This is a genomic window from Pseudomonas sp. ENNP23, from assembly GCF_001728945.1.
GTDB lineage: Bacteria > Pseudomonadota > Gammaproteobacteria > Pseudomonadales > Pseudomonadaceae > Metapseudomonas > Metapseudomonas otitidis.
In genome coordinates, this window is record NZ_LYSP01000020.1 from 1 (window position 1) to 101,504 (window position 101,504).

Sequence of the window (101,504 nt, forward strand, 5' to 3'; positions counted from 1 at the left end):
CCACACCACCAACACCCCGCCCCCCACAGCACCCAAGCCCCCTGGCCCCGTAGCCTGGGCTTCAGCCCAGGAAAGCCCACTCCCGGACTGAAGTCCGGGCTACGCCGCGAACACCATCGCCCGAACCCCTTGCCCTCGCACCTGCCCATCCCTATCCTGCGCCGGTCACGGTCAATCCCGTGGCCGGGGTTGACAGCCCGAATTAGTAGGCGAGTTGCCTTCAGCTACACCCGCAAAGCCGTAAACGGCTCGGCAGGCGTAACTGACGGTAAGCAAATGGACCTTAATTGGAACTTCGCCATGCATGACGCATATACCCCCATCACCTTCCAACGCCACTGCCACCAACTGCGCGCCGTCATGATCGACAACCGCCCCTGGTTCGTCGCCCTCGACTTCGCCCTGATGATCGCCGCGACCCGGCCCTACCGCCTGACCAAACGCCTCTATCCCCACCAATTCCGCTTCGCCTTTCTGCGCTACAGCACAGGGCGCTGCGAAGAGGTGGAACTGATCAGCGAAGCCGGCCTCTATCGCGCCCTCTACCGCTTCGGCCACCCCGAGCATTGCGCCCTCAGCCAATGGCTCAGCGACGAAGTGATCCCCACCCTCCACGACTACCACCGCGACCCGCAGGCCAGCCCGAGGCGCATCCTCATGACCTGGGCCAACCAGCGCATCGCCGCCCTGCATTGGCAAAGCGAAACCTGGATCGCCCGGCAGGACCTGCCGCGTTTCATGGCGGTGCATGACGACCCGCTGTTGGGGGATGGGCCGAGTTGGAGGCGGTTTTTCTAAGGTGCAGAAATGAAAAAAACGCCGCGTGGGAGTGCGGCGTTTTTAGTTGCGAAGATATCGCCATCACCCTGCCTCGCTGCCTATCAGGGCAGTTGGCGCCCCAAGGGCAACCCGACCATCTCCACCAGTTGCAGCCACAGCGCGCCCTTTCGGTAACCATCGGGAAACGGCTTGAGCACGCCATCGTGCAGGGACACGTTTTCCAGAATTACCTCGGCAATCACCAGAATGGTGTGCAAGCGTGCCTCCAGGCCCTGGACCAGTTGCTGGAGACGGTGTTTTACATTTGCTGTCAGTTACGGGTGGCAGGCCACGCGGGATTGACAAACCGGAAAAATTGGAACTGGCAGACCGCGAGGGTCTCCCCCCGCGATCTGCCGTAAAGCAGAGCAGTTGTAAAACTGCATGCGTACTGGCTGATGCATTCGCGCCGATGTTCGGGCTATCAAGCCTAACCACGGGACTTACCGTGGCCGGTGCAGGATGGTGATGAGAGGTCGGGAGGGCAAGGGAAGAAATTGGCAGTTAAAAGCCAAGTGCCTCACTACAAGGCCGGTCAAATCAGGGAACCACACGTCATTGGCAAAGTGCCGCTAGACATATTCGCTCAGACTTCGTAGCGTTCTGCTGACACACGGTAGTTCCATTTTTAAGCATAAGGAATCTGTTATGGGCGAGTGGTCAAAAAAACTTGGAGAGCGCGGAGAACATGTTGTTGAAGCTCTGCTCAACCTTATTGGGTGGAAAGCGGCACTCAAGGGGACAAGCATTGATTGCATCAAGTCAAAACTACACAGCACGACTGGTAGCCCGAGACAGACACATGGGGCGGATTTTGTCTTCAGTTGTCTATCTCCGCTTGAGGATGGCGTGCTCAAGCACATGATCATATCGTCTAAATTTTCAAGCGCTCCCTACCCCACATCGCCGGGCAGCAAATTCAAAGAGCACTTCGTTGACTTAGCAACAACGATTGAGTGTTTTAACCGCTCTACTTTGAAGAAGTCGATTAACGCCGGCTACCCCAATGCCAACTCCCAAGCGACATCTGGTGTCTTGTTCTGGCTGAGTGCGAAATCTGATGCTGAGGCAGATTTGATCAGCCAGGTTGCTGGTTCTCGCAAGCTTGATGACTTCAATTACGGGACTATTTATGTTGTCGACAATAGCCGCGCAAGCTTTTTATTCGAAACCATCACGCATGTAAGAAAAGCGTTCGGAGCTGAGAACGTGAGTTTCCTCTACCCATCCACAGGAAAGAACGTCAGCCCAATTCAAAGGTTGACTAACGGCCAGATTTTACCTCCTGAATATCTCAACAGCGGCCTCATTCCTTTCTTCGTTCAAGAGCATGGCAAGAAGCACTTGGTAATATGCTGCCAGGATAACTTTAGTGAAGAGGCCGTGAAACGTATGATCGGTTTCTCCATGTCGATCGCCCTTGAATTCCCACACAAAATCACTCTTGCATTCCCTGACTACAACTACGTCGATCATGAAGAAATCGTGAGCATTGCAAAGGTAGCAATCGCAAATAAAGAGTTCGCAGCCATAGTGAACGTAGAGTCCTACAAAGCAGACTTTAGAGGTTGAGACCGTGAGCAATCAGAATATTGATTCGATTTTGCCGCAGGGCGAAGCACTACGCACCTATCTGGTACAACCTTACATCGGCGCAAGTGATATCAAGACCGTCCTGAGAAATAGAGGCGTTTTCATCAACAGCCAGGAAAAAGAGCAGACCATTCCTGCACTTACACTCTCTCTAGTTAGGCCGAGTGAGTTCTCTCAACTCCAGCTAGCCTATACGACAAAGGAAGACAACCCGAAGATCACAACCCAAACCATAAAATGGCAAGGGGGTGATACATTGCTTGATTCTATCCCTGACTCTATTGACGCAAACAAACTCCTTGACCTGGACTTTGTTAACTTCAAAGTATTAGGCACACCAAATTTCTACCCCATTAACAAAGACCTCGACACCATTCGAATGGACTACGAACTGGAAAGAATTGATCGATCTAAAAGCTGGGCGGATTCACACAAAACATTCAAAGGCTCAGTAGAAATCAAGAAAAACAAGGCCAAAGACGAACTAATCCTAATCAGCACCCACACTGCCCCAGAAACAAAAATAACAAACAAGGCCATATCCAAGCATTTGGTCTCGCACTTTAAGCTTGCCAAGCAAATTAACGAAAACGAAACAGTTACAGCCATTCGCTTCTGTGACTTCACCAACGAAAATAGATTCCTTTATCTATTAGGCCTAACCCAGCACAGCAAATTAGTAGCCATCACATTCTTAGAGGTTGTGGATATTGGCATAGCTCCTGACCCCGACAACATGCTCCCCGCCGACCTGGGATGGATGAAAGAGAAGATCCGAAACTTAGACTTGAAAGGATTCAGCTTGGAACACTCGGATTTTCTGTCTAATGAATCTTATAGACCAAGCTTATTTTTGCATCGCCTAGACGCCAAATTCCGCTTCAGCACGTCCGGGTTAGATGGCACCTGTGTGATTTCTCTTGGCTTTCCTGAGTTTTCAGGAGGCCAAAACAAGGACAGCGAAATTGAACTGCGAATCAAGCAGATCGTCTTCGACAATACAGTCAAGTCATTTGACAAAAATGAGGCGAAGGAGACGATCTTAAAAGAACTGGAATCGGAGAAAATCGAGACATTCAAGACCCTCTCGATCCATAGCAAACCTAAGATACAGGAACCGCTTTCACCTCCTTAGTAAGTTCCCAAAACTGATGACCCTAGATTTTGAATACTAAAGCGCATCATAGCTTCACAGCTATTTCATTAGGAGGCTGAAGTCCGTGAGAGAATTTACCAGCACCACCTCACACATCACCACGCTCCTAGATCCAGAAAGGCACTTCTCAGAAGCCCTGACCCGGTGGAACTATTTCCCAAACCAAAAAGACTCTTCCACTGAACTCCCTCCCTGCTTTTCAACTAGCCGCTTTACTCCTGAGATTGCTGAGGAGCTATCTAACATAAGATTGAGTGAAGAGCGAAAAGCGCTCCAGTTTGATCTGGTTGAATACAAAGCGACTAGATTTAATAACGTTCCCAGAACGCTAAGCCTAATTCACCCGCTTGCTTACTCAAAAATACTAGCCACTCTGAGATCAAACAGAGAGGAAATATTTAAACTCATGAAGGATGACAATAGCGCCATCACTGCCGAGCGGCATAACGATGGCCGAATTTTCATCATGAACTATGAAGACCATGAGACCAAAACAAAGAGAGTTTTAGACGTCAGCTTTGGAGCAGCCTTCAAAGCCCATACCGATATCGCAAACTGCTTTGGCTCCATTTATACGCACTCACTAGAATGGGCAATCCAGGGATATGACGAGGCCAAGAAAAAGCTGCAAGAAAGGACTGCACAGAGGCACTGGAGCTCTACATTAGACACTGCACTTAGAAATGCAAAACGCAAAGAGACCACAGGTCTTCCCATTGGTCCCGGCACCTCTAGCATTGCCGTGGAAATTATCCTTGCCGCAGTTGACAAGAAATTAGCCGCTAATTTTCGCTTTACCCGATACATAGACGACTACACAGCATATTGCGAGACGCACATCGAGGCCCAGGAATTCATCCGAGCCCTTAATATTGAATTATCTCAGTATCGATTAACGCTCAACCTGAGCAAAACCAAGATCACAGAACTACCAGAGCCATTGGTAGATTCCTGGGTTACAAAATTAAACAACGCCATACCTTGGAAGATGGCGACTGACGGAACTCTATCCCTACGAACACACGATGCGATAAATTTCTTGGACTTTGCCGTTCATTTAAACAAAGCAGAACCTGATGGCAGTGTTTTAAAATTTGCCGCCGGCCTTCTTTGCAATATAGCCACAGGTGACACAGCCGCCACGATATTCCAATACATCTTAAATTTAAGCTGGCACTACCCAATTCTCTTACCGCTACTCGAGCGAGTCGATGCCACCTCCGACTACTACGAAAAAGAGGCTGTAATCAAAAAACTAAATAGCATTCTAGAAATAAACGCAAAACATCGACGCTCTGACGGCATGTGCTGGGCACTGTATTACCTTAAGCAACTAAACGCACAACCCACCCGAAAAAATATTGAACTAGTAATAAACACAGCGGACACTTCCGCCATTGCACTAATTAGTTTCTTCGAAGCTGGAAATGAAGCAGCCATTACCTTTGCCCGGAAAGTAACTGAGCACGGAAGCCTTTATGAATTCGACCAATGCTGGCTTCTTCTATATCAACTTTTCCTCAACGGAAAAATCGGAAACCCTTATCCTGACGACCCCACATTCGACATTCTTAAGAAGCACGATGTTCAGTTCCTCTGGCGCCCCCAAGAAAGCTCCGAAGCAGAAAATTACTGCTCGTACTACTCCAATCCCTTTAGGGATTCCAAAGAGAGCCCAGTAAGCTTCCAAGACTATTTACAAGGAAAACTTTAATGACCTGCTCCACCCAAAATCCTTTAACCTCGCAGACCAAAATCACAATTCACATCGAAGTTATAGCTCTTTAGAGCAAAAGAATAAGACTCCTTAATAGAAGCGTCTTCTGTTGGCCAATTTTGTTGAAAAAGTAGCACCCACCTGAAGCCGCCGGCAAAAAATCACGCGCTCATAGCCGTGCCGGCAGACCACTTGGCTGATCTGGCCTGCGGGCTGTCAAGCAGTCAGTGGGCTGGTTTGAGGCGGCGCTCGGCGATAAGACGCTTGGTGGCGAGCAGTCAGTGGACGCTCAGAGCACAGTTCTCAGGTATGTGCACGACGATGATAGAAGTAGAGAGGGCGGCAAACGCTATAGGGGCATAACATCACACGGCACCTGCCCCCGCTGAATCGGTGCACTCACCTCGCCCCACTACTCCCTGACATAAACCCCATCAAAACTCACATTCATGCCGCCGCAATTGTTGTTGTCATCCACGATCAGGAAGCGGCCGACCCGGCTGAACTCCACAGCGCAGTCGTACTTGTCGTCACCTTCCTTGGTCATCGCGTAACGGCCTTCTGGCTTGAGGGTGCCGTCGATCTGTCCGATGTGGGTGCGGGCGCCGGTGCCCCAGGTGGCATCGCCGGTCACGTGCAGGCCATTGCCCTGCTCTTGCTGCTCGATGGTGATGGAGCTTGACGGGGTCTTCCAGGTGCCCAGCCAGTCGGTGGGCTGGGGCACGGGGTCGGTGGCCGGTGCGAGGTTCTCCAGCACGATCCAGCCCACGGTTTCGCGTTTCTTGCCCTGGTACCAGGCACAGGCCCAGTCGCCTGCGATCTTGTTGACCAGCACCTCATCGCCCTCGATGACGTAGGCCTTCTGCATGCACCCCTCCGATTCGGGGCAACCCTCGGTGTCCTTGAAGAAGTGCGTCTGGTGCTTGCCCACGACGGTGTAGAGCTGGGTGAACCTGCCCTCGGAGGGGAAGTAGCCGTTCCTGCAACTGAAAGGCTCGATGTACTCGGCGTGGCTGGGCAGGCAGATGAATGCCAGGGCGCTGGTGAGCAGTAAGGGCGTGATCTTGTGCATGACGGGCCGTTCCTTGCCACGGTGAGCGCTGCGGGGCGACGGGCCCTGCGGCGAAGAAGGGCCGGAATCTAGCGACGGGTGCGAGTGAGCGTCAACTGGCACAGCGGCACTAGGGCGAGCCGAGGGACAACGGGCGCTGTTCGGCTTCAACCCCCCAACGCCCCTGGCACACCCCTTGCTATTCCCCCTCCAGGCCCCACCGTCGGGGCCCGACGGCAACGGCGCCGCCAACGACCATCGCACTGTGCGAGGGGTCGGGGCGGCGCCTTTTCATTTCGAGGACAGGGACACCATGGATCACGCCCGCCCGACCACCCGCCGCGATGCCCTGGCCTGGGTCGCTGGCAGTGACGCACCCGAGAAGAGCGCGCTGGACATCGGCTTCATGCCGCTCACCGATTCGGCCTCGCTGATCGTCGCGGCCACCCAGGGCTTCGCCCAGCCCTACGGTCTCACCCTCAACCTGCACCGGCAGGCATCCTGGGCGGGGCTGCGCGATGGGCTCACCAGCGGCCGGCTGGATGCCGCCCAGGCGCTCTACGGGCAGGTCTACGGCAGCCATCTGGGCATCGGCAGCCCAGCCACGCCCATGGCGGTGCTCATGGCCCTGAGCCAGAACGGCCAGGGCATCAACCTGTCCGAGCCGTTGCGCCAGGCGGGTGTGACCCACGCCGAGGCACTGGTGCGCCATGTGCACCAGCACGGCGCACGGCTCACCTTCGCCCACACCTTCCCCACCGGCACCCACGCCATGTGGCTGGCCTACTGGCTCGCGGCTCATGGCATCCACCCGCTGCGCGATGTCGACACCCAGGTGGTGCCACCGTCGCAGATGGTTGCGCACCTGCAGGCCGGGCGCATCGACGGCTTCTGCGCCGGCGGGCCCTGGGGCGCGCTGGCGGTGGAGCGCGGCCAGGGTTTCACCCTGGCCACCAGCCAGTCCATCTGGCCGGACCACCCCGAGAAGGTGCTGGGCGCCACCCGGGCCTTCGTCGAGCAGTACCCCAACTGCGCCCGCGCCCTGGTGATGGCGGTGCTGGACGCCAGCCGCTTCATCGAGCAGACCCCCGAGAACCGCCGCAGCACCGCCCAGTTGATCAGCGCCGAGGCTTACGTCGGCGCGCCGCTGGAGGTGATCGAGCCGCGCTTTCTCGGCCACTACCACGACGGCCTCGGCCACCACTGGGAAGACGCCCATCCCCTGCGCTTCTTCGATGAGGGCCGCGCCACCTGCCCCTACCTCTCCGACGGCCTGTGGTTCCTCACCCAGTTCCGCCGCTGGGGGCTGCTGCGGGACGACCCGGACTACCTGGCCATCGCCCGCCAGGTGCAATGCCTGGCGCTGTACCGCGACGCCGCCGAGGCCCTCGGCATCGCCGTACCGGCGCCGATGCGCAGTGCGGTGCTGATGGATGGCGTGGCCTGGACCGGCGACGACCCGGCCAGCTACGCCCGCCGTTTCCCCGTGCACGCGCTCGCCGATGCGACCGCCCCGCTGCTCTGACCCAGGGACGACCGCCATGCTGCGCATCCTGCTGATCAACGACACCCCGAAGAAGATGGGCCGGCTCAAGGCCGCTCTGAGCGAGGCCGGTTTCGAGGTGGTGGACGAGTCCGGGCTGGACATCGACCTGCCGCGCCGGGTCGAGGCGGTGCGCCCCGACGTGGTGCTGATCGACACCGAATCCCCCGGCCGCGACGTGATGGAGCAGGTGGTGCTGGTCAGCCGCGACCGCCCGCGCCCCATCGTCATGTTCACCGACGAACACGATCCGGCGATCATGCGCCAGGCCATCCAGGCCGGTGTCAGCGCCTACGTGGTGGAGGGCATCCAGGCCCAGCGCCTGGCGCCGATCCTCGACGTCGCCATCGCCCGCTTCGAGAGCGACCAGGCCCTGCGCGCCCAGCTCAACGCCCGTGAGCAGCAACTGGCCGAGCGCAAGCGGGTGGAGCTGGCCAAGGGCCTGCTGATGAAGATGAAGCAATGCGGCGAAGAGGAGGCCTACACCCTCATGCGCCGCCAGGCCATGAGCCGGCAGCAGAAGCTCATCCAGGTGGCCGAGCAGATCATCGCCATGCACGAGATGCTCGGGCACTGAAGCCGGGCAGGCCGGGGCCGCGTGCCCCTGCTCGGGGCATCGTCCCAGCGGCATGAATCCCCCCGGCAGCCTGCCAACCGGCGTATCGCCTGCCCTGCCAACCCTTCCCCGCACTTGGCCCGGCTCTTGCTGAGCCTCCCCCAGGTAGCCAACGGCGGTTGCCCACCGAACGACAAAGGCGTCGCGTTTCCCCAGCCCACCGGCTGCGGAATCGCGGCGCCTTTTGCGTTCCAGCCCCGGCGCAGGGGCAGCGCGGCGCAGTCCGACCGCGCGTGTGACATCACCCGATCCAGCCCCGGCCATGACCGGCCGGGCGCGCCCGACCCGGTCCGGCGCGCATGTGCCGGAGGGACGCAACCGCCGTGCACTGCCGGGGGTGGTCCGTCCGGTTCCCCACTGATGCAGATGAGGAGTTCGTTCGATGACGAGTTTCTGGAAAGCGGGCCACACCCCGACCCTGTTCGCCGCCTTTCTCTATTTCGACCTGAGTTTCATGGTCTGGTACGTGCTCGGCCCCCTGGGGGTGCAGATCGCCACCGACCTGGGGCTGACCACCCAGCAGCGCGCCCTGATGGTCGCCACGCCGATCCTGGCCGGCGCCGTGCTGCGTTTCCTGATGGGCCTGCTGGCCGACCGCACCTCGCCGCGCAGTGCCGGCCTGCTGGGCCAGGTCATCGTCATCGGCGCGCTGTTCGGCGCCTGGCAGTTGGGCATCCACAGCTACGAGCAGGCGCTGCTGCTGGGGCTGTTCCTCGGCTTCGCCGGGGCCTCGTTCGCTGTTGCCTTGCCGTTGGCCTCCCAGTGGTACCCGCCACAGCACCAGGGCAAGGCCCTGGGCATCGCCGGGGCGGGCAACTCCGGCACCGTGCTGGCGGCGCTGTTCGCCCCGGGGCTGGCCGCCCTGTACGGCTGGAACAACGTGTTCGGCCTGGCGCTGGTGCCGCTGGTGCTGACCCTGGCGATCTTCGCCATCGCCGCGCGCAACGCCCCCAACCGCCCGGCCCCCAAGGCCCTCGGCGACTACCTCAAGGCCCTGGGTGACCGTGACAGCTGGTGGTTCATGTTCTTCTACAGCGTCACCTTCGGCGGCTTCCTCGGCCTGGCCAGCACCCTGCCCGGCTACTTCCACGACCAGTACGGCCTGGAGCCGGTCACCGCCGGCTACTACACCGCCGCCTGCGTGTTCGCCGGCAGCCTGATGCGCCCCATCGGCGGTGCCTTCGCCGACCGCATCGGCGGCATCCGCACCCTGCTGGTGGTCTACACCCTCGCCTCGCTGTGCATCGCCGCCGTGGGCTTCCACCTCGGCAGCGTCTTCGCCGCCCTGGCGCTGTTCGTCATCGCCATGCTCAGCCTCGGCGCCGGCAACGGCGCGGTGTTCCAGTTGGTGCCGCAACGCTTCCACAAGGAGATCGGCGTCATGACCGGGCTGATCGGCATGGCCGGCGGCATCGGCGGCTTCTGCCTCACCGCCGGGCTCGGCGCCATCAAGCAGCACACCGGTGACTACCAGTTGGGCCTGTGGCTGTTCGCCAGCCTCGGCCTGCTGGCCTGGGTCGGGCTGTACGGCGTCAAGCTGCGCTGGCGCACCACCTGGGGCAGCGCCGCCCTCACCGCAGCGCGGGTATGAGCCTGCGCCTGCGGGTCGGCCAGGCCAGCGCCACCGGCCCCCGGCGGGACAACCAGGACGCGCTGCGGGTGGTCACCCCCGGCGCGCCCCTGGCCGCCAGCAAGGGCAGCCTGTTCGCCCTCGCCGACGGCGTCAGCCAGTGCGCCGACGGTGGTCTGGCGGCCCGCGCCACCCTGCAGGCGCTGGCCCTGGACTACTACGCCACGCCGGAAACCTGGGCCGTGGCCCAGGCCCTGGACCGCCTGCTGCTGGCCCACAACCGCTGGCTGCGCGCCAACGGCGGTGGCCAGCCGCTGCTCACCACCCTCACCGCCCTGGTGCTGCGTGGGCGCCGCTTCACCCTCGCCCACGTCGGCGACTGCCGCGCCTACCGCTGGCACGAAGGCCGCCTGCAGCGCCTCACCGAAGACCACGTCTGGGATCAGCCCGGCATGCAGCATGTGCTCAAGCGCGCCCTCGGGCTGGATCAGCACCTGGTGGTGGACTACCGCGACGGCGACCTGCACGAGGGCGACGCCTTCCTGCTGGTCAGCGACGGCATCTGGGCCACCCTCGGCGACGACGGCATCCGCCACCTGCTGCAGGACGAAGCCGACCCCGAGGCCGCCGCCCGCGCGCTGGTCAGCGCCGCCCACCTGGCCGGCGGCCAGGACAACGCCAGCGCCCTGTTGGTGCAGGTCCAGCAACTGCCGGAACGGGCCCTGGCCGATGCCATGGCCGAAGTGGACGACCGCCCCCTGCCCCCCGAGCTGCGCCCCGGCCAACGGTTCGAAGGCTGGTGGGTGCAGGGCCAGGTGGCCGCCTCGCGCCAGTCATTGCTGTACCGCGTGCGCGATGCCGGTGGCCAGGACTGGCTGCTGAAGACCCTGCCCCACGAGCGCCACGACGAACCGGAAGCGGCCATCGCCCTGCTGCAGGAGGAATGGTTCCTGCGCCGGGTGGCCGGCCGTCATTTCGCCGAGGTGCACCCCCTGCCCCAGCGCCAGCACCTCTATTACGTGCAGCGCGAATACCCCGGGCGCGACCTCGGCCGGCGCCTGGCCGAGGACGGCCCGCTGCCCCTGGACGCCTGGCTGCAGGTGGCCAGCCAGTTGCTGCGGGCCCTGGGTACGCTGCACCGACGCAACGTGCTGCACCGGGACGTGAAGCCGGAGAACCTGCTGCAAGGCGAGGATGGCCAACTGCGCCTGCTGGACTTCGGCCTCGCCTACTGCCCGGGGCTGTCTGCCGAGCCGGGCGCGGGCCTGCCCGGCACCCCCGGCTACCTGCCGCCGGAAGCCTACGCCGGTGCAGCCCCTGCGCCGGGGCTGGACCTCTACGCCGCTGCCGTCACCCTGTACCGGCTGCTCACCCAGCACTTCCCCCAGGGCGAGGTGGAGGCCTTCCAGCGTCCGCGCCTGGGGCCGCCGACGCCGGCCAGCCGCTACCGGCCGGACGTCCCGCCGTGGATCGATGCCCTGCTGGACAAGGCCCTGGCCCTGGACCCGGCCCAGCGCCACGAAACCGCCGAGCACTGGCTGCTGGAACTGGAGCGCGGCGAGCGCCGCGACGACAGCCGCCCGCGCCCCCTGCTGCAACGGGCGCCGGCCGCCACCTGGCGCGCCATCGCCCTGCTGGCCCTGGCCGGCAACCTGCTGCTGGGGCTGGCCCTGCTGGCGCACCACGGCGGCGCATGACGCCCCCGGACGGCGCACGCGCCACCCCGCTTTTACCGTGCCGGGTGCCGCAACGCCGCGCCGGGCGGGCTCCGACGGGTTGGCACGCTGCCTGCTAGAGAGGTTTCGACACATTCACAGGCCCCTGCTCAACGGCGAGCGGGTGCCCTTCCCGATCGAACGGGACTTGGACAAAGGCGTCCTGCTGGCAACAGCGGGACGCCTTTTTTGTTTGCCCGGATTTTTATGCAGGAGCCTTCCGCATGAAGAAACTCAAGCTGGTGATGATCGGCAACGGCATGGCCGGAGTGCGCACCCTCGAAGAGCTGCTCAAGCTCGCCCCCGACCTCTACGACATCACCCTGTTCGGCGCCGAACCGCACCCCAACTACAACCGCATCCTGCTGTCGCCGGTGCTGGCGGGCGAACAGGCCTTCGAGGACATCGTCCTCAACGACCTCAACTGGTACGCCGAGCAGCGCATCCAGCTGCTGCTCAACCGCAAGGTGGTGGCCATCGACCGGCGCCGCCGGGTGGTCACCGCCGACGACGGCACCCAGGCCGAATACGACCGCCTGCTGATCGCCACCGGCTCCAACCCCTTCATCCTGCCGGTGCCGGGCAACCGCCTGGCGGGTGTGATCGGCTACCGCGACATCGCCGACACCCAGGCCATGATCGACGCCGCCCAGCGTCACAGCCACGCCGTGGTGATCGGCGGCGGCCTGCTCGGCCTGGAGGCGGCCAACGGCCTCAAGCAGCGCGGCATGGACGTCACCGTGGTGCACCTGGCCGACTGGCTGCTGGAACGCCAGCTCGACCGCACCGCCGGCAAGCTGCTGCAGAGCGCGCTGGCGGCGCGAGGCATCCACTTCCGCCTCGGCACCGTCACCGACGAGCTGATGGACAACGGCGAGGGCCGCGTCTGCGCCGTGCAGTTCAAGGGTGGCGAGGTGGTCCCGGCCGACCTGGTGGTGATGGCCGCCGGCATCCGCCCCAACACCGAACTGGCCGAGCGCGCGGGCCTGCCGTGCAACCGCGGCATCCTGGTCAACGACACCCTGCAGACTTACGACCCGCGCGTGTACGCCGTGGGTGAATGCGCCAACCACCGGGGCATCGCCTACGGCCTGGTGGCGCCGCTGTTCGAGCAGGCGCGGGTCTGCGCCAACCACCTGGCCATGCTCGGCTTCGCCCGCTACCAGGGCTCGGTCACCTCCACCAAGCTGAAGGTCACCGGCATCGACCTGTTCTCCGCCGGGGACTTCATGGGTGGCGACGGCACCGAGACCATCACCCTCTCCGACCCCATCGGCGGGGTCTACAAGAAGCTCGTCATCAAGGACGACGTGCTGGTGGGCGCCTGCCTCTATGGCGACACCGCCGACGGCGGCTGGTACTTCCGCCAGGTGCGCGAGGGCGCCGACATCAGCGGCATCCGCGACCACCTGATGTTCGGCGAGAGCGCCCTGGGCGACGTCGGCCACCAGGGCCAGAGCAGCGCTGCGAGCATGCCCGACAGCGCCGAGGTATGCGGCTGCAACGGCGTGTGCAAGGGCACCATAGTCAAAGCCATCCAGGCCAACGGCCTGTTCAGCGTCGACGAGGTGAAGAAGCACACCAAGGCCGCCAGCTCCTGCGGCTCCTGCGCACCGCTGGTGGAACAGATCCTCATCAGCACCGTCGGCGGCGCAGCGGATGTGAAGCCCAGGAGCGAAAAGGCCGTGTGCGGCTGCACCGAGCTGAACCACGGCCAGGTGCGCGCGGCCATCCGCGAGCAGCACCTGACCCGCCTCGCCCAGACCATGGCCGCGCTGGGCTGGAAAACCCCGGACGGCTGCGCCACCTGCCGCCCGGCGCTGAACTACTACCTGATCTCCACCTGGCCGGGCGAGGCCCGCGACGACCCGCAGTCGCGCCTGATCAACGAGCGCGCCCACGCCAACATCCAGAAGGACGGCACCTACTCGGTGGTGCCGCGCATGTGGGGCGGCGTCACCAGCGCCGCCGAGCTGCGCCGCATCGCCGACGTGGCGGACAAGTACCAGGTGCCCATGGTCAAGGTCACCGGCGGCCAGCGCATCGACCTGCTGGGCATCCGCAAGGAAGACCTGCCCGGCGTCTGGAAGGACCTGGACATGCCCTCCGGCCACGCCTACGGCAAATCCATCCGCACGGTGAAGACCTGCGTCGGCAGCGAGTTCTGCCGCTTCGGCACGCAGAACTCCACCCAGTTGGGCATCGACCTGGAGCACGACCTGTTCAACATGTGGTCGCCGCACAAGGTCAAGCTGGCCGTCTCCGGCTGCCCGCGCAATTGCGCCGAGGCCGGCATCAAGGACATCGGCATCATCGGCGTGGACTCCGGCTGGGAGCTGTACATCGGCGGCAACGGCGGAATCCGCACCGAAGTGGCGGAGTTCTTCGTCAAGCTCAAGACCGCCGACGAGGTGCGCGAATACAGCGGCGCCTTCCTCCAGCTCTACCGCGAGGAAGCCTTCTACCTCGAACGCACCGTGCACTACCTGCAACGGGTGGGCATGGCGCACATCCGCCAGGCAGTGCTGGAGGACGCCGACAACCGCCGCGCGCTCAACCAGCGCCTGCAATACGCCCTCTCCTTCGAACAGGACCCGTGGCAGGCGCGCATCGCCGAGCCGGCCCTGAAGAAGGAATTCCAACGCATCCCCGTGCAGGTGCTGGCCGACGCCTGAGGCGTCGTGCCGCCCGCCCGACCCGACCTGGAGAACGCCCCATGAACTGGCTCGACATCTGTGCCCTGGACGAGATCAACCCGCTGGGCTCGCGCATCGTCGCCGGTCCCGACGGTGACATCGCCGTGTTCCGCACCGCCAAAGACGAAGTCTTCGCCCTCGACGACCGCTGCCCGCACAAGGGCGGCCCGCTGTCCCAGGGGCTGGTCTACGGCAAGCGCGTGGCCTGCCCGCTGCACGCCTGGCACATCGAACTCGCCTCCGGCGAGGCGGTGGCCCCGGACCAGGGCTGCGCCCACCGGCACCCGGTGCGGGTGGAAGGCGGCCGTGTGCTGCTGGCCCTGCGCAGCACGGCCTGCGCCTGACCCGACGAGGACCGCCCCATGACCCGGACCACCGCCACCACCTGCTGCTACTGCGGCGTCGGCTGCGGGGTGCTGATCGAACACGACGGCGCGCGCATCCTCGGGGTCGCCGGCGACCCGGCCCACCCGGCCAATTTCGGCCGCCTGTGCAGCAAGGGCTCCAGCCTGCACCTCAGCGGTGACCCGGCGGCCCGCGCCCTGTGGCCGGAGCTGCGCCTGGCCAAGGGCCTGGCACGCAGCGCCACCGATTGGGACACCGCCCTGGAGCACGCCGCCGAGCGCTTCGCCACCACCCTCGCCGAGCACGGGCCGGACAGCGTGGCGTTCTACGTCTCCGGCCAGTTGCTGACCGAGGACTACTACGCCTTCAACAAGCTGGCCCGGGCCCTGGTGGGCACCCACAACATCGACAGCAACTCGCGGCTGTGCATGTCCTCGGCGGTAGTCGGCTACAAGCGCAGCCTGGGCGCCGACGCCCCGCCCTGCTCCTACGAGGACATCGAACAGGCCGACTGCGTGCTGATCGTCGGCAGCAACATGGCCTTCGCCCACCCGGTGCTGTTCCGGCGCCTGGAGGCAGCCAAGGCGCAGCGCCCGGAGATGAAGGTGATCGTCATCGACCCCCGGCGTACCGACACCTGCGAGCTGGCCGACCTGCACCTGGCGATCCTCCCCGGCACCGACGTGGCGCTGTTCCACGGGCTGCTGCACCTCCTGCTGTGGGAAGGCTGGGTGGACCACGGCTTCATCGCCGCGCACACCGAAGGCTTCGACGCCCTCAAGGCGCTGGTGCGCGACTACGGGCCGGCGCAGGTGGCGCAGACCTGCGGCATCGACGCGGCCGACCTGCAGCGCTGCGCCGAATGGATCGGACGCACGCCGCGCCTGCTCTCGCTGTGGTGCATGGGGCTCAACCAGTCCAGCGCCGGCAGCGCCAAGAACAGCGCGCTGATCAACCTGCACCTGGCCACCGGCCAGATCGGCCGGCCGGGCACCGGGCCCTTCTCCCTCACCGGCCAGCCCAACGCCATGGGCGGGCGCGAAACCGGCAGCCTGAGCAACCTGCTGCCCGGCCATCGGGAAGCGGGCGATGCCGGGCACCGGCAGGAGGTGGCCGCCTACTGGGGCGTGCCGGCGCTGCCGGAGGCGCCGGGGCTGGCCGCCCTGGAGCTGTTCGAAGCCGTGCGCGAGGGGCGCATCCGCGCGCTGTGGATCGTCTGCACCAACCCGGCCCAGTCCCTGCCGGACCAGGCCCAGGTGCACGAGGCCCTGGCCGCCTGCCCCTTCGTGGTGGTGCAGGAAGCCTTCGCCACCACCGAGACTTGCCGCCATGCCGACCTGCTGCTGCCCGCCGCCAGTTGGGGCGAGAAGGACGGCACTGTGACCAACTCCGAGCGGCGCATCAGCCGCGTGCGCCAGGCTGTCCCGGCGCCCGGCGAGGCGCGCCCCGACTGGGCCATCGCCTGCGACTTCGCCCGCCGCCTGGAGCGCCGCCTGCGCCCCGGCCAGCCGAGCCTGTTCGACTTCGACGGCCCGGCAGCGCTGTTCGACGAGTACAAGGGGCTGACCGCCGGCCGCGACCTCGACCTCAGCGGCCTCTCCCACGCCCTGCTGGAGCACCTCGGCCCGCAGCAATGGCCCTTTCCCGCTGGAGCCCAGGCCGGCACGCCGCGCCTGTACGGCGACCGGCGCTTCGCCACCGCCACCGGCCGCGCCCGCTTCATCGCCGAGGCCTACCGGCCGCCGGTGGAGCGCCGTGATGCGCGCTACCCGCTGGTGCTCAACACCGGGCGCCTGCGCGACCAGTGGCACGGCATGAGCCGCACCGGCACCCTGCCCCGGCTGTTCGGCCATGTGGACGGGCCGCAACTCGGCCTGCACCCGGAGGACATGCGCCGGCGCCGGCTCGTCGACGGCCAATTGGTGCGGGTGCGCAGCCGCCGGGGCGAACTGCTGCTGCCTGCCGTCACCGACGACGCGCTGCGCCCCGGCCAGGCCTTCCTGCCGATGCACTGGGGCGACCGCTTCCTTTCCGGGCTGGGCAGCAACCGCCTGACCAGCCCGGCGCGGGACCCGCTGTCGCGCCAGCCGGAACTCAAGCACGCCTGTGTGGAGGTGGAGCCGGTGGCGCTGCCCTGGCAGCTTTTCGCCCTGGTGGAGGGCGATCTGCAGGCCGCCTTCACCACCCTGCGCCCGCTCTGCGACACCTTTGCCTACGCCAGCCTGGTGCCCAGCGGCCACGAGCGCGGCGCCCTGGTGATCCGCGCCGCCCACGGCGAGGCCCCCGATCCGGCGTTGCTGCAGCGCATCGACCAGGCCCTGGGGCTGCTGGACGGCCCGGTGCTGGCCTACGACGACCCGCGCCGCGCGGTGGGCAAGCGGGTGCGCATCGAGGGCGGCCGCATCACCGCCCTGCGCCTCGCGGGCGAAACGGCCGCGCGGGACTGGCTTAAGAGCCTCTGGCAGGAAGGCCGCGCCGACCAAAGCCTGCGCCGCTGGCTGCTGGCGCCCCTGAGCACACCGCCCAGCGGCACCCCCGCCGCCGCGCGCACCCTGTGCACCTGCATGAACGTCAGCCAGCCGGCGGTGCTGGCCGGCATCGCCCGGGGGCTGGACCTGGCGGGCCTGAAGGACGAACTCGGCTGCGGCACCCGCTGCGGCTCCTGCGTACCGGAAATCAGCCGCCTGCTGGCGGCGCCACAACGGGCAAGCGCCTGAGGAGGTTGCACATGAACGGCAAGGTCTGGCTGGTGGGCGCGGGCCCCGGTGACCCCGAACTGCTGACCCTGAAGGCCGCCCGCGTACTGGGCGCGGCCGACGTGGTGATGATCGACGACCTGGTGAACCCGGCCCTGCTCGTGCACTGCCCCGGCGCACGGATGGTGCGGGTGGGCAAGCGCGGCGGCTGCCGCTCCACGCCCCAGGCCTTCATCCACCGCCTGATGCTGCGCTACGCCCGCCAGGGACGCTGCGTGGTGCGGCTCAAGGGCGGCGACCCGTGCATCTTCGGGCGCGGCGGCGAGGAAGCCGCCTGGCTGGCGGAACGCGGCGTGGACTGCGAACTGGTCAACGGCATCACCGCCGGGCTGGCCGGCGCCACCGCCTGCGGCATTCCGCTCACGCTGCGGGGCGTCAGCCGTGGCGTGACCCTGGTCACCGCCCACACCCAGGACGACAGCGAGCCGGAGTGGGCTGCCCTGGCCGCCAGCGGCACCACCCTGGTGGTGTACATGGGCGTCGCCCGGCTGGCGGCCTTGCAGGCCGGGCTGCTCGCCGGCGGCATGGCGCCAGGCATGCCGCTGGCGATGATCGAGAACGCCTCGCTCCCCGAACAGCGCGAGCGCCGCAGCACCCTGGCCACCCTGTTGCAGGACGCCAGCGCCTTCCGCCTGAGCAGCCCGGCGATCCTGGTGATCGGCGAGGTGGCGGCCGAGTCGGCGGTCAGCGCCCTGCCCCTGAGTGCCTGACAGGGCCGGTTGCGGAAGCGCCCAGCGCATCACGGTACGCGGCCATGGGCGCGCTAGAATGCCCGCCCGCTGACCGTCAAGGAGACCGTCCCGTGAAGCCCAGGAACCCCATTGCCCTCCTCGCCCTGCTCTGGGCCAGCTCACCCGCCTTCGCGCTGGACGCCCAGGTGGTCGGCGCACTGGAGAAGGCGCTGACCTGCCAGCAGGCCCCGCTGGATGCCCGCGACGACGCGGTGAAGGCGCTGTTCAAGGCCAACGGCATCGTCGCCGTGGACCACGACGAAGACGGCCTGATCGACCTGGAGTACCGCCTGCCGCAACCGGTCGAGGTGCTTGGCGTGCCGATCTCCACCCTCTGGTACCGGGGCGACAGCGGCGCGGTGTTCTACGCGCAGGCCACCGGCGACCTGACGACCTTCGTCGGCAGGACCGGCGTGCAGCCCGTGCCCAAGGACGACCTGGCCACCAGCGGCTGGGGACGCGGGCAGTACCGCAAGGAAGTCGGCCAGGCCTCCGACGACATCCCCTTCCCGGACGCCTTCTTCGTCGGCACCGACAGCGCGTCGCCGCCCGGGACGTTCTACTTCGGCTGCCAGGTGTTCGACGGCTGACCGGCGCACGCCGCCAAGCCCTGCTGGCGCTAGAATGCCCGCCCCTTTACCTGCTCAGGACACCCGCACATGGACCGTCGCCTCCATCGCCCCCTGTTCCGCGCCCTGCCCTGGCTGCTGGCGGCCGCCGCCAGCCTGGCCAACCCCGCCTGGGCCCGCGATGCACAGCCCTGTGAACCCGCATTGCTGAACGGCATCGCCCAGCAACTGGGCCAGAAAGGCTGGCATCAGCCGAGCTACGACAGCGAAGGCCCCCTGGTGGCCGCCGCCTGCAAGCGCTGGCCGGACGACGCCCGGCAGAGCGTGGTGGCCCTGGCCTACGACAGCGATGCCAGCGGTAACACACCCGGTGAACGCCTGCTGCACCTGTTGGTGGCGCGGGTGGACAGCGCCAGCGGGCGCATCCTGGAGCGCCACGAAGGCAACCTGGAGGAAGACGCCCTGCTGGAGATCAGCGCCGACAGCCTCTGGCTGGACACCGCGCGCTACCGCCTGGCCAAGGACGTGCGCGCCTTCGGCGTGGTGATCAGCAGCCAGGCCCGTGGGCCCAGTTGTCCGGACGCGGGGATGTTCGACGAGCTGACGCTGTTCGTCCCCGGCGAGGCCGCCACCCTGCGCCCGGTGTTCACCGGCTACCTGCGGGAGTGGATCACCGTGCAGGGCACCCGTTGCGTGAACAACGACCGCTTCCGCTCCGAGCACGCGCGGATGACCCTGGCCATCGGCCCGAAGAGCAGCCACGGCTTCGCCGACCTGATCCTCTCCGCCCAGGTGAGCGACGATGACGACAAGCCGCTGCGCACGGTGAAGAAGACCCTGCAGTACGACGGCAAGACCTACCCCTACTCATCCTCCGACACCTTCTGGGGCACCCTGAGCGTCGACTGAGCCTCGGCGACGCCCCTAGAAATACTTCAGCCAGGCGAGGTCGCGCCGCCACGCCTTCAACCGGGCGAAGGCGCACACCGGCGGGAACAGCGCCACCGCCAGCACTGCGCTGGCCAGCCACAGCGCCCAGACGCCGTCGAAGCCGAACAGCGTGCCCTGGTTGGCGCCGAAGATGGCCAGGCACGCCAGGTAGAACAGCTTCAGCACGTAGAGGTGCAGCAGGTAGAAGAACATCGGCGCGGCGCCGAAGGTGGCCAGCAGCGGCACCAGGCGCGCCTGGCCGATGCGCTCGAAGGCCCGCAGCAGCCACAGGCCGAGCCCCAGGGTGAGGGCCAGGAACAGCAGCGACGGCGGGTACTTGGTGATGTTGAAGAAGGCCATCAGCGTGTGGGTCAGGTCGGCGCCCGGCGCCCAGGGCCGTTCGCCGTAGCCGTTCACCAGGCGCAGCAGCACGAAGAGCAGCAGGCACGCCGCGCCGGTCACCCACAGCCGGTGCTGGCGCGCCTCCGCCTGGCTGCCCCGGCCGAACCAGGGCCCGAGGGCATAGCCCAGGGCGATCACCCCGACCCACGGCAGCACCGGGTAGGAGGTGCGCAGGCGCAGGCCCTCGCCCAGCTCGATCCAGCCCCGGTCATGCAGCACCGCCCAGGGGATGTGCGCCCAGGTGCCGGGCTCGGCATGCACGCCATCCAGCAGGTTGTGCCCGGCCACCAGCAGCAGCCCGAGGGCCACCAGCGCCGGGCGCGGCAGCCAGACCAGCGCGGAGAGCGCCAGCATGCTGAGGCCGATGGCCCAGATCACCTGCAGGTACATCACGCCGGGCGGCCACTGGAAGGTCCAGGCAAAGTTGACCAGGGTGAGCTCCAGCACCACCAGGAACAGCCCGCGCTTGAACAGGAAGGCCGACACCGCCGCGCGCCCGTCGTGCTTTTCGCCGTAGAGGTAGGCGGACAACCCGGTCAGCAGGATGAACACCGGGGCGCAGAGGTGCGCCAGGGTACGGCAGAGGAACAGCGCCGGGTCGGTGCCGGCCACGTCCATCGGGTCCCCCACCTGGTGGTGCAGGTAGAAGGTCTCGCGGACGTGGTCCAGCAACATGAAGAGGATGACGAGGCCCCGCAGGGCGTCGATGGATTGCAGGCGGGTCTGGGGCGTGTGGGGCATGGGCGGGCTCTGTTTTGAAACGTAATAAGATTACGTTTCGGCGCAATCCGTGCCAAGCGAGAAGTCGCCGCATCCACATTCCATCGCCCTTCAGCCGCCCGGCCGCTCGACGAAATAGCGCGCCGGGGTTTGCCCGAACGCCTTGCGGAACATGGCGATGAAGTTGCTCGGCGAGGCGTAGCCCAGGGCATCGGCCGCCACCGCCACCGGGTCGCCCTGGGCCAGGCGCTCCAGGGCGTGCACCAGCCGCGCCTGCTGCCGCCACTCGGCGAAGGCCATGCCGGTCTCGGCGATGAACAGGCGCCGGGCGGTGCGCGGCGACAGCCCGGCGCTTTCGGCCCAGGCCTCCAGGCTGCGGGTGTCCGCCAGGTTGGCCAGCAGCCCACGGGCGATGGGCAGCACCCGGCGGTCGGTGGGCATCGGCAGGTGCAGCGGCTCGGTGGGCGCGGCGATGATCTCGTCCAGCAGCACCTGCACCAGCCGCTCGCGCTCGGGGGTCAGCGCCTCGCGGGGGGGCCAACTGGCCGCGCGGCTGACCAGCGCGCGCATCACCTCGCCCACGCCCATCACCTGGGGATGGGCCGGCAACCGGGCGCAGGCCGAGGGCTCGATCAGCACGCTCCAGCCGGACAGCACGCCGCTCAGGCTGGCCCAGTGTGGCACCCCCGGCGGCATCCAGGCGGCGCGGTACGGCGGCAGCACCCAGGAGCCCTGGGCGGTGCGCACGTGCACCAGGCCCGTCTCGACGCAGGTGAGCTGCCCGCGCCGGTGGCGGTGCCAGTCGGTTTCCTTGTTGCCCAGGCGGAAGACGTGGTCGGGCTCGTGGCCGCCGCGCAGGGCGATGAGCAGCGGACCGCCGAGCAGGTCCGTCAGGTCGACTTCAGCGATGATGGCGGTCTCCGGAATGGCAGGTTTGCAACATAGCTTGTCCGGATACGGTTATCGGAACAAGCGCCTTCGCCCCGATCCTGATGGCGCCCCCCGGATTCCCGGCCCAACAGGAGACACCGATGAACACCCTCGCCAGCGGCCAGCGGACAGCCGCGCCCACGGCCCTGCTCAACCCCGGCGCGCCCCTCTGGCTCGCTACCCTGATCGCCTGCCTGGCCTCCTTCATGGTGGTGATGGACGGCGCCATCGTGAACGTCGCCCTCCCCGCCATGGCCCGGGACCTGGGGCTGGACGCGGGCAGTCGGCAATGGGTGGTGGACGCCTACCTGGTGGCCCTGGGCGGGTTGATGCTGCTGGCCGCGCGGCTGGCCGACCGCCTCGGCCGGCGCCGGGTGCTGCGCGCCGGCCTGGCGCTGTTCAGCCTGGCCAGCCTGGTGGGCGGCCTGGCCCAGGGCCCGGCCCTGCTGGTGGCGGCACGGGCCTTCCAGGGGGCGGGAGCGGCGGTGCTGGCCACTTCGACCCTGGCGGTGATCGTCGGCGCCCATGCGCCGGGCGCCGGCCGGGACCGCGCCATCGCCCTGTGGACCGCCTCCGGCTCGCTGGCGGCGGCCTTCGGCGTACTGCTGGGCGGCCTGCTCACGGCCTACGCCAACTGGCGCTGGGTGATGTTCGTCAACGTGCCCCTGGGCATCGGCCTGTTCGTGCTCGCCTCAGCCACCCTGGCGCCCGGCTTGCCGACGAACCCCAAGCCGCTGGACGTGGGCGGTGCGCTGACCGTCACCGGCGCCGCCAGCGCCCTGGTCTACGCCCTGGTGAGCAGCGTCGGTCTGGGCTGGGGCGCGCCAAGGGTGCTGCTGGCACTGGGTCTGGCGGCGCTGCTGGGCGTGGCCTTCCTGATCATCGAGGCGCGGGTGCGCGAGCCGCTGGTGCGCCTGGGTCTGTTCCGCCAGCGCAACGTGGCGCTGGGCAATCTGTTGCTGCTGAGCCTGGGTGCCACCCTCACCGCATCGCTGTATTTCCTGGCCCTGGCGCTGCACGAGGTGGCCGGCCTGGGCGCCCGCGACACCGGCCTCGCCATGCTGCCGACCTGCCTGGCCATCGCCAGCGCCGCCCTGGGTGCCCGCTGGCTCGCCGCACGGGGGATGCGCCACCTGCCCAGCCTCGGCGGGGTGCTGGCGGCGCTGGGCTTTCTCGGGCTGGCCTGGCTGCCGAAGGAGGTGGACCTGCTGCGCCATGTGGCGGGCCCGACCCTGCTGCTGGGCACCGGTGTCGGGCTGATGCTGGCCACGGCGGTGCACGCGGCCATCGCCGGGATCGCCCCGGCGGACACGGCGCTGGCCTCCGGCCTGCTCAACACCTCGCGGCAATTGGGCGGTGCACTGGGGATTGCGGTGTTCGTCAGCCTGGCCCACCACACCAGCGCTCAGGCGCTGGCCACCGGGCTGGATGCCGGGACGGCGACCCTGGCGGGCTACCACGCGGCCTTCGTCGCCATCGCCGGAGTCAGCCTGCTGACCGCCCTGCTCGCCCTGGGCCTGCGCCGCGCGGGCTGAGCCGGCTCAGCGTTCGCGGGACATGAACGGGTGGAAAGGAACAGCTTCTCGCCGACCCGGGTGAGGTTGGGTTCGAGCATCAGGGCTTCGAAGATCACCAGCAGGTTCAATGTCGACGCGGCGGAGGTCGTTGCGGTTCATGGGCGCATCCGGGCAGTGGCTGAGCGGGCCATTCAAGCATGGGCCCGCCCGCCTGACTTGCATGGATGTGCCTTGGGGCTGCCCCGGCCACCGCGACCGGGGCGTGCCCGTGGGCTCAGGCGCCCGGCACCTGCAGGGCGCGGGGGCGCTGGCTGCGCTGCTCGTCCTGGTTGTGGCTGGCCGGCTGCAGCACGAAATCGAACTGCAACTCGGCGCAGGGGCCTTCCACGCCATGGGCGCTGCCGTTGGCCAGGTGGGTCACCTCACCCACCAGCCCTTCGCGGGTGGCGTAGGCGAAGTCGTCCCACAGGTAGCGGTCCCCGGCGAGGTTGATCTGGGTGGTCAGGTGGCGGTGGCCGCCGGCAGAGATGAAGAAGTGGATGTGCGCGGGGCGCTGACCGTGCCGGCCGAGGCCGTCGAGGCATTCCTGGGTCGGGCCCTGGGGGTCGCAACCGTAGCCGGAGGGGATGATGCTGCGGGCGCGGTAGCGACCCTCGGCGTCGGTGACGATGCGGCGACGCAGGTTGTACTCGGACTGGCTGGAGTCGAAGTAGGAATACAGGCCCTTGGTGTTGGCGTGCCACAGGTCCACCACCGCACCGACCAGCGGGCGGCCGTCGGTATCGCGCACCGTGCCTTCGAGGAACAGCGGGATGCCCACGCCGTCTTCGCTGCCGTCATCCAGCCGCGCGAAGCCTTCGCTCAGCGGCGCACCGGCCACGTAGAGCGGGCCTTCGATGGTGCGCGGGGTACCGCCGGTACGCCCGGCCTCGGCGTCGCGGGCGTCCTGCAGCATGTCGAGGAAGCGCTCCAGGCCCAGCCCCGCTACCAGCAGGCCGGCCTCGCCTCGGGCGCCCAGGCGGTTGAGGTAGTCGACGGCCTTCCAGAACTCGTCGTCGGTGATGGCCAGCTCCTCGATCAGCCGGGCGCTGTCCTGCAGCACCCGCTGAACGATGCGTTTGAGGCGCGGGTTGCCGGCATCGTTGCCGAAACCGGCCGCCTGCTCGAAGAAACGCTGAAGTTCGGCAGTGTGGGAGATCTTCACGGTCATGGGGGTCACCTCATTGTTCTTGTTCAGGGTGTTCGGGGCTCAGCGGTCGTCATCATGGATCGACGAGGGGTGGCGGCAGAGTCCGTCGATCTCGATGTCCATGTAGGGAAACAGCGGCAGTTGCATCAGGGTTTCGTGCAGCGCTTCGACGCTGGGTACGTCGAACACGCTGTAGTTGGCGTAGTGCCCGGCGATGCGCCAGAGGTGGCGCCAGGTGCCGTCGCGCTGCAGGCGCTGGGCCAGGGCCTTCTCGTCGGCCTTGAGCCGGGCGGCCCGCTCCGGGTCCATGTCGGCGGGCAGGCGAACGGTCATCTTCACGTGGAACAGCATGGTCAGGGTCCTCCGGGGTCAGGAACGGCGGAAGCGCGCGAGGCGCTCCTCGTCCAGGGTCAGGCCGATGCCGGGGGTACGCGGCACCTGCAATTGGAAGTCGCGGTAGACGGGGGGCTCGGTGACGATCTCTTCGGTCAGCAGCAGCGGCCCGAACAGCTCGGTGCCCCAGGTCAGTTGGCGCAGGGTGAGGAAGACGTGGGCGGAGGCCAGGGTGCCGATGGTGCCTTCGAGCATGGTGCCGCCGTAGAGCGCCACGCCGGCCGCCTCGGCGATCTGGGCGGTGCGCAGCACGGCACGGGGGCCGCCGTTCTTGGCGATCTTCAGGGCGAACACGCTGGCAGCGCCCTCGGCGGCAAGGCTGAAGGCATCCTCGACGCTCTCGATGGATTCGTCCGCCATGATCGGCGCCGGGCTGGAGCGGTTCAGGCGTACCTGGCCGCTGCGGTTGTGCCGCGGGATCGGCTGCTCGATGAGGTCGATGCCGTGCTCACCGAGCACCCGGCAACCGCGGATCGCCTGGGACTCGTCCCAGTGCTGGTTGACGTCCACGCGCACGCTGGCGCGGTCGCCCAGGGCACGCTTGATGGCCACCGCGTGGGCCAGGTCCTGCTCCAGGGGGTTGGCGCCGATCTTCAGCTTGAACAGGCGGTGGCGGCGCAGGTCGAGCATGCGCTCGGCCTCTTCGATGTCACGGCCGGTGTCGCCGCTGGCCAGCGTCCAGACCACTTCCAGACCCTCGCGCACGCGGCCGCCGAGCAGTTCGCTGACCGGCAGCCCGAGGCGTTTGCCCTGGGCGTCCAGCAGGGCCGTCTCGATGCCGGACTTGGCGAAGGTGTTGCCCTTGGCCACCCGGTCCAGGCGCTGCATGGCGGCGTTGATGTTGTCCGCCGGCTGGCCGATCAGCGCTGGAGCCAGGTGCGCGTCGATGTTGGCTTTCATCCCTTCCGGGCTCTCGTAGCCGTAGGACAGCCCGCCGATGGTGGTGGACTCGCCGATGCCCTCGACGCCGTCGCTGCAGCGCAGGCGCAGGATCACCAGGGTCTGCCGTTGCAGGGTGTGCATGGCCAGCTTGTGGGGGCGGATGGTCGGCAGGTCGACGATGCAGGTGTCCAGCCGTTCGATCAGGGGAGTGCTCATGGGTGTGCTTCCGTGGCGCAGGGTTCGGCTCGCTCGATACCCTGCAAGTCTGGGTTTGGGTGGACGAACATTGCGCCAGCAGGAACGACAGGTCCAATATCATCTCCCTCTTCTTTCATACCCGGGAGGTATCGTGGAACTCAGGCACCTGCGCTATTTCCAGGCCGTGGCGGACACCCTCAACTTCACCCGCGCGGCCGAGCGCCTGCACATCGCCCAGCCCCCGCTGAGCCGGCAGATCCAGCAACTGGAGGAGGAGCTGGGCACGCCGCTGCTGGAGCGCGGCCGACCGCTGCGGCTGACCGAGGCCGGCCGCTACTTCCATGAACAGAGCGCAGCCCTGCTGCAGCAGGTGCAGACCCTCTGCGACACCACCCGGCGCATCGGCCAGGGGCAGCGCCAGTGGCTGGGCATCGGCTTCGCCCCCTCCACGCTCTATGCGGTGCTGCCGGAGCTGATCCGCGAACTGCGCCAGGACCCGGACCTGGAGCTGGGCCTGCAGGAAATGACCACCCTGCAGCAGGTGGAGGCGCTGAAGAGCGGACGCATCGACATCGGCTTCGGGCGCATCCGCTTCGACGATCCGGCCATCCACCAGCAGGTGCTGCGGGAAGACCCGCTGGTGGCGGTACTGCCTGCCGGCCACCAGCTGCTGGGGCGCCCGGTGTCGCTGCAGCAGCTCGCCGAAGAACCCTTCGTGCTCTACCCCGCCAACCCGCGCCCAAGCTACGCCGACCACGTGCTGGCGCTGTTCGCCAACCGTGGCCTGGCGGTGCGCGTCGGGCAGTGGGCCAACGAGCTGCAGACCGCCATCGGCCTGGTGGCGGCCGGCCTGGGCGTCGCCCTGGTGCCAGCCTCGGTGCGCCAGCAGCACCGGGCCGACATCGACTACGCCGAGGTGCTGGAGCCGGAGGCGGTCTCGCCCATCATCCTCAGCCGCCGCGCCCAGGACGGCAGTGCCCATGTCCAGCGCTGCCTGGAGCTGATCCAGCGGGTCAACCGCTGAGGCGGGCCGTGCTGGCGGGGCCGGGCGCATTTCCGTACCATGCGCGCCCCCCCAAAACCCGACAGGGTCGGCAACACACCCGGCCCGGTAAGCCCATGAAGAAACCCCGCCTGCGTCATGAAGTCCTGGCCGGTCTCACCACCGCCTTCGCCCTGGTGCCCGAGTGCATCGCCTTCGCCCTGGTCGCCCACCTCAATCCGCTCATGGGGCTGTACGGCGCCTTCATCATCTGCACCCTCACCGCCCTGTTCGGCGGCCGGCCGGGGATGATCTCCGGCGCTGCCGGTTCCATGGCGGTGGTCATCGTCGCCCTGGTGGTGGAGCACGGGGTGCAGTACCTGCTGGCCACCACGGTACTGGCGGGGCTGGTGATGCTGCTGTTCGGCGCGTTGCGCCTGGGCAAGCTGGTGCGCATGGTGCCGCACCCGGTGATGCTGGGCTTCGTCAACGGCCTGGCGATCGTCATCGCCCTGGCCCAACTGGAGCACTTCAAGCAGGGCGACGCCTGGCTGAGCGGCATGCCGCTGTACACCATGCTCGGCCTGGTGGGGCTGACCATGGCGGTGGTCTGGCTGCTGCCGCGACTGACCCGCGCCGTGCCACCGGCGCTGGTGGCGATCCTCGGGGTCGGGCTGCTGGTGCACCTGCTGGGCCTGCCCACCCGCACCCTGGCGGACATGGCGCAGATCGCCGGCGGCCTGCCCAGCTTCGCCCTGCCATCGGTGCCCTGGAACCTGGAGACGCTGCAGATCATCGCGCCCTATGCGCTGCTGATGGCCATGGTCGGGTTGCTGGAGACCCTGCTCACCCTCAACCTCACCGACGAGATCACCGAGAGCCGGGGCTTCCCCGACCGCGAGTGCATGGCCCTGGGCGCTGCCAACATCGTCTCCGGTGCGTTCGGCGGTATGGGTGGCTGCGCGATGATCGGCCAGACCGCCATCAACCTCAGCTCGGGCGGCCGGGGGCGGCTGTCCGGCGTGGTGGCCGGGGTGATGATCCTGCTGTTCGTGCTGTTCCTGTCCCCGCTGATCGAGCGTATCCCGCTGGCGGCGCTGGCCGGGGTGATGTTCGTGGTGGCCCAGCAGACCTTCGCCTGGGGCTCCCTGCGGGTCGCCGGCAAGGTGCCGCTGCACGACGTGCTGGTGATCGTCGCCGTCACCGTGATCACCGTCTTCACCGACCTGGCCGCCGCCGTGCTCTGCGGCATCGTCATCGCCGCGCTGAACTTCGCCTGGCACCACGCCCGCGAGCTGTACGCCGACAGCCACATCGAAGCCGACGGCAGCAAGCTCTACCGGGTGCACGGCACGCTGTTCTTCGCCTCCGCCACGCCCTTCCTCAACCAGTTCGACCCGACCGGCGACCCGGAACGGGTCACCCTCGACTGCCGGCACCTCAGCTTCGTCGACTACTCCGCCATCGCTGCCCTGAAGACCCTGCGCGAGCGCTACACCAAGGCCGGCAAACACCTGCGCGTGGAGCACCTCTCCGAGCGCTGCCGCACCCTGCTCAGGCGCGCAGGGGAACAGCCGGCCTGAGTGCGTCGGGCTGTAGATCTAGATCGATAGCCACCCCAGCCGCAGGCAACGCCTGGGCCAGGGTGGGGAAGCCCTCAGACGAATGCCTGAGCGCGGCGGCGGGAGCGCGGCAGGCGCTGCTTGCCGGGGGTCTGGCTCAGACGGGCCTGCCAACTCTGCCAGGCGCTGCCCTGGGTGGCGGCCTGCTGGGGGCTCTTGCGGGCAGCGGGCTCGCTGCGGGACTGCGTGACGCGCGCCTGGGCGGCTGTGGCCTGGGGCGCAGCGCCCTGTTCGGCCTGGGTGAAGGCGTTGGTCCGGCGGCAGGTCTTGCAGGTGACCTCGGCCGGCTGGTTGGAGGCGTTCAGGTTGGCATCGCTGCGGCCGCAGGCACCCTGACCCTCTCCGCTCAGGAAATGGATAACCATTTGATTCTCCTAATAAAAAGGGGGCGGCATTATTCCCGCATCGCAGGGCTATTTCCAGCCGGATGGACCAGCGGCAGGCGTGAGGCCACCTGCCAGGGCGGCGACGGATTCCACAGGCTGGACACGCGCTCGACGACAGCGCGCTATTCCGGCGCTATCCGCTCGAATGAACAGTGCTCGCATAAATTCCAATTCGGACTCAATTACTAAGCGTTTATTCTTTTTGGCTATTAGATAGACCGATTCATTCTTTTTCAGTCCCCACCCTCCCCTGACACACTCCGCGTCGCCTGGAGCCACCCTCCGGCAGCGGCGGGCGCCCTCACCCAGGGCGCCCGCCATCCCCGCATACGGTGCCCTGCGAATCGACAGGGCCCATCCAGGAGCTGTCATTTCATGAAGAAACTCACTGCCATCACCGCCCTCGCCCTGGCCGTACTGTCCGGCCTGGCCCATGCCGACCGCCTCGAAGACATCCGCAAGGCCGGGGTCCTCCGGGTTGCCGCCTTCGACAGCAACCCGCCCTTCGGCTTCGTCGACCCGCAGACCAAGCAACTGGCCGGCCTCGACGTCGACTACGCCAAAGCCCTGGCCGGCAAGCTGGGCGTGAAGCTGGAACTGCTGCCCACCAACCCGGCCAACCGCATTCCGCTGCTGACCGCCAACAAGGTGGACCTGGTGCTGGCCAACTTCACCATCACCCCCGAGCGGGCCCAGCAGGTGAACTTCAGCATTCCGTACTTCGCCTCCGGCCAGCAGTTCATCGTGCGCAAGGGCACCCTGACCGAGCCGGAGCAACTGAACACATGGCGCGTGGGCGTGGACAAGGGCACGGTCAACGAAGGCGTCCTGCGGGAGAAATTCCCCGGCGCCAAGGTCATCGCCTACGACGACACCCCCTTCGCCTTCACCGCCCTGCGCAACGGCCAGGTACAGGCCATCACCCAGGACGGCCCCAAGCTGATCGGCCTGCTGGCCAACGTCCCGGACAAGGAAAAGTACGAGGTGCCGCCCCTCACCCTCTCCAACGACCTGATTGGCGTCGGCATTCCCAAGGGCGAGGCCGCCCTGACCGAGTTCGTCGACCAGTCACTGCGCGAGCTGGAGGGCAGCGGCGACGCCCAGAAGATCTATGACGCCTGGTTCGGCCCGAGCACGCCGACGCCCCTGGCCCGCCTCTACCGGATCGGCGACAAGAGCTGATCGCCCTCTCTCCCTGCGCCCCGCTTCGGTGGGGCGCAGTCGTTGATGCCCCCTGCCTGGAACCTTCTTCATGTTTGGCGACCTTCTCGCCCCGCTCTACCTGGGCTGGCTGCTGGACGGCTTCCTGCTGACCCTCGGCCTTTCCGCCCTGTGCTGCCTGCTGGCCACGCTGCTCGGCGCGCCCCTGGCCATCGCCCGCCTGGCGCCCTCGCGCCTGTTGTCCTGGCCGGCGCAGGCCTTCCTGACCACCTTTCGCAATACGCCCCTGCTGGTGCAGTTGTTCTTCTGGTATTTCGGCGTGCCGGCACTGTTGCCGGAAGCGCTGGTGTTCTGGCTCAACAGCCCGCACGAACTGGCCATCGGGCCGCTGGTGCTGACCTGGCCGTCGTTCGAGTTCCTCGCCGGGGCCTGGGGCCTGACGCTCTACACCACGGCCTTCGTCGCCGAGGAGTTCCGCGCCGGCATCGCCTCGGTACGCCCGCAGCAGCGCGAGGCCGGCCTGGCGCTGGGCATGACGCCTGGCCAGGTGTGGCGCGTGGTGCTGCTGCCCCAGGCGCTGCGCACGGCCTTCGCCCCGCTGCTGGGGCAGTACATGAGCGCGCTGAAGAACTCCTCGCTGACCATGGCCATCGGCCTGGCCGAGCTGTCCTACGCCTCGCGCCAGGTCGAGACGGAAACCTTCAAGACCTTCCAGGCCTTCGGCCTCGCCACCCTGCTGTACATCGGCACCATCGCGCTGATGGAAGCCCTCGGCCAGGTGGTGCAGCACAGCCGGCGCTACCGCCAGGGAGCCGCCTGATGGACATTTCGGTCATCCTCGACAACCTCGACTACCTGCTGCTGGGCCCCTGGCCCGAGGGCCCGCTGGGCGGCGCCGCACTGACGCTGGTGCTGGCCCTGTGCTCGGCCCTGGCGTCGGCGCTGATCGGCCTGGTGCTGGGCATCGCACTGGCCCTGTCGAAGGGCCGCTGGCGCCTGCTGCTGGTGGGCGTGCTGGGCTTCTTCCGGGCGATCCCGGTGCTGATGCTGGTGTTCTGGACCTACTTCCTGCTGCCCATCGTCTTCCATGTGGACGTGCCCGCCCTGGCCACGGTGGTCTGCGCCCTCTCGCTGATCGGCGGGGCCTACCTGGCCCACTCGGTCAGCGCCGGCATCCTCAGCCTGCCGGAGGGCCAATGGCACGCGGCGCGCGCCCTGGGCATGCGCCCCTGGCAGGTGCTGCGCTGGGTGATCCTGCCCCAGGCCCTGCCGATCATGCTGCCGTCGTTCCTCAACCAGTGGGTCTCGCTGATCAAGGACACCTCCCTGGCCTATGTCATCGGCGTCGGCGAGCTGTCGTTCGTGGCCACCCAGGTGAGCAACCGGGTGATGGTGCACCCCACGGAGATCTTCCTCTTCGTCGCCCTGCTCTACTTCGTTCTGTGCACCAGCCTGGACCTGGCGGCCGGGGCGCTGGCGCGCTACGGCGGCGGCCCCCGGCAGGCGCGTTGACGCGGGTCATGGCACTGCCCTGGCGAGCCGTCATGATCCGCCCACCCTGCCGCCCGAGGACCCGCCATGACCTACCTGCTGCTCAAGTTCGTGCACATCACCGCTGCGGCGTTCTTCATCGGCGGGGTGTTCTTCGAGGTGATGATCCTCAGCCGCGCCACACCGGTGCTGGACGAAGACGCCCGCAGCCGCCTGTCCCAGGCCCTCGGCAAGCGCGCCCGACAGGTGATGCACTGGGTGGTGCTGGCACTCTACGGCGCCGGGCTGGGCCTCGCCTGGCACTACCGCGCGGTGCTGGCGGCGCCCTTCGCCAGCCACTTCGGCACGCTGCTGGTGCTGAAGATCAGCCTGGCGCTGAGCATCCTCGGGCACTTCCTGCTGGTGGTCCTGCTGATGCGCAGCGGCCGCATGACGCCCGCCCGCTCGCGCCTGATCCACCACAGCGTGCTGCTGCAGATGCTCGCCATCCTCTTCCTCGCCAAGGGCATGTTCCTGCTCTGACGGCCGGCGCGCCCTACTCGAACCACACCGAGCGGGCCCCGTAGCGCCAGATGGCCTCACCCAGCAGCTGCGCGCCGCAGGAGCCGTCCCCCAAAGCCTGGTGGGCGGCCTGCGGCGAGCGCCAGCGGCTGCGCTGGACCAGCCAGTCGCCGTCGGCGCCGATCTCCAGGGAGCTTTCCAGCAACCCCTGGTGCGACGCCAGGCAGGCGACCAGGCGCGGTGCCAGTCCCTCCAGCAGGGCCTGGCGGCGCTCGGGGTCGAAGGCGAACCGGATGGCGGTGTGGATTTCCTCTGCGTGCTGCATGTCCCGACTCCTCTGCGGACCGATCTTGTGCATGAACGGCGCCGAGGGTAAAACCTCAACTTAACTTGAGGTCAAGAGCCCAGCGCGATGCCCGCCGTCACTCCCGCCAACGTCCACAGGCCCCTCACCGTCGGCCAGGTCGCCGAACGCAGCGGCGTACCGGTTTCCACCCTGCATTTCTACGAAGCCAAGGGGCTGATCCGCAGCACCCGCAACGCTGGCAACCAGCGCCGCTACACCCGCGACGTGCTGCGCCGGGTGGCGATCATCAAGGTGGCGCAACGCCTGGGCGTGCCCCTGGCGGAAGTGGCCGAAGCCCTGGCCGCCCTGCCCGAAGGCCGCACCCCCACCGCCGCCGAGTGGCATGCCCTCTCCGAACGCTGGCGCCACGAGCTGGACCAGCGCATCCAGCGCCTCACCGCCCTGCGCGACCAGCTCAACGGCTGCATCGGCTGTGGCTGCCTGAGCATGGAGACCTGCCCCCTGCGCAACCCCGGCGACGCCCTGGCCGAGTTCGGCAGCGGGCCGGTGCTGCTGGAGGAGACATCAAACGACCCCACGTGAACACTGTTGGAGGGGCACCAAGACAGTTCCGCCCCTGAGACAAACACCCGGTACAACAACGCCGATTGCATTACATTGCCGACCTTTCCATCGGCAAGGGACTGCAACGTTGAACCTATCCTCTGGCGCCACTGCCCGGCGCATCGGCATTCGTGGGCTTGGCCTTGCGCTGGCCCTGCTGGCAGGCGCCCCCGTGGCCCTGGCCTTCGACATCGACATGGACGGGATCAAATGGTCGGGCATGGCCCGCAAGTTCGTGCTCGACCGTCCGGAGACGGCCACCCTGGAGATCAAGCCATTCCGCCTGCCGGGCCTGGCGCAGGTGCCGGCGCGTGTCGTCCTGAGCCAGCACCGCGGACTGTTCTACCTCAATGCCTATCAGGACCTGACGTACCAGCAGCGGGTCTACAAGTCGCCGCCCATTGCCCTGTTCAGCCCCGAGGAACTGCGCGCCTGCGAGCCCTCGGATTTTCCCATCCGGGTCAGCGAACGCTGGCCAGCGAGCAACACCCTGGACACCGGCCTCAGCCTCACGTCGCTGAGCTTCGACTGTTCGGCCCCCTCGGACTGGCAGCTCAGCCAGCGCTACCTGCTGGTCGACCAGCGTGATCCGCAGAACCCGTTGCTGGCCATCAGCCACCGCCGCGACATGAACCGGATGGACTTCACCCCGCTGCAGCCCATCAGCGAGGCAACCGCGCAGCAGTGGTTGCAGGCCTTGCAGAAGTTTCCGCCCTGGTTCTGCCCCTTCACCAGCGCCAAAGGAACGATCACCCTCAACGCCTATGTGCCGGCCCAGTCCCCGGATGACACCTGGAAGCAGTTCCGTGCCCTGCACCAGCAACTGCTGAAGAGCAAGGACAAGCGGCCGGGCATCCGCGAGGTGGAGGACTTCTTCGCCCTTCACGACTTCCGCAGCATCGCCACCGAGCGCCGCGAATACCCTGGCCTGCTCAACGACATCGCCTTCTGGGCCAGCGAGGCCGGCCAGTTGCAAACCGCCCGCCCCTGGCTCGAAGAAGTGCTGCGCCGCGACCCGGGGCGCATGCCCGCCTACCTCAACCTGGCGGACCTGGACTGGGCGATCTACGAGCAGCGCCCTGAGTACGCCGTCCACCAGGGCCGAGCCATCGAAGCCTACCGGGTGTACTGCGGCCTGCGCCTGAAACGCCAGATGAGCATCCCGCCCCGGGTGCTCGAACGCCTGGGCATCACCACCGCCAACCCGCAGGCCTGCCAGGGTTTCTGGCCGCTGGTGGCCGCCGTGGATGCCGGCGACCTGGCCGAGGTGCAGCGCCTGCTGGCCAGCGGCATCAGCGGCGAGGTCATGGCCGCCGATGGCCGCAGCGCCCTGCTGCACGCCCTGGACGCGCCACATCTGGACATCGCCCGGCTGCTGCTGGAGCACGGCGCGCGCACCAGTGGTCTCTACAACGGCAGCACCTTGGCGATCCTGGCCATGCAACGCGACCTGAGAGACAACCTCGACCTGAGCCAGGACGGACGCTTGAAGTTCCTCATCGAGGCCGGTGTCCGCATCGACGAGCCGGACAGCCGAGGCGAGACGCCCCTGATGCAGATGGCCGGAAACACGCGCGGCCTGCAGGCCTTCGGTTGGCTGCTGCATTACCCGCAGGACCTCGATATGCGCAGCAAGGACGATGGTGAAACCGCGTTGTACCGCGCCTTTTCCGCCCACAATTTCGGGGCCGTGAGGCAACTGATAGCTGCCGGTGCCGACCTCAACCTGAGCTACGGCCGTGGCACCTGCCATGGCCAGCCGATCGGCAAGAGCCTGCTGACCCTGGTGGCCGAGCAGACCGCTGCCGATGCTCGGTCACCCACCGTCAGCCAGCAGGACACCCTGGCGTTGTTCACCCTGCTGCTGGAAAAAGGCGCCGATCCCACTGTCGGCCAGCAGTGCGAGAAGAAGGGCTATGCCCTGCTGCTGGAGGCCATCTCCCGGAACAAACGCGAGGACCTGCTCGACGTGCTGCAGCGCTTCGCCGCCGCCCCACCTGTTCTGCAGCCACCTGCTAGAGACTGACCCCATCGCGGTAGATCACCCGCCCCGGCCTGCGCCAGAGCGTCCCTGAGCGTCTCCACGTCACGCGCGCAGGCGCCGTCGACCAGCAGGATGGCCACCTTGCAGGATCTGATGTTGCTCGGCAGCAGTCGGTCATCGGGGTGTCCTCGGCTGGGCAATGGGGCCGCTGGGCGGCGGGTGGATGACCGGGCCGGCGACACTCACCGCCGGCCCGGTGGCGCTCAGTCCTCGCTGGTGCGCCGGGCGTGGCTGCGTTGCCCGCCCTTGCGGCCGGCGGCCGATGCCCGTTCCGGGTCGTTGCGGAAGTTGCCCCCGCTCACCTGCCCGCCTTTCTTGCCGGCCTCGGATGCACGCTGGGGATCTTCCGCGAAGTTGCCTTTGCCACCTCGATGTTGAGCCATTGCACTGTCCTCTCTTGTCTGTGGGTCCATTCGGGTCCGGCGTCGATGACGCCTAGAAGGTCTGAGGACCGGGACGGCGAGAGGTTCTAACTTTTTGCTAGGCGGAGCGGGCTCAGGGTGCGGGCAGCACCTGGGGCCCCTCCGGAACGCCCCACTGGTTTCCGTGACGCGGTTCAGCCCCTCCCCGGTCCGCCGAAGCGCCCCAGCCGGTACGCCTCCAGCCCCGCCACGGCCTGCCCCTGGGCCAGTTGGCCGATGTACTCGGCGGTGACGGCAGCCTGGGTCAGCCCGAGGTGCTGGTGGCCGAAGGCGAGCAGGACGCGGCCCTCGCCCACCCGGTCGATGATCGGCAGCGAGTCCGGCAACGAGGGGCGCAAGCCCATCCAGGGGCTGGCGCCTTCGACGTCAAGCTCGTCGCGGAACAGCCCCTGGCTGAGGCGGTGCAACTGCCAGGCGCGGGGCATGTTCGCCGGCTTCTCCAGCCCGGCGAACTCCACGGTGCCGGCCAGGCGCAGGCCGCCGGCCATGGGCGTCATGATGAAGCGCCGTTCGAGGCTGGTGACGGCGAACGGCAGCCGCCCCTGCTCCCGGGGCAGCATCAGGTGGTAGCCGCGTTCGGTGTCCAGCGGCACCCGCGTGCCAGTAAAGCGCTCGGTAAGGGGCGCGGAGTGGGCGCCGCAGGCCAGCAGCACCTGGCGGGCGCGCAGGCTGCCGCCGTCCAGGCGCAGGGCGACGCCCTCCGGCACGCGGTGGCCGTCGAGCACGCGCTGGCGATGGAAGGTGACGCCCAGCGCCTCGGCCGCCCGCGCCAGTTCGACGACCACGCGGTGCGGGTCGATGAAGTGCCCGGTGGCCGGGAAGAACAGCCCGCCGCGAATCCCGTCACTGAGCTGGGGCGCCGCCGCGTGCAACGCCTCCGCTCCCCAGAACGCCACCGGCACGCCCTGCCCCGCCATGCGCGCCTGGAGGGCCTGCAGGGCCGCGCGGGAGGCGTCCTGCTCGTACACCAGCAGCGAACCGTCCTCGCGCAGCAGGTCGGGCCGCTCGATGGCCTGCAGCAGGCGGCGCCAGGCGCCCAGGCTGGCTTCGTTGAGGGCCCGCAGGCCGGCCACGGTGCGGGCGAAGGGCGCCGCCCGCAGGTTGAGCAGCAGGCGCAGGAACCAGGGGGTGGCGCGTGGCAGGTAGGTCCAGTCCAGGCGCAGCGGGCCCATGGGGTCGAGGAGCATGCCCGGCAGGCGCTTGAGGATCGACAGGTCGGCAATCGGGAACACCTGCTCGGTGGCCAGGTGCCCGGCATTGCCGAAGGAGGCGCCCTGCCCCACGCCGTCCGGGTCGAACACCTGCACCTGCAGCCCCTGGCGCGCGAGCTGCAGGGCGCAGGCGACACCGATGACGCCGGCGCCGATCACCGCGACATCCACGTCCGCTGGCTGGAGATCGCCCATGTTCAGGCCTCCCGCTCGCCGTCGAGCAGCCGCCGCAGGCCCAGGGGGTTGGCCTCGCGCAGCGCCGCCGGCAGCAAGGCATCGGGGAAGCCCTGGTAGCACACCGGACGCAGGAAGCGCTGGATGGCGGCGGTGCCCACCGAGGTGGAACGCGCATCCGAGGTGGCCGGGAACGGCCCGCCGTGGACCATGGCGTCGCACACCTCCACCCCGGTCGGCCAGCCGTTGACCAGCACGCGGCCGGCCTTGCGTTCCAAGGTCGGCAACAGCGCGTGGGCGGCATCCAGATCGGCGTCGTCCAGGTGCAGGGTGGCGGTGAGCTGGCCCTCCAGGGCATCGAGGATGCGGGATACCTGCTCCGCTGCCTCGCACTGCACCACCAGCGCTGCCGCGCCGAAGACTTCGCCGTGCAACTGCGGGTCGGCGAGGAGGGCCTCGGCGTCGGTGACGAATAGCTGCGCCTGGCAGCGGTTCGGCCCCTCCCCTGGCAGCCCGCTTGCGACCCGACGCACCTGCGGGTGGCGGGCCAGGGCCGCGACCCCGGCCGCGTAGGCCTGGTGGATGCCGGGTGTGAGCATCACCTGGGCCTTGCACGGGCGCAGCTGCTCGGCGGCCTGGGCGAGGAAGGCATCCAGCGCTGCTCCGCGCGGGGCTATGAGCAGGCTGGGGTTGGTGCAGAACTGCCCGGCGCCCAGGGTCAGCGAGGCGATGAAGCTTTGCGCCAGGGTCTTGCCACGGGCCTGCAAGGCGGCGGGAAACAGCAGCACCGGGTTGATCGAACTCATCTCCGCATAGACCGGGATCGGTTCCGGCCGCGCCTGGGCCGCCTGGCACAGGGCGAGGCCACCGCTGCGCGAACCGGTGAAGCCGACCGCCTGGATGCGCGGGTCCGTCACCAGGCCAAGGCCCACTTCGCGGCCGGCGCCGAACAGCAGCGAGAACACGCCTTCGGGCAAACCGCAGCGCTCGACCGCGCGGGCCACCGCCTGCCCCACCAGCTCGCTGGTGCCGGGGTGGGCGCCATGGGCCTTGACCACCACCGGGCAGCCGGCGGCCAGGGCCGAGGCGGTGTCGCCGCCGGCCACGGAAAAGGCCAGGGGGAAGTTGCTGGCACCGAACACCGCCACCGGCCCCAGAGGCACCTGGCGCTGGCGCAGATCGGGCCTGGGCAGGGGTTGGCGCTGGGGCTGCGCGCGGTCGATGCGCACGTCCAGCCACTCACCCGCACGCAGGGTGCGAGCGAAGGTGCGCAGTTGCTGGCAGGTGCGGCCGCGCTCGCCCTGCAGGCGCGCCTGGGGCAGGCCCGTCTCGGCCATGGCGCGCTCGATCAGCGCATCACCAAGAGCCTCGATGGCATCCGCGATGGCGTCGAGGAAGGCCGCACGGGCGGCCGGCGTGGTGTCCCGGTACGGGTCGAAGGCGGCCCAGGCCAGGGCGCAGGCCTGTTCCACCTGCTGGCGGCTGGCGCCCGGGTAGGCGGGTTGCAGGTGTTGGCCGGTGGCCGGGTCAATGGCGTGGAGGGCGTCGCGGGTGCCGGGCACCGCTGCGCCGCCGATCAGCATCTTGCCTGTGAGGGTCATGGGGCATCCTGGGTGGCAGGTGGGCCCCACCGCCCATGGGCGGTGGGGCGGGCGGGTTCAGGCAAGGTTCTGCTCGGCGGTCCAGTTGGCGTACCACTGACGGAACAGGCCGTACTGCTGCTCGGCGTAGCGGCGCTGGGAGTCGCTGAGGGCGTCGCTCTCGTTGAAGTGCAGGCGGTACTCGCGGTCGCCGTTGAGCACCATCAGGTATTTGTAGAACAGCACCAGGTCGCAGCCCTCGTCGAAGGACGAGAGCACGTCCAGGGCGGCGCTCAGCTCCAGGGCCTGGCGGCGTGCGCGGGCATCGCCCTGGGCGGCCTGGCGGCTCAGCGAGACCAGTTGCAGCACCTCCCGGGGCAGCACGTTGCCGATGCCGGTGATGGTGCCGGTGGCGTTGCAGTTGACGTAGCCGTGGAACACCTGGGTGTCGACGCCGGCCATGAGGATCACCTCGTCATCCCGCGAGGTGATGTGCTCGGCGGCGTAGCGCATGGCGTCGGCGCCGCCGAATTCCTTGAAGCCGATCAGGTTGCGGTGCTGCCCGCGCAGTTCGAAGAACAGGTCGGCGCGGGTGGAGAAGCTGTAGTACGGGCTGTTGTAGATCACCGAAGGCGTCTCCGGCGCGGCTTTCAGCACGGCGCTGAAGTGCGCCTTCTGCGCCGCCGGCGAGGCCGCACGGGAGAGCAGCCGCGGGATCACCATCAGCCCCTGGGCGCCGACCTTGGCGGCATGGGCGGCGTGGGCCACCGCCTCGCGGGTGCTCACCGCACCGGTGCCGACGATGGTGGGCACGCCGGCCTTCACCAGGCGCGCCACACCTTCCTGGCGCTGGGCCTCGCTGAGCAGGGGCCAGTCGCCCATGGAGCCGCAGTAGACCACGCCGCTCATGCCGGCCTGGACCAGTTCGCGGCCCTTGGCCACCAGGGCGTCGTAGTCCGGCTGGCGCGCGTCGGTGCAGGGGGTCATGAGGGCGGGGATGCAGCCACGGTAGATGTCGATGTTCATGCTGTCGCTCCTTGAGCAGGGATTCAGGGTTCGGAAAACGGGGCTCAGATGCCCCAGGCGAAGGGGTCCTGCTCGTCGATGAGCAGGGTGCTGTCGGCGGTGAGGTGGGCACGCCCGGTGATGAAGGGACGGATGCGCTCGCCCTCCCACTCGTAGTGCCCCTCGAAGCGGCTGCCGGTGATGCTGGCCTGCACCCAGCGCTGGCCGGGGGCGAGCTTGCCGTCCGCCGCCAGGCAGGCCAGCTTGGCGCTGGTGCCGGTGCCGCAGGGGGAGCGGTCGTAGGCCTTGCCGGGGCACATGACGAAGTTGCGGCTGTCGGCCTCGGCGTCGGCGGCGAACAGCTCGACGTGGTCGATCAGCGCCCCGCCCTCGCCGTGGATGCCCTGGGCCTCCAGGGCCCGCAGCATCGCCCAGGTGTAGGCGGTCAGGGCCTCGACGTTGTCCAGCTCCAGGCGCTGGCCGTGGTCGTTGACCAGGAAGAACCAGTTGCCGCCCCAGGCGATGTCGCCATGGACCACGCCATGGCCGGGCACCTCCACCGGCACCTGCCGGCGATGGCGGTAGGCCGGCACGTTGCCGAGGGTGACGCGGCCGTCCTCGTGGAGGGTGGCGCTGACGGTGCCCACCGGGGTGTCGATACGGTGCTCGCCGGGGGCCATCAGCCCCAGGTGCCGGAGGGACGCCACCAGGCCGAGGGTGCCGTGGCCGCACATGCCGAGGTAGCCGGCGTTGTTGAAGAAGATCACCCCGCAGGTGGCGCCCGGCGTCACCGGCGGGCGGTACAGCGCGCCCACCAGCACGTCGTTGCCGCGCGGCTCCAGCAGGCAGGCGCGGCGCCAGTGGTCGTGCTGCTCGCGCAGGCTGTCGCGCTGCTCGGCCAGGGTGCGGCCGGCGGGTTCGGGAAAGCCGTCCATCACCAGGCGTGTGGGTTCGCCGCCGGTGTGGGAATCGATGACATGGATGCGCTTCATGGGGCGGCTCCGTCAGGTCGGGGAATGGGGGTGATCGATCAGGTGCTGGATGTCGTCCAGCAGCGCCCGGCCGACCCAGACACCTTCGCGTTCGCTGCGCTGGCGGGCGGCGAAACGCCGCTGCGACGGCAGCCGCGCGCCCTGGCCGGTGATGGCGGCGAACAGCGCCTCGGCCCGCTGCCGGCCGGCCTCCAGCTCGCCGCCGAGAAAGCGCGCCGGGTCGAAGGCCAGCAGCAGCTCGCCATGGAGCGGCGTGGCACCGGCGCCGCCGTCGAAGGCCAGGGACTCGGCGCTGGTGAGGTCGCCGATCAGCGCGCCGGCCATCAGCTCGATCATCGCTGCCAGGGCCGAGCCCTTGTGGCCGCCGAAGGTCTGCATGGCGCCTTCCAGCACGGCCCGCGCATCGGTGCTGGGCCGCCCTTCGGCATCCAGCCCCCAGCCCAGGGGAATCGGCTTGCCCTGGCGGGCGTGCAGCTCGATGTCGCCCCGGGCGATGGCGCTGGTGGCGAAGTCGAAGACGAAGGGCTCGCGCCCCTCGCGGGGCCAGGCGAAGGCCAGCGGGTTGGTGCCGAACACCCCCTGGCGGCCGCCTTCCGGGGCCACCCAGGCGTGGCTGGGGGTCATGGCCAGCCCAACCAGCCCTTCGGCGGCGATGGCCTCCACCTCCGGCCACAGCGCGGAGAAGTGGAAGCAGTTGCGGATCACCAGGGCGGCGACGCCCAGCTCGCGGGCCTGCTCCACCAGCAGTGGCAGGCCGGTCTGCAGGGCCAGCAGCGAGTAGCCCCGCTGCGCATCGACGCGGACGATGGCCGGCGCCGGGCGGCTCACCCTTGGTTGGGCTTGCGGGTCCACCTTGCCGCTGCGCAGCGAGTGCACGCACACCAGCACTCGGTACAGCCCGTGGGAGTGGCATTCGTCACGCTGGCCCCGGGTGATGGTGTCGGCGATGGCGCGGGCATGGTCTTCGCCCATGCCGTTGACGGTCAGCGCACGCAGTGCCAGGGCGTGGACCTGGTCGAGGCTGAGGTTGATGAGGTCGTTCATGGCCAGACTCCTTCCGGTCATCAGGTTGCAGAGAGTGGGCTAGGCGCGGCTGGGGAAGGCCGTGGTGGCAGGCGCGGCGTCCGCGTCGGTGCCCTCCTCGCTTTCGTCCTCGCCGCTGAGGCGGATCAGCTCAGCCGGCACGCCGGTGGTGGCGCCCCAGTGGTAGATGCCCAGGGCACAGGCGGCCACGGCGAGGGTGTCGTAGGGATGGCCGAGCACGCCCAGGCCGCCGAAGCTGCCCAGCCAGGAGAGCAGCAGGGTCACGGCGTAGAAGCCGATCAGCCAGGCGGACGAGCGCACCTGCTGGGCGATGCCCAGGTGCTCGGTGGGCACGAAGCGGCGGCACAGCAGGTAGATGACGAACATCAGGATCTGCAGGCTCAGCAGCCAGGACACGGTGCCCCAGCCGGACCAGTAGACGATCAGCGCGGCGATGACGAAGGACAGCGGCCCCATCACCGCCAGGCCCCGCACGCGGAACGGGCGCGGCATGTCCGGCGCGTTGCGGCGCAGGGCCGCCACCGTCACCGGCGCCACCGCGTAGCTCAGCACCAGGGCGGCGGACACCACGTTGATCAGCGCCTCCCAGGAGGGGAACGGCAGGGTCCAGAACACCGACAGGCCGAAGGTCAGCCACAGCGCCGGGCGCGGGATGCCGGACTGCTCATCGATGCGGGTGAAGATGCGGAAGAAGGTGCCGGTCTGCGCCCAGCCGTAGATCACCCGCGGCGTGGCGTTCATGTAGATGTTGCCGCAGCCGCTGGGCGAGACCACCGCGTCGGCCACCACCAGGTAGGCCAGCCAGCCCACGCCCAGCACCAGGGCGATGTCGCGGTACGGCAGGGTGAACTCCTTGGACATCCCGGCCCAGCCGTTGGCCAGCAGCTCGGTCGGCACCGCGCCGAGGAAGGCCACCTGCAGCAGCACGTAGATGGCGGTGGAGAGCAGCACCGAGAGGATCAGCGCGATGGGGATGGTGCGCTGCGGGTTCTTCACCTCGCTGGCCACCGAGATGATCGGCGTCAGCCCCAGGTAGGCGAAGATGATGCCGCCCGCCGACACCGCCATCTCGATGCCCGAGAGGCCGAACGGCGCGAAGCCCTGCACCTGGAAGTTCTCGGGCTTGAAGAAGGTGAAGAGCACGCCGATGACCAGCAGCGGCACGATGAACTTGAACACGCTGACCAGGTTGTTGGCGCGGGCGAAGGTCTTCACGCTGCGGTAGTTGAGCCAGAAGAACAGGCACAGCAGACCGAACTGCACCAGCCAGCCGATCAGCGTCGGGTCGCTGGAGCCCGCCTCGGTGAGGCCCGGGAACCAGGCCGCCGCGTACTGGCGGGAGGCGACCACCTCGATGGCCACCAGGCTGGAGAAGGCGATCAGCGTGATGAAGCCCATCAGGTAGCCCAGCAGCGGGCCGTGGGAGAACACCGGGTAGCGCACCACCCCGCCGGCACGCGGCAGCGCCGCCCCCAACTCGCAGTAGATGATGCCCAGCAGCAGCACCGCGAAGCCGCCGAGGAGCCAGGAGAAGATGCCCGCCGGGCCGGCGATGGCCGAGACGTGGCTGGCAGCGAACAGCCAGCCGGAGCCGAAGATGGCCCCCAGGCCGATGAAGGTGAGGTCCGTCAGGGACAGCTGTTTCTTGAACTTTCCAGACATGGCGTAGCCTTCTTGTGCGTTATTGGATGGGCTGGAGAGATCCCTGTGCAGCACCGGGGCCTGGCGACGAATCAGGCACTGAGACGAACCGGTCCGACGGTATCCCGAGGTCTGCAACGGCCATAGGGTCGCCCGCCCGGACGCCTGCGGGCTTGATGCATTTCCTCGGTTCCCATGACGAAATCGGCACAGTTGGTGCAATGGCCGGACAAGGCTCGACAGGCCCTGGCCGCCTGCGGCAACCTGCCGGCTTGCGTGCACTGGGAGGCCGGACGATGCCGCAGAACCTGCTGGAAGGACTGTTCGCCGAAGAGGGGCTGGAACGCCCCGAGAGCATGGACGCGCTGCTGGCCAGCGCACGGTTGCTATGGCCGATGCTGGATGCGATCCCCAATGCGGCGATCTTCATCAAGGACACCCAGGCGCGTTACCTGCTGGCCAACCGTACCCTGGTCCAGCGCTGCGGCCTGAAGGCCTTGCAGCCGCTGCTGGGCAAGACCAGCGCCGAGGTCTTCCCCGCCCAGCTCGGCCCCGGCTACACCGAGCAGGACCGCCGCGTGCTGGAACAGGGCCAGGTGCTGGAAGACCAGCTGGAGCTGCACCTGTACGGCAGCCGCGAACCCGGCTGGTGCCTGACCCACAAGCGCCCCCTGCACGACCGCGCCGGCCAGGTGATCGGCCTGGTGGGCATCTCGGTGGACCTGCAATCGGCCAGCGCCAGCCACCCCGCCTACGAACGCCTGGCCGCCGTGGACGAGCACATCCGCCTGCACTTCCACGAGCCCATCACCCTGGAGACCCTCACCCGCATCGCCCGGCTCTCCGTCGCCCAGCTGGAGCGCCACTGCAAGCGGGTGTTCCACCTCACGCCCAGGCAGATGATCAGCAAGGCCCGCCTGGAGCACGCCCACCGCCTGCTGCAGACCGACCTGCCCATCACCGACGTCGCCCTGCAATGCGGCTACACCGACCACAGCGCCTTCAGCCGCCAGTTCAAGCAGCTCACCGGCTTCACGCCACGGCAGTACCGGCAGGCGATGGAGTGAGACTCATGAAGGCGCACACGGAGCAGGCAGCTCGTGCGTACCGGCCCCTATGCAGAATGCTGTCGCATCCCGGAGCAACAGGTAGAATCCAACACCCTCCACTACTACACGGATGTTCAATGCGCCCTGCCGCCGCCCTGATTGCCTTCACCTTGCTCCTCGCCCCTGCCGCTTCGGCATCAGCCGCCATCTTCAAGTGCAAGGTGGCCGATGGCACGACCCAGTTCTCCGACCGGCCCTGCGGCACACCTGAAAATCAGGAAGTGATCGCACATGAGACCCCGCCCCCGGCCAAGACAACCGACAGTGCCAAGCAGCCCGACAAGAGCCCCCTTCCGAAAGCAGGCACTCAGACGAGTTACGAAGCAGCCGAGAAGGCCAGCCCACCACTGCTGACACTGGCCGACCTGCAAGGCAAATGGTCGGATCTGGACTTCGACTCCCCCCTGCGTGGCTACTGGGTATTCGGTTCAAACACCCTGCGCATGGACCGCAAGGGCATGGCGATCCGTAACCGCGTCCAGACCGCACTGCGCTTCAAGCTCAAAGGCAATCTGTTGACCATCATCCATGAACCGGATGTCCTCCACGAGAAGCGCTGGGAAGAACGGCTGGTGGTCGAGCGCTACGTACCCGGCCGCCTGATCAACCTCGGAACGCTGGTGCTTTACCGCGTCAAGTGACGCCGCTCCCGCTACGCTGAACCCGAGAGTTTTCGAGACAGCCTCATGAAAAGCATTTTCACCCGTTTGCTGCTGTACACGGCGTTCGCCACCCAGAGCGTGGGAGCCACCGAGCTGCGCATGCTCACTGACGACCACCCGCCCCTGCATTTCGAGCGCGATGGCGAGCTGTTGGGCTTCGACGTCGACCTGCTGCACGCGATCGCCCGGGAGACCGGCGACAGCATCCAGTTGGAGCGAGTACCGCTGTTGCGTGCCCTGGTGATCGCCCGCGAGGCCCCGGACGTGGCCGTCTTCACCATCCTGCGCACCCCGGAGCGCGAGGCCGACTACCAACTGGTCGGCCCGCTGCTGGAGGTCGAGACCGCACTCTACGCCCACGCCGACCACGCCCCCGTCATCACCGGTCTGGACGAGGCGCGCAAGGTGCAGCGCATCGCCGCCCCGCGCAAATGGCTGGTCTATCGCCGCCTGCAGGAGATGGGCTTCGCCAACCTCTACGGCGTCGACACGCCCGAACAGATGATGCGCCTGCTGCGCCTGGGCCGAACCGACCTGGTAGCAGCCGACACCCTCAGCGTCGACACCCTGGCCCGCGGAGAAGGCCTCGCCCCCGAGCAACTTCGCTACGCCGCGCCGGTGATGCACCAGGGCAGCTACATCGCCTTCTCACGGCAGACCGACGCCCGCATCATCGCCCGCTGGCAGCAGGCGCTGGAGACGATGCGGGCGGATGGGCGGCTGGTGAAGCTGGAGAAGAAGTGGCTGGGTAGGCCGAGGTAGCGTTACAGGGCCCCGCTACCTGGCGTTGCCGGGCGGATATGCAGCGAACCGCCATCGACGCGTTCGTCGCGCCGCAGCACGGTCAGAGCCCAATCATCGTCCAGCACCTCGCGCCCCACTGACGAGGGCGTGATCTCCCGTGTGCCCTTGCTCTCGCTCGACAGCGTCCAGCCGATGCGTTCGGCAGGTATCACGAGGCCGCGGGGGTGCAGCAGGTAGAGATAAAGGGACGAATGGTCCGGCCCGTACCTCTGCACCATGCGAACTTCACGGCCCTCGAACAGTAACCTGTGCACCTCAGCGTCCGGCACTGCTTGCAGCGCCTGCAGCAGCTTGGCCACGCGCGCCTCCGTACGGTGGGCCGCCAGCGCCTGGTAATAGGCGTATACCGCGCTCGCCTCGCAGTAGCGCGTGCCGTTGTAGAAGGGCCATGAACTGTCCGAGGCATCACAGGCCAGCCCCTGGTTGAACCAGGCATTGGCCAGCAGCCTGGCGTCCTTGCTGCTGTCGATCAGCGCCTTCCCGGCCTGCAGCGATAGGCCGAGATCGCCATCGCGCAGCGCCACCAGGGAGAGGTCGCTCAGGGCTCGCTCGTCGTGCGGCTGGATGTTGATCGCCAGGTTCAGCTTGCGCAGCGCCAGCTTCAGATCGCCTGCGCCATAGGCCTTCTCGCCCTCCAGCACCAGCCGCTTGGCACGCGCCCGCAAGGCCTCGTCCGTAGGCGGCTGCAGCAATGCTTCGACCTCCGCTATCTGGTCCGAGTCGATGTTCGGGTTCGGCTCCTCGGCATTCGCCGCGGTGTATTGGTGCAGCCAGTCCAGCGGCGTACTCCCCTCCTCCCCCTCGCGATGGGCCTGGATGAAGGGCTCGGCCCCGTTATCCATCAGCAGCCGCACCAGCGCCGGCGAAGCGTAGCGCGCCGCATAGTGCAGCGCGGTCATGTTGCGGGTGGTGATGGTGTAGTAGCAGTCGTCCTCGGGAAGGACCGTCACCGCATTGGGATAGGCACCTCGCGCCAGCAGGATGCGCGCAGATTCGAGTTGGTTGTAATGGGCGGCGTACATCAGCGCCGTCTTGCCGAAGGCGTTGGCCTGGTTGACGTCGGCACCCTGCTCGATCAGGTACGCCAGCGCCTCGGGGTATTCGATGGCGATGGACAGGTCACGGACCTGGCCTTCGATGGCGCGGATTTCGTCCATGGGGCGATGGGCGAGAATAGCGTTGCGCAGAGCCAACTCGGAATCAGGGAAGAAGCGGTTGCGGTCAGAGGAGGAGAACCCCATCCCGCTGCTGATGGCCGACTGCAACGCCATGCTGGACATTGCCTGCGCCTGCTCTGGCGACCAGCCGAAACGCTGCTTGTAGAAGCCCGCCACTGCCTTGATGGCCTGGTCCATTCTCGCCTGGTAGTCCTGCGTCACCCGGTATTCCAGTACACCCGTGGCGGCCCAACGCTGCAGGGCCACAAGGTTGAACGCATAGGGCGCATCACCGGTGCCAGACAAGCCACGAGCCCAGGGCCGGTAATACACCTCAGCCTTGCTCAACATCCTCTTCTCATCCCTGAGCCAGTTCGGGGTCAGGCTTCCACAGCCATAGCCATAACTCCGGCTCCACCCGGACGAAGCGTGCGACAGCTCCGACAAGGCTCGCCTCACCTCGGCCGGCACGTTGCCGGTCAACGCCGAACCGTCGGGGATCACACGGATACGGCAGGCATTGCCCCAGCGCAGGTCGCTCTGCAGTTCGTTGATTTCGAGCGTGCCAGGGGTGCCGTCGCTCTGGCTGGCGATGCTGTAGAACCCGCCCTTGTCACGCCGGAACAAATTCAGGTGGCGTGCCGGCGACGGGCCCTGCTGCACCAGCCTGTCGAGTTCGTCCCATCGACCGGCATCCCGCAGGGCCTCCCGGGAAGCCACCACCTGGTAGCGCGCACAACCACCCCCGCACCCGGGGTGGGTATAGGTGTTGAATACCAGCGGCCCCTGGCCGTCGTTGAGTCCGGCAGGCGTGCCATCCACCGCTTCGAAGCCACGCATCGAGAAGTCGGCCCAGCGCCCACGCGTGAGGAAGTACGCCTTCGCCTCCTTCAACGCCTGCTCACAGAACGCCCCCTTGCCCTCGACCAGGGTCGGGGTGAACCAGGTTTTATGCGGTGCCGGAGGGACATATTCTTCGGCAGCCTGGACGGCACCGAGCAACAGTATCAGGGAAAGGCAAAGCAACGACTTGAAGCGCATGGAACACCTTGTACTCGGAAACATGCTCAGGACTGAGCACTCACATGAACAAGTGGACATGCTTGTGCCTTCGATCAGTACCGGGGTGAACCAAGGCCTGACCAACACAGGGCGTGCAGGCTCTTCAGCGGTCTTTGTGGTGCCAAGCAAAAACATCCTGGGAAGGTAAAACAGCAAGCGGTGGCGCATCGAACATCCTTGTATCGGGGGCTTGATCAGGGCCGCTGTATAGCGTTTTCGGCCCTGGGCCGGCAATGATTCAAAACAGCCGCCTGGCATCACGCGTCCCCACTCCCGTTTCATCCTCCTCGGTTAGCACCTCACCACAGTTCGAGGCTGCGACGCTCCATTGGTGGTTGACCAGGCCGCGGTCGAAGGACTCCTGCCATTCCCAGTATTCGCGGCGTTTTCTTGCGAGGTAGTCCGGGTGCGACTCGCCAGCATGCGCACTGTCGCAGCAGCCCGTATCAAGGAAGGTGTAGCTCACGCGGTAGAAGTGCCGACCGAAACCACGGAACCGCTCATAAAGGCTTGGGCTGTAGTCCAGCTTCGCCGCGGCGACCGGATCGAGCCTTTCTACCTGGCGGGTATCCAGGAGACGGGCGCCACCGGAGTCATCTTTCCGGTAGCTCACCAGCACGTAGGGCTCATGCAGACTGCGTAGGTCGAAACCGGAGCGCTGCGGCGCAATCGGCTCGATGGAGAAGTTCACTTCGAACGAGCGGTCGTTGCGCGAGAACGCTTCCATGAGCTTCGAGAAGTCATAGCGTGGCGGGTTGCGAATGACACCAGTCTTGAGCTTCTGCCCGCCCAGGTACTTATCATGGATGCGGCTGTTCTCCATTCCCAGTCGCACCAGGCTGCGCAGCAAGACCTGACGATGTTCCTCGGGACTGAGGGCACGATCCACAGCCATGCAGATGCCCTCATCGAGACGATGGACCCGGTTCAAGGCGTAAGCGGCGAGGGACAGGAGCAGGGCAAATACGACAGCCAGTGCCGCTGCAAGCAGTCGTTTCTCGAATCGGCGAGTTGATGCTGACATCGGTCATCCTTGATCAAAGGTACAGTGCTGACTCCGGCCAGCCTTGCAGAACATGCTTTTAACTTCCTGACGAACCGCGCTTGAATGCAGGGTTAATCGACCTAGTGCAGGCAGTTATCACAGTACAACTGGAGCCGCTTGAGCCCCTGAATGCGGGCATTATTCAATTCCACCTGGCAAGCCTTGAGAAGCAGTACCTCCTGCCTCTCCGGGTCGCGATAACCCCGTGCCGTAATTGACTGAACGGCACATTCGCGGCTGCGGAATTCCAGCCAGGCACGTTGGGCCGCGTCAAAGAGTTGAAGATCCACCTTCAAACGAGCGCGAATCCCTTGCACCGTCGCATTGAGTTCGTCTTCCGAGCGTTGATGAAGCGGCTCGATGCACGCCACGACCTGATCATTGCTCAGGTTGAAGCAGCCCTCGATCTCACTTTCAGCGCCCCGAGCCTGACTCGCTCCACAAAGGGCCCATGCAAGGGTGAGCAAAGCCATGCGTGGCGACATGTTCACAAAGCACCTCCTCGCGCGCTGGCCTTAAATTCGATTCGCTCCACTTCCTCAACAGCAGCCTTCATGATCGACTTCCAATTCACAAGAGCCCGGTATGGAAAGAGAACCTGCACCAGCAAACCGGAGTCCAGGTAGTAAGATGCCCTGCAGTCCCCGTTTACCTTGTCGGGATCCTTTGGCCATGCCACGGTGCAATATAATTCCCTGACACTCCCTTTAGACTCACCGTATGGAACGTAGATATAGGAGCCAGAGTATTCAGCCTGAGAAACAGGCTCTTGCAGTGGGTATTCGACTAGACCAAGAGAGGGGCGCACAGTTGGCAACCCAAGTCTTTCCTGCTCTATCTGTAAATTTTTTCTCCCGTTCGGATCACCCATTCTTGAAATATCGATCCATGTCAGGCCTTCAGTAGAAAAATTTTTCCTATCGCGTAGCCCGCGGCGATCCATATAGAGCCTAATGGTTAATCTATCCGCCCGCCCTGGCTGAATAACTCCAGAGGAATAAACATCAAAATCCGTGTCTTCTGGCAAACGGAATAGCACCCCACTTATCTCAACAATATTGACATTCCCCTCAACAACCCCATGAGCAGCACGGTACTCCGGCGTATTGACCGAAGGCTCTTTCTCCCCACAACCCACGACCAGCAAGAACATAGCAACAACAGTAAAACGGCCTAACAAACACCCGGGACTTTTCTTATCCATCCTAAAAATCAACGCCCCTAATCAATACTTTCAACAGACACCTCTACTTAAGCAAGGCGACAGGCACAAATGACAATCGCTTCAAACTTCATCTCAGAGGCGAAAGCCAGAAAGCTTTTGATTAAGGCGTGCATGCCCACCACTTGAAGCGGAGTCAAACTTTCATCACCCTGACCTCAAAATCTACTCATCCTTAAGATAGACATCACTCAGAGCACACCTCCTTGCGCTTTAACTCTATTTCTCGATGCTTTCCAATTCTCGACGAACTTCACCCATGATGACTTCCCAATTCACAAGAGCGCTGTATTCGAAGAAAACCTGCACCATCAGCCCTGAAGGTAGAAAGTAGTAAGCTCGACAACTGCCATTTCTTTCCTTCAACTCGCTCGGCCACCCTACTGAGCAATAGAACTCCCTACCATTCCCCCGTGCGCCTTCAGCGGCCACGAAAACAAAGGTTCCGGAGAACTCGGCCTGTGCTGCAGGCACTTTCAATGGATATTCAATAAGCCCCCATTCGGGGCGAGCAATAGGGAAACCGGCTCTCTGTTTTTCACCCTCGAAATAGGATTTTCCATTCGGATCACCCATTTTCGAGATTTCAACTCTCACCCGACTGTCTCGAGTGACTGGTGGTGGACTCCCTTTATGAATGCCCGCCTGATCTATGAAGAGCAGAAGAGTCAACTCGTCTGCCTTGCCCGGGCGTATCTCCTCCATCGAATAGACCTCGAACTCCACATCGCTGGGTACCCGAAACAACACCCCACTGACCTCAACCGTGTTGGCCTCACCCTCCACAATCCCATGCGCCGCGCGGTACTCGGGGCTATTGGTCGCGGGTCTTTCCTTGCCACAAGCAACAAGAGCCATGCAGATAAAAATCGCACTCAAACAGCTGCGAAGCCTGTCAGCAGCACAACGACGCCCTAGCTCTGAGAAGCTCATAAAAAAATCATCGCCTTCCACCAAACGCACCACATTCACCGCTGAAGATACCAACCGAACTTCAGTGCCAAAGGACGATAACTTCACCAAGAAACAGCCCGCCATCAGGCGGGCTGTTTCATTCGCTACAGCCTTACACCTACTGCCAGTTCACCGCGATGATCTGGTTCAACTGATCACGCTGAGCCTGGGTCAGGTTCATCTCCCCACCCTGCGGTGCGCCGAAGGCGGCCATGGCGTTGACCAGGTTTTCCAGCTGATTGGCGTAGAGCGTGGAGCTGCCGGCTTGCACCGCGTCCAGTTTCTGCGCCGCACCCGCGTACCAGTCCTGCACGGTGATGGCGTCGGCCGAACCCAGCACGTCGATCACCAGGTTGTTGCCCTGGCGGGACAGCCAGAGGTTCTCGCGGGTGATGCCTTCGATGCTCAGCACATCGTTGTCGGCGGGCTTGTTCGACAGGTTGTTGATGACGTCCTGGCCGTCGCCGGCGGCGAAGCGGTAGGTGTCGTTGCCGTCCCCGCCGATCAGGTAGTCATTGCCCTTGCCGCCGCGCAGCGTGTCGTTGCCTGCGCCACCGTCGATCAGGTCCGCGTCCGAGGAACCGAGGATGTTCTGATCGCCTGCCTGACCCGCCAGGACGGTGCCGAAGGATCGGTCGTCCGGGACGTTCAGGTAGTTCGGCGAGCCGACGGTGTCCGGGTTGGTGAGGCCGAATGCGCTGAACACCTGGGCAGCCGTCATCTGCCCGCCACCGGAGAAGGTAATCACGTCGACCACGGCATCGCCGCCCAGGAACCAGTTCTTCAGGGTGACCTTGTCGGTGCCGCCACTGATGTTGAGCACCAGGTCGTTGCCGCTCTTGGTCAGGCCGCTGCCCACCTGGTTGAAGGTGATGCCTTCGAAGCGCAGGGTGTCGTAGCCGCCACCGGTGTTGTCGATGACGTCCTGGCCGCTTCCGGCGCTGAAGACGTAGGTGTCGTCGCCACGACCACCGAGCAGGGTGTCATTGCCCTGGCCACCGACGAGGGTGTCGTTGCCATTGCCCCCTTCCAGGCGGTCGTTGCCGGCACCGCCGGACAGTGAGTCGTTGCCGTTGTAGCCGAGCAGCAGGTCGCGCTGGGCGGTGCCGTTGAGGGCGCCGTCGTTGCCCGCCGTGCCTTGCACGGTGTTGTCGAAGGCTGCCACCGGCGTTGGCATGGCGATACCGAACGCGCCGAAGATCTGCGCGGCGGTGAGCTGGCCACCGGTCTCGAAGGTGAAGGTTTCCACCAGGTTGTCGCCCCCCAGGAAGAAGTCCTTCAGCGTCACCTGGTTGGCGGTACTGCCGTTGACCTTGAGGATCAGGTCGTTGCCCGACTTGGACAGGCCCGAGCCCACCTGGTTGAAGGTGATGCCTGCGGCGAAGCGCAGGGTATCCGCTGCGCCGCCCGACTCCTCGATCACGTCCAGGCCGGCGGTGTAGACGTAGGTGTCGTCACCCACGCCGCCCAACAGGCGGTCATTGCCCGCCGCGCCGGTCAGGGTGTCGTTGCCGGCCCCCCCGATCAGCACGTCGTTGCCGGCGGTGCCAGTGAGCGAGTCGGCACCGCCCAGGCCGGGAACCGGCGGTTGCCCGGTACCCGGATCGGTCGGATCGGTGGGGTCAGTTGGATCAGTGGGATCGGTCGGGTCGGGGGTGCCGCTGCCATCGGGGAAGGCGGTGATCAGGCTGGCGATCTGCGCTGTGGTGAGGTAGCTGCCACCGTCGTCCGGCTGCACGTAGTCGATGGCGGAGTCACCACCCAGGAAGTGGTTGGTGATGCGCAACTGGTTCTTCATGTCCTTGTCGACGAGGATGACCAGGTCATTGCCGTCGCGGTGGAAGCTCAGGCGCGCACGGGCCACGCCATTGAGCACGAAGACGCCGTCGAAGCCGCCACCGGTGTTGTCGATGACGTCCATGCCACCACCGGCGCGGTAGTAGTACTTGTCGTCGCCGGCACCGCCCACCAGGCGGTCGTTGCCGTCCTCGCCGTCGAGCACATCGTTGCCCACGCCACCGATCAGGGTGTCGTCACCCGAGCCCGCATTGCCACCGTTGCCGCCGGAGAGGTAGTCGTTGCCGTCACCGCCCTCCAGCTGGTCATTGCCGCCCATGCCGAACAGGGTGTCGTTGCCGGCCAGGCCGCGCAGCAGGTCGCGGCTCTCGTAGCCCGATAGCTTCTCTGCTACAGGCGAGCCGCTGATAACCGCGCCGTACCCCCCTTCGACACCTTGCGCGGCAACCATATGAGCGATTCGCACAGCATCGATCAGGTTGCCGCCATCGGGTTGAACGTAGCTGATCGCCTTGTCACCCCCGAGGAAATGCCCCAATACCCGAACCGACTGCTGGGAGTCAGCATCAACTTTTATCAGCAGGTCATCACCCTCACGACTAAAGCCGAGGCGACTGGCTGAAATGCCGCCGTTGAAGAAGATGCCGTCGTTGCCGCCACCGGAGTTATCAATGATGTCGGTACCGTCTCCCAAGCTATAGACATACTTGTCGTTGCCCAGCCCCGCTGCCAGCAAGTCGGCGCCGCGCCCTCCTATCAGTTGATCGTTGCCCTCACCACCGAACAGGCTGTCATTGCCTTCCTCACCGTCCAGATAGTCGTTACCCGACTCTCCGTGCAGTGCATCGTTGCCAGTCCGCCCCCAGGCTTTGTCGTCCCCAGCACCGAGACGCATGGTGTCATCCAGGGTGCGATAACCAATGAAGCTGTCAGCCGAGGCGGTGCCTTCGTAAACCACACGGTGTTCCACTTCGGTGAGGCTGAGTTCGCTTCCATCCTCGAACGTGAGCCGCTCGAGCTTGAAGTGATCGGTCGGCTCCTTGAACCAGTTCTGTACCGTGATGGAGTCACTACCATTGGCATGCTCGATGATCAGATCCAGCCCTTTGCGCTTGAAGGCCAGGTCAGTGGCGACAATGCCTTCACCGAAACTGAGCGTATCAGGGGCGGACTGGACGTTGGTGTAGGCCTGATTGGAACGGCGCTCGATCAGGAGATCTCGTCCGTCACCCAGATTGAAGCGGTAGGTGTCCTCACCAAATGAGCCATACAGCGTGTCGTTGCCGACTCCACCCTCCAGGATGTTATCCCCCTGGTTCCAGGCATCGCTGTATGCCTCGATCACATCGTTACCGGTGCCACCGATGAGGGTATCGAAACCGGTGCCCTTCAGGCTGTCATCACCGTCTCCGCCGAGCAATTCACCACTGCCCTCGAGGGTGTCATTTCCTGCACCGCCATCAAGTACGCCCTGCCCGATGAGGCTGTCATCACCGGCATCACCGAACAGGCGGTCATCTCCCCAACCGCTGTCGAGGGTGTCGTTGCCATCGCTGCCATGCAAAATATCGGCGTCGCCACCACCCTGGAGCAGGTCGTTACCGCCATCGCCGAACAAGGTGTCATTGCCATCGTTGCCAAACAGCGTGTCACCATCTTCCTGGCCATGAATTTCGTCGTTCCCCGCCTGTCCATGAACGGTGTCAGCACCTGCGCCGGCCTCAATAGCCAAGCCATCAGGATGACCATGAATGACATCGGCTCCAGCGGTGCCAGCCACGGCCTGGCGCGCGATGGCCAGCGCATCAAGAACATTGCCGCCAGCAAACTGAATGGACTCGACACCACCGCTGCCTGCTCCGCTGGACAGTGGGTCGAAGTGTTTCTGAACGCGAATGACTTCGCCGCTGGCATTGATCGTTATGAGCAGGTCATCACCCTCTCGCCGCAGGGTCAGTTGATCCAGCGTCAGGCCATCGAGCACCAACCGATCATTGCCTTCGGCATCATCAATGACATCACTTCCATGCCCAACACCGTAAAGGTAGGTATCGTCTCCCTTTCCCCCCACGAGCATGTCGTTGCCCTGGCCCCCGACCAGCGTGTCGGCACTGTCGTAACCATCGATGCGTTCATCATCAGTCCCGCCGATGAGCACCTTGGCCAGCAGGTCCTGGCGGCTCCATATCACCCCATTGAAGAAGACGACCTGATCGATCGACATGGAGGATTTGCCCTGCGCCAGGAAGAAACCCTGGACCGTCACGCTGTCATCCGTGCCATAGGTCATGAGCAGGTCCTGACCGATACGAGCAACCTTGATGGAATCGGCAGTCACACCTTCGCCAAAGCGAATGACATCCTGGCGATCGGAGGCTTCATCGTCGTTGCGGATGATGTCGTGGCCATCCCCCACCGCAAAGGCGTAGGTGTCCTTTCCGCGCATACCCGACAGGGTGTCATTACCTTGACCGCCTCGGATGAAGTCATCGCTGAGGTAACCGATCAGATTGTCATCACCTTCGGTACCGATCAGCGTCATGGCCTTCAGGTCATCGGAGTCCAGCACGGAACCATCGGTGAAGAACACGCGATTGAGCGGAGCGAAATCGGTCAGGAAGAAATCAGCGACCGTAATCTGGTCATCGCCCCCCGAGATCTTGAGCACCAGATCATGCCCTGATCGCCGAGCGCCCAGCTGCTCACGGGTAATGTCGCCTTCAAGGCGCAGAACGTTTCCTTCGAAGATGCCGTCCGTGATGCGATCCTGGCCATCTCCACGCTTGAAGAGGTAGGTGTCGTTGCCGGCACCGCCATTCAAGTCGTCATTTCCGAGGCCGCCAGCGAGGGTATCGTCCCCAGCCGCCCCCTTGAGAAGGTCGTTGCCAGCGAGGCCTTCAAGCTTATCGGCCGATGCGTCATACCCGATGAGCTCATCAGAGCCACCAGTACCGATCAGCACCATGCGCTTGATGTCTTCAACGCCCCAGCGCGTCTTCGAGCTGAGGAAGGTGATCCGATCTACGGCCCTGGAAGTCGATGCATCTGCCTCGAAATAGCCTTGAACCCGCACGCTGTCCTGCGTGTTCCTGATGCTCAGAACAAGATCGTTTCCCTGACGCCTGGCCAGTACATCCTCAGGGAAAATCTCTTCCTGGAACTCGATCGTGTCGAGTGAGCCGTCCGAATCGCTGTTGTCTATCAGATCAGCGCCATCCCCCTTGGAGAAGGCATAAGTATCGGCACCGGAACCGCCAATCAGGGTGTCGTTACCGGAGTCACCAATGAGGAGATCATTACCCGAGCCGCCGAGAATCCTGTCATCACCCTGCTTGCCATTGAGGGTGTCGTTCTCGCTGCCACCATCGAGCAGGTCGTTGCCCTGGCCTCCGTCGAGCAGATCGACACCCGCATCACCCTGCAGCGTGTCATTGCCTGCACCACCGAAAACCAGATCATCATCGCTACCACCGGACAGCGAATCGTCTCCATCCAGCCCCTTCAGCAGATCATTTCCAGCGCCTCCGGAGAGGGTGTCATTGCCTATCGTGCCCTGCAGTACCTGATCGTTGTCATTACGTCCCGAGGTATCGCCAGCAGCGCCGACGGGCGGAGCCTTTGGCGCGCCCGGATCGGTCACGACCGAGTTTTCGGTTACGGCGTTGGCCGCCTTGGTAGAAACGCTGCCATCGGGCCATACCACGTGCTCGGTAACAGCACCTGCGGGTACCTGCGCGTTGCCGTATGTATCCATCACCGGGGAGAGTATGTTTCCAGCCGCATCCTTGTAATAGAGCATCGGCCCGCTCAGCGAGACCGCGCCAGCCTTAACCCATGTCGAAGGATCGTTGAGATTGATGCCGGCCATCGTCTTGTCGATACCCAGCAGCTGCCCACCGAACCAGGCGAACGTATCGAGCGTATTCCCACCCAAGGCGCCGTTCAGCATGACCTGAGTGATGGTTTCAGCGCTTTTGCGTTTACTGAGATCAACCTTGGTCAACAGGTCGGAAAGCTCAAGAGTGCCTCCCCCTGCGAAGCTGACCTTGGAGATTCTCAGGAACGAACTGTTCGGCATGCTGATCCTGTCAGCACCGTAGTTAATGTAAGTGGTGTGTGGGCTCTGCTGAATCAGCAGACTCGCTGCGTCGATACCCGCACCGAAGACCAGGGTCAGTGCACCGCTGTTATCGCTGACATAGTCGAAGCCATCTCCGCTTTCAAAGCGATAGGTATCGTCACCCGCACCGCCAAACATGTAGTCCTCGCCGCGGCCACCGACCAGAATGTCGTTGCCTTCCTGAGCGAGCAGGTCATCGTCGCCGCTATCGCCGAAAAGCATGTCGTTACCGGCACCGGACTGAACGTGGTCGTTACCCGCGCCACCACTCAAGGTGTCCTGGCCGATATACGACAGAACGGTATCGTTGCCTCCATCTCCATAGAGGATGTTGCGGTCATCAGAGGTAGAGTCGAACCAGTCCTGCACCCAGTCCGAACCGTCGCCACCATGCAGTTCGTCGCTGCCGGCTTCTCCGAACAGGGTGTCATCGCCACCGTCACCATAGAGTGTGTCGTTACCGGCGATCCCGACTATCGAGTCATTGCCATCGCCACCACGAACATAATCATTGCCTTCAGCAGCGAAGATACTATCGTTACCTGAACCGCTGTTAATTACATCATTGCCCACATCAGCCCAGATAATGTCACTGCCCGCGCCACCATCAATTACATCATCACCTGTTTGACCGAATAATCTATCATCACCATCGCCTCCGAATAGATAATCATCGCCCTCTTGACCTTGAAGCTCATCATTCCCACTATCGCCATACAGAGTGTCATTGCCTATACCAGCTATAACAAGATCGTTTCCTGACCCGCCACTCAGATAGTCGCTCCCCGCGCCACCAACTAGCTGGTCATCACCCGCATCGCCAAACAACGTATCACTTCCACCAAAGACAGTGTCCTCACTGTTTTCCACATCACCAAACAGAAAATCTCGGCCCTCACCACCATAAATCACATCATTGCCACCACCACCAATGGCATAATCGTCACCGCGACCGGCAATTATTAAATCATCCCCATTCATCTCAATGGGCATATCAATATAATCCGTCACGAAATGAACGCTTTTCTTAGCGTAATTTTCTTTAGTCTCTCGATCACCGATTAGACGATCATTTCCCTCTCCACCTATAAGTGTGTCTGAGCCCGACTCTCCGTTAATCCAGTCGTCACCATCCCCACCATCGAGATAATCGTTATAACTGGATTTATCATGGGAGAAATCAGCCTGCAGCCGAACACTCATGTCCAGCGCTGTTGTAGCATCCTCGTCCGCTTTGAAATACCCATCACCTAAAATATTATCATTACCCTCATCGCCGAATATACGATCTTTTCCAGCCCCCCCAGTCAATCCATCCCCACCAGCCCCACCATGAATCTCATCATTACCACCACCGCCACTTACACGATCAACACCCGCCCCTGCATCCAAATAATCATTTCCACTTCCTCCGACATCATTGCTATAACGTGTCTCACCATACAAATCATCCCCACCGTCCCCACCCTTAATATAATCACTCCCCTCCCCACCGTGCAGGACGTCGTTACCAGCTCGACCGTCAATAAAATCATTACCATCATTCCCACTTAGCCTATCACCTACCTGGCCGCTATCCCTGCCAATGAGCGAATCATTCTTTTCTCCTCCTTCAAACGCAGCCAAGCCAAACTGGGAGCCGTCAAATATAATTGACTCTTGATTAAGATATGATTGATCTAGACTATTCCCCAGATCATCAACCTTACCCTTGGTATCATTACGCGCATCTCGCCCCCCCAAGACATAATAATTATGGGGATCAATTGACCCATCACTGGGATCAATGAAATAGGCCTGTTTCAGCACGCCTCCCCCTACGACATAAGGACCTGACCCAGGCTCGGGGATAGTCGCGAAGCCTCCCTTGCCATCAACAACACTTATATGAAAATTATTCTCAAATCCATTTTCACGGGAAAAGAAATTTCTAACCAGCATGCTGCCACCGCCCGAAGCTTGAGATATTGAAACGTATAAATCTCCATTATCTCCACGATGGTAAGAGTTCCCTTGTCGGTCTATGAACTCAGTTAACGAACCTCCGACCTGCTCTATTTCAATAATCAGCTCACCAAGAATATTTAAGTAATTATTCCCCTGCCGATCGTAAACCTCATCGCTACCACCATTTTTCTGATAATAATATTCATCATCACCCGCCCCGCCCTCTAAATAGTCCCATCCCTCGCCGCCTTTAAGGGAATCATTCCCCCCCAAGCCATAGAGTCGATCACTCTCTCCTTGCCCTTCGATAACTTCTCCCGCTGCCCCTCCAAAAATCACCTTATGAGAATCGCCCCCAACACCTTGTCCATCAATTGAAAGACTCAACGGCGCGCCACCACTTAGTCGCCGAGAAGGATCCAGATCAACAAAATCCCAGTTACCAATTACTGCATTGGTATCCCAATCACGATTATATGGCTTGTGGCCATTCACATTAGATAGATCATTATCATCTAGCAGCCCTTTATCAAAGGCAACTTTCCAAGTCAGCATTGCTGCGCGATCTTTTATATATGATTCTGTCATATCCCCCTGCCCCGTGAGGGGATCATGCAGATCTAAAGACCTATCGCCGTTATACTTATCGTACGATATGCCAGTAACAACAAACGGGTTAAGTTCGCGCAATGCAAAGCGCCAAGCGATATCACTCAGAGAGTTCTGCACTATCTTGCCTTGCGACAAGTCAGCATCTAGAGCGAGCATTGAGCCGGAGGTAACAGGCAAAGGGGTCATGATAGTTCCCGAGGCCCCAAAAATCAGGTTACCGAGCTTATCTATCAAATCCATAGTATTGTTTCTGTCACGATCATGGAGCAATTCATATAGCTCCACACCTGCATCCGCACCGAAAACTGCACCCACGACAGCCGACGCAAAAATAATTGCCCCAGCAACTGGAGCAGATATAGCTATTCCTGCCGCAGAAAGAGCGCCAACAGCAATACCCGCTACTACAGAAGCAACAGCAGCACCAACTTCAGAGCCGATCGTATCAGCGGCCCAAAGCTCCATGACTCTCTTGGCACCCTCTACATCACCAGACTCATGCGCTTCAGCCGATTGTATTGCAGCCACTGTAAAACCAAGTACAGCTCCAACAAGTGGAATTTTATTGAGTACTCGCCCGCCGGAGTTCAGTCGAGGTGACGTTGCTGCACCCACCCCACCTTCAAAGACCACCCTCTGTTCAGGCGACAAACCCTTGACATAGTCAACCCACGACCCCAGCCTTTGTGGATCTTTTAAATAGCCATGGATCTCGTCATTTGTCAGGGAAAGGTAGCTCTCAACCTTCCCATCAGCCAACCCGCTAAAAAACACCTGCTGCAAAGAGTTCGCAGAAATAAACTCATTAACCTTACCAAGCCCCAAAGCATCCCTAATAGCAACCAACTCTGCACGAGGAATCCCATCGACCTCCTTAATTTTAGAATTCTCCAGCAGAGCAGGAAGCTCACTGGTAAAAAACACGCTTTTATCCGAGACATTTGCTGGTGCAATAACTCTAAACGAACCAGATGCATCTTCGACAAATTTCCTGGAAGCAATATCCCAAATCGAAGTGGAATTGATTCGCTCTAATTCAAGATTCTTTCCCTCATAAAGTCCACGAAACACCTTCTCTATTTGAGACCGTTGCTCAGGACTGGCAGTCCCAAGGCTTCCACCCTCACCAAGAACCTCTCTTACAACCGCAGCCCCAAGTGCTCGCCTGAAGGCCGGGCTATTCACAAACCTCCCAACCTCACTATCAATGACATCTACGGCTCGCCCGGAGGACTGATTTTTTACATCCTTTGCTAGATCACTTGAATATTTTGCCCCTTCAACAGTCGAACCACTATAGAGGAGATAGACACTATCTTTAGACGCATTAACAACCTTCCCAGAAACCTCATTAACCAGAGAAAAAATAGACTCAACAGTCGAATAATCGCCACCACCCAATCTAAAAATAGCGTCATCATAAGAAATCATAACTTAGAGCTCCTCCTTGAACTCTGGATTAATCTTGTCTAGCTCACTCTCCACACCAACCCCATACCTACCCAAAATAGGCATAGCATCCTTCAGAAAAGCTGAAAGCCTTGCTCTATCCTGAGCGAGCAACTGCCCACCTTTAAACTCAACCAGATCCCCCAACAAACCATCAACATAAACCTCTTGTGTTAACCCATCTAAATAAACGTAAAACGATGCCCCACAAGAACCCTCTCTATCACTAGGATAAGGAAACAAATAATAATTGTTACATCTATCAATAACCCAAAACAGCTCTCCCCTGCCAACAAACCCATTAATCTCAAGCCATGCTTTCTTTGCAGGATCACGACCTGCATCAGAAAGCACTTTCTCTCGATCCGCACTACTCATTTTCTCTAAAACATAAGACATAGAAGCGCTCCAAAAAAATAGAATACAGCCAGAAACAATTCATACCATTCAGGTTGAGCCACCAACTCTAAGAAAAGCACACTACACATTACCCCTACATTTAAATCAGAGCACCCTGAAAGAAGCCTTTAAAAAAGGTCCGACAGAATTAATACCCTCAAGATGAGACCACCCAAGAACCCACAACAAATACTTTAAATATAACTTTTATAGCAAGTATAAGCCTGCCCTCTGAGAGCATAGGCAATCTTGTGCAGTATCGGCCTGATAGCACCAAGTCGAGGCGCGTTTTCAAGAAGAGATTCATATTCATCCTTGAAGCGGAGTGTTCGCCGACGATCCTGTCGGCTCCCGGGGGAGATGACGTAGAAAACGCCTTTGGCAGATCAGCGTCAATCGGGCCGATGAAGATTTTGTGAAGCCGTTCAGGGAACCCTGAAATTCCACAAACTCTACTTGAAAACCCCATTCCAGAGCCTTCCAAGCCTGCTTCACGCTTGACCATGCCAAGTGAGCCAACAGTAGATGCACCCAGGCCCCGCGTAGTTGACCCTTCTTCTCGCCCTCGTTATCGTTCGCCCGCCGCTGCTAGCCAGCGGCCTGGGATTGGCGTCCCGGTGACTCAGGCGGATACACAACCGCCACCGAGCGGTTTTTTTGTGTCCGCCGCATGGCTCACCCTTATGGGCGGGCCGTGCGTGGGTGCCTTCGGGCACGCCGGCCCTGAGTCCGGTACGCCAACCCGCACGGCCTGCTCACCCAAATTGGCGTTTGGGTGGCGGGGAGCACATAGCAACTCAGGAGTTTCACCATGCTCAGCTGCACGCTTAGGCGTCTGGACGATCTGCAAGACCACCTCGAACCGTTGCGCGGTGCCGACAGCGCACTGCTCCGATCCAATGATTTCGATACACGGCTCGATGAACTGCATGCCATCCGCGTGGAGCTGGCACGCCTGCCCGGTGTCGGACACGAACTGGCTCGGGTGAGCGGCGCCCTGGAACTGCTGCTGGGGTTGCTCCTCGACGCCGATACCCACGGGCCAGACTGCGCAAACCTGCATTGCCTGCTGTCGCTGCTGGCACGGGGGCTGACCCAGGCGGAAGAGACGCTGGAACAGGTCATCTAGGGTCGCCAGGGCACACGGCTTTTTCTTCGGTACTGCAGGGGCTTTTAGATACAGAGGGCTGCGGAGCGCGACACCGAGCGTTCCGCCTCGATCAGCGAAGCGGCAGACCGGCATCCAGCCGGTCCGTCGCGTCAAGCCCTACGGGTTCAGGCAAGGGTTCTCTGGCCTGGGCCATGACCACATCGCGGCAGGTGTCTATCCGCGTTGAGTCGGCATCCACTCAGGCCAGGAAAGAACGGTACCGCCCCATCAAATCCTGAACGTATCCACCAGCTGCTTCAGCCGGCTGACCTGCTGATCCAGCTCGGTACAGGCCTTCAGGCTCGCCTGCAGGTTGTGCACGCCGTCCTGGTTGAGGACGTTGATCTCGGTGATGTCCATGTTCAGGCTTTCGATCACCGAAGTCTGTTCCTCGGTGGCGGTGGCCACGGACTGGTTCATGCCGTCGATCTCGCCGATGCGGCGGGTCACGCCACGCAGGTTTTCGCCGGCCTGGCCGCCGATGCGCACGCTGTCGTCGCTGAAGTGGCGGCTTTCGCCCATGGTCGCCACGGCGTCGCGGGCACCGGTCTGCAGCTGCTCGATCATCTGCTGGATCTCCAGGGCCGAACTCTGGGTGCGCTGGGCCAGGTTGCGCACTTCGTCGGCCACCACGGCGAAGCCGCGTCCCGCCTCGCCGGCGCGGGCGGCTTCGATGGCGGCGTTGAGCGCCAGCAGGTTGGTCTGCTCGGAGATGCCCTTGATGACGTCTAGGATCTGGCCGATGTCGTTGCTCTTCTGGCTGAGCACTTCGATGTGGTTGCTGGACGCCTGGATCTTCTCCGACAGCTCGCCCATCGCCACCAGGGTGCGCTCGACCATGCCCTGCCCTTCCTCGGCATCGCGGCGGGCGTCGCTGGCCTGTTCCGAGGCGTCGGCGGCGTTGCGGGCGATCTCCTGGGCGGCGGCGCCCAGTTCGTTGATGGCGGCGGCCACGCTGTCGGTGCGGGCGGCCTGCTCGCTGGAGTTGGTCATGGAGGCGTTCGACGCCTGCACCACGGTGCTCACCCGTTCGTGCACCTCGCGCGTGGCGGACGCCACTTCGCGGATCGATTTGTGGATGCGCTCGACGAAGCGGTTGAAGGCATCGGCCAGCTCGCCGAACTCGTCACGGGAGTCGATCGACAGGCGCTGGGTCAGGTCGCCCTCGCCCTCGGCGATGCCGCTCATGGCGTGGCTCATCACGTGCAGCGGGCGCAGCAGGATGCGGATCAGCCCGCCCAGCAGCAGGAGGATGGCGACCACGCCGATGATGGTCGACATCAGCGCGGAAACGCGGAACTCCTGCAGGGCGGCGAAGGCCTTGGACTCGTCGACGGACAGGCCCACGTACCAGCGTACCCCGGTCAGCCCTTCCACCGGCAGGAAGGTCACGATCCGCGCCTCGCCGTTGCGGTCGCTCACGCTCTGCAGGGCGGACTCCAGGCGCGGCGCGGTGCCGGTGAACAGGTCCGGCAGCTTCTTCAGGACCAGCTGCTGGTCGGGGTGGACCAGCACCGTGCCCTTGTCGTCCACCAGGAAGGCGTAGCCCATGCCGCCCAGGTCGAAGGAGTTGAGGATCTCGTCGACGGTCTTCAGCTTTAGGTCACCGCCGACGACGCCCTGCAGGGTGCCCGAGGCATTCACCGGGCGGGTGATGGTGATCAGCAGGCCGTCGCGCGGGTCAGCGGCTAGGTAGGGCTCGGTCAGGCCGGGGCCGCTGGTCTGCGCCGCCTTCTTGTACCAGGGCCGCTGGCGCGGGTCGTAGCCGGCGGGCAGTTCGCTGGGCGGGAACTGGGTGTAGGTGCCGCTCGCCTGGCCGTAGTACGCATAGAGGAAGGCGGAGGCGATGCTGCGGTGCTGCAGGCTCTTGGCCAAGGCGGCCTCGCTGGCGTCGTCCTCGATGGACTCGGCCAGGTTCTCCAGCAATTGCATGCGGCCCACCAGCCAGTGCTGGATGTTGCCCGTGGAGACCTGGCCCACATCGTTGAGGTAGTTGGCAAGGTTCTGGCGGATGGCGTTCCGCTGCAGGTAATCGTTGTACAGCGCGAAGGACGCGAAGGCAGCGATCACCACCAGGGAGGCTGCCACCATGATCTTGTGGCTGAATTTCAGGGTTCGCATGGAGGAACTCGCTCAACAGGTGCAGATAGAGAATGGTGGCCACAGGGTCCGTCGGCATCCAGCCGGTAATCGACTGGGCACGGACGCAGGACCGTCCCTTGCTATCGGCACCAGCACGTTCTTCTTAAGCGATTTATCAGTCATTTATGCGCAGGCGTTCAGGTGTTTTCTGAAAACACCGTGCACCACTCGTCCAGCCCGAGCACGCGGAGCCCTCCCCGCTCCGCGTGCCCCGTTGCCGCTACAGCATCTCCAGCCTGGCCATCAGGTCCTCCAGCCGTGCGGCTTTCTCCTCGGTGACGACGCTGCCTTCCAGGGAGTCGATGTAGCTCGCCAGTTCCTCCACCGTGCTGCACTCGAACATGGCCCGCAGGGGCACGTTGCGTTGCAGGGTTTTCTGCACGCGGGAGGCGATCTGGGTGGCGAGCAGGGAGTGGCCGCCGAGTTCGAAGAAGTTGTCGCGCACGCCGACCCGTTCGACCTTGAGCACCTCGGCCCAGATGCCGGCCAGGGTGATTTCCAGTTCGCTGCGCGGGGCCAGGTAGTCCTGGGCCTGCAGCGGGCCGAATTCCAGGGGCGGCAGGGCCTTGCGGTCGAGCTTGCCGTTGGCATTCAGCGGCAGGCGTTCGAGCACGAGCCAGTGCAGCGGCACCATGTAGTCCGGCAGGTCGCCGCGCAGTTGCTGCTTGATGGCTTCGAACCAGGCGCCCTCTGCCGCCAGGCGGCTGGCCGGCGAGCTGGCGCGGGTGAAGCGCTCGGCCTCGCGCGGCACCAGGTAGCCCACCAGGTATTTGCCGGTGGGGCCTTCCTGCACGCTGACGGCGGCGTCGCGCACGTCCGGGCGCTCGAACAGGCGGGCTTCGATCTCGCCCAGTTCGATGCGGTAGCCACGGATCTTCACCTGGTGGTCGACACGGCCGACGTACTCCAGCACGCCATCGGCGCGGCGGCGAGCGAGGTCGCCGGTGCGGTACAGGCGTTCGCCCGGCGCGCCGAAGGGGTTGGGCACGAAGGCCTGGGCGGTGCGCAGCGGGTCGCCGACGTAGCCACGGCCGACGCCGGTGCCGGCGACGCAGAGTTCGCCCACGGCGCCCAGGGGCGCCAGCTCGAAGGCGTCGTCCAGCAGGTACAGGCGGTTGTTGTCGGTGGGGCTGCCGATGGGCAGGTAGGTGCCTGCGGTGGAGGCCGCGTCGACGCGGAAGAAGGCCACGTCGTCCGAGCACTCGGCCGGGCCATAGGCGTTGACCAGCCCCACCTGCGGGTAGCGCTCCAGCCACTGGCGCGCCAGCTCCGGCGGCATGGCCTCGCCCGTGGGCAGCATCCAGCGCAAGGCGCCGAGCACGGCACGATCCTCGGCGAGCATGCCCTGGATCAGCGAGGGCACGCTCTCCAGCACGGTGATGCCGCGCTCGCGCACATGGGCCAGCAGCGCCTGCGGGTCGTGGGCGATGGCGTTGGGGACGATCTCGGTGCAGGCGCCGAACAGCGGCGCGGCGAGGAACTGCCAGACCGAGATGTCGAAGCTCTGCGAGGCCGTCTGGGCGATCACGTCCGCCTCGGTCAGCGCCAGGTACGGCACCTTGCTCAGCTGGTTGTTGAGCATGCCGGCCTGCTCGACCATCACGCCCTTGGGCAGGCCGGTGGAGCCGGAAGTGTAGATGACGTAGGCCAGATTGCCCGGGCCGCTGTGGATACCCGGGTCCTGCTCCGGCCAGGCGCCTTGCAGCACGTCCTCCCAGATCAGCAGGCGCGGGCGCTGGCCGCAACCGAGCTCCTCCAGCAGCATCATGGCCTGGTCGCGGCAGGCACGGGTGGCCACCAGCGCGGGGGCGCGGCTGAGTTCGAGGATGCGCGTCAGGCGCGGGGTGGGCAGCGCCGGGTCCAGCGGCAGGTAGCCAGCGCCGGCCTTGAAGGTGCCGACCATCATGCCCAGCAGGTCGAGCCCACGCTCGCCGAGCAGCGCCACCGGCTGGTCGAGGCCGACGCCGGCGGTGCCCAGGGCGTGGCCCAGGCGGTTGGCGTGGCGGTTCAGCTCGGCGTAGCTCCACTGGCGGTCGAGGCAGCGGGCGGCGATGCGCTGCGGGTGCGCGGCCACACGGGCCTCGAACAGGCGCACGTAGCCCTGCTCCAGCGGGTAGTCGCGGGCACTGTCGTTGACGCCATGCAGCAGCAGCTCGCGCTCAGCATCCCCCAGCAACGGCAGCTCGCTCATGTCGCCTTCGATGTGATCACCGAGGGCCAGCAGCAGGCGCTTGAACTCGCCCAGCAGGCGGTCGATGGTCGCCTCCTCGAAATAGCGCCGGTCGTAGGACAGGTGCAAGCCCAGGTCATCGCCCGGGTAGCAGACCACGGTGAGCGGGAAGTTGGTGTGGGTGCGGCCGGAATCCGAGCTGGCGGAAAGGCTCTGCGCCCGGTCCAGCACCGCGACTTCCACCGGCGCGTTCTCGAACACGAAGAGGCTGTCGAACAGCGGCTGGCCCTTGGGCAGTTCGCTGCATTCCTGGATGGCCACCAGCGGCAGGTACTCGTGCTCGCGCAGCTCCAGGTTGCTGGCCAGCAGCCCCTGCAGCCAGTCACGCACGCCCAGGCGCTGGCCCGGTGCGGGCAGCTTCACCCGCAGGGCGATGCTGTTGATGAACAGGCCGACGGTGCGCTGCATCTCCGGCAGGCCCACCGGGCGCCCGGCAACGGTGACGCCGAAGACCAGGTCGCGCTCACCGCTGTAGCGCGCCAGTACCAGGGCCCAGGCCGCCTGGGCCAGGGTGTTGACGGTGAGCTGGTGACGCTGCGCCAGTTCCCGTAAGCGCGCGCCATCGGCGGCGTCCAGGCGGGTGATGCGGTCGCCCACCTGCATGCCGCCGCTGTCGTTGGCGTGTTCGCGGAGGATCGGCCGGTCGCTCGGCAGATGGGTGGTGCGCTCGAAGCCGGCCAGGTTGCCCTGCCACCAGGCACGGGCCTGGCCGAGGTCCTGGCGCTGCAGCCAGCCGATGTAGTCGCGGTAGCGCGGCGCCAATGGCAGCTGCGGCTCGCGGCCCTCGCTCAGGGCGGCGTAGACCTCGAAGAAGTCGCTCATCAGCAGGCCACGGCACCAGGCGTCGATGAGGATGTGGTGGTTGCTCATCATGAACCAGTAGCGCGCCTCGCCCAGGCGGATCAGGCGCAGGTGGAAAGGCGGCTGGTGCAGCAGGTCGAAGCCGGCCTCGCGCTCGGTGCGGTGCAGCGCCTGCAAGCGCTCCTCGTGGCCGTCCTCGGGCAGGTCACTCCAGTCCAGCACGTCCACCTCGGTGGCACCGGGCTTGTGGATCACCTGCAGCATGGTTTCGCCGGCGTTCCACACGAAGGAGGCGCGCAGCGCCTCGTGCCGCGCCACCACCGCGCGCCAGGCGCGGGTGAAGCGCTCCACGTCCAGCGCGCTGTTGATGCGGTAGCGGTCCTGCATGTAGTAGATGCCGGTGCCCGGCTCCAGCAGGGTGTGCAGCAGCAGGCCTTCCTGCATGGGCGTCAGCGGGTAGATGTCGTCGATGGCGGCGGCCGGCACCGGCAACTGGTCGATCTGCTCCTGGCTCAGGTTTGCCAGGGGGAAGTCCGACGGCGTCGGGCCACCGGCGCCCTCCTCCAGGCAATGGGCGATGAGCGCCTGCAGCTCGGCGATGAAGGCTTCGCCCAGGCCCTGCACCGTGGCGCGGTCGTAGCGCGCCTGGCTGTAGGTCCAGTTGAGCAGCAGTTCGCCGCCGAACACCTGGCCGTCCACGCTCAGCCAGTTGGGCAGTGTGGCGTCGGCGTCGTGGGCCGGGCCGGCGCTCTCTTCCAGCGGGCGCAGCAGCGCGCCCTCGGCGAAGCTGCCGTCGAACTGGCCCAGGTAGTTGAAGGTGATACGCGCCGGCGGCAGCGCGGCCATGGCGGCGCGGGTGGCCGGGTCGGCCAGGTAACGCAGCACGCCGAAGCCGAGGCCCTTGTGGGGCACCTGGCGCAGCTGCTCCTTGATCGCCTTGATCGCAGCGCCGAGCCCCTCGGCCGGGGCCAGGCGCAGCGCATAGGCGCTGGTGAACCAGCCGACGGTGCGGCTGAGGTCGATGTCGTCGAACAGCGGCTCGCGGCCGTGGCCTTCCAGTTGCACGAGCACCGAGTCACGCGCGGCCCAGCGGCACAGCACGCGGGCCAGGGCGGTGAGCAGCAGGTCGTCGACGCGGGTGCGGTAGGTGGCGGGCGCCTGTTGCAGCAGTTGCCGGGTGTGCTCGGCATCCAGGCGCAGGGTGAGGCGCTGGGCGTCGCGCTCCAGGTCCTGTTCGGCGTCGCGGTCGCAGGGCAGCGGCGCATCCTCACCGCCGAGCTGCGCCTGCCACCAAGGCAGCTCTTCGCGCAGCGGCTCGCTGCCGGCATAGGCCGCCAGGCGTTCGCCCCAGTGCTTGAAGGCGCTGGTGCGCGCCGGCAGCGCCAGGGGCTGCCCGGCCTGCAGTTGGCGATAGCTGGTTTGCAGGTCGTCCAGCAGCACGCGCCAGGAGACGCCGTCCACCACCAGGTGGTGGATGGCCAGCAGCAGCTTCTGGCGCCCGTCCGGGCCTTCCAGCAGCAGGGCACGCAGCAGCGGACCCTGGGCCAGGTCGAGGCTGCGCTGGGCATCGGCCAGCAGGGTTTCCGCCTCGGCGAAGTCGCCCACCTGCGCCTGCCACAGCAGGCCGTCGGCCTCGCTGGCGGGTGCGCGGTGTTCGGCGTGCCAGGTGTCGCCTTCACGGGTGAAGGACAGGCGCAGGGCGTCGTGGTGTTCCACCAGGCACTGCAGGGCCTGCTCCAGATGCCCCGCATCCAGGCGCTCGCCAGCTTCCAGCAGCAGCGACTGGTTCCAGTGGCCGACGTTTTCCGGCGCCTGCTGGAAGAACCAGTGCTGGATGGGCGTCAGCGGCATGGTGCCGGTCACCGGGCCCTGGTCCACCTGGGTCAGCGCCTCGCGGCGGGCGACGGCGGCCAGGGTCTGCACCGTCTGGTGCTGGAACAGGTCGCGCGGGCTGAAGTGGATGCCCTGCTGGCGGGCACGGCTGACCACCTGGATGGAGAGGATGGAATCGCCACCCAGCTCGAAGAAGTTATCGGCGAGCCCGACCTGCTCGACGTTGAGCACCTCGCGCCAGATGGCCGCCAGGCTCTGCTCCAGCTCGCTGCTCGGTGCCAGGTACTGCTGGCGGTTGTGCTCCGGGTCCGGCGCGGGCAGCGCGCGGCGGTCGAGCTTGCCGTTGGGGGTCAGCGGCAGGCTGTCGAGCAGCACCAGGTGCGCGGGCACCATGTGTTCCGGCAGCTGGGTGCGCAGGTGCGCCTTGAGGGTTTCGCGCAGCGCCTGTTGCGCATCGGCGCCCTCTTCTGCGGCGGCACAGGCCACGTAGCCGGCCAGTTGCTTGCCGCTGGGGCTGTCCAGGGCCAGCACCACGGTTTCGCGCACCGCCGGGTGTTCCAGCAAGCGTGCTTCGATCTCGCCCAGCTCGATGCGGAAGCCGCGCACCTTCACCTGCTGGTCGATGCGGCCGAGGTATTCCAGCTGGCCATCGTCGCGCTGGCGCACCAGGTCGCCGGTACGATAGAGGCGCCCGCCGTCGGTGGCGAAGGGGTTGGGCACGAAGCGCTCGGCGGTGAGGCCCGGGCGCTGGTGGTAGCCACGGGCGAGCCCGGCGCCGCCGACATAGAGCTCGCCGATGGCGCCCGGTGGCACCAGGGCCAGGTCGGCTTCGAGGATGCAGGCCACCCGCGCACCGACCATGCGGCCAATGGGCACGCTGGCGGCGCCCTCCTCCAGCTGCGCAGGGGCCAGAGCGGCCAGGGGCATGACCACCGTCTCGGTGGGGCCGTAGGCGTTGAAGAAGGCCTGGGGCGCGAAGCCCGCGCGGATGCGCTGCAGGTGCTCGGCGGTCAGCGCCTCGCCCCCGGTGATCACCAGGCGCACCGGCAGGGTTTCGCCCCGCGCGCCGAGCCACTGGGCCAGCTGGCTGCCGTAGCTGGGAGTGAAACCGAGGATGGTGACGCCCTGTTCGCGGATGAGCTGGCAGATATCCTCGGCGCCCCACTGGCCCTGGGCCCGCAGCACCAGGCGCGCGCCGCACAGCAGCGGCGTCAGCAGGCGCTCGCTGGCGGCGTCGAAGTTGATGGAATAGAAGTGCAGCTCGCAGTCGTCGGCGCGCATGCCGAAGCGACGGATGACCGCCTGGCAGTGCATGGCGATCTCGCCGTGGCTGACCGCCACGCCCTTGGGCTTGCCGGTGGAGCCGGAGGTGTAGATGAGGTACGCCTGGTGCTGCGGCCGAGCGAGGTCCACCGGCGCGCTGGCGGGGTAAGCGGCCAGCGCGGCCTCGTCCTCCTCCAGGCACCAGCGGGCGACGCCGGCCGGCAGCTCGCCGAGGGTGTCGAACAGCGCGGCCTGGCCCAGCAGCAGGACGATGCCGCTGTCCTCGACCATGTAGTGCAGGCGTTCGGTGGGGTATTCCGGGTCCAGCGGTACGTAGGCGCCACCGGCCTTGAGGATGGCCAGCAAGCCGACCACCATCGCCGCCGAACGCTCCAGGGCCAGGCCGACGCGCACCTCGGGGCCGACGCCGCGCTCGCGCAGCAGGTGGGCCAGGCGGTTGGCGCGGGCATCCAGGGTGGCGTAGTCGAGGGTCTCGCCGGCGAAGGTCAGGGCCGGTGCCCTGGGCGTGCGCGCGGCCTGCTCGGCGAACAGCCGATGGATGCAGCCGTCGAGGCGGTGCTCGCCGGGTTCTTCGCTGAGGCTTTCGAGCTGCGCCAGGCGCTCGTCATCGCTGAGCAGCGGCAGCTCGGCCAGGCGCTGCGCGGGGTCACCCAGCAGCGCTTCCAGCAGGTTGCACAGGTGGGTGGCCATGCGCGCGATGCGCGGCTCGTCGAACAGGTCGGAGCTGTAGGTGAAGCAGCAGCCGAGGCGATGGTCGAGGTCGGTGACTTCCAGGTTGAGGTCGAACTTGGTGGCGCGGGCGTCGTTGGCGATGTACTCGACCTTCATCCCCGCCAGCTCGCGGGTCTGCTGGAACTCCCAGCGCTGCACGTTGCACATCACCTGGAACAGCGGGTTGTAGGCGCTGCTGCGCGGCGGCTGCAGAGCCTCGACGAGCTGGTCGAAGGGCAGGTCCTGGTGCGACTGGCCCTCGATCACGGTGTGGCGCACCTGCTCCAGCAGCGCGGCGACGCTCATCTGCCCGTCGAGCTGGCAACGCAGCACCTGGGTGTTGAGGAAGGCGCCGATCAGCCCCTCGCTTTCCGGGCGGATGCGGTTGGCCACCGGCGCGCCGATGCGCAGGTCCTGCTGGCCGCTGTAGCGGTGCAGCAGCACGGCCAGGGTGGCGGTCATGGTCATGAACAGGGTCAGGCCGTTGGCCGCGTTGAAGGCGCGCACGCGCTCGGCCAGCGCAGCCGGCAGGTCGAAGCGGTAGAGCTCGCCCCGGTGGCTCTGGGCCGGTGGGCGTGGGCGATCCGAGGGCAGCTCCAGCAGCGGGTGCTCGTGGCCCAACTGCGCCGTCCAGTAGTCCAGCTGGCGCTGGCGCTCGCCGCTTTCCAGCCACTGGCGCTGCCAGGCGCTGTAGTCGAGGTACTGCACCGGCAACGGCGCCAGGGGCGATTCGCGGTCATCGAGGAAGGCCTCGTAGAGCGCGCCCAATTCGCGGGCGAAGATGTCCATCGCCCAGCCTTCGGTGACGATGTGGTGCAGGGTCACTACGAGGAAATGCTTGCGCTCGCCGCCCTTGACCATCACCACCCGCAGCAGCGGGCCGGTCTCCAGGTCGAAGGGGCGGTGGGCCTCGTCATCGGCCAGCGCCTGCAGGCGGGCCTGGCGGGTGTCGGCATCCAGGGCGGAGAAATCTTCCCAGCCCATGTTCAGGTTTGATTGCTCGGCCACCTGCTGGCGCGGCACGCCGTTCTCGCTGGGGAAGGTGGTGCGCAGGGTCTCGTGGCGCTGCACCAGGGCCTGCAAGGCCGCCTCGAAGCGGGCCACATCCAGCGGGCCACTGAGGCGCGCCAGGCCGCCGACGTTGTAGGCGGGGCTGTCCGGCTCCAGCTGCCAGAGGAACCACATGCGCTGCTGGGAATAGGACAGCGGCACCGGGCGGCTGCGGTCGACGCGGGCGATCACGCCCTGGCTGTCCACCTGGCCGCTGGCCTGGATGCGCGCCACCTCGGCGCAGAAGCCGTCCAGGGTGCTGGCTTCGAACAGCGCGCGCAGCGGCAGCTCGACGTCGCAGGCCTGGCGGGTGCGGGAGACGATCTGGGTGGCCAGCAGCGAGTGGCCGCCGAGGGCGAAGAAGTCGTCGTCCAGGCCGATGCGCTGGATGCCCAGCACCTCGCGCCAGATGGCGGCGACCTGTTGCTCCAGCTCAGTGGCCGGCTCGCGGTGCTCGGCCTGCTGCCAGGCCGGCTCGGGCAGCGCGCGGCGGTCCAGCTTGCCGCTGGGGCCGACGGGCAGTGCCTCCAGGCGCATCAGTTGCGCCGGCACCATGTACTCCGGCAGCTCGTCGCGCAGGGCCAGCAGCAGGCGCTCGGTCTGCCGGGCTTCCTCTTCGGCAGCGCCGTTGGCGCAGTAGTAGCCCACCAGGCGCGGGCCGCCGGGGCCGTCGCGCAGCACCACAACGGCCTGGCCGACGCCGGGCTGGGCCAGCAGGCGCGCGCGGATTTCTTCGGGCTCCACACGGAAGCCACGCAGCTTGACCTGGCTGTCGAGGCGGCCGAGGTACTCCAGCGCGCCGTCGGTGCCCCAGCGGGCGCGGTCACCGGTGCGGTACAGGCGCGCACCCGGTTCGCCGAAGGGGTCGGGCACGAAGCGTTCGGCGGTCAGCGCCGCGCGGCCCAGGTAGCCACGGGCGAGGCCGGCGCCACCGATGCACAGCTCGCCCGGCACGCCGACCGGCAGGGCCGAGAGCTCGGCATCCAGCACATGGCAGAGCACATTGCCCAGGGGCTGGCCGATGGGCGAGCGCTCGCCGTCATCATTGCGGCATTGCCAGTGGGTGACGTTGATGGCGGTTTCGGTGGGGCCGTAGCGGTTGTCCAGGCGCACCGCCGGCAGGCGCTGCAGCACCCGGTCGCGCAGGGCGGCGGGCAGCGCCTCGCCACCGGAGAACAGGCGGCGCAGGGAAGTGCATTCGCCAACCCCCTCCTCCTCGATGAACAGTTGCAGCAGCGGCGGCACGAAGTGCAGCGTGGTCACGCCGTGCTCGCGCACCAGTTGCACCAGGCGGCGCGGGTCGCGGTGCTCACCGGGGGCGGCCAGCACCAGGCGTGCCTCGCTGACCAGCGGCCAGAAGCATTCCCAAACGGAGACGTCGAAGCTCACCGGTGCCTTCTGCAGCAGCACGTCACTGGCATCCAGTCGGTACTGCGCCTGCATCCAGGCCAGGCGCTCGGCCAGGGCCGCGTGGGTGTTGCCGACGCCCTTGGGCTGGCCGGTGGAGCCGGAGGTGTAGATGACGTAGGCGAGGTTGTCGCCGTGCACGGCGGCGGTCGGCGGGCTGTCGGGCCAGTCGCCCTCCTCCCGGTCCAGCTCGATGACGCGCACGCCCTCATGAATCGGCAGGCGCGCCACCTGGTGCGACTGGGTCAGCAGCAGGCGTGCGCCGCAGTCCTGCAGCATGTAGGCGAGGCGTTCGCGCGGGTAGTCGACATCCAGCGGCACATAGGCGCCGCCGGCCTTGATGATGGCCAGCAGGCCGACCAGCAGCTCCGGCGAGCGCTCGGCGGCGATGGCCACCGGCACGTCGGGGCCGACGCCCAGGGCTTGCAGACGGTGGGCCAGGCGGTTGGCGCGGCGGTGCAGCGTGGCGCTGTCCAGTTGCCCTCCGGCCCACGTGAGGACGATGCGCTGCGGGTCGGCGGCAGCCTGCAGCTCCAGCAGCTCGGGCAGCCAGCGATGGGCAACGGGCTGCGGGGCACGGGCCCAGCCGGCCAGTTGGCTGCGCTCGGCCTCGTCCAGCAACTGGATATCGCCCAGGGCCCGCGACGGTTGCTCAACCACCTGGCGCAGCAGGCTGACGAAGCGCTCGGCCAGGCGGCGCACGCTGCCGGCGTCGAACAGTTCGGTGGCGTAGTCGAAGGCCAGGGTCAGGCGGCCACGGGCGTCTTCCTCGCTGTGCAGTTGCAGGTCGAACTTGGCTTCGCGGCTGTGCCAGGGCAGCTCGTCGGCGAGCAGGCCCGGCAGGCGGCGCAGCGCCGAGAGGTCGCGCTGCTGGTGGTTGAACATGACCTGGAACGGCTCGCCGCCGAGGGCGTCCACCAGGCGGTCGAAGGGCAGGTCCTGGTTGGCCTGAGCGCCAAGGGTGGCTTCGCGGGCCTGGGCCAGCAGTGCGCTGAAGGTGCGACGGCCGTCGAGTTGGCCACGCAGCACCAGGGTGTTGATGAAGAATCCGACCAGGCCCTGGGTTTCCAGGCGCTGGCGGTTGGCGCCGGGCACGCCGACGCGGATGTCCGCCTGCCCGCTGAGGCGGAACAGCAGGCCCTGGAAAGCCGCCAGCAGCACCATGAACAGGGTCGAGTGCTCGGCCTGGGCCAGCGCGCGCAGGGCCTTGGCCAGGTCGTCATCCAGGCGCAGGCTGTGGCGCGCGGCGGCGTGGCTGCGCTGGGCGGTGCGCGGGCGGTCGGTGGGCAGTTGCAGGGCCGGGGCCTCGTCGCCCAGTTGCTCGCGCCACCAGGCCAGCTGGCGCTCGGCCTCGCCTTCGGCCAGCCACTGGCGCTGCCAGGCGGAGAAGTCGGCGTAGCCCAGGGGCAAGGGCGCCAGGTCCGCTGCGGGGCCACCGCAGGCAGCGCCGTAGAGGCGGGAGAATTCGTCCAGCAGCAGGTTCAGCGACCAGCCGTCAGCGACTATGTGGTGCAGGGTCAGCCACAGTTGGTGCTGTTCATCGTCCAGGTGCACCAGGGTCAGGCGCAGCAGCGGCCCCTGCTCCAGGTCGAAGGGCACCTGGGCCTCCTCTTCGCGCAACTGGGCGGCGCGGGCGTCGCGCTCGGCGCCGTCGAGGTGGCTGAGGTCGAGGCGCGAGAGGCTCAGCTCCTGGGACGGCAGGATGCGTTGCAGGGCGACGCCGTCCCGTTCGAGGAAGCGCGTGCGCAGCGCTTCATGGCGCTGCACCAGTTGCTGCAAGCTGCGCAGCACGGCGCCTTCGTCCAGCTCGCCGCGCAGGCGCAGGCCGCCGGGGATGTTGTAGGCGGCGCTTTGCGGGTCCAGCTGCCAGAGGAACCAGAGGCGGTTCTGCGCGGGGGATTGCGGCAGGTCCTGGTTGCGCGGCAGGCGCGGGATGGCGCCCTGGCGCGGCGCACCGGCGGCCTGTTGGGCCTGCACGGCGGCGGTGAATTCAGCCAGGGAGCGGGCCTCGAAGAGCTGGCGCAATTCCAGCTCCAGGCCCAGTTCGTCGCGCAGGCGCGCCATCACCTGGGCGGCGCCGATGGAGTTGCCGCCCAGCAGGAAGAAGCTGTCGTCGGCGTTCACGACCGGCACCTGCAACTGCTCGGACCAGAGGGCGGCGATGCGCTGCTGCAGGTCACCGGCCGCCTCGCTGCTGGCAACCGGCGTGGCGCTGGCGGCGGCATCGGGGAAGCAGGCGTAGGCGTCGAGGCTGCCGTCTTCCAGGCCGCTGCGGCAGGCGGAGCGTTGCAGCTTGCCGCTGGAGGTTTTGGGCAGCGCGCCGGGATTGAGCAGCAGCACCACGCGCGGTGCCTCCTGGCAGGCGTCGGCCACGGCCTGGCGGATCATGCGGATCAGGGCTTCCGGCGCATGGGCCTTCTGCACGCTGCGGCCGATCTCCACGGCGATGCCGATGCCCTCCTCGCCATCCTGTTTCACGGCGAAGGCGGCGACGCGGCCCTTGCGCACCAGTGCCACCTCGGTCTCGACGGTGCGCTCGATGTCCTGCGGGTAGAGGTTGTGGCCCCGGACGATGAGCATGTCCTTGAGACGGCCGCTGACGAACAGCTCGCCGTCGCGCAAAAAGCCCAGGTCGCCGGTGCGCAGCCAGCTCACGCCGTCGCGGTCGACGAAGGCCTTGGCGGTGGCTTCCGGGTTGCGCCAGTAGCCGTGGGCGATGCTCGGGCCGCTGGCCCAGATCTCGCCCACCTGGTTTTCGCCGAGGGCGGCGCCGGTGGCCGGTTCGACGATCATCACGCCGTGCCCGGGCTGGCCGAAGCCGCAGCTCAGCAGCAGGCTATCGGCGCCTGGTTCGATGCGGTTCTGCGCCAACGCGGCGCCGTCCACGCCAAGGGCGGGAATGCCCTGACCGCGCACGCCGCCGGTGACGAACAGAGTCGCCTCGGCCAGGCCGTAGCAGGCGAGGAAGCTGGCGGCGGAGAAGCCGCAGGCGGCGAACTGGCCGGCGAAGCGTTCGAGGCTGTCCTGGCGGATCGGCTCGGAGCCGGAGAAGGCCACGCGCCAGCCGCTGAGGTCCAGCCGCGCCAGGGCCCCGGCGCTGACCCGCTCGCAGCACAGGCGGTAGGCGAAGTCGGGGCCGCCGCTGACGGTGCCACCGTACTGGGCAATGGCTTCCAACCAGCGCACCGGGCGTTCGAGGAAGTAGCGCGGCGACATGAGCACGCAGGGTACGCCGCTGAAGATGGGTTGCAGCAGGCCGCCGATCAGGCCCATGTCGTGGTAGAGCGGCAGCCAGCTGACGATCACGTCGTCGGCGCCAATGCCGAAGCCGCGACGGATCAACAGCTCGTTGGCCACCAGGTTGCCGTGGCTGACCTGCACGCCCTTGGGCAGCGAGGTGGAGCCGGAGGTGTATTGCAGGAAGGCGATGTCATCGGCGGCCAGCACCGGCTCGCACCAGGCGTCGGCCAGCTCGTCCTGCAGATCCTCGACGCAGAGCAGCGCCGGCCCGGCGGCGCCCAGGTCGGTGCTCAGCTGCTGCAGGGGTTCGCGCAGGGCGGCGCTGGTCAGCACCAGGGCCGGCTCGGCGTCGTCGATGATCGACAGCAGGCGCAGCTGGTGATTGCGGCGTGCGGACTCCGGCGGGTAGGCCGGCACGGCGATGACGCCGGCGTAGAGGCAGCCGAAGAACGCCGCGACGTAATCGGGGCCGCTGTCGAACAGCAGCACGGCGCGATCGCCGAACTCCGCTTCCTCCTGCAGGGCAGCGGCGATCACGCGGGCGCGCCGGTCCAGCTCCCGGTAGCTGATGACCACGCCGTCGCCCTCGCCTTCGAGAAAGCGCAGGGCGAGGCGTTCCGGCTGTTCGGCAGCGCGGCGCTGCAGGGCCTGGACCAGGGTGCTGGGGAGTTCGAAGGCGTCCATCATGTTGTCGTCCTGCCTGATGCGGCTTGAATTCGGGGTTCGTTGAAGCGAAGGGGCGCGCCCGGCACGACGGCCGCGCCGGGCGGCTCAGCCGGCCGCCAGCGGAACCTGGCGCGACGTGCGGGCGCGCAGGCGCAGCAGGTGCTGCTCGGCGTAGCGCTTGAGGGTGCGCAGCACGGCGGCCTCCTGTTGCTGGAGGAAGAAGTGGTGCCCCTCGAACATATCGAGGGAGAAGCCGGTGGCGGTCTCGTCCTGCCAGTCCAGCAGCTCATCCACGCGCAGCTCGTCGGCCTTGCCGCCGAGCACATGGATGGGCGCCTGCAGCGGCTCGCGCCGGCGGTAGGCGTAGCTGCCGGCGACGAGGAAGTCGGCCCGCAGGATGGGCAGCGTCAGGCGCAGCAGCTCCTCGTTGGCCAGGGCCTCCTCGGGGGTGCCCTGGAGGCTGCGCAGCCTGGCGATCAGCTCGGCGTCGCTCTTGGCGTCGCGGTAGTCATCGACGTTGCGCCGGGCCGGGCCGGCGGTGGCCGAGGGGAACAGCGCCAGGGGCTCGGGCAGCCCCTTCTCGCGCAGGGCGTGGGCCAGCTCGAAGGCGAGCAGCCCGCCCAGGCTGTGGCCGAACAGCGCGTAGGGCTGCTGCACCTGGGGCGCGACTTCGCGGGCGAGCTGCGCCACCAGCGTGTCGATGCGGGTGTGCAACGGCTCGTCCATGCGCATGCCGCGCCCCGGCAATTCCAGCGGCTGCACCACCAGCCAGGCGGGCAGGATGCGCCGCCAGCGGTTGTAGACCATGGCGCTGGCGCCGGAATACGGCAGGCAGAACAGGCGCAGGCTGATCGGCGCGCTCACCTCAGGCCACCCCTTCGGCCTGTTCCATCTGCTTGCGCAGGCTCAGCGGGCGCATGTCGGTCCAGTGCTCCTCGATGTACGCCAGGCACTCCTGCTTCAGCCCGCTCTTGCCGGCGGCGCGCCAGCCGGCGGGGATGGCCTTGTAGTCCGGCCAGATCGAGTACTGCTCCTCGTGGTTGATGACCACCTGGAACACCACGTCATCACGATCGAACACCATGTCTGTCTCCTCATGCGAGTTGGGCCGGGCGACCTGCCCGTGCTTGCACTGAGGAGTACGGATGGCGAACGGGAATAATTAGCGGTCCGGGGTGAACACTCCGGCCCCGGTCGAGGCGTCACCAGGCACCACGGCGAAGACCGGATTCCTGTAGGCCGGTCCTACAGACCTTCCTGCTCATCACGCACCTCACGCACATTCTTTTTCACAACCGCCGTCCCTGTTCCGTCATGGCCCCGCAACACGCCGGAAACCTCGGCGTGATCTGCTTCCCCTCGATATGAATTGCTTATCTATCGCATTTGACAATGATTATCATTGGTCATAATTTGTTACCCCGCTGAACGGGAGCCCACAGGTAACCGGGCCCTATGCCTACCCATGCGCAAGGTGATTTCCATGACGGATCAACTCTCAACAAGCCGGCTTGACTCCCCACTTCTGCAGGTCTTCATTGACAACCGCTCCATCCTGGTGAAGATCGCGATGCGGGTAACCGGCTGCCGGACCCGGGCCGAGGACGTGGTGCAGGACGCCTTCTTCCGCCTCCAGTCGGCGCCGAGGATCACCAGCTCGATCAAGGCGCAGCTCAGCTACCTGTTCCAGATCGTGCGCAACCTGGCCATCGACCACTACCGCAAGCAGGCCCTGGAACAGCGCTATGCCGGCACCGAGGAAGAAGGCCTCAACGTGGTGGTTATGCAAGGCGCCTCCCCCGAGACCTCGCACATCAACTACGCCACCCTGGAACACATCGCCGACGCCCTCGGCGAGCTGCCGGCCCGCACCCGCTATGCCTTCGAGATGTACCGCCTGCACGGCGTGCCGCAGAAGGACATCGCCAAGGAGCTGGGCGTCTCGCCGACCCTGGTCAACTTCATGATCCGCGACGCCCTGGTGCACTGCCGCAAGGTGACCCGTGCACAGAACGACGCCGACCAGCCCGAACGCATCGCCTGACCCTCCCGCCTGACGCGGGGCTTCCCTGCCCCGCTCCTTCCCACCAACCCGCCCCCGTCGCCCGGGCTTATGCCCGGGATCTGAATCGGGGGGATTCCCGGACTGAAGTCCGGGCTACGGATGCTCCTCACCCCTGTAGCCCGGGCTTCAGCCCGGGAGCGGCATGGCGCCCCAGGCTGCCAGGCCCCTTCCCTGCCAATCCCCACGTCGCCGCCGGACTCACGCCCGGGATCTGCATCGGGAGGATTCCCGGACTGAAGTCCGGGCTACGGATCCGCCACCCTGTAGCCCGGGTGCGGTTCAGGCCAGCGTGCAGCGGTCGAAGAAGCGCTCGCGGCCGATGGCCATGAGCGCGGCACGCTTGTGGGGGAAGTCGAATTCCTTCTCGCGGTAGAAACCCAGGCCCTGCATGTGGGCGATCATCCGCGCGTTGTCGGCGCGGGGCTCGGCCACCACGCGGCGGGTACGCGGATCGTCGAGAAACAGGTAGTGGGTCAGCCCCGCCAGCCAGGCGGCCACCTTGTGCGGCCCGCGATGGTGCTCCTCCCCCACCAGCATGTGGATGCCGCGGTCGTAGTCGTCCACCGCGTAGAACGGCGCAATGCGGTCCTCCTTGGCCCAGTAGGCTTCGAAGTAGGCAAACGGCTCGTCGTCGAAGCAGCCCAGCAGGGTCAGGGTATGGGGGTCACCGGCCAGGCGCTGCAGGTAGGCGCGGTGATGGTCGAGGCTGCCGCCCTCCTGCCAGAAAGCCAGCACGCGGGGTGAGTTCTGCCAACGGTTGAAGCGCTCCAGGTCAGCCTCGATGTCCAGCGTGCGCAGGGAGAACTCGGCCCCCAGCCGTGCATCGAAACGTCGATACACCTCACCGCTCGGCTTGGGCGGACGCCGTGGGTGGCGCCGCCCTTCGCTCATCACCAGCCGCTCCGGGTAGACCGGCTGCATCTGCACCCAGGGCACCGGCCGCTGCCAGAACACCCCACGCTCGCACACGAACATGCCAGGCTCCTGCGCCGGCACCAGCCAGCCTTCACCCAGCGCCTCTGCCGGGGCGGCGCTCAACTGCCAGCGCAGCGCCTGGCACTCAAGCTCACGGGCGAGCCACAGGTAGCTCGCCCACCACAACGCCTCGGCATCGGGCAGCGCAGGCTCGAGGGGTTTGAGCAGCGGCAGCACGCCGGGCTGGGCGGTCATCACCAGCAGGGGCTGGCCATCCAGCAGCAGGTGCAGGCGGTCATGGGATTCGTCGACGTCGAGGCGCCGCCCCCCGGGCAGAGGCAGGCTCGACAGGGGATGCTGTCGGGGCATGGTGAAGCTCGCGAGTGATTGACTGTCCCTGATGAAACGCTGCAGGCGACATGGAAATTAGGCAGGGCGCACACCTCGCGACATGACATGCCCCGTCCAGCACTTCATCAGTCGCCACCCACTGCTACTTCCATATATTCGCCGCCACTTCCAAGCGCAATTAAACGTCCTGCCAACCCATATTCCAATTAATTGGAACAGCGTAATAACGCACACTTTCAATTAATTAAGACACCCCCACCTGCACACTTTTAAATACCCCGGACATCCGCAATATTTCCGCTCAAGAATCCAGAAATCCATAGCGAATCGCTCTATAAAATCGATATTTTATTGACGCCAAAAAACAGACTAGTTGGCGCTGAATTTTTGACGTCATGTAAAATGCGATTTTTAACTTATTGATTTTTAAGATAAATAAATTTTTTTTAGCCAAGTGTTGAACATCGCAATTAATTCCTCTTAGTCTGGAAGAAGGTGCTTAAATTAGCCCGCCCAGCGTCCTCCAGAAGTGTCAGACAAAAACCATAAATGACAGCAGTCCTCCATGGAGGGGTGGCGATTCTTTTATTGTGTAGAGGGATATATGCATATCAGTATTTTTGGTCTCGGGTATGTAGGTGCAGTTTGTTCGGCCTGTTTATCTTCCCGGGGGCATGAAGTTGTTGGAGTTGATGTTTCCCAGCAGAAGATCGACCTGATCAACACGGGAAAGTCCCCCATCGTCGAACCGGGTCTCGAAGAACTGTTGCGCAAGGGGGTCGATGCGGGTTTGCTGCGCGGGACCACCGATGTGCGGGAAGCCATCATGGCCACCGACATGTCGTTCATCTGCGTAGGAACCCCGAGCAAACGCAACGGCGACCTGGACCTGATCTACCTGGAAGCCGTGTGCCGGCAGATCGGCGAGGCGTTGCGCGGCAAATCCACGCGCCACACCGTGGTCGTGCGCAGCACCGTGCTGCCGGGCACCGTGAAGAACGTGGTGATCCCCCTCATCGAAGACTGCTCCGGCAAACGCGCCGGTGTCGACTTCGGCGTCGCCACCAACCCCGAGTTCCTCCGCGAGAGCACGGCGATCCAGGACTACGACTACCCCGCCATGACCGTCATCGGCGAACTGGACCGTGAATCCGGCGACCTCCTCGAGGAGCTTTACCGCGAACTGGACGCGCCGATCATCCGCAAGCCCGTGGAAGTGGCGGAGATGATCAAGTACACGTGCAACGTGTGGCACGCGGTGAAGGTGAGTTTCGCCAACGAGATCGGCAACATCGCCAAGGCCTGTGGCGTCGATGGGCGCGAGGTGATGGACGTGGTCTGCCAGGACCACAAGCTCAACCTGTCCCGTTACTACCTGCGTCCGGGCTTCGCCTTCGGCGGCTCCTGCCTGCCCAAGGACGTGCGCGCCCTGACCTACCGTGCCGGCACCCTGGACGTCGAGCACCCGATGCTCGCCTCGGTCATGCGCAGCAACAAGGTCCAGGTGGAACGCGCCTTCGACCTCGTCACCGGCTACGAGAAACGCAAGATCGGCCTGCTCGGCCTGTCGTTCAAGGCCGGCAGCGACGACCTGCGGGAGAGCCCGCTGGTGGAGCTCGCCGAGATGCTCATCGGCAAGGGCTACGAGTTGAAGATCTTCGACCGCAACGTCGAGTACGCCCGCGTGTTCGGCGCCAACAAGGACTACATCGAGTCGAAGATCCCCCACGTGTCGGCCCTGTTGCGCAAGGACCTGAACGAAGTGCTGGACGACTCCGACGTCATCATCCTCGGCAACAACGACCGCCAGTTCGGTGAGGTCCTGGCATCCATTGCACCCGACAAGCAGGTCCTGGACCTGGTGGGTTTCATGCAGACCCCCAGCAGCCAGGGCAAGGAAGGCATCTGCTGGTAAACCCTGCCGCAGCGGTGCGCACCACCGCTGCGGTGTAGCGCGACAGGCCGCCACGGGGCCAGCACCGGCCCCACCGAGAAGCGTGCCGGCGCCAGGCAACCCGACTTTGAAAGCCCCAGTGAACTGATTCTTGAACGCCCGGGAGAGACGGCATGATTCCGCTCATCTTGTCCGGCGGCAGTGGCTCGCGCCTCTGGCCGCTATCGCGCAAGCAGTACCCGAAACAGTTTCTCGCCCTGGTCGGTGAGAACACCCTGTTCCAGCAGACCGTGGAGCGCCTGGCCCTCGAAGGGCTCGAGCCGCCGATGGTGGTCTGCAACGAAGCCCACCGCTTCATCGTCATCGACCAGTTGGCGGGCATCCGCAGGAAGGCCCAGTCCATCCTGCTGGAACCCTTCGGCCGCAACACCGCGCCGGCCGTGGCCATTGCCGCCCTGACGCTGCTCGAAGCCGGGCGTGACGAACTGCTGCTGGTGTTGCCGGCCGACCACGTCATCGACGACGTCCAGACCTTCCACAGTGCCCTGGCACGCGCCCGGCTGGCGGCCGAGCAAGGCGCCCTGGTGCTTTTTGGGGTACCGGCGACCAGCCCGGAGACCGGGTACGGCTACATCCGCACCGCCCCCCACGGCAATGGCCTGCCCGAAGGCGTGCTGCCGGTGGAACGCTTCGTCGAGAAGCCCGACCTGGCCACGGCCCGACGCTTCGTCGAGGAGGGCCAGTACTTCTGGAACAGCGGCATGTTCCTGTTCCGTGCCAGCCGCTACCTGGAGGAACTCAAGCAGCACGAGCCCGGCATCTACGAGACCTGCGAGGCAGCCCTGGCCCGCAGCGAGCAGGACCTCGGCTTCCTCCGCATCGACCCGGCGAGCTTCGAGCACTGCCCCGACAACTCCATCGACTACGCCGTGATGGAACACACCAACCGCGCCTGCGTGGTGCCCCTGGACGCCGGTTGGAGCGACGTCGGCTCCTGGTCCTCGCTCTGGGAGATCCAGCGCAAGGACGCCGCCGGCAACGTCACGCGCGGCAACGTCGTGCTGCAGAACAGCCGCAACAGCCTGGTCCACAGCGAGCACAAGCTGGTCACCCTGGTCGGCCTGGACGACGTGGTGGTGGTGGAGACCAAGGACGCCGTGATGGTCGCCCACAAGGACCGCGTGCAGGAGATCAAGCAACTGGTCGGGCACCTGGTGGAGGAGTCCCGCCCCGAGGCCGAGCGCCACAGCCGGGTGCACCGCCCCTGGGGCGCCTACGACAGCATCGACGAGGGCACGCGCTTCCAGGTCAAGCGCATCACCGTGAAACCGGGCGCCAGCCTCTCGCTGCAGATGCACCACCACCGCGCGGAGCACTGGATCGTGGTGTCCGGCACGGCCTTCGTCACCTGTGACGACAGGCAGTTCGTGCTCAGCGAGAACCAGTCGACCTACATCCCGGTGGCCTCGGTCCACCGTCTGACCAACCCCGGGAAGATCCCCCTGGAGCTGATCGAGGTGCAGTCCGGCAGCTACCTGGGCGAGGACGACATCAAGCGCCTGGACGACGTCTACGGGCGCACACCGGAACTGATGGACTGAGTGCAGCGGGGCCGTCACGGCCCCGTTGCGGGGAGGCACGGATGCCAAGCGGCGCGCGTGCCAATGGAAGTCGTGTCGAACGAATGGAGTAGTACTGGATGCACGCTTCAGACGCCGCGTCCTGCGGACGCCTGCGCAAGCTGATCGGTTGGACATGCCTGTTCGCGCTGGTCGCCCTGGCCTCGGAGATGGTGGCCCCGGAGTACCTGGACCCGGCCCACCACAAGTTCATCTTCATCATCGGGGCCATCGGCATCTGGCGTTACAGCAACGCGGCCGTCCACTTCCTCAGGGGGATGTACTTCCTGCACTGGAAGTTCCCGCGCATGCGCAAGCAAGTCGAGGCGATGGGGGACGAAGCGCTGCCGGACCACCTGTTCATGGTGGTGACCAGCTTCCGCATTCCCACCACCACCACCTTCAAGGTCTACCGCTCGGTGTTCCAGGAGGTGCAGCGTCTGGGCGTGCCCTGCACGGTGATCGCCTCCATCGTCGAGAAGGGCGACGAGAACTTCATCAAGGCGATCATGCGGGACGAGGTGCGCGAGCGCAGCGACATCAAGCTGATCATCGTGCGTGCCCGCGGCACCGGTAAGCGCGATGGCCTGGCCCACGCCTTCCGCGCGCTGTCGCGGCAGATGCCGCTGCAGAACTCGGTGGTGGGCGTGGTGGACGGCGACACCATCATGCTGCCCGGCTGCGTCGAGCGGGCGGTGAAGATGTTCGCCCTGCTGCCCAGCGTCGGCGGCCTGACCACCAATGAATACTGCGAGGTGGAAGGCGGCAAGCTGGTCAAGGAGTGGCACACCATGCGCTTCGTCCAGCGACACATCAACATGTGCTCCATGGCCCTCTCCCGGCGCGTGCTGACCCTCACCGGCCGGCTGTCGTTCTTCCGCGCCAGCGTGATGACCGACCCGGAATTCATCCGCGACGTCGAGGCGGACTTCCTCGAACACTGGCGCCTGGGGCGCTTCCAGTTCCTCACCGGCGACGACAAGTCCTCCTGGTTCAGCCTGATGCGCGCCGGCTGGGACACCTTCTACGTCCCCGACAGCCACACCCTGACCGTGGAGCATCCGCCGGACAGCAACTTCTTCCGCGCGACCCGCCAGCTGATGTTCCGCTGGTACGGCAACTCGCTGCGGCAGAACTTCCGCGCCACCAGCCTGCTGGGCCTGGGGCGCCTGGGGGCCTTCACCCTGTACGTGCTCTACGACCAGCGCCTGTCCATGTGGACCTGCCTGATGGGCCTCACCGCCTCGGTGGCCGCCGCCCTGCTGTTCGGCGTGCAGTACCTGCTGGTGTACCTGTTCTGGGTGCTGCTGTCGCGCACGCTGGTGACGCTGCTGTTCCACTTCAGCGGCCACCCGGTGGATGCCCTGTATCCGTTCGTTCTCTATTACAACCAGATCGTGGGTTCGATCATGAAGGTGTACGCCCTCTTCCACATGGACCAGCAGAGCTGGACCCGCCAGAAGACCACCCTGAGCAACCGCGGCGTCAGCTTCGACGTCCGGCTCAACCGCTGGTCCTCCAAGGCGATGATGTTTTCCTCCATCGCGATCTTCCTGGGCGTCGTTTCGGTGCTCCTCGAACTCACTCAAATCTAAGCAGGCGCGACAGCCATGAGCAGCACGACCCTCGTACCCGACAACGTCATCCATGAAGCCATCGACGAGCGCCAGCATGTGCGCACCCGCATTCCTGCCAAGGTCATTCTCAGCGGCGGCGGCCTCGCCGGCCTGGAATGCGACATCCAGGACATCTCCCTCGGCGGCATCGGCCTCATCCATGCCCAGCCGCTCAAGCTCGGCACCCTGATGAACGCCTCCATCAAGCTGCGCCTGGCCAAGCTGGACCTGAACATCGACGCCAAGCTGAAGATCGTCTCCCAGCGCGGCAGCGAGGTCGGCGCGCAGTTCGTCGAGCTGGATGCGCAGAAGCGCGACATCCTGCGCTACATCATCTCGTCCTACATGTCCGGCGAAATCGCCGACATCAACGGGCTGTTCAACGTCATGCAGCGCGAGAACTACATCAAGGAGCGCAAGCAGAAACACGCCCTCGCCCGCACCCCGCTGGACCGACTCAAGGCCGCCGCCGGCACCCTAGCCTTCAGCCTCATCGGCCTCGCCGCCCTGGGCATCGTCAGCTACAAGGCCTACCTGCTGTTCTTCCGCATCCCCGCCGCACAGGCCACGGTGAGCGCCGATGCCTACGTGCTCACCATGCCGGAGAACGGCTTCGTCAAGTACCTGCTCAAGCCGGGCCAGAGCTCGGTCACCACGGGCGAACCGCTGGCCAGCATCTCCACTCAACTGGCCACCAGTTTCACCAGCCCGGCCGACATGGCCGCCCTCTCCAACCTTGCCCCCGGCGATGTCCAGGCCCTGCTCAACCGCGCCACCGTGGAGACCCTGATCAACAGCCCCTGCGACTGCGACCTGTACTTCCCCAGCCGCCGCCTGGACGGCTTCAACTACAAGCAGGCCCCCCTGGTGCACCTGCTGCCGAAGGACGAAGACCTCGTGGTGCGCGCCAGCGTGCCCTTCGCCAAGCTGCCCGACCTGAATCGGGTGCGCGCGGTGGACATGAGCGTGTACGGCAGCGACCAGGTGATCGCCGGGGAGATCGTCGCCTCCAGCGTCGACGCCCAGACCCAGAGCGTGGTGCTGACCCTCAAGCCCGAACAGCCCCTGCCCCGCGTTACCTACCAGCAGCCGGTGGCGGTGGACTTCTACCTCGGCCTGCCGTTGCTCGGCGCCACCCGCTGAGGCCTGTCGATGAAGGGAAAATCCACTGTCCTGGTCGCCGCGATGCTGCTGGGGTGTGCCGGTCCGGCCGGCGCCGCCCAGAGCCTCGAACAGATCCGTTACGCCCTCTACAAGGACCCGAACGCCGACGTCATCGCCGACCTGCGCAGTCTCGCCGAGCGCGGCGACCTGGCCTCCAAGCTGCTGCTGGGAGACCGCCTCGCCTCCGGTGACGCCGCCAACGGTGAAGAAGCCCTGGCGCTGTACAAGGAGGCATTCGCCGAGGGCCGTGGCGAGGTGCTCGCACTGTCCTCGCTGAGCCGACTGCTGGAGCGCAACCCGCGCATGCGCAAGGCCAATGCCGGCTACGTGCGCGAGGCATTGGGCCGGTTCCCCCATGCCCGCGACCCGCGCACCCTGGATGCCGCCCTGGAGGTCTTCCTGGTCTTCCCCGAGTACTTCCAGGCGCCCCGCGTGGCCGAACTGATCGGCCTCTACGAGTCGTCCTGCCTGGAGTTCTGCCGGCCGCAGCTGTACAAGGCCGTGCTCGCCGAACGCCAGGGCCGCCGCGACGACGCCGAGCGCGGGTACCGCGCTGCGGTGTTCGTCGATACCCGTGCCGTCGTGCGCTACTACGATTTCCTCGGCGACGCGCAGGACACCGCCTTCCCCGCCTTCGCCAAGACCCTGTTCGCGCACAAGGACCGCCTGCCCGTGGAAGCGGTGCACCGTATCGGCACCCTGCTGGACAGCATCTACTCCACCCAGAGCGGCCTCATCGCCATCGAAAACCGCGCCCTGCGCGAAGCCGACGAGGGCCTGGAAGGCGACGCCAAGGCCGAGGCCAGCGCCGCCGACAAGGCCCGCGCGGAAGCCCAGGCCAAACTGCTGGCGCAGACCAATGCCGAAGTCCGCGCCTGGCTGGACAACGCCATCGAACGCAACTGGGTGCCGGCCATGGTGAGCAAGGTCAACAACATGACCTCCTCCCCCCAGGACTTCACCGCCGACGAAGCCTTCACCCTGATCGAGCGCATCGCCCGCACCGACCCGTTGCGGGCCAAGGCCCTCAGGGCCTCAGTGCTGATGGTCACCAACTGGCTGACCCTCGACCCGGAACAGGCCCATGGGCTGATCCAGGAACTGCTCGACGCCAACTACCCCGAGGCCCAACTGCTGCTGGGCGACCTCTACAGCCGGGGCGGCCTCGACGAGCCGGACCTGGACAAGGCCCTGGCGATCTTCCACCAGCAGGCGCTCAACGGCTCGCCCTCGGCCTACTACCGCATCGCCAGCCTCTACACCTTCGGCCGCGCCATCTGCCACGACAAGGTCAAGGCCCACGCCTATGCCGAAGCGGCCAAGGGGCTGGGCGAGTTCCGCGCCAATGGCCTGCTGAAGCGCCTGGAAAAGGAAATGAGCCACGACGAACTGCAGCGGGCCACCCTCGCCCGTGATGTGATCTACAAGGAGTACCGCCTGTGAACGAGTGGAAGGCACTGCTGTGCATCGGTGCCGTGACGGTCAGCGGCGCGGTCGCGGCCGCCGAAGAGGACGCCTTCAGCCCCGCTCCGACGCCCACCGCCCCGGCTGCGCTGTCGCTGGACACCCTGCCCCCGGTGACCTCGGAGTTCTTCAACAAGCTCACCCTGCAGGGCGGCTACGGTCCCGAGGACTCGGTGCTGGGCGCGGACCGCAAGGGCTTTTACAGCCTGCGCTACGAGCCGAGCTTCCACTGGTATTCCCCGGAGAAGCGCTGGGCCAGGTGGCAGGTCTTCGGCCGTGCCTGGATCAACTACGACTCCAGCCAGTCCGCCACGCCGCTGCAGGACGACAACTTCCAGCAGAGCACCCGCAACGAACGCCCAGAGCACTTCTACAGCGAGCTGCGCGAGCTCTATGTACGCCGCAACCTGCTGGGCGACGACCCGCGCTTCTCCCTCTCCGTCGGGCGGCAGCGCTTCTATGACACCTATGGCATCTGGTGGGACGACAGCATCGAATCGCTGCGCTTCGACTACCGCGACGCTTTCTCCCATGGCTTCGTCGCCGTGGCGCAGAAGTTCTGGAACTACAACACCGACGTCAACAGCCTCGACCCCACCGAGGAGAACACACGCTACGCCATGGGCGAGTACGCCTGGCGCTGGAGCGAACGCAACTGGGTCGGCGCCCGCGTGCTCCACGAGGACGACCGGAGCAACGCCGACCCCGACGACGCCCAGGACTTCACCGGCACCCGCGCCGGCCTGTTCTTCAGTGGCGACGACCTGCGCGTCAGCCCGCTGTTCAGCGACTACCACCTGGAAGCGGTACGCCTCCGGGGGCGCACCCGCACCACCGACGCCGACGGCGTCAGCGAGCACGGCAACAGCCGTGGCTGGCTGATGCTGGGCGAGGTCGGCAAGCGCTTTCACGACGCGCCCTGGGAACCCCGGGTCGCCCTGCGCGCGGGCCTGACCGACGCCCCGGACAACGAGGCAGACGGCTTCCGCCTGAACCGCATCCAGTCTGACCGCATCGTCAACCCGTCCAGCTACAGCACCCGCCTGGTCAGCTCCTTCGTGGCCCTGAACATGCGCAACCTGAAGTACTACGGCGTGGCCCTGGAAACCCGGCCCACGGCCCGCAGCTCGCTGGACATCCGCCTGAGCGACCTGTACCTGCGCGATGCCGACGGCGACCTGCCGGTGCGCGTCGACCAGCAGCAGGCCCGCGAGCGCCGCCAGGCGATCCGCGCCGGGCGCGGCAACGGCCAGCGCGACGTCGGCCAGGTACTGGACCTGAACTACTACTGGAAGATGTTCCCGCTCGCCTACGAGGGCAAACACCTCGACCTGAATGCGCTGGTCAGCGCCAGCTACCTGCGGGCCGGTGACGCCCTGGAGAGCGGCGACGACGTCCAGATCTCCTTCGGCCTCGTCATGCGCTACTGAGGGAGCACCCCATGATCTTTGCCTCCAACGTCTTCCTGTTCCTCTACCTGCCGGTCTTCCTGCTGGTGTACTTCCTGGCCCGGCCAGCGTGGCGCTCCAGCGTCATCGTCGCCGCCAGCTACCTGTTCTATGCCTGGTGGCGGCCGGACTTCCTGCTGCTGTTCGTCGGCATCACCTACTGGAACTTCTGGTTCGGCCTGCGCATCAGGCAGCAGCAGGAGGCCGGCAACCGCCAGGCAGCCAGCCGCCTGCTGTGGCTGGGGGTGGTCGGCAACCTCGCCACCCTCGGCTACTTCAAATACGCCAACTTCGGTGCCGACGTGCTGGCAGCCCTGCTGGCCCCGCTGGGCATCAACACCTTCACCCTGGAGCACATCCTGCTGCCGCTGGGCATCTCCTTCTATGTGTTCCATGCCCTGAGCTACATCATCGACATCTACCGCAAGGACGCCGAGCCGACGCGCAACTTCATCGACTTCGCCGCCTTCGTCGCCCTCTTCCCGCACCTGGTGGCCGGGCCCATCCTGCGCTACAGCCAACTGGCACCGCAGCTGCGCCAGCGCACCCACTCCCTGGAGCTGTTCTCCATCGGCGTGGGGCGCTTCATGGTCGGCTTCATCATGAAGGTGCTGATCGCCGACAACCTGGCACCGGTCAGCGGCCTGTTCCTCGCCCAGGGTGAACTGCAACTGTTGGAGAGCTGGTTCGGCCTGCTGGCAGCCTGCTTCCAGCTCTACTTCGACTTCGCCGGCTACAGCAACATGGCCATCGGCCTGGCGCTGATGATGGGCTTCCGCTTCCCGGAGAACTTCAACCAGCCCTTCGTGGCCCAGAGCGTCACCGAGTTCTGGCAGCGCTGGCACATGACGCTGGCCCACTACCTGCGGGACTACGTGTTCATGCCGCTGGTGCGCAAGCGCGTGGCCGGGCCGATGCCGGCGCTGGTCCTCACCATGCTGCTGTCGGGCCTGTGGCATGGCGCCAGCTTCGCCTTCATCTTCTGGGGGCTGTTCTTCGGCGTGGCCATGGTGATCGAGCGCCAGCTGGGCATCGCCACCAAGATCACCACGCCCTACCGCTTCTGGCGCAACATGCGCACGGCCGTGCTCATCCTCCTCAGCATGCCGCTGTTCTTCACCAACGACCTGCGCCACAGCCTGGACATCTACGCCGGCCTGCTGGGTCTGAACGGCCTCGGCAGCCTCGACCTGTACATCCTCGGCACCTCGCGCATGGCCATGGCCTTCAGCCTGGTGGCGCTGGCCTGGCTGGTGCTGGCCGGCCGCAACAACGTTCGCTACTACGCCGGACTGAAGGACGGCTACGTCATGCAGCACTTCGGCGGCGTCCAGGCCCTGGTGCTCTGGAGCGGCTTCTTCGTCGCCCTCAGCAGCCTGGCGGCGAACTCCTTCTCGCCCTTCCTGTATTTCCAGTTCTAGGAGCGGACCCGATGAAATTCCCCGTGATCACGTCGGCCAGCCTGTGGAATGGGCTGCTGTTCATCGCCCTGCTGGGCGGCATGTTCCTCTATTCCCTGCCGGCCGTGTTCAGCTTCGGCAAGACCCAGACCGACACCTGGTCGCTGTTCGTGGACGGCAAGCTGCTGCGCAAGTTCGAGCAGTTCTACGACAAGCGCTTCTTCCTCCGCGAGCCGTCCGTACAGGCCTGGGCGGACATCCGCTTCATGCTCTTCGGCGAAGCCACCAGCGGCGTGGTGCTCGGCCGGGACGGCTGGCTGTTCACCAACCAGGAATACCTGGTGACCCGCGACCTGCCCGCCAACCTGCAGCAGCAGGTGCAGGCCATCGTCCAGGTGCGCGACCGCCTGGCGGCGCACGGCAAGAAGCTGGTGCTGCTGCCCGTGCCGATGAAGCTGGACATCTACGCCGCCCGCGCTCGCGTGCAGCCCGACCTGCGCGCGGTGGCGCTGTACGACCGTTTCGTCGAGCGACTGAAAGCCGAAGGCGTCGACGTCACCCCGGTGCGCAGCGCCTTTCTCGCCGCGCGGGAAGGCCAGGCCCTGTTCCTGCCCAACGACACCCACTGGAGCCCCGAAGGCGCGCGCCTCGCAGCGGCCACCTTCGCCCAGGGCAACCCCGCCCTGGTCGGCACCACCGCCTACCGTTCGCAACAGGTGGGCAGCAAGCCACACAGGGGCGACCTGATGAACTACGTGCAGTTCGACACCGGCCTGGCCGCCACGGACTTCGCCCCGATCGACCTGCCCCTGTTCGAGACCCTCAAGGCCGAGCAGGCGGTCAGCGATGCGGCGCTGTTCGACGACGAAGGCAGCCCGCTGCTGCTGGTGGGCACCAGCTACAGCAAGATCGACGACTGGAACTTCGTCGGTTTCATGAAGGAATACCTGCACAGCGACCTGGTGACCCTGGCCCAGGAAGCCCGCGGCCCCTTCCAGGCCATGGAACTGCTGCTGCAAGGGCCGCAACTGGCCGACCCCGGCCTCGACACGGTGATCTGGGAATTCCCGGTGCGCACCGTGCTCGCCCAGAACATGGTTGCCGCGCGCGCCCGCGCCGAGCAGCCCAGCCACTTCTGATTCGACGACCAAGGAGACCCCTCATGCGAATCACCTCCCGCCTGCTGAGCGCACTGGCGCTGCTACTGACCATCCACCTGCCGGCCCAGGCCGCCAAGGATGCCAATGCCGACCTCTACGACGCCGTCGCCCCGGCCGACTCCGCCTTCGTGCGGGTGCTCAACCTCTCCGACAAGGGCATCGACGTGACCCTGAGCGGCAAGGTCAATCCGCAGAAAGTCCCGGCCGGGCAGATGAGCGGCTACCGCTTCGTGCCCCAGGGCAAGCACCGCATCGCCACCGGCGCCCTGGCCGTCGAGCCCGAGCTGAAGGCCAACACCGCCACCACCCTGCTCTACACCGGCAGCGAGCTGGTCGTCATCGCCGACGCCTTCGTCAACGAGCCAAAGAAAGCCCAGGTGGCCTTCTACAACCTCACCGGCCAGGACGTGGCGCTGAAGACCCGCGACGGCAAGCACGACATCGTCCAGGCACTGGGCAAGAACCAGACCGGCAGCCGCATGGTGAACGAGATCAAGATCGGCTTCGCCGCCTATGCCGGCGAACAGAGCCTGGCGCAGTTCGACGAACTCTTCCTGAAGAAAGGCCGCTCCTACAGCTACGTGCTGCTGCCCCAGGCCGGCGGCTATCGCACCCTCAGCCTGGCCAACAGCGTCGACCCTACCGAGTGATGCGACGACAGGGATCGGCGCCCGTCCCCACGGGCGCCTGCCTCAACAACGGATGAACCCGCCTCGACCATGAAGAAGACCTTGCAGCACGGATTGGCCCTGTTCCTGGCCCTCGTCAGCCTCCCGGCGCTCGCTGCCGAGGCGCCCACCTGCGGCGACCTGGAATGCCTGCTCTGCCCTGGCCTGACCGATCCGCAGCAATACGCCGAAGGCAACATGAAGCTCATGCGCGAGATCGCGCCGGGCAAGGACCGCTGGCTGTTCCGCTCCGTGGTCGACCTGACCAACGACTTCGGCATCCCCGCCGCCATGGAACCCGAGTTCGCCCGGCTGATGCGCACCTTCAAGGCCCAGGGCACCGACGTGGTCATCGCCATCCAGCCCACCCGCGGCCTGATGCACCGGGACAAGGTCCGCCCCGACCGCGCCTACGGCTTCGACTACACCAAGGCCAGCGCCAGCCTGCGCCACTTTGCCGGGCAACTGCGGGCCGGCGGCGCCATCGTGCCCGACGTCATGCAACTGGTGGAGCACCCGCCGCAGAAGGAGTACTTCTTCCGTCGCGACCACCACTGGACCCCGGCCGGGGCCGAGGCCACTGCCCGCCTGGTGGCCGACGAAGTCCGCCGGCACCCGCTGTATGCCGGCCTGGCGAAGAAGCACTACCAGACCGAGCCCGGCGTGATGGTGCCCAAGGACGGCACCATGAACCTGGCGCTCTCGCGCATCTGCGGCAACAACTACGGCTTCCAGTACGTGCGCGGCTTCCAGACCATCCCGGTCAACGACGATGCCGACGCCCTGTTCGACGACGCCCCGGACCCGGAAGTGGTGCTGGTCGGCACCTCCAACTCGGCGGCACGGGAGGACGAAAGCAAGCAGTTCAACTTCGACGGCTTCCTCAAGCAGTACCTCGACGTGGACATCCTCAACTACGCCCTCCCCGGCGCCGGGCAGGACGGCGCGTTGCTGGAGTACCTGCAATCGGACAGCTACTCATCGCAGAAACCGCCCAGGCTCATCGTCTGGGAGCTGCCGGCCAACTACCGCCTGGACGACCCGCTCAGCTACCGCCAACTGATTCCCGCCATCAAGGGCGGCTGCCGTGCCGAGCCCCTGGCCCGCAACACGCTGAAAACCGGCGTGCTGAAGGTCAACCAGCGCATCGAACTGCTCAGCAATGCCGGCGACCAGCGCCGCAAGCTGAGCGATCTGGACGGCTTCCTCGACATCCGCATCAGCGACCGCAACCTCAAGGACTTCTACGTGATCGTCTATTACGACAATGGCGCCCGGGACAAGGTGTGGTTCCGCCGCGAGGCGGTCGTCACCGGTGGCCACTACTACCTGGAACTCAGTCGGGCCGAGGCGTTCAAGGGCGCCAACCTGCTTTCGGTGTTCATGGAACCCACCGTGGACATCACCCAGTCGACCCAGGTGGACGTGCAGCTATGCCGCTGAACCGCCACCTGCTCTGCGCCCTCGCCCTGCTGCTGGCGCTGCCCATGAGTCCAGCACAGGCGGTCAACTCCCTCTGGGCCGACCAGGCAACGCCCCAGGCTGCCATGGTGGGCGACTACCGCAGCCTGGGCTGCCCCTACCCCACGCCCGAGCCCTACACGGGCGCCTTGCAGTTCGAGAGCAAGTACGACCAGAGCGACGTCACCAAATCGCGCCTGAGCGCCACGCCCGACGTCCAGGCCAAAAAGGTCCAGGCCCAGGTGAAGGGCTACATCGGCGGGCTGATCCGCGCCTCCAAGGAATTCCAGCGGGCGAAGCGCCCCGAGCGGGCCAACCAGGCACTCGCCTGCCTCGACACCTGGCTCGGCCGCTGGGCCCATGCCCATGCACTGGAGAACCCCGACGCCAGCAAGACCGGCATCGCCGCACGCAAATGGGCGCTGGCCGCCATCGGCTCCACCCTGCTCAAGGTCCGCGCCCTCAGTGACGGCCGCTATGAGCTGGACAGCGAGCAGAAAGCCTGGCTGGAGCGCCTGGCGGAACGGGTGATCACCGAATACCAGCCTCGTCACGTTCCCGACTTCCCCTACTTCAACAACCATGACTACTGGGCCGGCTGGGCCGTGGCCTCGGTGGGGATGCTGGTGGAGCGTGAGGACTTCATCGCCTGGGCCGACTACAGCCTGCGACGGGGCCTCGCCCAGGCCCGGCGGAGCACGAGCGGCGACTACGCCTACCTGCCCCTGGAAGTGGCCCGGGGCAGGCTTGCCAGCACCTACACCCAGTACGCCCTGGTCCCGCTGATGCTGCTGATGGAGAGCGCCGAAGCCAACGGACGGCCGCTCAGCGGCGACGAGCGCCAGACGCTGTGGCTGCTGGCCAGCTTCGCCGCCCGCAGCCAGCTCGAGCCCGAGAAACTGCCGGAGCTGCAGGCGCACGACCAGGACGAGGTCGCGCCCTACAAGCTCGCCTGGCTGATCCCCTACCTGCACCGCTACCCGGGCCACCCCTGGGCCCGGCGGCTCTACGACGAAATGGATGGCGACGTGGACAACTACAGCCAGATCGGCGGCCCCATCAAGCCGATGTACCCGTCCCAGGATTGAAAGAAGGACCGCACATGCGCCAGGTCATTTTCCGCTCCGGCTGCCGCCTGCTCGCAGGCCTGTTGCCCCTGCTGCTGGGCCTTCATGCCCAGGCGGCCAGCTACCAGCCACCTCGCCCGACCCTCAGCCTGCTGCCGTGGGACGCCCAGCAGGCCGAGCTCCAGCACGCCCGCGACGCCATCGCCCAGACGGCGCTCCCGGCCCTGGAAACGGCAGCGCCCGCAGGCCGCGCACGCGCCAGCCTGGAGACGATGTTCTCCTCCCAGCAGGGAAGCTGGTACTTCGAGCCCTTCGCCAGGAACGGCCTGTTCCGCGCCATCGCCGGCTACCAGGCCCACCACCCGCAAGCAGTAGTGATCAGCGGCGGCAGCCTGACCCTGGAACAGCTCGCGACCGCGCTCAACGACCCCCGCGTGCTGAAGCGGCACAAGGACGGCTACCTGCTCAGCTACCCGCTGGTGATCGCCCCCGGCGCAGCCCTGCGGGTCGAAGGCAGCACGCTGTACCTGTACACCCCCTCCGGCACCGCGCTGATCAACCGTGGCCTGCTACAGCTCAAGGGCGCCACCCTCTCCAGTTGGAAAGGCGAATCGGCAGGTGACGCCCAGGCCCCGTATCGCCCCTTCGTGATGGCCTGGGCCGGCAGCACCCTGCACATCGAGGACTCGCACCTGCAGCGGCTCGGCTACAACGCCAACTTCACCCGGGGCATCACCACCGCCCTGAGCCCCCAGCAGCCCGCCGCCACAGCGCCGGCACGGGTGCTGGTGCGCAACAGCACCTTCAGCGACCTGTCCACCGCCCTGGAGCTGCAGCACGCCCGCGCGCGGGTGCAGGGGTCGCGCTTCAGCGACCAGCAGCAGTACGCGCTGGACCTGAAAGACAGCCAGATCGAAGTCCTGGGCAACTACATCGACGGCGTGCAGAACAACAGCGGCCTGCGTGCACGCGGCCAGGTCAGCGGGCTGATCGCCGACAACAGCGTGCTGAACACCGCCAAGGCCGGCATCGAAATGGTGGAGCAGCAAGGAGCCCTGGGCATCCGCCGCAACCTGCTGGGCGCATCCCGCGGCGCCGGCATCCTGCTGGACCAGTTGACGCCCAGCGAACGCCTGCCGCTGCTGCTGGAGGGCAACCTCATCGGCAACACCCAGGGCAGCGGCATCGACGCCAGCAACGTCGGCGGCGTGCTGTTCCTGGTGAGCAATCAGGTCGGCAACACCCCCGAGTACGCCATCAGCCTGCGCAACCCCCAACGCCTGCCCGGCCGCCTGGTGCTCACCGGCAACACCCTGGGCGGCATCGGCAAGGCCATGGTGCGGGTCGAAGGCCTGGAACAGATCGTGCTCGGCGGCAACCGCCTCCAGGGCAACCCGGTGTTGCAGAGCGCTTTCATCGGCGACCTGCTGCCGGTGCAGAGTCAGGTACTGGAAAGCACCGTGCGCCACCCCTGCCTGCTGCGCGTGGACACCGGAGCCAGCGCCCCGGTTGCTGAACGGGTGGTGGATGAGGGATGCGGAGGCTGAGCGGCGCACCGAGTAGCCGGGCGGGGATGTGAAGACAAGATCGTTCAAACCCCGCTGACCTTGACCTTGGAACATGCAGCATTCGCCATTCGCCGCAGTGCCGTCGGAAAAAGCTGAAGACTCACCCAGAGCACTCCAGTGCAGTGGACCTCCGTCACGGAATCGGATCACGAACTGGAAACTGCTCAGCGATGCTGGTTGACTGCGGCAACGCAAACCGGATGCCAGTGCTTCTTCATGACAAGGAATGCTTGATGACCAGCCCCCCCACACTCCACATGGCTGCCTGCTCTCGATCAAGGCCAAAGCGTTTAGGCATAGCCGTATCGGTGAAGCTCTCATCGCAGGTGAAGTTGTCATGGCAGCGTCTTCATAACGACTTCGACTTACTGACCTTCCAGCATCACGTCGCGGACATCGTCGCCACTGCAGCCGTTTGGGCTGGCCACCCAACTGATGGCCTCGCGGTCGCAGCAGTCCAGGGCGAAGGTTACGCGCAGTTTTTCGCCGCCCTCGCAGCGGAACTCGAATCCATCCGAACACCAGCGGGTGTTGCTCATGTCCACGGCAACACGACCTTCGTGACGCCGTGCTACACCCGGCTGTTTACGCCGCTGCTCTAGCAACAGATCGTGGTCACGCATGACGCGGTAAACCCGCTTCACATTGACCGGTGGCTGGGCCTGTTGTTCATGCTGCCGACGCAACAGGCCCCAGACCCGGCGATAGCCGTAGCTGGGCAACGTGCCGACGATCTGCTCGACCAGGGCCGCATCGTTGAGCGCCCGGCGACGACGCGGCTGCGGCCCCGGAACAGGCTGTTTGAGTCGAGCCGTCAATTGCGAGCGCGCCACACCGAGACTCTCACTGACCGCTTTCACTGGTCGTCCCCCCGGCAACAAGGGTGAGTGCGCAATCCATTTTCGCGAGCGGGCGATCTCCACCGCTTCCTTGAGTATCTCGGCTTCCATGGTTTTCTTGCCCAGCATCCGTTGCAGTTCGCGGATCTGCTTAAGGGCATCGGCCAGCTCGGAAGCAGGCACCACCGCTTCACCGGCACTGACCGCCGACAGGCTGCCGTCCTGGTAGAGCTTGCGCCAATGGAACAGCTGGTTGGGATTGATGCCGTTGCGCCGGGCCACCACCGAGACGCTTTGTCCGGGCTCCAGGCTCTCGCGCACCATGGCCAGTTTCTCCTCGACGCTCCAACGGCGCCGCCGCTCCTGGCCGAGCACTTCTATGGTCTTGTCTTTGCTGGTAGTCATAAACACAGTCGTTTGCCTATCCCTTATGGTAAGGGGGAAACGGTGTCCTGTGTTTCAAGGGGCTCGTTCAGGCTGTCAAACATCAGACAAAGGTAAGGCGGCAAAATACCAGCCCACTGCTAGCCTTACACCACTATCCACCCTCATCAGAGGCAAACATAAGGAGAGTGGCATGTCTCATAGCGAGCACTTCAACCTAACCTCATTTGCTCACACAAAATCATACTTACTTCTGTTCTTACTAACAGCATTATCGGGCTGTACATCACTCGACGACAAACCAGATCTTGGGCGAACGGATGGTGAGATCCCAGACCCGGCTCGTTATGAAGAGCGAAGTGCCTCTCTAAGAGCTGCAGAAAACTGCCATCTAAGATCATATAGATCAAAACTTCGACAATTAAGTGACAATAGCAGCAATTGCACAGGCAAAGAAATCAAAGGATACCGACCTGAACTTGGCCTATCACTTTCAGGTGGAGGCATGAGGTCCGCGACATTCTCCATTGGCTTCTTAGCTGGATTACAAAAGCAGAAAATATTAGACAAGCTAGACATTGTTTCTTCTGTATCCGGGGGAAGCTATGCAAACAACTGGCTTATAACAAAACTTTATGGCATCGCGAATAATTACAGCGAAAGGCTGTCTGTAGATGACATTTTCGCGAGCTACAATATGTATAGTGGTGTTCGCGACTCACCCAACCTAGAGCCAATACGACGTCCAAAGGGTGTTTCAAATCGCTCAAGAGTACCGCAGACTTATTTGGAAAATTACAGTTATCTGCTCACAAAGGCACAATACTCACATCACGGCCCGTTTATAGACAATTCTGCTTACGGGTTAGAAATGGCCGCTAGAACGATATATTGGATCCCATCAGTTCCTATCAATATCTTCGCGAACGGAGTCTTTAGATGGCAAGTAAATGTAAACCCTTGGGAATCCGCTTACAAAAATGGGATTGATCGTACATTTGGATCTCACCCTATAACTTGGAATGAAACACTTGACACTCCTCAGCCAGAATTTCAAGAACTTGCAAAATCGGCTGAGCGCGGTGATATACCTTTCCCTATAATCAACACCACAGCCGCATATGGAGGTAAAGTAGAGTGGCTGCGTACTGCAGATTTCGCCGGCTTCAACTCCGATCTCGCCAGTGTGGTGTACGAATTTACTCCTCTGGCCTATGGAAATACTGCTTTCGGATACTGTGATTATCAAGATGACAAACAAAGAGATACCTATGGAGTAACTTGTCATCCTGCTGAGGCACCAAAGATTTCCGAAGCAGTTATGATTTCTGGGGCAGCTGTCGACGTGTTAAAACTTTCAGACCTACCCTTAGTTTATGTTGGAACGGATGCATTAGCAGACGCATTTAACCTTTCCTTAGGTAGATATATTGTCAACCCTCGCATAGAGCCAATGACTAGACTATGGCACAAAATTCTGCCATTCCCCCTTTATTTTGCAGTAAATAAAAGATACGACGAAACCAGGGATTCTGTATATTTAAGCGATGGCGGCCACTCAGAGAACCTGGGCATGTATCCCTTAATAAAGCGAAGAGTTAAAAACATCATAACCGTAGACTCCGAATACGAAGCCACAAGCAGTGGAGATCAGAGATTTGCGGTATTCGATGCACTTCAGCGGCTAAGATGTCACGTTTGGAAGGAAGAGGGACTAAAATTCTTCAAAGTCGATGGCGCCGCCACAATCCCTGACAAATTCCTTGAAAAAGATGGATGCGAAACTTTCTCTCGCCGCGACATTAACTTCAACTTCGTCAACTCGAATCCGTTTTTCAAATTCGACATATGCCCCATTCAGGGTTGCACAGAAGAAAACAGAATCAGAGTTTTGTATGTCAAGCTTTCTACTAACTACGCAGCAATGCCGAAAAACCCTAAATGGAGTAAAGCACTTAAGAATTGCGATGGGGACAATGACTTTTCCTGCGAAGCAATATGGCTTTACAAACAAGGAATATCCGCCTGCCGCAACAACTTAATTGGAGAGTGCGCGCGTTTCCCGCACGTCTCAACTACAGACATTAAGTACCCTAGGATGCAGGTTAACGGACATCGGGCGCTGGGGTACGATTTCGGGAGGCGCATATCAATTACCTTAAATGGCCCCTCGGCAGAGCAATTCACTAATAAGACAAACCTCAACAGCGATCAGACGGCACCATAACTCCACCCTGAGACTCTGACTCTAGGTTCATCATCCATAATGGCTGATGAGCCTTTCTTCCAGCTAACTTAAGTTAACTAGGTTCTGTACGAAAAGTCGGTACAGGTAGAATCGCCACCATGATTGGCTGGAGGTCC

General features: G+C 65.3%; 70 protein-coding genes and 3 pseudogenes. 42 read left to right on the plus strand and 31 right to left on the minus strand.

The features are described 5' to 3' along the window. Nucleotides 1–300: 300 nt before the first annotated feature. Entirely contained in the window at nucleotides 301–798 is a 498-nt protein-coding gene (locus tag A9G05_RS12915; protein ID WP_069561370.1) for a BRO family protein, read from the plus strand. Nucleotides 799–881: 83 nt separating this feature from the next. Here A9G05_RS12915 and A9G05_RS27660 read toward each other — a convergent pair whose 3' ends face one another. Beyond that, entirely contained in the window at nucleotides 882–1,037 is a 156-nt protein-coding gene (locus A9G05_RS27660; protein ID WP_165672320.1) for a hypothetical protein, read from the minus strand. A gap of 430 nt (nucleotides 1,038–1,467) precedes the next feature. Between A9G05_RS27660 and A9G05_RS27245 the strand changes: the two genes are divergently transcribed. From A9G05_RS27245 to drt4, 3 genes are all read left to right on the plus strand, one after another. Continuing rightward, on the plus strand, nucleotides 1,468–2,391 hold the full coding sequence (locus A9G05_RS27245) for a hypothetical protein (protein ID WP_139131149.1): 924 nt from the start codon (nucleotides 1,468–1,470) through the stop codon (nucleotides 2,389–2,391). Nucleotides 2,392–2,395: 4 nt separating this feature from the next. After that, complete coding sequence (locus tag A9G05_RS12925; RefSeq protein WP_069561372.1) at nucleotides 2,396–3,547, plus strand: hypothetical protein; 1,152 nt, start codon at nucleotides 2,396–2,398, stop codon at nucleotides 3,545–3,547. Nucleotides 3,548–3,632: 85 nt separating this feature from the next. Continuing rightward, nucleotides 3,633–5,282, plus strand: coding sequence for an antiviral reverse transcriptase Drt4 (gene drt4, locus A9G05_RS26600; RefSeq protein WP_240920393.1), 1,650 nt, complete (start codon nucleotides 3,633–3,635; stop codon nucleotides 5,280–5,282). A 415-nt stretch (nucleotides 5,283–5,697) separates the two neighbouring features. On the opposite strand, the gene A9G05_RS12930 is transcribed toward drt4, so the two are convergent. After that, complete coding sequence (locus A9G05_RS12930; protein ID WP_083265611.1) at nucleotides 5,698–6,357, minus strand: hypothetical protein; 660 nt, start codon at nucleotides 6,355–6,357, stop codon at nucleotides 5,698–5,700. 292 nt (nucleotides 6,358–6,649) lie between these two features. Between A9G05_RS12930 and A9G05_RS12935 the strand changes: the two genes are divergently transcribed. The 10 genes from A9G05_RS12935 to A9G05_RS12980 all read left to right on the plus strand — a co-directional run bounded on the left by A9G05_RS12935 (nucleotide 6,650) and on the right by A9G05_RS12980 (nucleotide 19,786). Beyond that, on the plus strand, nucleotides 6,650–7,861 hold the full coding sequence (locus A9G05_RS12935; protein WP_069561373.1) for a CmpA/NrtA family ABC transporter substrate-binding protein: 1,212 nt from the start codon (nucleotides 6,650–6,652) through the stop codon (nucleotides 7,859–7,861). 16 nt (nucleotides 7,862–7,877) lie between these two features. Then, nucleotides 7,878–8,456, plus strand: coding sequence for an ANTAR domain-containing response regulator (locus A9G05_RS12940; protein WP_069561374.1), 579 nt, complete (start codon nucleotides 7,878–7,880; stop codon nucleotides 8,454–8,456). A gap of 421 nt (nucleotides 8,457–8,877) precedes the next feature. After that, nucleotides 8,878–10,086 carry a nitrate/nitrite transporter gene (locus A9G05_RS12945; RefSeq protein ID WP_069561375.1) on the plus strand — a complete coding sequence of 403 codons (1,209 nt, stop codon included), beginning with the start codon at nucleotides 8,878–8,880 and terminating at the stop codon, nucleotides 10,084–10,086. Then, a complete protein-coding gene (locus A9G05_RS12950) occupies nucleotides 10,083–11,762 on the plus strand; it encodes a bifunctional protein-serine/threonine kinase/phosphatase (RefSeq protein WP_069561376.1) in 1,680 nt (559 codons plus the stop codon). The genes A9G05_RS12945 and A9G05_RS12950 overlap by 4 nt, the downstream gene beginning before the upstream one ends. Before the next feature lie 242 nt (nucleotides 11,763–12,004). Then, nucleotides 12,005–14,455: a nitrite reductase large subunit NirB gene (gene nirB, locus A9G05_RS12955; RefSeq protein ID WP_069561377.1), complete on the plus strand. Its 2,451-nt coding sequence runs from the start codon at nucleotides 12,005–12,007 to the stop codon at nucleotides 14,453–14,455. Nucleotides 14,456–14,496: 41 nt separating this feature from the next. Beyond that, complete coding sequence (gene nirD / locus A9G05_RS12960) at nucleotides 14,497–14,820, plus strand: nitrite reductase small subunit NirD (RefSeq protein ID WP_069561378.1); 324 nt, start codon at nucleotides 14,497–14,499, stop codon at nucleotides 14,818–14,820. A gap of 18 nt (nucleotides 14,821–14,838) precedes the next feature. Then, the gene (locus A9G05_RS12965) at nucleotides 14,839–17,538 is read left to right on the plus strand and encodes a nitrate reductase (RefSeq protein WP_069561379.1); all 2,700 of its coding nucleotides are present in this window, start codon (nucleotides 14,839–14,841) and stop codon (nucleotides 17,536–17,538) included. A gap of 11 nt (nucleotides 17,539–17,549) precedes the next feature. Then, entirely contained in the window at nucleotides 17,550–18,287 is a 738-nt protein-coding gene (gene cobA, locus A9G05_RS12970; RefSeq protein WP_069561380.1) for a uroporphyrinogen-III C-methyltransferase, read from the plus strand. Between the two features lie 92 nt (nucleotides 18,288–18,379). Beyond that, nucleotides 18,380–18,898, plus strand: a complete 519-nt coding sequence (locus A9G05_RS12975; protein ID WP_069561381.1) for a hypothetical protein — start codon at nucleotides 18,380–18,382, stop codon at nucleotides 18,896–18,898. Nucleotides 18,899–18,967: 69 nt separating this feature from the next. Beyond that, a complete protein-coding gene (locus tag A9G05_RS12980; RefSeq protein WP_069561382.1) occupies nucleotides 18,968–19,786 on the plus strand; it encodes a hypothetical protein in 819 nt (272 codons plus the stop codon). 15 nt (nucleotides 19,787–19,801) lie between these two features. On the opposite strand, the gene A9G05_RS12985 is transcribed toward A9G05_RS12980, so the two are convergent. Next, the gene (locus A9G05_RS12985; RefSeq protein ID WP_069561383.1) at nucleotides 19,802–20,950 is read right to left on the minus strand and encodes a DUF1624 domain-containing protein; all 1,149 of its coding nucleotides are present in this window, start codon (nucleotides 20,948–20,950) and stop codon (nucleotides 19,802–19,804) included. Nucleotides 20,951–21,040: 90 nt separating this feature from the next. After that, entirely contained in the window at nucleotides 21,041–21,682 is a 642-nt protein-coding gene (locus tag A9G05_RS12990; protein ID WP_256548396.1) for an AraC family transcriptional regulator, read from the minus strand. Here A9G05_RS12990 and A9G05_RS28115 point away from each other — a divergent pair. Then, complete coding sequence (locus A9G05_RS28115; protein WP_240919585.1) at nucleotides 21,677–21,874, plus strand: hypothetical protein; 198 nt, start codon at nucleotides 21,677–21,679, stop codon at nucleotides 21,872–21,874. The two genes, A9G05_RS12990 and A9G05_RS28115, sit on opposite strands and share 6 nt — an antisense overlap. An 86-nt stretch (nucleotides 21,875–21,960) precedes the next feature. Next, a complete protein-coding gene (locus A9G05_RS12995; RefSeq protein WP_069561385.1) occupies nucleotides 21,961–23,394 on the plus strand; it encodes an MFS transporter in 1,434 nt (477 codons plus the stop codon). A 38-nt stretch (nucleotides 23,395–23,432) separates the two neighbouring features. Here the strand turns inward: A9G05_RS12995 and A9G05_RS28120 are convergent. The 4 genes and pseudogenes from A9G05_RS28120 to A9G05_RS13010 form a co-directional block, all read right to left on the minus strand. Further along, nucleotides 23,433–23,535: pseudogene (locus tag A9G05_RS28120) on the minus strand (LysR family transcriptional regulator); the annotation flags it as partial. A gap of 115 nt (nucleotides 23,536–23,650) precedes the next feature. Continuing rightward, entirely contained in the window at nucleotides 23,651–24,586 is a 936-nt protein-coding gene (catA, locus tag A9G05_RS13000; RefSeq protein ID WP_069561386.1) for a catechol 1,2-dioxygenase, read from the minus strand. Between the two features lie 39 nt (nucleotides 24,587–24,625). Continuing rightward, nucleotides 24,626–24,916, minus strand: coding sequence for a muconolactone Delta-isomerase (gene catC, locus A9G05_RS13005; RefSeq protein WP_069561387.1), 291 nt, complete (start codon nucleotides 24,914–24,916; stop codon nucleotides 24,626–24,628). 18 nt (nucleotides 24,917–24,934) lie between these two features. Then, the gene (locus A9G05_RS13010) at nucleotides 24,935–26,056 is read right to left on the minus strand and encodes a muconate cycloisomerase family protein (protein ID WP_069561388.1); all 1,122 of its coding nucleotides are present in this window, start codon (nucleotides 26,054–26,056) and stop codon (nucleotides 24,935–24,937) included. Between the two features lie 133 nt (nucleotides 26,057–26,189). On the opposite strand from A9G05_RS13010, the gene A9G05_RS13015 reads away from it, so the two are divergent. Beyond that, on the plus strand, nucleotides 26,190–27,062 hold the full coding sequence (locus tag A9G05_RS13015; RefSeq protein ID WP_069561389.1) for a LysR family transcriptional regulator: 873 nt from the start codon (nucleotides 26,190–26,192) through the stop codon (nucleotides 27,060–27,062). Between the two features lie 95 nt (nucleotides 27,063–27,157). After that, the gene (locus A9G05_RS13020) at nucleotides 27,158–28,603 is read left to right on the plus strand and encodes a SulP family inorganic anion transporter (protein ID WP_069561390.1); all 1,446 of its coding nucleotides are present in this window, start codon (nucleotides 27,158–27,160) and stop codon (nucleotides 28,601–28,603) included. A gap of 74 nt (nucleotides 28,604–28,677) precedes the next feature. Here the strand turns inward: A9G05_RS13020 and A9G05_RS13025 are convergent, their stop codons facing one another. After that, nucleotides 28,678–29,007 carry a hypothetical protein gene (locus A9G05_RS13025; protein ID WP_069561391.1) on the minus strand — a complete coding sequence of 110 codons (330 nt, stop codon included), beginning with the start codon at nucleotides 29,005–29,007 and terminating at the stop codon, nucleotides 28,678–28,680. A gap of 396 nt (nucleotides 29,008–29,403) precedes the next feature. Here A9G05_RS13025 and A9G05_RS13030 point away from each other — a divergent pair, with 396 nt between their 5' ends. From A9G05_RS13030 to A9G05_RS13045, 4 genes are all read left to right on the plus strand, one after another. Continuing rightward, nucleotides 29,404–30,210 (plus strand): ABC transporter substrate-binding protein, encoded by an 807-nt coding sequence (locus tag A9G05_RS13030; RefSeq protein WP_069561392.1) that lies wholly within the window; start codon nucleotides 29,404–29,406, stop codon nucleotides 30,208–30,210. Between the two features lie 70 nt (nucleotides 30,211–30,280). After that, nucleotides 30,281–31,009 (plus strand): amino acid ABC transporter permease, encoded by a 729-nt coding sequence (locus A9G05_RS13035; RefSeq protein ID WP_069561393.1) that lies wholly within the window; start codon nucleotides 30,281–30,283, stop codon nucleotides 31,007–31,009. After that, a complete protein-coding gene (locus tag A9G05_RS13040) occupies nucleotides 31,009–31,701 on the plus strand; it encodes an amino acid ABC transporter permease (protein ID WP_069561394.1) in 693 nt (230 codons plus the stop codon). The genes A9G05_RS13035 and A9G05_RS13040 overlap by 1 nt, the downstream gene beginning before the upstream one ends. Nucleotides 31,702–31,767: 66 nt before the next feature. Continuing rightward, nucleotides 31,768–32,202, plus strand: coding sequence for a CopD family copper resistance protein (locus A9G05_RS13045; protein ID WP_069561395.1), 435 nt, complete (start codon nucleotides 31,768–31,770; stop codon nucleotides 32,200–32,202). Between the two features lie 13 nt (nucleotides 32,203–32,215). On the opposite strand, the gene A9G05_RS13050 is transcribed toward A9G05_RS13045, so the two are convergent. Then, entirely contained in the window at nucleotides 32,216–32,506 is a 291-nt protein-coding gene (locus tag A9G05_RS13050; protein WP_069561396.1) for a hypothetical protein, read from the minus strand. Nucleotides 32,507–32,593: 87 nt separating this feature from the next. Here A9G05_RS13050 and soxR point away from each other — a divergent pair, with 87 nt between their 5' ends. Both soxR and A9G05_RS13060 read left to right on the plus strand, forming a co-directional pair. Further along, on the plus strand, nucleotides 32,594–33,070 hold the full coding sequence (soxR, locus tag A9G05_RS13055) for a redox-sensitive transcriptional activator SoxR (protein ID WP_069561397.1): 477 nt from the start codon (nucleotides 32,594–32,596) through the stop codon (nucleotides 33,068–33,070). A 109-nt stretch (nucleotides 33,071–33,179) separates the two neighbouring features. Then, complete coding sequence (locus tag A9G05_RS13060) at nucleotides 33,180–35,117, plus strand: ankyrin repeat domain-containing protein (protein ID WP_069561398.1); 1,938 nt, start codon at nucleotides 33,180–33,182, stop codon at nucleotides 35,115–35,117. A gap of 221 nt (nucleotides 35,118–35,338) precedes the next feature. Here A9G05_RS13060 and A9G05_RS13065 read toward each other — a convergent pair whose 3' ends face one another. The 7 genes from A9G05_RS13065 to A9G05_RS13095 all read right to left on the minus strand — a co-directional run bounded on the left by A9G05_RS13065 (nucleotide 35,339) and on the right by A9G05_RS13095 (nucleotide 43,225). After that, on the minus strand, nucleotides 35,339–35,518 hold the full coding sequence (locus A9G05_RS13065) for a general stress protein (protein WP_044404703.1): 180 nt from the start codon (nucleotides 35,516–35,518) through the stop codon (nucleotides 35,339–35,341). Between the two features lie 173 nt (nucleotides 35,519–35,691). Next, entirely contained in the window at nucleotides 35,692–36,963 is a 1,272-nt protein-coding gene (locus A9G05_RS13070) for an FAD-binding oxidoreductase (protein ID WP_069561399.1), read from the minus strand. 2 nt (nucleotides 36,964–36,965) lie between these two features. After that, nucleotides 36,966–38,543: an aldehyde dehydrogenase (NADP(+)) gene (locus A9G05_RS13075; protein ID WP_069561400.1), complete on the minus strand. Its 1,578-nt coding sequence runs from the start codon at nucleotides 38,541–38,543 to the stop codon at nucleotides 36,966–36,968. A gap of 57 nt (nucleotides 38,544–38,600) precedes the next feature. Then, complete coding sequence (locus A9G05_RS13080; protein WP_069561401.1) at nucleotides 38,601–39,548, minus strand: dihydrodipicolinate synthase family protein; 948 nt, start codon at nucleotides 39,546–39,548, stop codon at nucleotides 38,601–38,603. 44 nt (nucleotides 39,549–39,592) lie between these two features. Beyond that, nucleotides 39,593–40,519 carry a 4-hydroxyproline epimerase gene (locus A9G05_RS13085; RefSeq protein WP_069561402.1) on the minus strand — a complete coding sequence of 309 codons (927 nt, stop codon included), beginning with the start codon at nucleotides 40,517–40,519 and terminating at the stop codon, nucleotides 39,593–39,595. 12 nt (nucleotides 40,520–40,531) lie between these two features. Then, complete coding sequence (locus A9G05_RS13090) at nucleotides 40,532–41,563, minus strand: Ldh family oxidoreductase (RefSeq protein WP_069561403.1); 1,032 nt, start codon at nucleotides 41,561–41,563, stop codon at nucleotides 40,532–40,534. A gap of 39 nt (nucleotides 41,564–41,602) precedes the next feature. Continuing rightward, nucleotides 41,603–43,225, minus strand: a complete 1,623-nt coding sequence (locus tag A9G05_RS13095; RefSeq protein ID WP_069561404.1) for an APC family permease — start codon at nucleotides 43,223–43,225, stop codon at nucleotides 41,603–41,605. 275 nt (nucleotides 43,226–43,500) lie between these two features. Between A9G05_RS13095 and A9G05_RS13100 the strand changes: the two genes are divergently transcribed. The 3 genes from A9G05_RS13100 (at nucleotide 43,501) to A9G05_RS13110 (ending at nucleotide 45,737) form a co-directional block, all read left to right on the plus strand. Then, a complete protein-coding gene (locus A9G05_RS13100) occupies nucleotides 43,501–44,271 on the plus strand; it encodes an AraC family transcriptional regulator (RefSeq protein ID WP_069561405.1) in 771 nt (256 codons plus the stop codon). Nucleotides 44,272–44,390: 119 nt separating this feature from the next. Further along, entirely contained in the window at nucleotides 44,391–44,954 is a 564-nt protein-coding gene (locus A9G05_RS13105) for a DUF4124 domain-containing protein (RefSeq protein WP_069561406.1), read from the plus strand. A 45-nt stretch (nucleotides 44,955–44,999) separates the two neighbouring features. Further along, on the plus strand, nucleotides 45,000–45,737 hold the full coding sequence (locus tag A9G05_RS13110) for an ABC transporter substrate-binding protein (RefSeq protein ID WP_069561407.1): 738 nt from the start codon (nucleotides 45,000–45,002) through the stop codon (nucleotides 45,735–45,737). 2 nt (nucleotides 45,738–45,739) lie between these two features. On the opposite strand, the gene A9G05_RS13115 is transcribed toward A9G05_RS13110, so the two are convergent. The 7 genes from A9G05_RS13115 to A9G05_RS27265 all read right to left on the minus strand — a co-directional run bounded on the left by A9G05_RS13115 (nucleotide 45,740) and on the right by A9G05_RS27265 (nucleotide 61,543). Continuing rightward, complete coding sequence (locus A9G05_RS13115; RefSeq protein ID WP_069561408.1) at nucleotides 45,740–47,977, minus strand: ankyrin repeat domain-containing protein; 2,238 nt, start codon at nucleotides 47,975–47,977, stop codon at nucleotides 45,740–45,742. Between the two features lie 259 nt (nucleotides 47,978–48,236). Beyond that, complete coding sequence (locus A9G05_RS13120; RefSeq protein ID WP_083272572.1) at nucleotides 48,237–49,022, minus strand: hypothetical protein; 786 nt, start codon at nucleotides 49,020–49,022, stop codon at nucleotides 48,237–48,239. Nucleotides 49,023–49,123: 101 nt separating this feature from the next. Further along, nucleotides 49,124–49,528, minus strand: coding sequence for a lysozyme inhibitor LprI family protein (locus A9G05_RS13125; protein ID WP_232060851.1), 405 nt, complete (start codon nucleotides 49,526–49,528; stop codon nucleotides 49,124–49,126). Between the two features lie 2 nt (nucleotides 49,529–49,530). Then, nucleotides 49,531–50,247: a hypothetical protein gene (locus A9G05_RS27255; RefSeq protein WP_139131150.1), complete on the minus strand. Its 717-nt coding sequence runs from the start codon at nucleotides 50,245–50,247 to the stop codon at nucleotides 49,531–49,533. Between the two features lie 237 nt (nucleotides 50,248–50,484). Further along, the gene (locus A9G05_RS27260) at nucleotides 50,485–51,303 is read right to left on the minus strand and encodes a hypothetical protein (RefSeq protein ID WP_139131151.1); all 819 of its coding nucleotides are present in this window, start codon (nucleotides 51,301–51,303) and stop codon (nucleotides 50,485–50,487) included. A gap of 34 nt (nucleotides 51,304–51,337) precedes the next feature. Next, nucleotides 51,338–61,126 carry a calcium-binding protein gene (locus tag A9G05_RS13130; protein WP_139131152.1) on the minus strand — a complete coding sequence of 3,263 codons (9,789 nt, stop codon included), beginning with the start codon at nucleotides 61,124–61,126 and terminating at the stop codon, nucleotides 51,338–51,340. A gap of 3 nt (nucleotides 61,127–61,129) precedes the next feature. Continuing rightward, the gene (locus A9G05_RS27265) at nucleotides 61,130–61,543 is read right to left on the minus strand and encodes a hypothetical protein (protein WP_139131153.1); all 414 of its coding nucleotides are present in this window, start codon (nucleotides 61,541–61,543) and stop codon (nucleotides 61,130–61,132) included. 811 nt (nucleotides 61,544–62,354) lie between these two features. Between A9G05_RS27265 and A9G05_RS13145 the strand changes: the two genes are divergently transcribed. Further along, a complete protein-coding gene (locus A9G05_RS13145; protein WP_021220744.1) occupies nucleotides 62,355–62,672 on the plus strand; it encodes a DUF1484 family protein in 318 nt (105 codons plus the stop codon). 249 nt (nucleotides 62,673–62,921) lie between these two features. On the opposite strand, the gene A9G05_RS28445 is transcribed toward A9G05_RS13145, so the two are convergent. The 5 genes and pseudogenes from A9G05_RS28445 to A9G05_RS13165 all read right to left on the minus strand — a co-directional run bounded on the left by A9G05_RS28445 (nucleotide 62,922) and on the right by A9G05_RS13165 (nucleotide 79,141). Beyond that, entirely contained in the window at nucleotides 62,922–63,686 is a 765-nt protein-coding gene (locus A9G05_RS28445; RefSeq protein WP_371850563.1) for a methyl-accepting chemotaxis protein, read from the minus strand. A 93-nt stretch (nucleotides 63,687–63,779) separates the two neighbouring features. Next, nucleotides 63,780–64,814 (minus strand): annotated as a pseudogene (locus A9G05_RS28450) (cache domain-containing protein); the annotation flags it as partial. Between the two features lie 241 nt (nucleotides 64,815–65,055). After that, nucleotides 65,056–78,078: a non-ribosomal peptide synthetase gene (locus A9G05_RS13155; RefSeq protein WP_069561415.1), complete on the minus strand. Its 13,023-nt coding sequence runs from the start codon at nucleotides 78,076–78,078 to the stop codon at nucleotides 65,056–65,058. Between the two features lie 84 nt (nucleotides 78,079–78,162). Beyond that, nucleotides 78,163–78,921, minus strand: coding sequence for a thioesterase II family protein (locus A9G05_RS13160; RefSeq protein ID WP_069561416.1), 759 nt, complete (start codon nucleotides 78,919–78,921; stop codon nucleotides 78,163–78,165). A gap of 1 nt (nucleotide 78,922) precedes the next feature. Beyond that, on the minus strand, nucleotides 78,923–79,141 hold the full coding sequence (locus tag A9G05_RS13165; RefSeq protein WP_044404743.1) for an MbtH family protein: 219 nt from the start codon (nucleotides 79,139–79,141) through the stop codon (nucleotides 78,923–78,925). Nucleotides 79,142–79,540: 399 nt separating this feature from the next. Here A9G05_RS13165 and A9G05_RS13170 point away from each other — a divergent pair, with 399 nt between their 5' ends. Further along, nucleotides 79,541–80,101: an RNA polymerase factor sigma-70 gene (locus A9G05_RS13170; RefSeq protein ID WP_069561430.1), complete on the plus strand. Its 561-nt coding sequence runs from the start codon at nucleotides 79,541–79,543 to the stop codon at nucleotides 80,099–80,101. A gap of 300 nt (nucleotides 80,102–80,401) precedes the next feature. Here A9G05_RS13170 and A9G05_RS13175 read toward each other — a convergent pair whose 3' ends face one another. After that, nucleotides 80,402–81,406, minus strand: coding sequence for a GNAT family N-acetyltransferase (locus tag A9G05_RS13175; protein ID WP_069561417.1), 1,005 nt, complete (start codon nucleotides 81,404–81,406; stop codon nucleotides 80,402–80,404). Nucleotides 81,407–81,992: 586 nt separating this feature from the next. On the opposite strand from A9G05_RS13175, the gene A9G05_RS13180 reads away from it, so the two are divergent. The 12 genes from A9G05_RS13180 (at nucleotide 81,993) to A9G05_RS13235 (ending at nucleotide 97,896) form a co-directional block, all read left to right on the plus strand. Continuing rightward, nucleotides 81,993–83,303 (plus strand): nucleotide sugar dehydrogenase, encoded by a 1,311-nt coding sequence (locus tag A9G05_RS13180; RefSeq protein WP_069561418.1) that lies wholly within the window; start codon nucleotides 81,993–81,995, stop codon nucleotides 83,301–83,303. A gap of 152 nt (nucleotides 83,304–83,455) precedes the next feature. After that, nucleotides 83,456–84,883 (plus strand): mannose-1-phosphate guanylyltransferase/mannose-6-phosphate isomerase, encoded by a 1,428-nt coding sequence (locus A9G05_RS13185; protein ID WP_069561419.1) that lies wholly within the window; start codon nucleotides 83,456–83,458, stop codon nucleotides 84,881–84,883. 98 nt (nucleotides 84,884–84,981) lie between these two features. Next, a complete protein-coding gene (locus A9G05_RS13190; RefSeq protein WP_069561420.1) occupies nucleotides 84,982–86,496 on the plus strand; it encodes a glycosyltransferase in 1,515 nt (504 codons plus the stop codon). Between the two features lie 15 nt (nucleotides 86,497–86,511). After that, nucleotides 86,512–87,660, plus strand: a complete 1,149-nt coding sequence (locus tag A9G05_RS13195; RefSeq protein ID WP_069561421.1) for a PilZ domain-containing protein — start codon at nucleotides 86,512–86,514, stop codon at nucleotides 87,658–87,660. A gap of 9 nt (nucleotides 87,661–87,669) precedes the next feature. Beyond that, entirely contained in the window at nucleotides 87,670–89,124 is a 1,455-nt protein-coding gene (locus A9G05_RS13200; RefSeq protein WP_069561422.1) for a sel1 repeat family protein, read from the plus strand. Further along, nucleotides 89,121–90,575: an ion channel protein AlgE gene (locus tag A9G05_RS13205; RefSeq protein WP_069561423.1), complete on the plus strand. Its 1,455-nt coding sequence runs from the start codon at nucleotides 89,121–89,123 to the stop codon at nucleotides 90,573–90,575. The genes A9G05_RS13200 and A9G05_RS13205 overlap by 4 nt, the downstream gene beginning before the upstream one ends. A gap of 11 nt (nucleotides 90,576–90,586) precedes the next feature. Next, entirely contained in the window at nucleotides 90,587–92,014 is a 1,428-nt protein-coding gene (locus A9G05_RS13210; RefSeq protein WP_069561424.1) for an MBOAT family protein, read from the plus strand. Between the two features lie 11 nt (nucleotides 92,015–92,025). Continuing rightward, nucleotides 92,026–93,132: a hypothetical protein gene (locus tag A9G05_RS13215; RefSeq protein ID WP_069561425.1), complete on the plus strand. Its 1,107-nt coding sequence runs from the start codon at nucleotides 92,026–92,028 to the stop codon at nucleotides 93,130–93,132. 23 nt (nucleotides 93,133–93,155) lie between these two features. Further along, the gene (locus A9G05_RS13220) at nucleotides 93,156–93,803 is read left to right on the plus strand and encodes an alginate O-acetyltransferase AlgF (RefSeq protein WP_139131154.1); all 648 of its coding nucleotides are present in this window, start codon (nucleotides 93,156–93,158) and stop codon (nucleotides 93,801–93,803) included. 69 nt (nucleotides 93,804–93,872) lie between these two features. After that, nucleotides 93,873–95,264: an alginate biosynthesis protein AlgX gene (locus A9G05_RS13225; RefSeq protein WP_069561426.1), complete on the plus strand. Its 1,392-nt coding sequence runs from the start codon at nucleotides 93,873–93,875 to the stop codon at nucleotides 95,262–95,264. Then, the gene (locus A9G05_RS13230; RefSeq protein WP_069561427.1) at nucleotides 95,255–96,370 is read left to right on the plus strand and encodes a polysaccharide lyase; all 1,116 of its coding nucleotides are present in this window, start codon (nucleotides 95,255–95,257) and stop codon (nucleotides 96,368–96,370) included. The genes A9G05_RS13225 and A9G05_RS13230 overlap by 10 nt, the downstream gene beginning before the upstream one ends. Nucleotides 96,371–96,384: 14 nt before the next feature. Continuing rightward, on the plus strand, nucleotides 96,385–97,896 hold the full coding sequence (locus A9G05_RS13235) for a right-handed parallel beta-helix repeat-containing protein (protein ID WP_069561428.1): 1,512 nt from the start codon (nucleotides 96,385–96,387) through the stop codon (nucleotides 97,894–97,896). 398 nt (nucleotides 97,897–98,294) lie between these two features. On the opposite strand, the pseudogene A9G05_RS26605 reads toward A9G05_RS13235, so the two are convergent. Further along, nucleotides 98,295–99,137: pseudogene (locus A9G05_RS26605) on the minus strand (IS3 family transposase); the annotation flags it as partial. 196 nt (nucleotides 99,138–99,333) lie between these two features. Here A9G05_RS26605 and A9G05_RS26610 point away from each other — a divergent pair. Further along, entirely contained in the window at nucleotides 99,334–101,367 is a 2,034-nt protein-coding gene (locus tag A9G05_RS26610) for a patatin-like phospholipase family protein (protein WP_171902716.1), read from the plus strand. Nucleotides 101,368–101,504: the final 137 nt, after the last annotated feature.

Bases quoted from the DNA above. Each gene is read 5' to 3' on its own strand.
- A9G05_RS13215 (WP_069561425.1), top strand. From the start codon at position 92,026: ATGAAATTCCCCGTGATCACGTCGGCCAGCCTGTGGAATGGGCTGCTG.
- soxR (WP_069561397.1), top strand. From the start codon at position 32,594: ATGCCCGCCGTCACTCCCGCCAACGTCCACAGGCCCCTCACCGTCGGC.
- A9G05_RS13225 (WP_069561426.1), top strand. From the start codon at position 93,873: ATGAAGAAGACCTTGCAGCACGGATTGGCCCTGTTCCTGGCCCTCGTC.
- A9G05_RS13130 (WP_139131152.1), bottom strand. From the start codon at position 61,126: ATGATTTCTTATGATGACGCTATTTTTAGATTGGGTGGTGGCGATTAT.
- A9G05_RS13045 (WP_069561395.1), top strand. From the start codon at position 31,768: ATGACCTACCTGCTGCTCAAGTTCGTGCACATCACCGCTGCGGCGTTC.
- A9G05_RS27255 (WP_139131150.1), bottom strand. From the start codon at position 50,247: ATGGATAAGAAAAGTCCCGGGTGTTTGTTAGGCCGTTTTACTGTTGTT.
- A9G05_RS13020 (WP_069561390.1), top strand. From the start codon at position 27,158: ATGAAGAAACCCCGCCTGCGTCATGAAGTCCTGGCCGGTCTCACCACC.
- A9G05_RS12930 (WP_083265611.1), bottom strand. From the start codon at position 6,357: ATGCACAAGATCACGCCCTTACTGCTCACCAGCGCCCTGGCATTCATC.
- A9G05_RS12995 (WP_069561385.1), top strand. From the start codon at position 21,961: ATGAACACCCTCGCCAGCGGCCAGCGGACAGCCGCGCCCACGGCCCTG.
- A9G05_RS13170 (WP_069561430.1), top strand. From the start codon at position 79,541: ATGACGGATCAACTCTCAACAAGCCGGCTTGACTCCCCACTTCTGCAG.
- A9G05_RS12985 (WP_069561383.1), bottom strand. From the start codon at position 20,950: ATGCCCCACACGCCCCAGACCCGCCTGCAATCCATCGACGCCCTGCGG.
- A9G05_RS13095 (WP_069561404.1), bottom strand. From the start codon at position 43,225: ATGTCTGGAAAGTTCAAGAAACAGCTGTCCCTGACGGACCTCACCTTC.
- A9G05_RS13080 (WP_069561401.1), bottom strand. From the start codon at position 39,548: ATGAACATCGACATCTACCGTGGCTGCATCCCCGCCCTCATGACCCCC.
- A9G05_RS13145 (WP_021220744.1), top strand. From the start codon at position 62,355: ATGCTCAGCTGCACGCTTAGGCGTCTGGACGATCTGCAAGACCACCTC.
- A9G05_RS12950 (WP_069561376.1), top strand. From the start codon at position 10,083: ATGAGCCTGCGCCTGCGGGTCGGCCAGGCCAGCGCCACCGGCCCCCGG.
- A9G05_RS13200 (WP_069561422.1), top strand. From the start codon at position 87,670: ATGAAGGGAAAATCCACTGTCCTGGTCGCCGCGATGCTGCTGGGGTGT.
- A9G05_RS13155 (WP_069561415.1), bottom strand. From the start codon at position 78,078: ATGATGGACGCCTTCGAACTCCCCAGCACCCTGGTCCAGGCCCTGCAG.
- A9G05_RS13120 (WP_083272572.1), bottom strand. From the start codon at position 49,022: ATGTCAGCATCAACTCGCCGATTCGAGAAACGACTGCTTGCAGCGGCA.
- A9G05_RS13065 (WP_044404703.1), bottom strand. From the start codon at position 35,518: ATGGCTCAACATCGAGGTGGCAAAGGCAACTTCGCGGAAGATCCCCAG.
- A9G05_RS13010 (WP_069561388.1), bottom strand. From the start codon at position 26,056: ATGAGCACTCCCCTGATCGAACGGCTGGACACCTGCATCGTCGACCTG.
- nirB (WP_069561377.1), top strand. From the start codon at position 12,005: ATGAAGAAACTCAAGCTGGTGATGATCGGCAACGGCATGGCCGGAGTG.
- catC (WP_069561387.1), bottom strand. From the start codon at position 24,916: ATGCTGTTCCACGTGAAGATGACCGTTCGCCTGCCCGCCGACATGGAC.
- nirD (WP_069561378.1), top strand. From the start codon at position 14,497: ATGAACTGGCTCGACATCTGTGCCCTGGACGAGATCAACCCGCTGGGC.
- A9G05_RS13025 (WP_069561391.1), bottom strand. From the start codon at position 29,007: ATGGTTATCCATTTCCTGAGCGGAGAGGGTCAGGGTGCCTGCGGCCGC.
- A9G05_RS27245 (WP_139131149.1), top strand. From the start codon at position 1,468: ATGGGCGAGTGGTCAAAAAAACTTGGAGAGCGCGGAGAACATGTTGTT.
- A9G05_RS13110 (WP_069561407.1), top strand. From the start codon at position 45,000: ATGAAAAGCATTTTCACCCGTTTGCTGCTGTACACGGCGTTCGCCACC.
- A9G05_RS13220 (WP_139131154.1), top strand. From the start codon at position 93,156: ATGCGAATCACCTCCCGCCTGCTGAGCGCACTGGCGCTGCTACTGACC.
- A9G05_RS12965 (WP_069561379.1), top strand. From the start codon at position 14,839: ATGACCCGGACCACCGCCACCACCTGCTGCTACTGCGGCGTCGGCTGC.
- A9G05_RS27265 (WP_139131153.1), bottom strand. From the start codon at position 61,543: ATGTCTTATGTTTTAGAGAAAATGAGTAGTGCGGATCGAGAGAAAGTG.
- A9G05_RS13100 (WP_069561405.1), top strand. From the start codon at position 43,501: ATGCCGCAGAACCTGCTGGAAGGACTGTTCGCCGAAGAGGGGCTGGAA.
- A9G05_RS12980 (WP_069561382.1), top strand. From the start codon at position 18,968: ATGGACCGTCGCCTCCATCGCCCCCTGTTCCGCGCCCTGCCCTGGCTG.
- A9G05_RS13195 (WP_069561421.1), top strand. From the start codon at position 86,512: ATGAGCAGCACGACCCTCGTACCCGACAACGTCATCCATGAAGCCATC.
- A9G05_RS13115 (WP_069561408.1), bottom strand. From the start codon at position 47,977: ATGCGCTTCAAGTCGTTGCTTTGCCTTTCCCTGATACTGTTGCTCGGT.
- A9G05_RS12915 (WP_069561370.1), top strand. From the start codon at position 301: ATGCATGACGCATATACCCCCATCACCTTCCAACGCCACTGCCACCAA.
- A9G05_RS13035 (WP_069561393.1), top strand. From the start codon at position 30,281: ATGTTTGGCGACCTTCTCGCCCCGCTCTACCTGGGCTGGCTGCTGGAC.
- A9G05_RS13235 (WP_069561428.1), top strand. From the start codon at position 96,385: ATGCGCCAGGTCATTTTCCGCTCCGGCTGCCGCCTGCTCGCAGGCCTG.
- A9G05_RS13190 (WP_069561420.1), top strand. From the start codon at position 84,982: ATGCACGCTTCAGACGCCGCGTCCTGCGGACGCCTGCGCAAGCTGATC.
- A9G05_RS13105 (WP_069561406.1), top strand. From the start codon at position 44,391: ATGCGCCCTGCCGCCGCCCTGATTGCCTTCACCTTGCTCCTCGCCCCT.
- A9G05_RS13075 (WP_069561400.1), bottom strand. From the start codon at position 38,543: ATGACCCTCACAGGCAAGATGCTGATCGGCGGCGCAGCGGTGCCCGGC.
- A9G05_RS13070 (WP_069561399.1), bottom strand. From the start codon at position 36,963: ATGGGCGATCTCCAGCCAGCGGACGTGGATGTCGCGGTGATCGGCGCC.
- A9G05_RS13175 (WP_069561417.1), bottom strand. From the start codon at position 81,406: ATGCCCCGACAGCATCCCCTGTCGAGCCTGCCTCTGCCCGGGGGGCGG.
- A9G05_RS13180 (WP_069561418.1), top strand. From the start codon at position 81,993: ATGCATATCAGTATTTTTGGTCTCGGGTATGTAGGTGCAGTTTGTTCG.
- A9G05_RS13050 (WP_069561396.1), bottom strand. From the start codon at position 32,506: ATGCAGCACGCAGAGGAAATCCACACCGCCATCCGGTTCGCCTTCGAC.
- A9G05_RS26610 (WP_171902716.1), top strand. From the start codon at position 99,334: ATGTCTCATAGCGAGCACTTCAACCTAACCTCATTTGCTCACACAAAA.
- A9G05_RS13030 (WP_069561392.1), top strand. From the start codon at position 29,404: ATGAAGAAACTCACTGCCATCACCGCCCTCGCCCTGGCCGTACTGTCC.
- A9G05_RS13085 (WP_069561402.1), bottom strand. From the start codon at position 40,519: ATGAAGCGCATCCATGTCATCGATTCCCACACCGGCGGCGAACCCACA.
- A9G05_RS12935 (WP_069561373.1), top strand. From the start codon at position 6,650: ATGGATCACGCCCGCCCGACCACCCGCCGCGATGCCCTGGCCTGGGTC.
- A9G05_RS13090 (WP_069561403.1), bottom strand. From the start codon at position 41,563: ATGAACGACCTCATCAACCTCAGCCTCGACCAGGTCCACGCCCTGGCA.
- A9G05_RS28445 (WP_371850563.1), bottom strand. From the start codon at position 63,686: ATGACCAACTCCAGCGAGCAGGCCGCCCGCACCGACAGCGTGGCCGCC.
- A9G05_RS13165 (WP_044404743.1), bottom strand. From the start codon at position 79,141: ATGGTGTTCGATCGTGATGACGTGGTGTTCCAGGTGGTCATCAACCAC.
- A9G05_RS13125 (WP_232060851.1), bottom strand. From the start codon at position 49,528: ATGTCGCCACGCATGGCTTTGCTCACCCTTGCATGGGCCCTTTGTGGA.
- A9G05_RS13040 (WP_069561394.1), top strand. From the start codon at position 31,009: ATGGACATTTCGGTCATCCTCGACAACCTCGACTACCTGCTGCTGGGC.
- A9G05_RS13210 (WP_069561424.1), top strand. From the start codon at position 90,587: ATGATCTTTGCCTCCAACGTCTTCCTGTTCCTCTACCTGCCGGTCTTC.
- cobA (WP_069561380.1), top strand. From the start codon at position 17,550: ATGAACGGCAAGGTCTGGCTGGTGGGCGCGGGCCCCGGTGACCCCGAA.
- A9G05_RS12940 (WP_069561374.1), top strand. From the start codon at position 7,878: ATGCTGCGCATCCTGCTGATCAACGACACCCCGAAGAAGATGGGCCGG.
- A9G05_RS27260 (WP_139131151.1), bottom strand. From the start codon at position 51,303: ATGGCGGGCTGTTTCTTGGTGAAGTTATCGTCCTTTGGCACTGAAGTT.
- A9G05_RS12945 (WP_069561375.1), top strand. From the start codon at position 8,878: ATGACGAGTTTCTGGAAAGCGGGCCACACCCCGACCCTGTTCGCCGCC.
- A9G05_RS13185 (WP_069561419.1), top strand. From the start codon at position 83,456: ATGATTCCGCTCATCTTGTCCGGCGGCAGTGGCTCGCGCCTCTGGCCG.
- catA (WP_069561386.1), bottom strand. From the start codon at position 24,586: ATGACCGTGAAGATCTCCCACACTGCCGAACTTCAGCGTTTCTTCGAG.
- A9G05_RS13230 (WP_069561427.1), top strand. From the start codon at position 95,255: ATGCCGCTGAACCGCCACCTGCTCTGCGCCCTCGCCCTGCTGCTGGCG.